The following is an 87,051-nucleotide window of genomic DNA, read 5'->3' as shown; positions in this document are numbered from 1 at the left end:
CCTCACGCAGGCCTTCCGAAATGATCGCAGCACGCGTCGTGCTCGTGTCGATGATCGCGATCCGCATCACGCAGTCTTATGCTGCACCAATCCTCATGGCGAGGGCACATCGAACGCAACCCCATGTCGTCGAGCATGCCCTGACGCTGCGGGGTAACGGACTGTTCGGTGGCTGAAGCGCGATGTCCCGCGATTGCGGCGGCGTAGCCGCCTTCCGACAATCCAATCTTTATGGAAAAGGCGGCGGCGACCTAATGTCAGCTATCGCTGTTGCCTTGGCGGACGCGAACTGTCCGCTTTCCTGTCTAAATCGTACTAAAATAGCTACCCGCACAGAGATGAATGAGTGTCTGAAGTTGGGGAGCGGCGAACGGAGCGCGAATGTCCGGGTATGGGTCCGTGCGGCCCTCCCAAAACCCCCCGCTGTCTGGGAACGCTGAACATTCCCATAACTCCGTCTTCTTTCCGTAATTTCGGGAAAGAGCAATTGGGAACGGATTTTGGGAAACAGGCCTTAAGGCCTCCCTAGGTATGATTGCCGCGGACGCATTCGCAATACGGGTTCCTTTTCGAGAAGCTTAGGTAAGCCGCTTGTGAACGTCGAAGATCAAGCAGCCGAGGACAGCTTCATCAAGACGAGGCCACTGACGATAAGTAAGGCAGCTAGGAGGCGCATCGCGGTCATTGCCTCGCCGAAAACCATAATGCCGACAACAAACGCGCCAACCGCGCCGATGCCGGTCCAAATTGTGTAAGCCGTTCCTAACGGTAGAACTCGCATTGCCGACGCGAGCAGGCCGAAGCTGACCAACATGCCTACGCCGGTAACGACGCTTGGCCAGAGCCGGGTAAAACCATAAGATTGCTTCATGGCCGACGCCCAGACAATCTCGAACAAACCAGCAAAAACAAGTGCGATCCACGCCATAGCAGCCTCCATAAAAGCTGCCGGGCCGTCCCGGACTTCTAACCCAAGTTTCTGGGGCGGGAACGTTGTCACCGCACATCTAAATAATTGCAGATCAACGATATTTCAACAGCAGCTAGCAGGCACAGCTTAAGAGGAGCCATTATCAAGCTCATCATTCGACAGGGATAGCGCCGAGCGCTTTCACCTGCCGGATCACCACGAGGGTTTTGAAACTACGCACGCGCTCATTCGCTGAAAACAGGCGCTGCGCCAGTTCGTCGTAACTCTCCATATCGCGAGCGACGATCCGGACTGCCAGGTCATGGTCGCCAGTCACGTTCCAAGCTTCGACTACTTCCGGCTCCCGGTCCAGTAAGTGCATCATTTCGCCAATCGTGCTCGGGCCTTCACGTTCGAGCGTGACCATTACGATCATAGACAGCGGCCAGCCAAGCGTTCGCGGCCGGACGATCGCTACCTCGCGCTCAATCACGCCCGTCTCGCGTAGGCGACGGAGGCGGCGGTAACAGGCCGGCGTTGATAGCCCTATTGCCTCAGCAATCTCCGCCACTGGCTGCTGCGCGTTGATTTGTACGAGTTTCAGGAGCTTGAGATCAAAGCTGTCGAGTGAAACCGGTTTTTCCATCCCATGCAGCTTAGTCGATAATCTTTATCGTAAGCGAGCCCATTTTGATCACCTTCGTTGGCGGTTCCACTTAAACTCATGGGTTCCTGCTTCTTCGTGAGATCTGCATGACCACATCCTCCATCGCGCGGCCAATTGGTCCGCGCGCTGATTTCGGCGCTATCGCCGCGCTGTTCTGTTCGCTTCTGTCGATCAGCGTCGGCGCGTCGTTCGCTAAGTGGCTTTTCCCTGCCATCGGACCGGAGGGTGCGACCGCCATGCGCCTGATCGTTAGCGCCGGCGTGCTGACGGTTGTATTTCGGCCTTGGCGCGTCCTTAGCGTGTCGGATTGGCGTTCTCTCATACCTTACGGGGTCGCGTTGGGAGTCATGAACCTTGTCTTTTACAAGGCGATCACGTTCATTCCGTTGGGTATCGGGATCGCAATCGAATTCACCGGACCGCTAGCCGTCGCGCTGCTGACTTCGCGGCGCAAGAGGGACTTCCTGTGGATCGCGCTTGCTGTTGCAGGCCTTGCCCTGCTGCTGCCCACCTGGGGAGGTGCCGCTCACCTCGATTGGCGCGGCATAGCCTTGGCGTGTGCCGCAGGAGCCTGCTGGGCTGTTTACCTCCTTAAAGGGAAGAAGGCAGGCGAAGATCATGGGATTGCCGCTGTCGCAGGCGGCATGGTGATAGCCGCTTTGGTCACTGCACCGGTCGGTATTCTTCATGCCGGAACCGCCATGCTCCAGCCCGAAGTGCTGGCGCTCGGATTGGTCGTTGGCATCGTATCGAGTGCGCTCCCCTACACTCTGGAGATGATCGCTCTGCCGCGCCTGCCGACTAATACTTTCAGCACACTCTTGAGCGCGGAACCGGCGGTGGGTGCGCTTGTCGGCCTCGTAGTGCTCGGCGAAACGCTAGCGATCTCACAATGGCTCGCGATCGGGTTGATCGTTTGCTCCTCGATTGGCGCTGCCACGACGGCGAAGAAGTAGGAACTGAGACATGCAGGATATCCCGACCATCGATCCCGTCGTCATTCGCTTGGCATCAGATTTTCGTGCGCTTCATCTGTTTGTCAGCACGCCAGACGCGCCGGCTATCGCTAATCCTTCGTCTGCGCTGGTCGAAGCCTGCCAATTTGTACGCGATGGTGGTCCACCATGGGCGGACGCACACTTAGCCGCTTGGGCGGACACCTATGCCCAGTTTGGCGCGAAGCCGAACCGAACGCCTTGTTCAGCGCAGGCGCTCCGTAAGCGCGTGCTGAAGGATGGCGTGCTCCCGTCGATCAACCCGGTGGTGGATCTGTATAACGCAATCAGCCTGCGCTACGCTGTTCCGGTCGGAGGTGAAAATTTGGGGGCCTATGTGGGCGTCCCACGGCTCACGATCGCGGACGGCTCAGAAGCCTTTGACACCATGTCCAACGGCGAGCCTGCGATCGAGCACCCGTTGCCCGGCGAAGTTGTCTGGCGCGATGACGTGGGTGTGACCTGCCGACGCTGGAACTGGCGGCAGGGGACGCGCACTCGGCTGAACGGCAACGAGCGATCCATGTGGTTCGTTTTGGAAGCCCTTGCTGGAATGCCGAACGAAGCCTTGCAAGAGGCCGGGCACGCACTGTCGAGCGGCCTGACAAGCATCTTACCGTCTGCGTCCGTCACGACGATAAAGTCGGCCTGATTGATCCAACAGCCGACACCCTGAGGAAAGGCCTTCACGAGTTCTCGAAAAACCATCGATTCCGAGAACGCTCACCCCTTCTCGCCTGCCGTTCCCAATCGAGAAAGGGGATCGGCTAAAGGCCCACCAACGTCGTCTCCGCTTAGCCGCTCAAGCTGCGGTACTGCTACGTCCATCAATACGGCGCTGTCGACGTTCGAAGGATACGACGATGCCAGCGAGTAGCAGGACGCATACTAAGGCAGTGGCAAAGGTGTTGAGGCCAAATCCACCCTTGGCTGCCTCCTTCGTGAGCAAATTCCCGAAGTCGGCGCCGAACGGCCTTGTGAAAACGAATGCTGCCCAAAATATCAGTGCCGCGTTGACCCGAGCAACATAGTGTAGAAGCAACACTACACCTATCACCACCATGCAGACCAAAGACCCCGTGGTGTATGTGAGGCCGAAAACATAAACCAGTCCATCGCCGAACGCAGTGCCAAGGCTGTTCGAGAACAGAACGGCCACCCAGAAGAATAATTCGCTCTCACGGTCCACCACCGCGCTCACGTCACAAGTGCCCCGCCTCAGATACCAAACGCCCAAGGTCAGCAACATGCCACCGAAAAGGATGGCCGACGTTGCGTTATAGCCAAGGCTGAGTGTGTGCGTCGACAGGTCGGCTATTTCAGTTCCGGCCGTCGTCGTACCTACGATTGTCGCCCAGAAGAGAAGATGGGCGATAGTGATCGGCACGAACCTGTGCGACGAGGAAGGCCGCCAGCATGGCCAGTGTAATGGCAAGCCCGGCGACGTAGCCCAGGTTCAGCGTCTGGGCGATGGCGTCGCCAGCAACCTCGCCCAATGTGGTTGCGACGACCTTGGCCGGCCAAAAGCCCAAAGTGATTTCAGCAACTTTACGGGCAGGATGATTCCTCGTCACGTTGACCCTCACTATACGCATCCCCCCAGAGCGGGCGATCATCAGGTCGGAGCATAAAATTCAAATCGAAACTGGTGGGACACCGGCTACATTGGGACTTTGTATAGTCGGCTCCAGCAGCGCCCATCGTTTCGTGACTAAGCCGTCACGATGCGCCAAACCTTCCTTCTGATCCTGACCCTGCTCGCCGGTTGCGGCGAGAAGACCGCGAAGTCGCCTGCACCGCCCGCCCATGCCGAGACGATCGCTCACGAGAGCGAACTGCTGAAGCTGACCCTGACGCCTCAGGCGCAGCAGCGGTTGGGCATCGTGCTGGCGCGGGTGGGCGGCGGATCGGCGACTGCAAAACGCGAGGTGGCCGGCGAGATCGTCGTGCCGCCACTCACCGCCAACGGAGTGCCCGTCAACTCGACGTCCAATCTCCAGCAGATCGGAAGCCAGCAGGCCGCAGCCGATGCCGAACTGGCGCGTGCCACCGCGCAAACACGACTTGCGCAGATCGCGCTCGACCGCACGGAAAGCCTCGTTCGCGAGGAAGCGGGCAGCGTGCGCGCCCGCGACGAGGCCGCGGCGGCGCTGGCGTCGGCGCAGGCCGCACTCGGGGCCGCACGGCAGCAGCGCCGACTGCTCGGACCGGCGGTCGCATCGCTCGGTTCGCAACCCGTGTTGTGGGTGCGCGCGTCCGTGTTCGGTAGTGACATGGGAGAGGTCCGCCGCGAAGTTGGTGCTACGGTCCGCACGCTCGGTGAAGGCGGCGCGCCGCGCATCGCACGTCCGGTGCAGGCTCCGCCTTCGGCCAACACTGTCGCGGGCACGGTCGATCTCTATTACGCGCTCGACAATCGCGACCGCGCTTTCCGGGTCGGCCAGCGGGTAGCGGTGGACCTGCCGCTCGCTGGGCAGACCGAAGGGTTGTCGGTGCCATCGACCGCGATCCTGCGCGACATTCATGGTGGCGCGTGGGTCTATCAGAAGACCGCGCCGAACACCTTCGTGCGCCAGCGCGTCGAAGTAGCGTCGGAGACCGGCGGACGGGCACTGCTCGCGCGTGGCCTGGCCGCCGGGGCGCAGGTGGTAACTGATGGCGCGGCCGAACTGTTCGGCACCGAGTTCGGGGCGGCGCACTGATGCTCGGCCGGCTTGTTCATTTCGCGCTGGCGCAGCGCGTCCTCGTCCTTGCGCTTGCCGCGTTGCTGGTCGTGCTCGGCGTCCGCGCTGGCCGCGACGTGCCGCTCGACGTATTCCCCGAGTTCGCGCCACCCATGGTCGAAATCCAGACCGAGGCACCGGGGTTGTCGACCGAGGAAGTCGAGAGCCTGGTCACGGCGCCAATCGAAACCGCGGTCAACGGCGTCCCCGGCTTGATGACGTTGCGCTCCAAATCGGTGCTGGGCCTGTCGTCGGTGCAGATCCTGTTCGAGCGCGGCTCCGACGTGATCCGCGCTCGACAGATGGTCGGCGAGCGGATCGCGCAGGTGCAGCCGCGGCTGCCGCTCGCGGCGCGACAACCTGTGTTGATGCCTCCGCTGTCCTCGACCAGTCGCGCGATGAAGGTCGGCCTTTCCTCAGGCAGGCTCGACCAGATGCAACTGTCCGAGCTGGTGCGCTGGACGATCCGGCCGCGCCTGATGGCGGTTCCCGGTGTCGCCAACGTCGCGGTCTGGGGCCAGCGCGACCGGCAGTTGCAGGTGCTGGTCGATCCCGATCGCCTGCGCGCGGCCGGCGTGACGCTGGCGGAGGTACGCGCCGCGGCCGGCGACGCGGTGCTGGTCGGGGGCGGCGGGTTCGTCGACACGGCCAACCAACGCCTCGCCGTCCAGCAGACCGGCACCGTCCAGACTGCGGCCGACCTCGCGCAGGCGATCGTCAAGCAGGCGGGCGAAGCGCCGGTGCGGATCGGCGACGTCGCGCGCGTGGTCGACGGCTTCAACGCGCCGATCGGCAATGCGATCATCGATGACGGTCCCGGCATCATGCTGATCGTCGTGAAGCAGCCCACCGCCAACACGCTGGAGCTGACCCGCGCGGTCGAAGCCGCGTTTGCCGAGCTGAAGCCCGGTCTGAAGGACGTGAAGGTCGATACGAGGATCTTCCGGCCGGCCACGTTTATCGAACGCTCGATCGACAATCTCACCCGCGCGCTGATGATCGGCTGCGCGCTGGTGGCGGCGGTGCTGTTCCTGTTCACGCGCGACTGGCGGCAGGCGACGATAAGCCTAGTCGCGATACCGCTGTCGTTGCTCGGCGCGGGCCTGATACTGTTGTGGTCGGGCGCGACGATCAACGTGATGATTATCGCCGGCCTCGTCATCGCGCTCGGTGAGGTGGTCGACGATGCGATCATAGACGTGGAGAACATCGCACGCCGGTTGCGCCTGAACCGTGAGTCGGTCGACCCAAAGCCAGCCTTCGAGGTGGTCCTCGCCGCGTCGCTGGAGGTGCGCTCGGCGGTCGTTTTCGCCTCGCTGATCGTGATGCTGGTGTTCGTGCCGATCTTCTTCCTCGGCGGGGTGGCGGGCACCTTCTTTCAGCCCCTCGCCATCGCCTATGTGCTGGCAATCGGCATGTCGCTGCTGGTCGCGCTGACCGTGACCCCGGCGATGTGCCTACTGCTCCTGCCGAACGCACCGCTGACAGAGGAGCGAGACACCCGCATCGTCGCCGCGCTGAAGCGCCGCTATGTCGGCTTCCTGCCGCGCGTCGTCGGACGTCCGGCGCTGGCGGTCGGGGTAGTGGCGGGCGGGCTGCTGCTGGCAGGCGTCGGCTATGCGACCTTCAAGGACCAGTTCCTCCCCGACTTCCGCGAAACCGACTTTCTGATGCACTTCGTCGAAAAGCCGGGCACGTCGATCGAGGCGATGGACCGGATCACGATCCGCGCATCGAAGGAGTTACGCAGCATCCCCGGCGTCCGCAATTTCGGCGCGCATATCGGCCGCGCCGAACAGGCCGACGAGGTGGTCGGCCCCAACTTCACCGAACTGTGGATCAGCCTCGACGAGAATGCCGACTACGATGCGTCGGTGAAGCGGATCAAGGAGGTAGTGGAGGGCTATCCCGGCCTCTACCGCGACGTGCTGACCTATCTGCGCGAGCGGATCAAGGAGGTGCTGACGGGTGCTGGCGCGACTATTGTCGTACGCATCTACGGCCCCGATCAGGCAGAATTGCGCGCGGCTGGCGCGCGTGTCCGCGATGCGATCGGCGGTATTCAGGGCGTTTCCGACCTAAAGCTGGAGAGCCAGGTGCTGGTCCCGCAAATCCGCATCCGTCCGCGCGCCGGCGAACTGGCGCGGCTCGGCCTGACCGCGGGCGAGGTCCGCCGTCAGGCGCAGACGCTGGTCGCGCAGACCAAGGTCGGCGAGATCTACCGCGATCAACGCGCCTTCGACGTCGCGGTGTGGGGGGAGCCCGCAGTACGGGGCAGCGTCCATGCGCTCCGCGACCTGATGATCCAGGCCCCCGTCACCGGTGCGCCGGTTCGGCTCGGCGATGTTGCCGATATAGAGATCGCGCCTGCCCCCAACGAGGTGAAGCGTGAGAACGGGCAACGCCGGCTCGACGTAACGATGAATGTCGCGGGCGCGGACCTCGGCACCGTCGCGCAGGCTGTCGAGGCCGCAGTCGCGAAGGTGCCGTTCGCCACCGGCTATCACCCTCAGGTGCTGGGCGAATATGCCGCGCTGAAGGAATCGCGCAGCCGCCTGTGGAGCATCGGTGCGCTGTGCTTGGTCGGCATTCTGTTGCTGGTCTGGATGGAGTTCCGCTCGTCTCGCATCACCGCACTGGTCGCCATCAGCTTGCCGTTCGCGCTGGTCGGCGGGGTGGTCGCAGTCGCGCTGACCGGCGGGGTGCTGTCGCTTGGCTCCCTGGTCGGGTTCGTCACCGTCATCGGCATCGCCGCACGCAACGGCATCATGCTCCTGTCGCATTATCAGCATCTCGAACGGCATGAGGCGATGACGTTCGGTCGCGAGCTGGTGCTGCGTGGTGCGGAGGAGCGTCTGGTGCCAATCCTGATGACCGCCGCCTGCGCCGGGCTGGCGCTGGTGCCGCTGATCGTCGCGGGTAATGCGCCGGGGCATGAGATCGAGCATCCGATGGCGATCGTGATACTCGGGGGTCTGATTTCCTCGACTGCGCTCAACCTGCTGCTGCTGCCCGCGCTCTACGCCCGCTATGGCAAGGAACAGCCCGATCCGCCTGCCGCCCCACATAAGGAGGCGCTGGCATGATCCGTCGCTTGGCCCCCGCCGTTGCCCTGCTCGCCTCCGCCTGCATGAGTGTGCCTGCGCCATCGCCGACGATCGCGCCGCCCAGCGCGACGGGCGCTTTCGCCAGGCTTCCCGTCGCATTGATCGCGGCGGTGCCCGACGACTGGTGGCGGCTCTATGACGATCCGGTGCTTGACGGTTTGGTCCGGTCTACACTGACCGCCAACGCCGATCTGCGTGTCGCCTACGCCAATCTCGACGGGGCACGCGCGGTCTTGCGTCAGGCACGGGCCGCAAGATTGCCGCAGACGACGATCGAAAGCGCGCTGGGCGTCGACGATCCTGCCGGACAGCCAAGCGCGTCAGGGAACGTGCCGACGACGGATTACGATATCGCTGCGACGGCGAGCTGGGATCTCGACCTGTTCGGCCGGCTGCGATCGGCCGCGACCGCCGCGGGCGCGGATGCGGAGGCGCAGGCCGCCGTCGTCGATGGCTTGCGCGTCGCAGTCGTCGCCGACACCGTCCTCGCCTATGTCGACCTGTGCGGATCGACCCGCGCCATCGCAACCGCACGCGAGGTTGCCTCCGTACAGGATCGTTCGGTCGCGCTAGTCCGCGAACAGCTTCGAGCCGGCGACGTATCGCCTCTGGAGGTATCGCAAGTTGCGACGATCGCAGCCGCCACCCGCGCCGCCATCGCCCCGTTCGAGGCGCAGCGCGCCAACGCGCTGTACCGGCTCGCCACGCTACAAGGCCGTCCCCCTGCTGAGGCCCGCACTTATCGCTTCGCCTGCACCGCCGCACCGCGCCTGCGCGGGGCCGCGCCGGTCGGCGACGGCACCGCGCTGCTGCTGCGCCGTCCCGACGTGCGCGAGGCGGAACGCCGCCTTGCTGCCGCAGCCGCGCGGATCGGCGTGGCACGCGCGGACCTCTACCCCCGCGTCAATCTGGGCGGGGCGGTCGGGCTGCTATCCGGCGGTATCAGCGCGGCAGTGACGCCGCTTGTCAGTTGGGCCTTCCCCAACCAGGCACCGGTCCGCGCGAGGCTGGAACAGGCCCGCGCAACCGAGCGTGCGGCGCTGGCCGGGTGGGACGTGGCGGTCCTACGCGCGCTTCGCGAGGTTGAGACGACGCTGGCCGCTTATGATGCTGAGGCCCGCCGTAACCGCGATCTGGCGACCGCCTTGCGCGAGGCGCAGGCCTACGCGCGGCGGGCCGGTGCCCGGGTCCGCCTCGGCGACGCCCCCGGGCTGCTCCAGGTCGACGCCCAGCGGGCGTCGGCGTCGGCCACGCTGCAACAGGTCCAGTCCGATCTGGCGGTCGCTCAGGCAGAGGTCGCACTATTCCGCGCGCTGGGTGGCGGTTGGCGAACCGACGCCGCTACGCGATAGGTGGGGGATGCGGATATTGATCGTCGAGGATGATGCCGACACCCGCGCCTTCGTGGCGCAGGGGCTGGGGCAGGCGGGGCACCAGGTCGCGGTCAGCGCTGATGGCCGCGACGGGCTGTTCCAGGCGACCGGGGGTGGGTTCGACGCGATGGTGGTCGACCGGATGCTGCCCGGTCTCGACGGGCTGGCGCTGGTTAAGGCGTTACGTGCGGCCGGCGACGCGACCCCGGTTCTGATGCTGACGGCTGTCGGCGGGATCGCCGATCGCGTCGAGGGACTGGAGAGCGGCGCAGACGATTATCTGGTCAAACCGTTCGCTTTCTCCGAGCTGGCCGCCCGCCTCAACGCATTGACCCGTCGGCCTGCTGTGCGTGGCGATGACGCGCACATTCTTCGAGTCGGTGAAATCGTCCTCGATCTGCATCGCCGCACCGTCGAGCGGCGTGGTCGACGCATCACGCTTCAGCCGCGCGAGTTCGCGCTGCTAGCCGAACTGATGCGCAACCCGCGCCAGGTCATGACGCGCACCATGCTGCTGGAGCGGGTGTGGGATTTCGACTTCGATCCGAAGACCAACATCGTCGAGACGCACCTCAGCCGCCTGCGCTCCAAGCTCAATGCCGGTTCCGACGCCGATGCGATCGAGACGGTGCGCGGTGCCGGCTACATGATCCGGGGCGAATAGATGCTCGCCCGCCTGTGGCGCTCGACCTTCGGGCTCGTCGTGCTGGTCGCGCTGGCATTCAGCGCCGCGACGGTAGCCATCGGTGCCATCGCCTATGAGGTGACGCACGAGGCCCTGGAGGAGCAGCTGGACCACCGTATCGCGGTCGAAACGCGCGCGCTGGTGGCGGAGGCACGCGAGGGTGGCATAGCTGCGGTGGCTGACGCGATCCGATTGCGCGAAAATGCACGCAACGAAGCGAGTCTCGATTATTTGCTGGTCGACCACACAAGCCGGCAGATCGCCGCCACCATCGCGCCACTGGCCCCGCTGGCATCAGGCTATCAGGAGCATTTCGGTTTTCGGCGCGGCAACGAAACCGGCGTAGGACAGTCCCTCGCCACGCCGCTGCCCGCGGGAATGCTCGTCGTCGTCGCCGATCGGCGCGACCTCTCGGCGATCGACCGGACGTTGGCGCTACTGTTTGCAGCCGCCCTCACGGCGATGCTGGCGCTTGGGATCGGCGCGGCCGTGCTGGTCGGATGGCTGACCCGGCGTCGCCTGTCGCGTATCGATGCCACCGCGCATTCGATTATCGCCGGCGACCTGACGCAGCGGGTACCCCGAGACGGCTCCGACAGCGAGTTCGACCGCCTCGCTGCGACGCTTAACCGAATGCTCGACCGAATGTCGGCGCTGATGGACAATCTGCGGCAGGTGTCGACCGACGTCGCCCACGACCTGCGCACGCCTCTGACGCGCTTGTGCAACCAGCTCGATCGCGCAGCCGCGGGCGATGCCGCGGCTATTGCCGTTGCCCGATTGCAAGCTGACGACTTGCTGGAAATCTTCGCTGCGCTGCTCCGCATCGCCGAGATCGAAGGAATGGCGGAACGCCGGGCGCTGGCGTGGCTCGATCTCTCGGCACTGTTGGAGGACATGGCTGAAACCTACCGCCCGGATTTCGAAGCCAGCGGCCACATATTATTGACGAACATTCCGACCGGTCTGCACATTGAGGGCGACCGCCGTCTGCTGGCTCAGGCGCTGTCGAACCTGCTGGAAAACGCCCTCCGCCACACGCCGGCCGGTACTACGGCGATACTGACCGCGAAGGCGACGCGGGATGCGATCGAGGTGATGCTGGAGGACAACGGCCCGGGGGTTCCTTCTGCTGATGCCGAACGCCTGTTCCAGCGTTTCGCCCGCGCCGAGACGTCACGCACCACTGAAGGGCATGGGCTGGGCCTCGCATTGGTTCGCGCCGTCGCGATCGGCCATAACGGCGATGCCCTTCTATCCTCACCGGATCGCGGCTTTGGTGTCATAGTGCTGCTCTCCAAGTAGGAGGAGCGCCGCGGGTCTTCGACTGACAGATTTCCCAAAACAGCGTGAACGACGGTTTTTTGGGAAGGGTGCCTGCTTTCCCGATATTCGATCCTTTTCGAGAAATTTGGCGTGCCGTCGGGCAGGGGGGAATAGGTACGGCATGGGCCCCGCCTCGACAAGAACGAAGGGCCGAAGTTGGGGATGCCTGAGAGGGCATTGAACGGCGACTTATGGGTCCAACGGACCGCCGGTCGCCAAGGATAGATCCTCGGTATAAAGGCAAGCCGCGATCACGGCAAAAAGGACACCGTCGTCATAATCGAACATTTCGCGCCTGACGCTTATGGCCTCCTTATCCTAGCACCTGAGATTGCGCTCGGCAGTGGCTGGCTTGGCGGCGACAGGGTCGTCGGTCGCGCAGCCATCCGTGACCTGTTGAAAAAGGCCGCCCGTTTCAACGAAAGCGAACGGCAGAGACTAACTATTCATTTGCCCAGCAGAGCGCTCAAGCTCCAGTTGGGTGAGGTCGAACGATACTACGGAGCGTAACACTGCTCCGCGGTGGGAGCTGAATGGATGCCCGGTTCCGAATAGCGCTTTTAGTAGGCTGAGTGGCCGGAACCAGGTCAGAGCGTAACCACGACCTTGCCGATTTGCTCGTTGGATTCCAGGAAGCGATGAGCGTTTTGAATGTCGGCGAAAGCGAAGGTACGCGCGATCAGGGGTTTAAGGGCACCCGATACCAAACCGTCCGTGATGAACGTCTTAGCGCGCTCGAGGATGGCATCGTCGGATACCACTTCGGTGTAAAGGTATCCCTTCAACGTTAGGGACTTGCTGAGGACGGTAAGCAACGGGAACGGCGTGGGATCGGCGCTGAGCACCCCATACTCCAGCAGGATCCCGCCTCGCGCCATGCTGGCCGTCAGTGGCTCGAACGAAGGGCCGCCGACCGGGTCGAATACGACGCGAGCGCCGATCCCGTCCGTGATTTCGAGAACCCTCGCCACAAGGTCTTCTTCGTCCGTCGCTACGACATAGTCGGCACCGGCATTAAAGAGGGCTTGGCGCTTGGCGCCGGTTCGCGTCGTCGCGATGACGGTAGCTCCGACAAGTTTAGCGATCTGGAACGCAGCGATGCCGACACTGCTGGACGCCGCCGAGATGATAACGGCCTCACCTTGGGACAGCTTTGCCTGTTCGACTAGCGCGCCCCACGCCGTGACATAAGGCATCCAAACCGCTGCGGCCTCTTCGAAGGACAACGTCGCCGGATGCTTCACGACTAAGCGGGATTGCACGTTGACCAGTTCGCCGTAGGTGCCGCCGTTAGTGATATCCTGTGAGGGAATGACGCTGACCACATCACCGATGGCGAACCCCTCAACCGCTGCACCGACCAGCTCGATGACGCCCGAAGCTTCGTAGCCAAGGCGGCTTGGAAAATGTGCCTCCTGTAGATAGGCATGATTGCGGAACATCACTTCGGCACGGTTAATTCCGATCGCCTTGACCTTGATCTGAACCTCGTTGGCTGCCGGCGCCGGGACGTCCACGTCATCAATTCGGAGAACCCTGGCGTCACCGTATTCGTGAATTCGGACTACTCGGGTCATCAGAAATCTCCGTGCGCATCGCTTTAGGGAGCGCGTGCTCCAAAAACCGATAAGCGACGTTCCGCCAAGCGTCAACACAATATGGAGTCAGAACTCCATTTAAGGTTGTCATGCTGCTTCAGTTTCTTTCGGGGGCCGGGTGGCCCGTCACGTTGAGACTGATGCCAACGCTAGCGTCAGGAATGTCTGGGACAAGGTCATCCTCCGCTATGATCTGGAGGCTTGGCTCCAAAACTCGTTGACGATCCTGCAAATCGCAAGCAGAGCAAGTTTGTGGAGCCTCTACTCCAAATACACACGCTTCATGTAAGCACTATGCAATGAGGATCACGTCATGCCCTTTTTTAACGTCCATGTGCCCAAGGACCTGTTTTCCCTGGATCAGCGTAAGGCCATTGCGGACGCCCTCGCGCACTCGCTTCAGGCCAGCTTCGGCCTGCCTCCCGAGGACAAGTTTGTCGTGATCAACGAGCATGCCGAAGGTTATCTGTTTCTCCATCCTACCTACGGGGACGTGGATCGCTCAGCGGGCGCGATCATCATCTCTGTGCACATCCCTGCATCGCGCCCCATGTCGCAAAAGCGAGTGTTGCTAAAAGAGATCGTCCAGCGCCTTCACGACAATGTCGGGATCAGGCCGGACGATGTGTTCGTAACTCTCATTCCCCTACCATCAGAGAACTTCTCGTTCGGGCGAGGTGTCAGTCCATTCGACAAGGGCGACGACTAGGCCCGGCCGCCTGGCCAGGCGTCAAGCGCCATGACACCAGTCTTTTCAAGCATCTCGCGATCTGCACCGTCACGCGCACGGACCGCCATGCCCCTGAACACTGTCTCGAAGAAGTCGGCGATCTGGGCGACGTCAGTCCCCTTAGGCAGGTCGCCGTTTCGGACGCCCTCGTCGAGGCGTTCTACCATCAACGCAAGCGACCGGCCTCTGACCTCACGCATGAAGTCGCGGAGGTCGGCGCGTTCGGGGGCGTCGTGCAACCCGGCCAGTGAGATCATACAGCCCGCAGGACCGGTATCGTCAGTATACGCGGCAGCCGTAGCTATCATCAGCCGCGCGAACGCATCGCGTGCCGAGCCCTCGCCAGCGAGCGCCTTGGGGAAGAAGCCACCCGGCCCCGTGAGGTATGCACCGACCGCCTCGCGATAGAGGGCCTCCTTGTTTCCGAACGCGTTGTAGAAGCTCGAGGGGCTCAGCCCCATCGCGGTAATCAGTTCGTCGAACGTCGTGCCCTCGTAACCCCTGTCCCAAAACACGCGCATTGCCCGGTCGAGCGCCGCTGTCCGATCAAACAGACGTGGTCGTCCGCGCCCGCGAGGGGTCTGGCTCTCAACCTTAGTCGTCATCGCGCTTCTTCCTGCCTGCGACGTGAACGGACATCGCTCAGGTCTTCTAATCTGCGACCTAACATATTCGGAGCGACGGCTCCACTTTTACGTTGACTGCGGCAAATTCGCGGACCAGGGCCTGTTTATGGAGCTACCGCTCCACTAAATAACCGATGCGGCCTTGCCGCTCGATCAAGGATTATCCTGATGAAAGCGATCCAGATTTCCGCCTTCGGCGAGCCTCGTGACGTGTTGCGGTTCAACGATCTGCCGGAGCCAGCCGCGCCCGGCGTGAACGAGGTGCTGGTCCAACTCGAGGCCTCGCCACTCAATCCCCATGACCTCTACGTGATCAAAGGCGGATTTCCCGTTCTGCCAACCGCTCCTGGGCCTGTTGGAAACGAGGGGGTTGGCCGCGTCATTGGCCTAGGCGAGGACGTCGATCATCTCGCCATCGGTGACCGCGTGCTTCTTCCAGTCTTTACCTGGCTATGGCGCGAACGGATGACCATTCCTGCAGAGGGACTGTTCGCTCTTCCCGACGCCGACCTGCATCAGTTGTCGATGCTGGGAATCAACCCGCCGACTGCGGCCCTTTTGCTCAGCGAATATACGACACTGAAACCAGGTGACTGGGTTGTCCAGAACGCCGCAAATTCGGGGGTGGGCCGATCGGTGATCGGGGTCGCGAAAGCTCGCGGCTTGAAGACGCTCAACATTGTCCGGCGTCCCGAACTTGTCGACGAATTGAAGGCCGCCGGCGCCGACGTGGTCTTGGTCGCTGGCGACGACACCAAAGCTGAGGCAGAGAGGGCGGTCGAGGGCGGTCGCATCGGTTTGGGTATCGATGCGATCGGCGGCGAGGCGATTGGCCTTATCGCCGACATCGTCTCGCCCCGCGCGGCCGTCGTCGCCTACTCCATTCTGGGCAGCGCGACGATGTCGATCCCGGCCTGGTTACCAATCTTCAAGCAGGTGACCGTCCACGGTTTTTTCCTTGGCAACCCGGACTCGGCCGCTGCCGCTCCTGCCGCGGTCAAAGACGTCTTGCCGCTTGTCGTCAGCGGGACGTTGCACACACCGATCAGCGGCGTCTACCCGCCGTCCGCAATCGTCGAAGCCGCTATCCATGCTGAGCGCGGCGGCAAGGTCATTATCGACTTCACGGCTATCTGACTGCGTTAAGCCGCCCGGCCGATGACCTGATCGACTGGCCGGCTCAACGTCTGAGCCGGAATCACTTCGTACAGATCGTCTTTGAGGGCGTCGTTCTCGAGCCGGTCATTACACGTCCGCTCAGACTCGCGCTTTCCCAAGGCTATCCGACGTCAGTCGCGAACTGGCGTTCGGGTGGCGCGGGCGGATCACCCGCAACCCTCTATCACTAGGCAAAACTCCTATGACTGCCCTTGTCCTCATCGATCTCACCGTACGTGATCTGCAGGCTATGACCCACTACGAGGGCGCTGCGATCGCCTTGGCCGCGCAGTTCGGTGGCAAACCGCTCGTCAAAGACGTCCAGCCCGAGATCATCGAGGGACACTGGTCCCCGACGTGGCTAGTCGTGCTGGAGTTTCCGAACCGCCAGGCTGTTCGCGACTTTTACGACGCGCCGGAATACCAGCCGCTGAAGGCCGTCCGACAGGCGGCGGCGACTTCAAACGGTCTGATTGTCGTCGGCCAGTAGTTATGCAAGATGCACGGGTTCCGGGCAAAACTCCGCGCCGACGGCGCCATCCAGTCGATAAGCAGATAGCGGTTCCGAGAAGCGTATCCGGGCCGCGGATATCTCCGAATGGGTTTAGCGTCTTGTGACCGCAGCAATCTCCCGGGCGAGATCGATGAACGCTTTGAACGCGGCCGATGAATGGCGCCTGCTCGGGTAGTAGAGGCATAGCGGTGCAAGGGGCGGGGTCCAGTCTTCCAACATCTGGACAAGCCTGCCCGATGCCACATCGTCGCGGACATCCGCCTCCATGAAGAACCCAATCCCAACACCATCCAGCGCGGCAATTCGAGACAGGCTGGCCTCGTCCAATGTGATTGGGCCTTGTACATCGATCTGCATCGACTCGCCGTTCTTAGCGAAATGCCAACGATACGGCGCGCCATTGGGCAACCGCACGCGGATGCAGGCGTGCGCCAGGAGGTCATGCGGCACCTGCGGCGTCTCGCGCTTCTCAAGATATGCTGGCGACGCCACTACGGAGAAGCGCCGAGGAGCGCCGATCGGAATCGCGATCGTATCACTTGGGATCAGGTCGGCGGTGCGAATGCCAAAATCAAAGCCCTCCGCCACAACGTCGACAAGACGTCCTTCGGTGACGAGATCAATGTGAACCTGCGGGTACCGACGTATAAATTCCAGAACCAGTGGAGACAGGATTTCTCGGGCGGCGGTTGCGAAGGAATTGATGCGCAGGATACCCGACGGCGTACTCTGCTGCGATCGCGCCGTGTTCATGGCGTCTTGGATGCTTTGAACCGCCGGCGCGATCTGGCCGACAAAAGTTCTTCCAGCGTCTGTCAGCGAGACGCTGCGCGTAGTCCGATTGAGCAGACGAACGCCGAGCTGCTGCTCAAGCTTGCCGACTGCGTTGCTTAGCGCGGTTGTGGACATGCCGAGATCAACGGCAGCCGCGCGGAATGAGCCGCGATGGACAATGGCGAGGATCGCCTCCAGCTCAATCAGTCCCGACCGTGACATTGTCCCGCTTTCCGTGACGCCTCATCCCTATCTATCCTGATTATCCTACAGGCCGTCCATCCATAGTTTGGTTCGGGAGAGCGGAGCGAGCGCTTCGCTGCGAAATGGAGGACGTCATGGCCATCGATCTGCCACCTGGGATTGCGAGATACTTCGACGCGGACAGGAGACGCGATGCAGCGGCGATCGCTGGATGTTTCACCGCCGATTCGATCGTGCAGGACGAGGGACACACCTACACTGGTCGCGATGCAATCCAGGAGTGGGCCGCGGATTATCTCGCAAAATACCTCTGCGCCACTGAGCCGTTCGCCATTACCGACAAAGGCAATAAAGCCGTCGTGATAAGCCATGTAGTTGGAAACTTCCCCGGCAGTCCGGTCGACCTGCGATACCAGTTCACCCTTGCCGATGGCGCGATTGCCTGCCTGGAGATCACGTTGTGATTCCCTTCCTTTCGCTGGAGGGCAAGCGCGCCCTCATCACTTCAGGAACCCGTGGCGCTGGCGCTGCGACGGTTTCTCTGTTTCGTGAGCTGGGTGCTCACGTTTTGACGACTGCTCGGAGCAAGCCAGAAACACTACCTGAGGAGCTTTTCTTCGCGGCCGAGCTTACCACCGTGGAGGGCTGCGCAGCTCTTGCCGACGCGGTCCGCGAGCGGATGGGCGGGGTCGACATCATTGTTCACATGCTGGGCGGTTCCTCTGCGCCAGCAGGCGGGTTTGCCGCTCTTGGCGAAGAGGAATGGGCGAAGGAGCTCGACCTCAACCTAATGCCGGCCATCCGGCTCGATCGGGCGCTGGTTCCGGAAATGGTTTCGCGGGGCGCGGGGGTGGTCATCCATGTGACTTCGATCCAGCACGTCATGCCATTGCCGGAAGCGACAACCGCCTACGCCGCTGCAAAGGCGGCGCTCTCGACCTATAGCAAGAGCCTATCAAAAGAGGTGTCGCCAGCAGGGGTAAGGGTTGTGCGCGTGTCGCCTGGCTGGATTGAAACCGAGGCCTCCGTCGCACTGGCCAAACGTCTCGGCGGTGAGGACGGCGCTGAGAAGGGAAAGCAGATGATCATGGCCTCACTGGGCGGCATACCGCTCGGCCGACCAGCTACTCCTGACGAGGTGGCGAACCTCATCGCGTTCGTCGCTTCTGATCGGGCAGGCAGCATAACCGGAACCGAATTCGTGATTGATGGCGGCACTGTCCCGACGGCGTAAGGCTCCTGAGCGCTATGGACGCGAAGCCCTGATCCGTCCGCTCGCAAATCGAAAGCGGGCTCATGAACGAATGGCCGAAGTTAAGTGGCAGGAAAAGGTGCCGGAACGTCTGCTTGTGGGTCAAAGTGGTTCAGTGAGGTTTTCATTCGAAAGTCAATTATAACTTAAGCCAGTCTAACCGAGTGCACCCAATTTGGAACTGGGTACATAAAGTAATGCGTTTAGCTTTGCTCCGTACATGCAGAATAATAATATAATGATATCATATTTGAACGGTAAGACGTCAATCATAGCTATTAAGAAGCATCACCGCCGCATCAGGTGACCCATAGACCGTAGCAAGCATAGACTCTACCTTATTCAGACCTGAGTGTGTTAGTCGAATATCCATCGCAGTGTCTCGGTGTTCAAGCACTCCCCGCTGCTGAAGTACCTTGATCCACCGTTCGATAACAGATGTCGGGATCTTGGCATGGGCGGCAGCGTCGGCCAGTCCGATATTCCGGCCTTCTGCCTCTGCCAGATAGATGCCGATCAGCAGCGAACCTACGGGGTCAATGCTCAGATCAGCCCCAAATAGCGTGGATCGGGTGGCGTGGACCTGGCGCATACGCAGTGCTGCTTCCCAAAGCCTAGCTGGCGGCAAAGGGCGGCCATTTTCTTGCCAGAACAGCGTGCTTATCAAGCGGTCGGGGTTGGCGAAGCGGGTGACCAGTAGGTTCGCTGCTACTGAGCTACCATCCGGCCGAAGGTAGCGCTTTTGCAACCGTACGGGAGCTGCGCCGTCCTTTAGTACGGCTAGCATATCTGCGCTTCGATCTAGGTCGCGAGCGTCGGTTATTTCGCGGTACGAAACGCCGATAACTTCGTCGGCGCGACGGTGGAGCAGATCAAGAAAGCCTTGATCCGCGTGCAGAATTACTCCTTCGACCGACGAAACGCAATGACCTGCAGGCATCATCACCCAACCACGACACTTGTCTTGACCGACATATATCAGTTGAGTCGGCTTGCAAGGCACCTTGTAGCGCCCAAGGATGGCTAGCCGATCGGTGAACGCCTGTTCGGGGATTGGGGGAGGCGTTTGAAAAACACCTACGCAGAAAGCACGGCATTTTTATCGAAAAACGGGCTAACGTAGCTATCCGCCCTTGGCGCACTCCGATGCTTATACATGGAATGTAAGATGGATGACGTGGCAACAATCGCCGACTTACGCCGTCGTTTGGCGGAGTCAGAGGCAGCGCTTCACCAAAGCGAGGCTCGGTTCGCGGCTACGCTCGAAAGCGTGCCTGCGGGTGTAGCTACGTTGGACATGAACGGACGAATGGTAGCCTACAATTCCGAGTATCAGCGATTCTGTCCCACAGGCTTGATGCCCTCCCAGGACCCGGCTCGCGTAGCGCGGTGGCAAGCGTGGAGCGAGGATGAGCGACCGTTGCAACCGGACGAGTTTCCCGGTGCGCGCGCCCGCCGCGGAGAATGTGTTACGCCTGGTCAGGAAATGCTGTTCACCGATGACGACCAGCGGGCCATTTGGGTGCGAGTTGCGGCAGTTCCGGTACGCGACGAGTTGGGAAAGCTGACCGGACAAGCAAGCGTAATCAGTGACATAGACGCATTGAAGCGCAGCGCGGAATCGTTGCGGGAAAGCGAGCAACGCCAGGTCGTGATGGTTGCGGAGCTGCAACACAGGACGCGTAACCTTATCGCGGTTGTGAGCTCGATTGCTGCGCGGATGCTGGATGGTGCCTCGTCGCTTCGAGAGTTTGAGCATGGCTTCAACGACCGCCTTTCAGCTCTATCCCGCGTCCAGCAGATGCTCTCGCATGCAACATCAGGCCAGCGAGTAAAGTTCGACGACCTTCTGCGCGCGGAGCTCCTTTCGCTTGGTGCCATTGGCCGGAAGGGTGGTGATGGTCATCTCATATTGGCAGGCCCACCTGATGTTCCGTTACGCTCGCGCGCCGTCCAAAGCCTGGCTCTAGCTATCCACGAGCTTGGGACCAATGCAGTGAAATATGGTGCGTTGGGGACCGGCGGAGGATTGCTTACAATCACATGGCACGTGGAGGCGGAAAAGGATGGCGTTCTGTGGCTCCACGTCGATTGGCGCGAGAGTGGTGTTCGGATGTCACAACCCTTCACTGCACCGTCTACCGGCGGTTATGGTCGTCAACTGATCGAAAAAGCCCTGCCGTACCAACTTGGCGCCCAGACACATTATGCTTTCGTCGAAGACGGTGTGCACTGTACGATTGCGGTGCCGGTTGTATCTCGCCGGACAGTGGAGGAGGCGCAAGATGGCTGACATGCTCATGGAAAGTCAGCGGGTACTTGTGATTGAGGACGAGTATGTCGTTGCCGAAGCGATCGAGCGCATGCTGACACGGGCGGGAGCTATCGTGCTTGGGCCGGTACCGTCTGTCGATCAGGCAATGGCATTGCTTGATCGGGGAGGGCGTATCGACAGCGCTGTCCTCGACATCAACCTCGGCGAGCAGAAAGTATACCCAGTGGTCGACCGTCTACTCGCTCGGGGCGTGCACTGCGTCTTTGCAACAGGTAATGATATTGCCGATGTTCCATCAAACTACAAAGAGATTGCCCGATTAGAGAAGCCTGTTGAGGCCTCGTCGATAATCGATGCTCTCAAGAAAATCGATACTACCGCAGATGGTGCAATTGCCAAGCTTACTAAGCATAACTCGTTTCTAAAATTACGCGAACAGCTGATCGTCGAGATCGATGTAGCAGATGGCATCCATGAGCCGCTATTAGCGGCACGATTGTACGAGGCTGTTGATGCAATCGACCAGTTCTTAAGCGAATAATCAACGTTTGATGACGTAGGTGTAAGTTTGGAGTTTGGTGATGTAGCAGATCCGCATGTTCAGAACTAGGTGGTCGCAAAACGACGCTGAAGGCTGCTAGGCTCGAGATAGGCCATATTTGGGCCTTTATTTGACCGTTTGAATCATTCTGCATGCTTATAGGTTGGCCTGTTCTTCCTCGCTCAATTCGGCAGCGGGGCCATAATAAAGTTTTGCGCAAGCTTCGCGCAGGCAGCCGCCTCCGATCTCAATATCATTCCGATAGGCGTCCCCGATGAATCTGAGTGTATCAACGTGCTTGGCTTCGAAATACATCGGGTCCACATCGTTTCGGCCGGCACCGTACACGACGCGGCCAACTTTCGACCAGATCGATGCCATCGTGCACATGCCGCACGGCTGGAGTGTCGAGTATAACGTCGCCCCGCGCAGTTCCAGTTCTCTGGTTTGCTCACAAGCCCGACGGATCGCCATCATCTCGGCATGAGCGGTTGCGTCAGGCAATTCCTTGGTCTGGTTGCGTTCGGCGGCAATCACGTTCCCGTCTAGTACGATGACGCACCCAAGCGGGGAGGTTGAGGGATCGGACCCTTTGGAGCGCGCGACGTCTATCGCCAATTGCATCCAGTGTTCGTCGGTATCGGTCTGCATCGCGTATCCACCTAATTGCAGTTGCGGTTAGATTTGGCGTGTTGATCCGGTTGCTGCGTCAGCTCTGAACCACTCTGACGGTCGCTTCTGTGGGATCGACCGGATCCATCACGAAAGCCCCGGCATCACGGTTCGCGACAAGCCATGCGACGTGTGCAGCGGTGATGCGCTGGCCCGGCACCAGTCGGGGGACGCCGGGCGGCGCGGGCGCGATCATCTCGGCTGCGATCCTTCCCTCAGCCGCCTCGTAGGCCACCATCTCGGCTAGGCCGTAGAGTGCCGCAGGCCCGGGCATCGCCATGTCGACGGACAGGGTGCCGATCCCGGGCACAGGCGAAATTGCCGGCAGGATGGAGGGATCGGAACCGAGCTGATTCACGAGATCCTGCAAGCCACCGACGAGCTTGCGGAGATCGGACCTGGTTGTGCCCAGCGACAGAACGGCCAGGATATGCCGGGCGTCGGATAACCCCATGCTGATCCGGTGATGCTTGTAGAGCCAGTCGTCGATCGCATACCCCGATACGCCAAGCGCCGAGACGTCGATCAGTACCTTCGTGACGTCCAAACTGGCATCTGGCGGCAAATGATCATGACCGAAAACGCGCAGGGGGGTGATACCGGCAATCTTACTACGGACCTTTTCCGCCAACGCAATGACGACGTTCCACATCTGCTCCCCGTTCAACGCGTGATCCCGCCGGGTCGCGTCGAGCGTTGCTAGGACGGGCACCGACGGGCTGGTGGTCTCGAAAAGCTCATATGCCATCCAAAGGCGCTGGCGATCGATCAAGTCGCCTTTTGCGACGATCACTGACCCTTGTGCGAGCGCCCCCATCGTCTTGTGGGCGCTGTAGACAGCGACATCCGCCTCCTTGGCAAGCGGATCGTCTGGCAGGGCCTCACAGAATGCAAAGGCGCCGCCCCAGGCGGCATCGACGATGAGGGGAATACCGTGGTTGTGACAGATGCCTGCAAGCGACTCTATGTCACTCGTGACGCCGTAGTAGGTCGGGCTGACAACGATGAACGCCTTGGCGGTTGGATTGGCCGCCAAGGCGGCGTTCAGCGCCTGCGGCTCAACACCATGCTCAATGTCCCATTCCCCGTCGATCTGGACCGGCACGATGGCGGCATTGAGCCCCGTCGCGAGCGCGTAGGTACGCTCGGCCTTGTGGGCATTCGCCGCGACCAGAATGGTGTCACCTGGTCCGGCGACCGAGGCCATAACCGTGTGAAGACTCTGGGTGGTTCCGCCGGTTACAAACCGGCAGAAGTCGGCATTCCAGGCCTCCGCCGCGATCTCGTGCGCACGTTGAAGGGCCAACTTGCCTTCGGTACGGTCGTCGAGCCCCTTCGGCGTCAGCACGTCGGCTTGGAAAACGCGCTTGCCGAGCAGTGCCTTCATCCCGCCAGGAATGGCTGCACCCTGGTTGTGGCCCGGCGCTCCAAATCCGATGACCGGCCTCTTCTCGATCGCCGCCAACGCATCGGCCAACGGCGCACTCTTCTGATCCATGCCGAACCCTCTCCTGATCGAGTGGGTGAAACGCACGGATACTGGAAAGCCCCTCCACGATGGTTGATCTTCTTTATCAAACAAGCAGTTATCCGCCGAAGGCGGACATGAAGCAAACCTTCCGCCTAGCTGGCTAGGGCGCTCATCGATAGCAAAGCCCTTTCCAATATTCCGTCACCAAAGGTACGAAAGAGGAAGAGCTATGAGGAACGAGATGCCGATCAACGTCAACGCGGCGAGTGCGCCGGAGTTGGACGCCATCCCGGCGCTAGCGGGGCACGGGTTCGAAATCGTCCGCTATCGTGAGGAACGTGGCGGGTTCAGTGACCTGAGACAACTTGATGAAGTACCCGGTCTTACCGGTAAGGCCGATGGGGCGACTGCTTCACTGACCGTCGGCGATTGCTGACTCAGGCGGGCGCCAGACTTTGGAACGCCGCGATAAGAGCCTGTTCGTTGATCGGTTTGTCGAGAACGATCATCGATGGCCGACTTACATGGCATGCTTCGCGCGTGCCGGTCACGAAGATCACGGGCGTCGGCCCATGCTCCAAAATGATGGCTTCCACCGCGGCAGGGCCGGTACCGGCTGAGAGATTGACGTCGGACATGATGATGGAGGGAGGCCTCAATCTCGCAGCATCGATTGCCTCATCTTGCGAGGCAGCCTGATCAAAGGATATGCCGCCAGCCCGCTCGATCAGCTGGATGATGTGATCGGCGATGAGGAAATCATCCTCGATGACGAGCACATGGCACATATGACAGATCCCGATAAGCTGAGCTCTTAACCAATGTGGTCACGCAATGGGCCCGCCACGGCGTTAATAAATGTCAGACAAGGTCGAGAGCTCAGATCGGCGCTTCGATTGCGAAGCGAACACCTTCCGGCAAATATTGGATTTCCGCCTTGCCGCGGATGTGGCGTGACAGGACGCGCTCAATCATTCTCGTACCAAATCCAACACGTGTTGGTATAGCAACGATAGGTCCATCCTGCTCCGCCCAGGAGAAGGTAAGTCGGCGTTCGGTTGCATTGCCGTTCAGGTCCCAGCGTATGCTCACCTGACCCTCCGGTACCGAGAGCGCTCCATATTTGATCGCATTGGTCGCCAGCTCGTGCAGTGCCATAGACAACGCAAGTGTCACTTCCGGGGTCAGCCGTATCGTCGGGCCGACAGCGGAAAACCGTCGACCGTTGCTATCCATGAACGGCGCCAGCACCCGCTCGACAATCTCACCGATTGCCGCGCCTTCGATCTCGTCCTTGAGCAGCAGTTCGTGCGCAGACGCGAGGCTAGCGATGCGGCCCGACACCGCATCCCGAGCCTCAGCAAGGGACCCAGCATCGCGTAGCGTCTGACTGACAACGGCACTGACCGTCGCAAGTGTGTTCTTCACGCGGTGTGTTAGTTCATGGGCCAGAACCGAACGTTGCTCCTCGGCGAATTTGCGAGCTGAAACATTGCTCGAAAAGCCCGAAACCGCCAACGGCGTGCCATCCGCACGGCGCTGCAGCGAGCCTTGGGAATGGATCCAGCGTTGCTCGCCTTCAGGCGTCAATATGCGGTATTCGACGTTATACCGCATGCCATGCTCGATAGCGCTGTTCAGCGAAGATCTGACGAGTTCGCGATCCTCTGGGTGCACGCAGGCCAACAAGCCTTCCGCCGATAATATCTCTCCGGCCGGCCTTCCAAAGTTCGTCAGGCAACTTGGCGAGTAGCTGAGCCGCCATTCTGGCAGGTCGATGGTCCAAGTGCCCAGTCCGCCAGCATCGAGCGCAGGCGCCAGGCGCGCTTCTCGTTCGGCCAAAGCGACTTCACGCTTCGCCAGCTCGGCACTTAGCGTGTCGCGGTCGCGTTCCAACTGCAACAGCCCGTGCCGCTCGAGCGTGACATCGAGCTGGGATGCAACGAAGTAGCGTAGGCTGCCGGTCGCGTCATGCACGGGCGCGACCATGAGGCGGTTCCAGAACGGCGTGCCGTCACGACGGTGATTCAGGAGGTCGATATCGATCGGCTCGCGGCTAGCGACCGCATCCTTCATACGTCGGACGTCGGCCTGATCGGTCAACGGTCCCTGCATGAAACGGCAGTTCCGGCCAACAACCTCGACCGCCGAGAACCCCGTCAAAGCCTCGAACGCGCGATTGACGTAAACCAGCGGGTTATCCGGTAGCGTTGGATCGCTGACGACCATCGGGCCTCAATCGGCAAGGACGAGATCGGGAGGGTGAGAGACGGAATGTCGATCAACCAAGCACTTAAGAATAAATTTGTTTAATCACGGGCAGCTGCAAGCGTCGGTATTCTTTTTAACGTATGACCAGGCGTTCTGAAGTACGATTTGAGCTTACCTACATTACAGACGTGGCGATCAAGGCAGGGAAGACGGGGCTGTCTATTGAACAAAAGAGCGACGCATATACTATTCACTAGCGGCTGAACAGATAGAGATTGCGGCTACCGTTCATTTAACATTTAACCGTTTACGACTTGCATGAAAGTGAAAATGGAAAGTATCCCCGCTCCGGTAGTAGTGTTTGACCTTGACGGAACGTTGGCGGACTCTGCACCAGCTATCACTGTCGCGGTAAATTGGTTAATTTCAAGGTATGGGGCGGTGCCGTTCTCCGTTGCACAGGTACGCAGCTTCATGGGCCGTGGCATCGAAATGGTCGTGAAAGACCCACTCATTCAGTCGGGTATCGCTAAACAACTAAGTTTTGACGATGCATTCCCCACATTCATGGCCCACCATATTGATAACGGACCATCCTCGATTCATCCTTGGAAAGACGTTGATCAAGCGCTGACTACGTTGCAGAAAAGCGGGGTGCGGCTTGCACTTTGCACCAATAAGCTTGCGATACTGACGTACCCCCTTTTACAAACCCTTGGCTGGCAAAATATGTTTGATCGGGTCATATGCGGGGACACCTTTACTGTTCGTAAACCTAATCGACTTCCTCTGATTGCCGCAGTCGGCGAACGAACAAGACGGGCTGTCTTTGTAGGAGACACCACTATCGACCTCGAAACAGCAAATGCAGCAAAAATACCTTGTATCATCATGGACCCCGCGAACCTTTTAATCATGCCGCGTCGGGCAAAGGTGAGGATCTTAAATAGCTTCCGCGACCTGCCGTCGCACGTCTTAAAGCTGTTGCTGACTGATATCGGCAAATAATTGTGGCTGATGGCATTTGCAATCAGCGCAAGATCGATCGACCGACTTGATAGCATCAGCGATCTTGATGAAACACGTCACCGCTGCAGTTGCCGCCCTCTGACAGAAATGTTGCTACCCTTCCGCTGCAGCGGCATCGTTGAGCATTCTCGGATCGCCGAAGCGATACCCAGTCAGGTACAGTCGATCTGCCTTGCTCAGTGGCGACTTACTGTAGGTGCCTGCTGCCCAGCTTTGTGTCGCAGTGTGCTTCGTTCCATGCTCGACCATCAGGTCGTGCGGCGCAACGTACCACTCCCCCCGGTCAGGAAAGGCGATCCAGATATTCCGGCCCAAGTATTTCTTGTCGATTGTCCAGCGCCCCTTGAGTTGAACAAGCTTCGTGTCGCCGGTTGTCTCGTTGTGCAAGATGAGATCAATGCCGTTGTCGTAGACAGGGAGAAAAGCGTTATATCCTTGGTTCAGTGCAACTGTGACGAGCGCGTTCCGATTGATGACCTCGACCGCATCACTGCTCAGCACGGTCATGCGACCCGCATGAGTTGCGACGGGTAAGGCACGGCGAGCTCCTTCAGTTCGTCCCAAGGTGCTGTCAGCCAACGATCGTAATCGTCGTCGTGCAGGATGACCGGCATAGCTTTTGGATGGATGGGCGCCACGATCGCGTTCGGCTCGGTCGTCAGGAAGCCGTAAGCATTGCCGCGCTCGGTCGGACGCCAGATCCCTGCAAGAGCAAAGACCGGGCGGCTGGGCACGTCGAACCAGTGCAGCGGCTTCTTCCCGTCTTCGCCCGGGGCAATCCCGTATTCTGAAAAGGCCGTGACAGGCACCAGGCAGCGACGCGCCGGAGTAGTCAGCATTGAACGCCAGAAACTCGAGTTCAGGTTCCGCACGTTGGTCACGTACTTGGTAAGCTTGATCGAAGGATCACGCGCGCTGGGCACCTGCGTTGGCACACCCCATTCCATCCGCTCAAGCTTCCGCTCCGCTCCGTCCTGCACGATCACCCTGCCGTAGAACGGGGTCTTCTTGCCGGTGGGGAAGATGTCACCGACAGGGTATTCCTCGTCCTTCTCATAAGGGGGCCGGATACCGAAGGTTACCGCAAGGTCGACCTCCTTTGCCGTCATACGATACCGGTTACACACGGAGCCTGTCCCTTGGGTTGGCGCCGACGAGATTACTCGCCGGCGCACGCGTCTTACAGCTTGTCTTTCAGACCCTTGGCGGCCGTAAACACAACCTTCTTCGAGGCGGCGATCTTGATCGCTTCGCCGGTTGCTGGGTTGCGACCGTCGCGCTCCGGGCGGTCCTTTACGGTGAACTTGCCGAACCCTGGAATCGACACCTCCTCACCCTTCACAGCTGCTGCCGCGATCTGGTCGAACACGGCCGTGATCGCCTTCTTTGCGTCGGCATCGTTCGAACCGGTCGCTTCCGCGACGCCCTTGGCCAGGTCACTTACGTTCATGCTAGTCGTACTCCGTTGGAAACACTGGCGGGACCTTAGCCATGGCGAACCACGAGACAAAGACCGTACTGGACGACGCCAGCGCCGCGGCTGTGCGGCTGATGCTGGATAAGCTCGCTGATCACGATGTCGCCGAAGTCTATGAGGCTACCTCAGGGCAGGGGCCGATCGCCGACCTTGCAGCCGAAGCGATGCGCGCCCGAAACATCGATCTTTAGCGGTTGGCGATGCGTTCGCGCGTGACGCGAGGATCCTCGTAGAGATCGCGGATCGCGCGGAGCCGAAAGACGTTCCACCAGCGCTGCCAGCGATGCTCGGCTGCATCATGGATCATGTGGCAGCGCTGACATAACGCCTTAAGGTTCGAAGATGCGCTGTTGCCCGGGTCGTGATCGAGGTGCGCGCAGGCCAGGACGACATAGGTCACCCGACTGAAGCCAGCATGAACCCGGCTTTCAGCGAAATGCGCTTGCCGCGGTCCGAGCGCCAGCATCGGACATCGGCGTCCCACCAGCGTCCGTCGCCGAGATGGACCACACGGCGCAGATGTGGCCGGCCGCATCCCTCGCACTTGGCACCGGCGCGATCGAACCGGACCGTCTGCGACAGCTGCCGCCAGTCAATCGGGTAGAGCCAGCGGTTCTCGGGGCGGATCGGCATGACGATTATATGAGTCACCGTACGACCAAACGGAAGCGATAATTCGCCATTTGTTGCCGTTCCGTATTTTTTTCGTTCCTCTCCGTGCGCCGAGGGGAAGGGCAGGTCATTAGCCCGGATCGGGACGATCAAAGCCCTTGCAATGTAGGACTTGGTAACGGAACATAAAGAGAACGAGTAGAGTCTTAGACCATGATGTCCCCCGCCCCCGAGTCCCTTGCAACCAGCCTTGCCCACCTGCGGACGATCGCCACGCCGGTCACCGACTACCGCGTGCTGCCGTTCGGCGTGGCTGCGATCGACAGCAGACTTGGGGCTGGGGGTTTACGTGCCGGCGCGCTTCACGAGGCGACGGCGCGTAGCGGATCGCTGGTGGATGACGCCGCAAGCACGCTGTTCCTTGCCGGAATTGCGGCGCGTGAAGCTACCAACGCCAGCGGCCCTATCTTGTGGGCCACGTGTCGCACCGACCTCTACGCTCCGGCTTTGGCGCAGGCAGGCCTGTCCTCGTCGGATGTCATCTATGCTCAGCCCTATGATGACGTGGCGTTGCTCGCTGTGATCGAGGATGCGGTTCGCGATGGCACGCCGTCGGCGATCGTTGCGGAGGCAAGCAAGGTATCGATGGTCGCAACCCGCCGCCTGCAGTTAGTCGCGGCTGAAGCCGACATGCCAGTGCTGCTCCTTCGCCGTCGCCGCGGTCGTGACCAGGATCCTTTTTCCGAACCATCCGCCGCGTGGACGCGCTGGCGGATCGGCTCCGCGCCTTCGGCGCGGCTGGACGTCGCGGGTGTAGGGCGAGCGAGATGGACGGTCGAACTGGCGCGGCAACGTGGCGGTGAGGGCTTTTCCCTTATACTGGAGGGCAGCGATGAGACGGGTCGTCTCGCTGTTCCTGCCGAACTTGGCCATCGAGCGGCTGAGACGGTTGGAACGGCCCGCTACGCGGCCGCCTGAGCGGCCCGCCCTGCAGCTGCCGGTCGACGATGATCAGGGTGCATGTTCGGTGCCACGGGGCGGCGGTTGGCGGCCTGGCGCCCGCTGGGCGCGAACCAGTGCGCAGTCGCGTGAAGAGGTCGAGGCGCAGATCGCGTCGCTTCCTGTCCACGCGCAGCCGCCCATGCGAGAGCTTGGCCGGCGATCGGAAGCAGCGAGCCACCCGTACAAGGCTCATGCGCCTGCATTGCGGATCGTCACGCCAGCTATGCCCCCGGTCCAGCACGCGCCGCTCGCTCTCATTGGCAAGGTCGGCCGACGGGAGGAGGTCGTCGCTGCCTGCACTGGCGCGCAGGCGCTCGGCATCCATTCTGGCATGGCCGCCACTCATGCACGCGCGCTTGTCTCCGATCTCGACTTCCGTCCGATCGAGCCGGAAGCCGATGCCGCACTCCTCGATCGCCTTGCGCTGCTTGCGGTAAGGCGCTGGTCGCCGATCGCGGCTGTTACACCGGCTGATGGTCTTTGGATCGATCTCGCGGGCTGCGATCACCTCCATGGCGGAGAAGAGCGGTTCTGCCGTCGTCTGCTCGCCTTTTGCCGTCGTGCAGGCTTCACGGCGCGCGTCGCGGTCGCCGATACGCCGGGGGCCGCCCACGCGCTGGCCCGTTTTGGCAAAGCAGATCTTACTCGCGTCGAGCCGCACGGTACGGTCGAGGCGCTCAGCCCATTGCCGATCGCCGCGTTGCGCCTGACGCCCACGGCGTTGACCGCGGCACGCAAATTTGGCTTCGAGCGGATCGCGGATCTCCTCCCGGTCGCGCGCGGACCCCTCGCGCGCCGTCTCGGACTGCCGACCATCACACGCCTGGATCAAGCCCTGGGCGGTGTCGCAGAGCCAATCACCCCGCGAGAGGACATCGAGGTCCCGGCGGTCGAACGCCGGCTACTGGAGCCGATCAGCACTGCTGAGGCGATCGAACAGGTCATGGGTGACCTCTTGGGCGATCTTGTCGTGCTGCTGCGGGCGAAAGGCGTTGGAGCACGCTCGCTCCGCCTGACGGGAATGCGCGTCGATGGCACGGAGCAAATCGTGGCTGTCGGCACATCCCGGCCGACACGGGAGGTCTCTCACCTCCTGCGGCTGCTGAAGCTGCGGATCGAGCGGATCGATCCCGGCATGGGCCTCGAGCAGTTTCAAATGGTGGCGCCGCACACGGAGCCGCTCGACGCGGTTGATCTCGGCGCCGTCCTCGCTGGTGAAACGCTGGTGCGCGACCCTGCACGCCTGGTCGACCTGATCGCAGGCAGAATCGGGATGCACTCGGTCTTCCGCATCGCTCCCGTCGAAAGCCATGTCCCGGAGCGGGCCGTGGTCAAATCCGATCCCAATGAGCTGCCGGGGACTTGGCCAGAGTGGAAGCGGCCGATCCGTCTCTTCGCGCATCCAGAGCCACTGCATCGCGTGATCGCCCTGATGCCCGACCAACCTCCACGGCGCTTTGAGTGGCGCGGCACGACGTACAAGGTGGTTGGCGGCGACGGTCCCGAACGCGTTCATGGCGAATGGTGGCGGCGCGATGCGGAAGTGTGGGCTGTCCGCGACTATTACCGCGTCGAGGACGAGACTGGTGGCCGTTACTGGGTGTTCCGGCGTGGCGACGGCTTCGAAGACGACACCGGCGACCTGTCCTGGTGGATGCACGGGGTCTTCGGATGACCCACTATGTCGAGCTTCAGGTGCTGACGCACTTCTCACTGCTCCGCGGGGCGTCCAGTCCGGACGAGCTGTTCGCGGCCGCTGCCGTGCTTGGCTACCCGGCGATCGGCGTCAGCGACATCGGCACGGTCGCCGGCGTTGTGCGCGCATGGGAAGCGCAGAAAGCCACTGGCGTCCGCTCGATCGCGGGCACGCGCATCGATCTATCATGCGGCCGTCGCTTGCTGCTTTACCCAACGGATCGTCCGGCCTGGTCACGGATCACCCGCTTGCTCACCGTCGGCAAAAAGCGAGCGGGAAAGGGCGGCTGCCTGCTTCATTGGCATGACCTGGAGCCATGGTCTGAAGGCGTCGTCGCCATTCTGCTTCCGCATGAGGCGGACGAAGAGAACCTCGCTGCGCTGAAGGACCTCAAGGCGATCTACGGGCGTCGGGGCTACATGGCGCTGTTCCAGCGGCGTCGGCCGGGCGACGCGGTCCGCATCGATGCGCTGGCGCGACAAGCTGGTGGAGCGGCAGTGCGCGCGGTCGTGACCGGCGACGTGCTCTACCACGCGCCCGAAGCGCGGCTGCTGCAGGACGTGGTCACGGCGGTGCGCGAGAAATGCACCGTCGACGAGCTTGGCTATCGCCGTGAGGTGAACGCCGATCGCGCGCTGAAATCGCCCGACGAGATGGTCCGGCGCTTCCGCGCCTACCCCGACGCACTGCAGGCGAGCGTTGAAATCGCGCGGATCTGCACCTTCAATCTTGGCGAGCTTCAGTATCAGTACCCGCATGAACAGCTGATCGATGGCCTGACGGCCCAGGAAGCGCTCCAGCAGCTAGCGACAGAAGCGGTCGAGCGGATGTTCGATGACGACGTGCCGCAGGCCTATACCGATCAGATAACGCACGAAATGCGACTGATTGGTGAGCTTGGCTATGCGCCGTACTTCCTCACCGTCTACGCGATCGTGCGGGAAGCCCGCCGGCGCGGTATCCTGTGTCAGGGACGAGGATCGGCTGCCAACTCGTGCGTCTGCTTCGTGTTGGGCGTCACCTCGATCGATCCGATCAAGCATGAGCTGCTGTTCGAACGGTTCGTGTCAGGGGAGCGTCGTGAACCGCCCGACATTGACGTCGACTTCGAGCATGAGCGCCGCGAAGAGATCATCCAGTGGATCTACGAGACCTACGGTCGCAACCACTCCGCGCTGACCGCCGTAGTGACGCGCTACCGCGCGCGCGGTGCGGTGCGTGACGTCGGCAAGGTGCTTGGCCTGCCGGAAGATCTTACCTCGTCCCTGGCGGGGCTTGTATGGGGTTGGTCCGCGGACGGCGTCGGCGAGAAGCAGGTCGAAGAACTGAACCTCGACATCGGCGATCGCCGGTTGCGCCTGACGCTGGAACTGGCCCGCAAGCTGATCGGCGTGCCGCGGCACATGTCGCAGCACCCAGGCGGGTTCGTCCTGACGCATGACCGCCTCGATGATCTTGTCCCGATCGAGCCCGCTGCAATGGAAGACCGGCAGATCATCGAGTGGGACAAGGACGACATCGATGCGCTGAAGTTCATGAAAGTCGACGTGCTGGGCCTCGGCATGCTGGGCTGCATGAACCGCGCCTTCAACATGCTCGAGGCGGACAAAGGGCTGCGGGTAGGGCTTGCCGACCTGCAGGACGACGATCCCGACGTCTACGCGATGATCTCCAAGGCCGACACGCTCGGCACCTTCCAGATCGAGAGTCGCGCGCAGATGAGCATGCTGCCGCGGATGAAACCGCGCCGCTTCTACGATCTGGTCATTCAGGTCGCGATCGTGCGGCCGGGACCGATCCAGGGCGACATGGTCCATCCGTATCTGCGCCGACGCGAAGGGCTGGAGAAGCCGGAATATCCGCGACCCGAGCTGCGTGCGGTGCTGGAAAAGACCCTCGGCGTGCCGCTGTTCCAGGAGCAGGCGATGAAGGTCGCGATTGTCGGTGCCGGATTCACCGCGGCCGAGGCGGACCAGCTGCGCCGCGCGATGGCGACGTTCAAGTTCACAGGCGGGGTCTCGCACTTCAGCGAGAAGCTGATCGAGGGCATGGTCGAACGCGGCTACCCGCGCGAGTTCGCCGAGCGCACGTTCCGTCAGCTCGAGGGCTTCGGCAGCTACGGCTTCCCCGAGAGCCACGCGGCTTCATTCGCCAAGATCTCCTACGCATCATCGTGGATGAAGCATCACCATCCCGACGTGTTCTGCGCCGCACTGATGAACGCGCAGCCGATGGGCTTTTACGCGCCAGCGCAAATTGTGCGCGATGCGCGCGACCACGGCGTCGAGGTCCGCCCGCCATGCGTCAATGCCAGCCGCTGGGACTGCACGCTGGAGAAGACAGGGGCGCGCTACCTTGCCGTGCGGCTCGGCCTTCGCCAGATCCGCGGCCTGTCGAACGCTGATGGCGCGAAGATCGTTGGCGCGCGTACGATCACACCCTTCGAGAGCGTCGAGGACGTCTGGCGCCGGTCTGGCGTGCAGCGCGCGGCGATCGAAAAGCTGGCTGACGGCGATGCCTTCCACGGCTTCAGCGTCGATCGTCGGCAAGGTCTTTGGAAGGTGAGGGGGCTCGGCGAGGCTCCGCTGCCGCTTTTCGCGGCAGCTGATCGATCAGCCGAGACCTTCAGTGCGGAAGGCCTCGAGCCAGACGTCGCACTGCGGCCGTTGACCGACGGCCGAGAGGTGATCGAGGACTACCGGGCGCTGCAGCTCTCGCTTCGCGCGCATCCGCTGACGTTCGTGCGCGACGAGTTGACTAGGCGCGGCGTCACCAAATGCGCCGATCTCGCCAACATCCGGGATGGCCGATACGTCGAGGTCGCCGGCATTGTCCTGGTCCGTCAGAAGCCTGGCTCCGCCAAGGGCGTGCTGTTCATCACGATCGAGGACGAAACGGGCATCGCTAATGGCATCCTCTGGCCCGATCGTTTCGAGGCACAACGTCGAACGATCATGTCGGCATCGATGGTCGGCATGAAGGGGCAGGTCCAGAAGGAAGGCGAGATCATCCATGTGATCTGCAGCCGGATCGTCGACCACGGCGACCTCCTCCACCGCGTTGGCGACATGTCGTTTCCGCACCGGACCGGGCGCGGCGATGCCGCGCAACATCCCGGCTCGCCCGACCGTGGCGACAAGGGATGGAATCCTGAACCACGCAACCAATACTGGCCGCCCCACGCAGACGGCATGGGCCCGGAGGAGGTCATGCGGTTCAAGTCGCATGACTTCCATTGATCGGTGTCGAATTTGCCGAGGCATCAGCGTGTCGTGATCGCGCTGTCCGTGCATATTTTGCGTACCGGCGTCACTCGCTGTTCCGAGGTCCGCGTTGATGTGCCGGAGATCCGCCTCGCTCTTCGTTGCCTGTTGCCGCATTGCCCCGAGAAATGGCCACTCACCTTGTTTTGGGACGCGGCGGCGCAGGACAACGAAATTGGCCGGGCTCAGGGCGTCACTGCTGCGTTCAACGGGATCGTTCGCCAGCTCCGTCGGGCCGGCTGCTACGAGGAAGTCACGCCGCCATGACCAGCGCTATGAACCAGGCGAAGCACGAGGGGCGGGCGGTACACAGAACGGCTCCAGTTTTTCGCTAACGATAGGCAATGACGGAAAACCTCCAAAATCGGGTTTCCGACTAGTGAGACAAAGCGACAGGGTTTGTCGCGCACCCTGGCTCTCGATTATTGGCTGCGTCCAGCACTTCAGGGGTGCCATCGAAAATCATGTGTTTTGCGACGGGGCGTGGCGGGCAGTCGGCGCCCAGTGGCAGCTTGGTTGTTGCCGCCCATTAGCGGACGTTGGGGATGGCGATCCGGGCTCCCGAAACCGGCACGATCTTTCCCGTTTCTACGTCTCCAACAGGCCATTTCGGGAAAGAGCAATCGGGAACGGATTTTGGGAAACGGAGTGCCTTGGACGGCTTTCGCCGTGATCGCCCCGGCGACTGTCCCGCTATGAGTTCCTTTTCGGGAAGAAGCTCAAGCGTTAAAGCGTCACCATGATGATCATGTCCGCCATGCTGTTGGTGTCGGTTGAAGCCGGCGCAGGTCCTGACATCGCAAGCACGGCCAAGTAAGAGTGAAGTAATGACAGACGCCGTAAACGTTATTGCCGTGGACCATACAGGCTTCGCCGTATTGTCTTTAGACGAAGCCGTTCGCTTCTGGACGGAAGCGCTCGGTTTCACACTTGAGCGGCAATCGGAAATGGGGGGCGATTTCCTGCATCAGGTGACCGGTGTCGATAATCCTAATGTCAAAACGGCGATCGTCAGGGCACCGGACGGCTATGTCGTCGAACTGTTGCAATATTCAAAAGGGCGCCAGAACGGTGCGGTGCCCAACAGCGCGGGGGCGATCGGTGCGGCCCACCTGGCTCTGGCCGTAAACGATAGCCATGTCGCTATTGCCCGCGTCGAGGCAGCAGGATGGAAGGCGAAGGGTAGTCCGTTGCCGATCGCGGGTGGGCCAAGGAAGGGAACGTTGGTTGCCTACATTTCAGGCCCCGATCATATCATGATAGAGCTTATGCAGCCGCCAGCCCGTTAATGGGCCGGCGGACGTTTTCCCGCTTCACCCTCCTTTTCGGGAAAGGCTGCAGCTGCCCAATGTCGGCTATCGCCACCCGCCTTCCCGAAAGCGGACGGGTCGGTTTCCTTCCGAACCCGGACATTCCTAGTTACTGCGCGCCGAGACACGGACGACAACGAGCGCGTCAGAAGACCGACAGAAAGCGTGGGCGTTTACACATCGGTCGGGGCGGGCGGCCTTCTCATTCAACGGTTCGTTTGTGGGAAGGCGGGTAAGGGCACCGTCCAGCCCGGGCGAACGGGTCCTACCATGATCTTTACTGATGCACAGGCGGATCCATTCGCGACCTGTCACAACGGTCGTGAGCGAGCCGCAAACCAGCCGGTAAAACCTGAGATTGCGACAGCCGGCACAGCGAGGACGCAGGACATTGCCAGGCCGATTACCCAGAGCGAGATAGTCCCGGCGGTGAGCCATATCACAGGAAGCTGGGCAAACGTCAGGATGAATCCTGCCATCCACCCCCTCGTCTTGAACGCTGCCCCTGTTAGCGCCGCTAGGCCCAACGAGGCGGGGTACCAGAGACGCCAGTAGGCGTCGGCATCCCAGGGTTCCGCCGCGCCTGTCACCCAGCAGACGAAAAGCCAGTACAGGACACCGGATACCAGCAAGACGGGGATCTTCATCAGTCCGGTGCTTATCGGCCTCTTGTCACATGCAAAATGCCTGAATCCTATTCTCGCCAACCAGGTGCCGGGGTCAAAGCAGATTAACGCGGCTCACCAACCAAATTTTGGATATGGGCGCTGTTGCCTGCAATAGCGCCCGTGCCTCGCTGCATCCGCTTCGCACGGTACAGAGCCTCGTCTGCCTCTTTGAGCAACGAAGCCCGATCGACATAGCTGGCACCATAGGCACAGGCTCCGATCGTCGCGGACACCATTATAACGTTACGGTCGTCAGGTACGTCGTAGCGTAAATCCGCCAGCAATCGCGCGATGTCTTGGACGAGCTCTTCCTGCGTACGCCGTCCGCGCAGGATTAGCACGAACTCGTCCCCGCCAAGTCGGGCGATGAAGTGATCGCCCAGATACTGTACTGCTTGCAGCTTGGCGGCCATCACCTGCAAAACCTTGTCCCCGGTCGCATGGCCAAGCCGGTCGTTGACCTCCTTGAACCGATCCAGATCGATGATTGCGATAGCAAGCGGTGTGCCTTCCCGGGCGCGATCGAGCGCAGCTTCCAATTCTTCGTTAAAGGCGCGTCGGCTTGGTATGCCGGTCAATTCGTCGGTTCGAGCTACCGCAACCAGGCGGCGCTCGAATTGGTACCGGTCCGTGATGTCCTGGATCACTCCCATGACGGCGACACGCTTACCGGCGCGCTCATCGATCTCACCCAATGTGCGCACGCGACGGGGCCGCCCCTGCGCATCTGTGAAGTTCAGCTCCAGATCCCATGCAGTCCCTTGCCGCACACAGCGGTCTAGCGCTGCTTCCAGCTTCGCACGATCGTCTTCAGGGTAGAACTGCATAGCTAGGGCAAGCTGCGCTTGCGAGCCCGGCGTCAGGCCGTGGATCGCGTAGGTCTGATCGGCCCAGTGTATCCGTCCGCCTTCAAGCTCGAGGCGCCACGACCCGATCCTTGCCATGCGTTCGGCGTGCTGGAGCAGTCTGTGCGTGCGGGCCATGTCACCAAGGGCCTCTTGGCGATCAAGCGCCAGCTGTAGGTTCTCTTTGCTGGTCCGGCGCGCCTCAAGCAGCGCTTCGACGACCCGTGCCATACCGGCGAGTATCTCCAGCTTTTCGCGGGTCGGATCCTGCGGTTTGTCGTCAGCCACGCACAAGGTGCCGATCGGCAGCGCGGCACCTCCTCCTGATGGTGTCACTCGCAACGGCACGCCTGCATAGAAACGCACAAAGGGTGTTTCCACCACCATAGGATTGGTTGCAAAGCGCGGGTCGTCGCGCGTGTCCGCAATGACGAGCAGATCGTCGGCTGCGATAGTATGGGTGCAAAAAGACACATCTCGTGATGTCTCGCTAGCCTCAAGGCCGCACGCTGCCTTGAACCACTGCCGGTCCGCGTCAACTAACGAAACGAAAGCGAACTTGCAGCCAAAGAGGTGCCGCGCCCCTGCAGCGATGGCGTCGAACTCGGCTTCAGGGGGAGTGTCGAGCATATCGAGAGCACGAAGCGCGTCCAGCCGCGCTATCTCGTCGACTATGCCGGTTATGTTTACCATGGGAGACGGTAGCATAAGTGAGGTTGGCATCGGGTTAACGGCATGTACAGGGTCGGTACATCGCCGCGACTCGCTAATGGCATGGCGGCGACTGAGAGACGCTGGAGCGCTCCCGCTTGATAGGAGCATAAACGTGTCCAATTCGAGCGATCTGAGCACTCTTGTTCATAACGAAGCGCGCGCGCGGGAACAGGCCGAAGCCAGTAACGACGTTTCAGCTCGCATCGCTCATCTGGCTCGTGCTGCCGGGTACGCCAAAATGATCAAGGCTTTGAAGCCATGATGGACGGCGAAACAACCGCTCAGCACCTCGAACGTCTAATAACGATTATCTGTGAAGCTTTGGCGGTCGCGTATGCTGGCGATCAACCGTTGGTAGGCACGCATATCCATAGCTGCCTTCGAACGCAACGGCGTTGCTTGCTATCTCCGATAGATTTTCACGGCCCTTTTAATAGCAATCAGCCCGATATATTGAAGGAACCAGCAAACAAGATCGCTTGCCAGCAAAACTTACTATCCACGACTTCTAATCCCGCAACCGAACGATGATCGAGACGGATAGGGCGTTCTCGGAATCGATCCCGGTCGAGACGATCAGGAGCCCGACGTCAGACTATTTTCAACAGCCCCGGCCGTTTGTTAAACATATACAGACGGTGCTGCTGAGGCAGTTCGTGTACACATCAGCGTTAATTGGCACTCGCTGACCGCGGTAATCGTCAGAACGAAACCTGGACGCGCCCTAAAATTCTGTCTCCAGCGTTGCGTCGATCGGCAAACCTGCTCGCGATGGCGGTGCGGGAGACGTCAGTCCCAACATAATCGACGCCGATCGTCAGACGGTCACGACGATGCTCGAGACCCAGCCGCCAGTTGGTGTAACTGCCGCCCGGACGAAGACGCTCCATCCGGATGGGGTCGCGGACGCTGCCGGAAGAGTGGCCGACCTCGGCCAGCATCGTCAGCGGCGTACCGGGAATACCGGCATTGGCGTTCGCATAGACATACACGTTGCTGCCACCGATCGCGCGCTGCGACGGCGCGCCGATCACGCCGACCGTGGCGTAGAGCGGACCATAGGCATAGCTTGCCGATACGCCGGCCTCGACATAGTCCATGCGGCCCCGCGCCCCCGCGAATGCGTGGCCGGTGGCGTCGGTGCGGATACGCACCGCACCCAGATCCCAGTCGGTTCCCACCGAAAGGTCGACGACCGCATCGGCGCCACCGTGTCGCACGCTGTTCCGAAGCGTTACCACGCGCGCCGATGCATCGAGCCGGCCGCGCGAGACGCGAATATCGCCCGCCAGCGCGGCACGTCCCTCACTCCAGCTCAGCCCGCGCCGTTCCTCTTCGCTCATCATTTCCAAGGTTACCGACCCGGCATCTTGTGCAAACGCGGGCGTGATCAGGCCGCAACTTGCGGCACCGAGCACGCCCGCCAATCGAACGCGCCGGATCATCCTGCGCGCTGCGGACCGTGGATCCGGTCAAGCTCGGCGCGCAGCATCTGCTCGTCTTCCTGCGCCAGCTTTACCAGATGCTGCTGCATGTCCGCGGACTTTGTCGCGACCTCCTTCTTGATCGCGCCATGGCTCGCAACGCACCAGCCGGGCCGGGTGCCCGAAATCACCGGTTCGCTGTTCATGCTGCGCACCAGCCTGGTACCCGATGCCGCGACCGCGTGTCGCGCCACCGACATACTCGCCGCCCAGTCGCAGCGTAGCGACGACGGTCTTCCGCCAGGTGCAACCGCGCCCACCTGCTTATGGGTGATGACCACGTCGCCGCGATATTTGACGGCGACCGGACCGCTGCGGTGATCCACCTGGTTCTGATGATCGACGGGCATGCTAAGGGCCGCCCCGGTAGCAGCAAGCACCAAGCCGGCAGTTAGAAAACAGGCCATTTTCGCTCTCCTTTTGCCATCCCGATCCATTCTGATCGGTGAAGCCAATCCTTACGGACGATAATTCTACAACGATGGTTTAGCGTGTCGGTTCAGCTGAACTCCGGCCGCAAGGCGCGTGCGTGCAGGCGATCCTTCACGTCGAGACGCAGCCGCTTCAGCCGAAATAGCCGCAAGGTATCGGGCATGCGTCGCTTCATCTCGACGCGGATCTGCTCATCCAGCCGGGCATGCAACTGGGTCAATTTGTGAGAAAATATAGGCAAAGCCGCTCTCCAACCAACGATTGAACGATCGGATCAGTCGCGATGAAAGCAGGCGAACAGGCCAGGCCTAGACATCGAGATAACCCGATGCGGTCCGACATCACGTTCGTCCTGAGACGATCGCCAGAGGGGCCCGGCCCGCTCCCTCAAGCTAGGGTTTCGCCGGTCAAGGTCAATAGGAGAGCGAATGGATTCGCACGAGTTGACATTAGGACACGGGTCCCCGATGTTACTGACATGTACGCTCCTGCGACACATAAGCGTTTCCGCGACCACGCCGGCCAACTCGCCGCACGCGCTTAGCCCGAGCTCGCGGCCATTGCCGTTCGAGTTCGGGCTTTATTCGATCTGACCTTTGGGACGCGTTCTGCGCGCCCATGATCTCGAATAAGTGGAAACCGTGTAGTGGAAAACCAATCCTCGAAATCCGACGATTTGTGTCAGGATGACCGTCAGCATCAAACTGCCAATCCAGCACCTCAGCCTTTCCTGCGGATGCGCCCACAAAGCTTTTTCTCGAACAAATTCGATCTGGAAATCGTAGAAGGCTATTCTAAGGCTGATGCCGAAGCCCGGCAGAATGAAGGTAAGGACTGGCTGAGCCGACTTATGGAGCTCAACCTGTTACTTTTGATCGTTTTGGTTGGCGTACCGGTGCTGGTATATTGCGTCTTATCCTCCGTACTTTAGAACACGATAAGATACCGCCTTCGCGTCGCAACCGGGATTGTGGATAAAGGCCTCTGGGTCGTCCCACTGAAGCCTCGGGTAAATGACAATATGTCAGGCGCCCGAGGACCGTTTAGGTACGATAGCTCTGAATGCGAGCGAGTTCCTTTGTGACATTGCAACGCGTAAGCCGATCGGCCGTTGTGGAAAAATGGTAACAAATACCTTACCCCAACGGACCGCGTTGAGTCTGCCGCATCTCGCGGTGCCGCTGACAGCAGCGCTTCAAATTTTGACGCCTGTGTTACCGCAGATCGGGATCGGTGAGCCTATCGGATCCCGGTCTCTGGCGGTCCGAACCTTGATAACCCCGGCAGGCTGGGCATTCTCGATCTGGGGCGCGCTCTACCTCGGCGCCACAGTGTTTGCCGTTTATCAGGCAATGCCCGCACAGCGCCAAAATACGTTGCTTCATCACCTGCGCTGGCCGGCAGCTGGCGCATTTTTGGGAAATGCACTCTGGGCTGCTTACACGCAGTTTTACGGGTTAAGTTTCGTATCGGTTCTGATCATTACCTTCACGCTGACGTGCCTGATCGTTGCCTATCATGCCCTGTCGAATGCGACGGTGTCGAAAACTGCGTGGTGGTGCGCGTACCTTCCGTTGAGCGCGCTCGCCGCATGGTTGACCGCCGCTACCACCGTCAACATCGCGGCTAGCTTGAAATATCACGGCGTGGAGGGCGGTGCAGCCGCTCCTGGGATCGGTGCAGCGGTGATCGTGATTGCTGGACTCATCGCGGCCACCGTGCTGGTCCGAGGACGTGGTAATCTACCGTACGCAGCTGTTTTCCTTTGGGCGCTTGCTGCTATCTTCGCTGCAGGTGGCCAAGCTGCAGGACCTATTGCCGTAGCAACCGGCGCTGCCGCGATCCTCGTTATTTCAGGCTTGGTCGCTGGCTACCGGCGCAGGGTATATGCGTCTGGTTCGATTACAGGTTGAAACTAAATCCGTAGCCGAGACCTAGGGTGAATTGGGTCCGGCGCCCGCGTTCGCGGATGAGGGGTGAATCGCCTGCGTTCTGACCTAGTCGATCCAGGCCAGTGAAAAGCGTGATGGCGCTTCGCCGGTTTAGGGGACGAATTACGGTACCGCCTACACCGTAGGACAATAGTCCGCCTGACGCAGAATACGGTCTAAGTCCGGACCGTCGCGACTGGAGCGCATCGATGCCGAAATACGTCTCGATATACTCGCGGCTTGCCAGCGTTGCGCGAGGCCCGATGTTGATGATGGTCCGTCCCCGGCGCGCCTGGTAAGCAACTGACCCGTCGGCGACAACGCCGTCATGCCCGCCGAAGCCGCGACGAACCTCGATCCGTCCACGCCATGGCCCAGCCCGTTTCTCGACGAAGCCTCCCACCTCAACAGCTGCATCTACGTCGCCGAGGCCGCGTAGCGCGTCACTCCCGCCTGTAATGAGGAACGGCGATCCCCCGCGCTCTTCATCCCGCCCAAAGCGGAGCTTGGCGAGCGGTCCTGCCTTCCACCCGTCCCGGTTCACCCCGTTCCAACCCAAACCGTCGGGGATCGAAGCGAAGATGGTGTCCTTGTAGTTGATCCGCAGGTCGGGAAAGATCGACAAGGCCATGTCTCGCGAGCCTTGCCATGCAGGGCTTAAGACTGGTGCGACGCCGACGGTGATGCTCCATCCGGCAGTGCCTGCCTCCAAAGGCCGACCTGCGGGGGGGGGGCGGCCGCAGGTCCGTCTGCGCGAAGCAGGGTTGAGCAGAGACTAGCGCAAGGATGGTTAGAGCGGAGCGCATCCTTATCCCTTTTTTCGGCCCCGTTGATGACGGTCGGTCGGTCATGTCAGCAGCCACCTTATCCCCGCGCGTCGTAAACGCCAGTCCCGGTAGATGGAGTACGGCTATACCCACAGCGTATGACCGGTCCGCTTTCAATGCCGGCGGACGCGTTCAAACTCAGGCCGAAGCAGCCGCTCGCGTTTTCCACAGGGACCAGCCGACGCCGCAACCCAGTATCGCAAAGGTTACCGCCAACGACGCTGCGGGCGGGAATTTGGCGAGCCCGAACATGTCGGCAACGAAGATTTTCGAGCCGATAAATACCAGCAACGCGGCCAAGCCGTATTTAAGGTAATGGAACCGGTCGACCATCGCGGCGAGCGCAAAATAGAGCGCGCGTAACCCAAGGATAGCAAAGATGTTCGACGTGTAGACGATGAATGGATCCGTTGTGATCGCGAAGATGGCCGGCACGGAATCGACCGCAAAGATGACGTCAGCGCATTCGATCATGACCAGAGCCAGTAGTAACGGCGTAGCGATCCGGCGCATGCGCCCCGTCGCTGGGTCCTGCTCTTTCACCCAGAAACGTTCCCCGTGAAGTTGGTCGGTAACCGGCATGCGCTGGCGAACCCAGCGTAAAACGGGCGAACTGGCCACGTCATATTCCGTGTCTGCAGTCAGCCACATCTTGATACCGGTGAAAACCAGGAAGGCAGCAAAGACGTATAATACCCATTCGAACCGATCGACCAATGCCGCACCAAAACCGATCATCACTGCACGCAGGACAATGACACCCAGGATGCCCCAGAACAATACACGGTGCTGGTGGATGCGGGGGATGGCGAAGTAGCCGAAGATCATGGCGATGATGAACACGTTATCCATCGCAAGGCTCTTCTCGATGACGAAGCCCGTCACGTAGTTGAGGCCGGCAGTCGGCCCGATATACCACCAAATCCATCCGCCGAACGCCAGTCCCAGCGTGATGTAACTTGCTGACAATGCAAGGCTCTCGCGTACCCCAATTTCTCGTTGTCCGCGGTGCAAGACACCCAGATCGAGGATCAGCAACGTTGCGACGATGCCGAGAAATGCCAGCCACATCCAGACAGGCGTACCAAGGAATAATAAGGAAAGCAGCTCAGGCATGGGGACCTCTGACAAACGTGATGACGTGGGGCGGGATCAGCGATCAGGAGGGCAGGTATCTCGCGGTGGTGCGCACAAGCGACCTTCCAAGTGCAACTCAAAGCGCTTCAATTGCAGCAGAATTGGAGAAATTGGAGTTCGGCGCGCCATCGCGATACGCGCGCGCTCGTCCAACTGCTGATGCAGTTCGGCGAGTCTGTTGGTTTCCATGCTCAGAGCCTCTTTTCAATCGGTGATCGAAAGATCGGATCATCAACGACGACAGGAGGCAAAGCGGCCAGGCCTATATCGAGATAACCCGATGCGGTCCGACATCACAATCACCCAAGGGAAATTGTCAGAGGGGCCCGGCCCGCTTTTTATAGATAGGTTACGGTTTGCGGTGATCAAGCAGTTTCAATATTTGATAACGACCGTAGTCTGCGCTCAATCTGCCGCACTTCTCATCCCAAAACATCACGCCGATCGGGAAGATGAATCGGTCGAAAACGCCCCTTTCTGGACGCTCAGTTTGGCGAGCCGCAAGCCTGAAAGCCATTCGGCCAGCCATAAGCCGCAACGTGCCCCGCCGGCAGGTGCTCTGCTTGCAGCAGGCAAGCCGTGCGGCGTATGTCGCTACTGCTGGTGGGGGGGAATAAATGGCGAATGGCATTAGCAGCCGCGGAAACTCGGTTGTCGGCGAGCGCTGGCCGCTCTTCTGGGCAGGCTGTGCGGCGATCAGCGTTGGGGTGGCCTTTCACTTACCAATGCTCGCGATGGCCCATACGATGGGCAATCACCTTTCGGGTATGGCTATGGACGGATGGATGTATCTAGGCATGGCGCTGATCGGTATCGGCGTGCCGGCAGCTATATTTGGCGCTTTACCCAAGAAACGGCCTGATCACAGGGCAGCCGTTGGCGTCGCATATGAAGCGCCCGATGATACCCCTCTGACGCGCTCGCATGCTGCCGTTCTGCTGGTGCTTACCCTCGGGCTCATCATCGACACTATGAAGCCAGCAACGCTCGGCTTCGTGCTCCCCGGCATGCGTGGCGAGTATGGGCTCGCTAAATCGACCGTTGCCCTGCTTCCGTTCGTTGCCCTTACGGGGACCACAGTTGGCTCGTTTCTGTGGGGGTGGCTTGCGGACATCTATGGTCGGCGTGTGTCGATCCTGTTGTCGACGATCCTGTTCGTTTCGACATCCATCTGCGGCGCTATGCCTTCCTACAGCTGGAACCTGGTCATGTGTTTTCTGATGGGGTGCTCGGCTGGCGGAATGCTGCCCGTTGTCTACACGCTGTTGGCGGAGATCATGCCTCCACGGCACAGAAGCTGGGTTCTTGTGCTGGTTGGTGGCACGGGACTGGTCGGTGGCTACCTCGCAGCTAGCGGTGCAGCGCATCTGTTCGAGCCCCTGTTCGGCTGGCGTAGCTTGTGGCTGCAGGGCTTTCCCACCGGTTTGCTGCTGCTTGCGATGGCAAGGTGGATTCCTGAGTCCCCGCGCTTTCTGTTGGAACGGGGTATGGACGCCGAGCTAGCTGACATGGCTCGAAAGTTTGGCATCGTCAGGCGTGCGCCACAAGAAGCCCCAGCGGACGCTGGCAGCGCAGCGGCTCACCACCGCGAATTGACCATCGCCCTGGTGATCACGGCCCTGTCCTGGAGCTTCGTCAACTTCGGCTTGTTGCTATGGCTGCCTTCGGATCTTCAAGATCGAGGCTTCAGTGCCGAGATTGCAAGCGGCATTATCGCCAGCTCAGCACTTGTTGCCCTGCCCACGATCATGATCGCGGCCTTCCTTTACAGCCGTTGGAGCAGCAAGCGCACTCTGATCGGCACTGTGCTTCTCACACTCGCCGGGCTTGCCGGAGCCCTACTGCCGGCGCCTACCCTGGCTTGGCCACCACTGCTCATCGCAGTGATCGCGTTACTGGTGGTTGGCACAAACGGATTAATCGCCGTGCTACTTCCCTATGCAGCCGAAAACTACGCATTACGCGTACGTGGACGCGCTACCGGGCTTATCGCGGGTAGTAGCAAATTTGGTGGCGTTGCTGTCCAGCTGGGGGCCTTCGCTGGATTGATCCCGACGATGGGGGGCGCGGCGATCGCGTTGATCATACCAATGACGCTGTCAGCGGTACTGATCGGACGCTCAGGTAGAGAGACGCGCGGCCGCAGCTTACGTGAGCTGGAAGCAACGGCTTAGCTGTCGGCTTCATATCGACCTGCGCGGAGTGTCTCCTTCAGCGGTCAAATGTGTGAAAAACCCAGTCGTAATCACGACTGCACGACAAACAGGTGTTTTCGGACACCCAAGCAGACCTGTCGGCGCTTAGCGTATATCTGGGTCCGTTCTATGTACCGACCCCCTTTTGGGAAGGTTTGGGGGCTGAAGGCCCGGTACTATCCCATACAACCGAACGGCTTCGCTCGACCATTTTCATCAACCGAAACCATCGTGAATAGAGCCGTGGCCGCATGTCGTCGTTCCCCGGATATTAAATCCTCGGCGCTAAGATCAACACTGATGCGCACGGAACTGCGCCCGGTCATCCGTACTTCGGCGGTTAGCTCGACCATCTCCCCCTTCTGGATAGGGGAACGGAAGTCGATCCGGTCAGATGCTGCCATAACCATTACCGCCCGGGCTTGGCGGGTTGAGGCAATGAATGCCGCCTTGCCCATCATGCGAAGTGCATCACCACCATAGAGGGTGCCGTAATGGTTGGTCTGATTCGGGAAAATCATTTCGACCATTCGCAACGGCTGCACCGCATCATGCGGAACCATCTCACCCATCGGTGGCAGAGGGTCTTCGCTTCCGACTGCGACGAGCGTGAAACGGCCTCGCGTACACAGCCGTCGTTCGCCCGATACCGGTGCCTCCGCGATCAGTTCGACCTCGACGTCGAGCGACTTACGTCCAACCCGCACGACGCGACCTGTCACCTCGACCATATCGCCGATCCGGGCAGGCGCCGCGAAATCGATCTTTTCCGAAGAGGCGGTGACGAAGGCCGCGCGACCGTGGCGTGAGGCCGCCAGGAAGGCGACCTTGTCCATATGCGCCAGAGCCACACCACCGAACAGCGTGCCGTGGTGATTGGCGTCACCGGGGAAGACCATGTCGATCAGCTGAATAGGGGTGCTGTGGTGTTCCTGTGGCATCCTGGTCCTCAATCATTCGCGAGGGCATCCAGACGCCAGCGACCAACGGGAGAGGTACACCTCTTCCTACAGCACGCAGCGGCCAGACCGGGCACCCCGCCGGTGGTCGTTATGGCGTCGAAGGCAGGTCTCCTGGCTCGCGGGTCATCGTCGAAATCCCGGCCTTCCCAGCGCTGAAGCGCCAGTGGCACACGAGGGTTTCTACTCGCCGCTTACAGTTGCGGGGGCAGCATCGGAATCGAACCGATTTCCCGTCTTAGCCTTCGGCCAATCGGCGAAGGAACCTTGACCTCACTGAGGTCGCAGGAAACGGCCCTTTACGTCAAGGCCAAGTGGCTTCGCGGACTAAGAACGGCATGGTGGGCGTAGCCGTACCACCGTCCGCCGTGCTTCCACTCATGCCGCCTCATTAACATATAAAGATATCTTTATATGTCTGTTGACAATGATCGCTCGCTCGTGTCGAACGGCCACGTCGAGGTTCCCCATTCCAGGCATGGCGATGGGGCTAAGACGGGAAGCCGGTGGTGTCCTTCGGGTCAGATTCCGGCGCTGCCCCCGCAACTGTAAGCGGCGAGTGGCGGCTCCATTTCGTGTCACTGGGTTCTCGCAAGGAGCCTGGGAAGGCCGGAGCCACTGCGTTGACCCGTAAGCCAGGATACCTGCCTTCGACGCCATAACGTTCCTCGGACGGGGGTTCCTCCGGTGGATCGCGCTTGATGCGACGGTCCGTGGCTTGCCGCCATCCGGGCCTGTTCACGCCTTGCGCGCTTTCGCCTGACCTCCCGCCCGCATAGCCAGGGTGAGTCATGACGAATAGCGGGTTCACATTCTCGATCAGCAGTATCCCGTTCGACGAGGATTATCGTCCGGCCGACAACACGCGCATCACCACCAATTTTGCCAATCTCGCGCGCGGAGACAGCCGACAGGAGAATCTGCGCAACACGCTGGTGATGATCGACCATCGGTTCAACGCGCTGATGCACTGGGATAATCCCAGGGGTGATCGCTACACGCTGGAGCTGAAGATCGTCTCGGCCGCGCTCACGCTCGGGGATGGTGCCGACGACGAAGCCTTCCCGCTGATCGAGATCCTGCACACGACCGTGACCGACCGGATCAGCGGAGAGCGGTCCGACGGCATGATCGGCAACAACTTCTCGTCCTATGTACGTGACTACGATTTCAGCGTCGTCCTGCCTGACCACCTGAAGGCTGGGGGTGGCGGTGCGCCAGAGGGGTTCGGCGATCTGCACGGCAACTTGTTCAAGCACTTCCTTGGCTCGAGCGCCTACCGTGACAATTTCCGCAAGCCGCCGGTTATCTGCCTCAGCGTGTCGAGCAAGGAGGTGTATCACCGGACCGCCAACGTGCATCCGATCCTCGGCGTCGAGTACCGGAACGACAAGTTTTCCTCAACCGATCAGTATTTCGCCAAGATGGGTATGAAGGTGCGCTACTTCATGCCGCCACACAGCGTCGCGCCGTTCGCCTTCTATCACACCGGCGATCTGGTCAGCGACTACACCAACCTCGAACTTGCCAGCACCATCGCAACGATGGAGACGTTCCAGAAAATCTATCGTCCTGAAATCTACAATGCGAACTCGGTCGCGGCGGAGCATTATCAGCCGAGCCTGAAGTATCAGGACTATTCCCTGACTCGCATCGTCTACGATCGCGAGGAACGTGGTTGCCTCGCTGTCGAGCAGGGCAAATTCGCCGAAGAGCATTTCATCAAGCCGCACAGTGCCGCGCTTCGGCGCTGGTCCGCGACCTGCGGCCTCTGATCCCCACGACACGAAGGTATTTGCATCATGACGACATTGTTGCCGACGACGACCGCGGGTAGCCTGCCCAAGCCTTCCTGGCTCGCCCAGCCCGAGACCTTGTGGTCGCCCTGGAAGCTGGAGGGCGACGAGCTGGTCGCTGGCAAGCAGGACGCGCTCCGCCTCGCGGTCGAGGACCAACGGCAGGCGGGTATCGACATCCTCGGTGACGGCGAGCAGACCCGCCAGCACTTCGTCACGACCTTCATCGAGCATCTCGACGGTGTCGATTTCGAGAAGCGCGAGACGGTGCGCATCCGCAACCGCTACGACGCCAGCGTGCCGACGGTCGTCGGCGCCGTATCGCGCCCGAAATCGGTCTTCGTCGACGACGCCCGTTTCCTGCGCGCGCAGACCGATCAGCTGATCAAGTGGACGCTGCCGGGGCCGATGACGATGATCGACACCCTCTACGACGCGCATTACCGGAGTCGCGAGAAACTGGCATGGGAGTTTGCCCGCATCCTCAACGAGGAAGCCCGCGAGCTGCAAGCGGTCGGCGTCGACATCATCCAGTTCGACGAACCCGCCTTCAACGTGTTTTTCAACGAGGCGAACGACTGGGGCATCGCTGCCCTGGAGCGCGCGGCCGAAGGGATGACGGCTGAGACCGCCGTCCACATCTGCTATGGCTATGGCATCAAGGCTAACACCGACTGGAAGAAGACGCTCGGCTCCGAATGGCGCCAGTACGAGGAAACCTTCCCCAACCTGCAAAGGTCGAAGATCGATATCATCTCGCTCGAATGCCAGAACTCGCGCGTGCCGATGGACCTGATCGAGCTGGTCCGCGGCAAGAAGGTGATGGTCGGCGCGATAGACGTCGCGACCGACACGATCGAGACGCCGGAGCAGGTTGCCGAAACACTGCGCAATGCGCTGCGCTTCGTCGATGCCGACAAGCTCTTGCCCGCCACCAACTGCGGGATGGCGCCGCTGTCGCGCGACGTCGCTCGGGGCAAGCTCCAGGCGCTGAGTGCCGGCGCGGAAATTGTGCGGCGAGAGATACTCGGCTGATCACGGCGGTGTTGGATCGCCAGCGCGGAACGGGTCCCAGGCTGGCGATGCCCTCGGCCAGGTCAGAAATTGACCCTGGTACCCAGACGCAAGGTTCGTGGTTCGACCACACGACTCAACCGGCCATCCGTTGGCCCTGAGGCGTCGAACGAAGGAATGTAGGACTCGTAGAAATAAGCGATGTCCTTGTCGCGGCTGTCGAGGATGTTGAGCACCTCGCCGTACACCTCGAACCGCCCGATCTTGCGGGCCGCGCGGACGTTGACGACCGTGCTTCCTGTATCTCGGACGCTGTTGTCTTCGATCAGCGGATAAGGCCCGAGGTGACGAACGCGAACGCTTGCCTCCCACGGATCGAGCACCAGCGCGATCCCGGCGGATGCGGCGTTCTCGAAGGCGTTTGGAATGCGGTCGCCATTGTCGTAGCGCGATCGGCTTGCCGTATAGTTGCCGTCGATCGCAAGCCACGGCCTGGGCCGCCAGAACGCCACAAGTTCATAGCCACGACGCTCGCTGGCACCGGTCGGTTCGACCGCGTTAGAATCTCCGACGAAGCGCAGTTCGCTGTCGACGTCGAGCCACCAATAGGTCGCGGTCAGCGTAATGCCGGGTAACTGCCACCGGGCGCCGACTTCACGGCCGTTGCCGCGCACCAGCACTGGCACAGGCGTTTCGACGTTTACCGAGCCGCGGACGTCGTTGGAGTGGAATCCACGTCCCCAGTTGCCGTAGAACTCCAGCCGGTCGGTCGGCGAGTACGCGATCGATGCCTTGGGCGACAGGATCGTGTCGTCGCCGCTGCCTTCGCCAGCCAACACGGCCGCCTGATCCCGCGCGCGAACGACGTAGTGATAATAGTCCCCACGAACCCCGCCAATCAGGCGGAGACCCGTAACGGGCGTCCACGTCGCTTCGCCATACAGTGCTGCCGACGCTTCCTCGACATGGTAGCGGCCGAGCGACGACAGGAACGATCGCGCGCTGGTGCGATACACACCGACGCTGCCGATATGGTCGTAGCGCTCTTCGGTACCGAGCGAGACGGCAAGGGTCGGCGCGAGCGTCCAACGCTTTTCGCCCCTCGCACCGACGATCCAGCGTTTGTCGAACTGGCGGATCTGCGCGCTGGTCCCGTCCGGATCGGTGTAGGTCGGGTTCGAATACATCGACCAGTCGTAGAACTGACCATACACATTGGCGTGCCAGTCGGGCTGGCGCACCGCGACGTTGCCGACGAGCCGTGTCGTTTCGCCGCGTGCCGTCGGATCGGGTGAACAGAACACGTCCTTGCAGAGCGCGGTACCGATGATGCGCTCGGGAATCTGTTCGGTCGGACGCCAAGTCGCGCGGTAGGCGTTGAGCGAGGCTTCGATCTGGCCCGCACCAGCTGGAGCGGTATATTTCGCGAAGCCAGATGCGTGTCGCAGATGCTCGGGCTCCTCCCATGGTCCGTCATAGACCTTGGTCTGCGCGACGAGCGTCAGCTTCCCCGCGCCAATCCCATCAATCGTCCCGCCCGCTGCGATCCGACCATAGCCATAAGAGCCGCCCTCGACCGAAAGCCACGGCCGAGCAAAGCTGTCGATCGTGGTCATGTAGGCGGCCCCCGCCAGCGCGAAGTCGCCGCCATCGGCACGGTATGGCCCTTTGCGAAAATCCTCGCGTGCGACGATCTCCGGGATCAGTCCGTTGAGATCGAGATAGCCCTGGCCATGACCGTGGGTGCGCAGGTTCATTTGCACCCCGTCGATATAGGTCGTGAAGTCCGAACCGTGATCTAGATTGAAGCCACGCAGGAAGTACTGATTAGCCTTGCCACTCCCCGAGTGCTGCGCAGCGACCATGCCGGGGATTGCCTCCAGCAGTTCGGCGACACGTAGCAGCGGGCGAACCAGCAAGTCGGCACCGGCGACGGTGCCCTCACTCGCTGCATGCGCAACACCAATCTTTGCTTCGCCGCGGCCGAACACGACGATATCGTTCGGTGCCTGTGACGGCACAGCCTCGGTGTCTTGCACCTGAGCCCATGCGGGTGTGGTGCTACATACCGAGGCGATAGCCACGCATTCGAGCCATTTTGCTCGTAATCTCATATTCTTCATGTCCGTCCCCCGTGCGCCAAGCGACTTCGGACGGGGGCGTCCGCTGTGAACGGTCGGCGCGCGTCGGCAGGCGGACGCAAGCGCCCGCGACACGAACCGATGCGACCCCCGCCGCTCGTTCGTCGCTCAGACGGAAGAACCGTGCCCCGACCATCCCCTGGACCAAAGCAAGAGCGACCAGACGCTGGCAGGTCTCCTGGCTCACGGGTCGTCGCTCGACTTACGGCCTTCCCGGATCTCGGCCGTTACGGCGTTGGTCCAGTGGCTGCACCCTCCAAAAGAGGACGCGATGTACGTCTCGCTCGCCGCTTACAGTTGCAGGGACAGCCTCGGCTTCGGGAGAGTATCTCCCACACCGTGTTCCCTATTAAGTCCCTCTCGGGACACCAGCGCGATCACTGCCCAGCGAGATATTCATCCAGCTAGACGAGAAGCGCGTACCCGTGGCACCGTCAATCTGCAAGATCGCTCAGAGCTGCCCTATCGCAGTGCGATCGGCATTGCCGGACAACCACCCCCCACTACGTCCTAAAATGCCAATCAAACGGGATATCGAGACACTGGATAAATTCTCAGTTCACGATCCCAATCGGGACGGTCGGGGAGCTTAGCGTACGATTCCGAACATCCTCTAGCCGGTCCCCACCTACGGGCGACCGGAATGTTTTGACGGAATCACCTGACGGCGCACCGACACGCGCGTGGACGGCACAGCGTATTCCCTGCGCAGCAAGCGCGTTTGCTGTCCCCAGGGCGGTGCTATCACCGATGATGAGGCACAAAGGGATCATTCGAGCGGGATCGCGATCAGCACGATCGCAAGCGACATAACGAACAGCGAACGCCAGATGGCAATTTGACCGAAGATGTGGAGGACCAGGCCCATCCACGAATAGCGCCGGCGGAGGAGGACCGCGCTTCCGACCGCAACAAAGAATGCGATCGTCGTCGGCATAGAGACTGAAGGCGAACGAGATAGCGAGGCCTCGGCGATGGGCATGAGCCCAATGGCCATAACCAGTAGCCAGGAGAAATCGAAAATAAGGGTTCCGGGAAGGTCACCAAGCGATGGCGGGCGGTGCTGAGTCGACACAAAGTGTCTCCTGTAGTGCATTGCTACCTGTGTCATTTCGCACTAGCTTTCAGGGCGAGGTGCGCCATGAAAATAGATCCCCTGCAGCCGATCTTGTACGACAATGATACTAACCCGGGCGTTGGCGCGGGCTGGTGGCAGGCGAACCCTTTTGCCGCGAGTTTGCGAGAGTTCGACGACGAGCAACAGGATTTCCGAAACGGAACCTCGATCAAGCCCAAGACCGTCTTTCTCCTCCAAGGAGCAGTCGTAGCGGTAGTTGGTGGGTTCATCGCAGCCGGTTGGTTCGGACTGCTGCTGTAGCCCCTCACGGCTTTGGTGCTCCCTTGGGGGCTTGTGCAAAGTCTGCTTCGGCAACGCCTCTCAGTCTGCGCTGGTCGGCCTGCACCTCTCTGGCACCTGCTGCGATCAGCGCCTGTTCCCCGGATGTGTCTGGACGACCGGCCGAAACAGCGTGTGCTTTGCCAACCCCCGAACCACCCGAGTAGAGCGCCTCTACAGAGGCTTCCGAAGCGACGGCGGGCAACTTCATGTTGGCCAAGGCAGGGTCGCTTAGCGCTGCTTGAATGTCGCGTTCGATGACATCGGAACGCTGCGATGCCCAGCGACCGATAGCCATGTTGCGAGCATTCTCTCGCGTACCATCGAGATTGGTTTCCCAAAGACCTGGGAGCATGTTCCCGCCGGGCGTGTTGGCATTTTCCTTGTCATACCACCGAGCCAAATCCTGTCGGAGATCCTGCGACAGGTTGAAGCCGCTGTTTTCGGCGTAGCTGGCGTGCTGTTCCAACGACCGTGAAAGCTCTCGGTAATGCCGGGCCTGCTCGTTGTAAGACTGAATTTTGCTTTGAGACTCCTCGATCGCGCGCGTGCGGGATTCGCTTTGCTCGGAGCGTCGCGACATATCCTCCTGATAGAAAGTCCCGTTCTGAGTAGTGGTTCCGCTGCCGACGGAATGATCCGCGCTCAGACCGCCAGTAACAGCGGCCGACTTGTCATGACTGCGCTGCGACGTGTCTTGCTGACCAGTCGTGTCGGTGTTGGTCCATGTCCGGTTATAGCCGAGGCTACCGTCGATCCTTCCGCCAACGCCGGCACCCGTTTTACCTGCACCAACACCAGCATTGGCGTTCGCGCTGACACCGACGCTACCACCGATAACCTTCTGACCGGCATCGGCCGATGTTTTACCTGCCGAGAACTGCTCAGACGTGCCGCTTCCGCTTTGCTCGCGTAGTTCGATCCCGCCTCGTTGTTGGACAGTGCGCCGATCCGAATCTTCGACCGAACTACCCCCCCGAGACCCGGAACTGGCACCGAAGGCAGTCGAGTTGGTATTCGACCACGTATGCCCGTTCCGTAAAGCTTCCATGTGCTGAGTTTCGTTACGACTAGCTTGCTCAAACCCATCAGCGATGCGTGCCGCGGTTGAGGCCTGCCGGCTCTCGGTCGCCATTGCGGACTGGATCGTTGAAGCGTTGAAGGGCAAGTTCGAGATCGCCTTGCTGGTGTCATAGACGTTCTGGCCATCGCCAAACGAGTTGGTCGTTGCGCCGTTGTCGTGCCGGAAGCTTGATGCCATGCCCCCGGACGAGAATGTCGGTGCGTCCGACCACTGATTGCTCTGCCGCATGTTCGACGTCGAGTTGGCAAAGCTGGTATTGCCGTAGCTGTAATTCCCGGTCGTCTGCTCGGCTGCCGCAGCCTCGGCCGCGTTCTGCGCTGGACTGAGGACCGACGTTGCCTGGCCGGAAATGCTCATGGCACCCTTGGCGAGCCCGGCCGCGAGGAACGGAACGGACATCAGCATAAAGCCTGCGATCGTCGCAGTCTCGGCGTTGACCGCGCCGACTCCGGCGTAGGTTCCCAGTGACATCCCGCCTTCCGCGACGCCCTGCGCGGCGCTGGTCGCCCGCGTCGTGCAGATCATGTGGAGGATCACGTACAGCGGTCCCCACGCAGCGAGGTAGAAGAACCCGGTCAGATACCCTTTGAGGGCGCCGACGCCGGTTTGCGGCATCAGGAACAGCGGGAAGATGACAGGGAACATCGCATAAAAGACGACGGTAAGGACGATATTGAGGATCGGAACCCAGCTCATCGCCTGCTGCGCGATCGAATTGTACGTATTGCGCGCCTGGATGTCTGCCCGCGTCGTCGCGAACGTATCGATCGACGCTGCGCCCGGACCACCTGCCATGCCGTCACGCGCCTGCATGAAGGCATTGATGGCAGTGTTTTGGCGCAAGATCGTCTCGTAGTTCGCGCTGGACGCCGTAAAGGCCTGATTGACGATCGGCACATCGCTGCGGAGCTTGGCAGAGGCGACTGAGGTGGACAGCTTGGGGTAGGTTTCCTTGGCCCAAAGCGACGTGTGCGCCTCGATCATGGTATGCCAAAGGCCATCGAGCATGCCGTAGGCCTGCCGGCATGGAATAATGCTGCTGGTGGTTGCGGCACCCGAACGCTCGACCCAAGGTTGCGAGCGCGCAGCCGACCCAGGTCCCATAGCAGCCCAGAGATCCTTGGCCGAGGCGAGGTCCGTCATCGACTTCTGGCCGAGCATGATGTCGCCAAAGACGCAGTTCTTGAAGTGCGCCGACAGGTTGGTCGCAAACTCGGCATCACGGATCTGGAAGTTGCGTGTCGCATCAAGCAGCCGCGCGCCATAGACCATGCCGTTCGTCGAGTAGCTAAGCTGGCTTGGCATCGTGAACACCGTTTCCGCGGTGCGCGTCAGCCAGTCACCGACCTGGCTGGTAAAGCTGGCGATGACACCAAGGCCAAGGGGCACGTTTGCCACGACGGCAGGGGCAAGCGACGGGTTTACGCGGTCGGTAACCTTCACAGTGACGGTTGGCACCATCAGGCACGTGTAGATAAGCGACGAGCCGAGAAACCAGTTCAGCCATGCACGCACGTTCATCGTGAAGGCGACAGCGAGCAAGGCGTAAATCAAGCCGAGGACCATCACCACGCGTAGAAGCGAGCGGTAACCCCCGCCTCCAGTCCATGCTGCTACCGCGTTGAACGTGTTGACGATGTATTCGCCACCGCCAATCGTGAAGACCTCGAGCATCGCCAATCGTCCTTAGTTGAGGCCCTGCGCGCTCAGCCCGCGCGAGAAATTGAGCGAGGCTGCCATCGCCGGCGACATGCTGTTTTGCAGGGTCGACTCCACCATCACCGACTGGTTGATGAGCGCGAGCGTCTGGTTGAGCACCGCCTTCAGCTCTACGTTGCGCTGCGCATAGCGGTTGCGCGCCTCGCTCAGCTGGTCGCGCCACATTTTGCCCATCTCGGCATCGGCGGGCTGCACCTGCACGGTCGACTGGCTGATCCGGTCGAGCATGTTCTCGATCATCGCGGACAGAAGGTTGACCGATACGATCTCGGCAAGCGCGTTGGTCTCACCGGGCGAGAAGCTCTGGTGCGCCATCGCCTGAACCGCGAGCATTTTGTAAAGCGGCAGCGTCGTCATGTTGAGGAGCTGCTGCTCCTGGCCATCCAGTGCCGCATCGGTACGGATCTTGGAGTTGATCGAGTCGATCATCGTCTTGATCTTGGAGCGCAGACCAGGCCCCGGACGGAGTGTCTGCTCGGTCATATTCAGACACTTCTCGTCGTCGTCGCAGTGCAGGATCTTGACCGGCGTTCCGGTGCCGGGACCATCGAGGAGAGCGGTTACGACGGCATCCTCGGCAGGACCGACAAAGCCGACGATCTTTCCTTCCGCCGCCTTCGGGTTGATGACGATCGTGCCGACCAACGTCATCAGAAACTCGGAGAACTCCTTGTCGCTGCCGAATTTGTTCGACTTCTTGATCGCATCCCAGGTGTAATTACGCGGGGCGCCCGGGATCTTGTCGGCCATCGTAGGATCGGTGTTTCCCTCTAGAGTGGCGTCCTGCTCCCCGCCGGCTCCGCAGCCTTGCCGCGACCGCGCCCAGTCGGAAAACTTGCCCTGCGAATTGCCGACCGCTGCGCAGACCGTCGAGCGTGCGCCCGCCATTTTCGGCCAGACCGATCCGACCAGACCTTGCGCCGCTTCACACGACGATATGTTCATCTGGTTCATCTGCTGCGCTTTGTTGGCCATGCTATCCATGACCTTCCCGATCTCGGGCGAGACGCTGTCGATCGCGAGTTGGAAGGCAAAGCCCAACGCGTTGTTGGCAGTCGCCTTCAGCATGGCGACCATCTCGGCGCCATTGATGAAGCTGAAGGAGCCGGTGAACAGATCGATACCGCCACACCCCGCCGACACCTTTGGCATCTGCAGATTGAAGGGCTGCACGCTCTTCTATGGGAAGCGGCTCCAAACGTTGCCCATCGAGTAATAGCCGGCCGTCTGACCCTGATAGGCGCTCGGACCGGTGACGTTGGCGGCCCCACCTGCGTCCTGGAAGAAGTCATTCATCTGCCCGGCAACGTCGGCCCGGGCCATACCAGCCGGGATCATGCTGGCAGCACCGAGGCTCATAGCGACCGCCGCGGTCCGGCGAAGGAAGGCGCGGAGGGGTGAGGGGCGAGGGGAGCGGGTGTGCGCCATCAGAAGTCACCTCCCGGCTTGGAGTTGGTCAGCATGAAGATGCGCTCCATCACTTCGTCGGCCGACATGACGCCGAACCCGACGGGGACAGTCTTGCGCGTCACAGTGTCGAACAGGACGAGCGCCGGCGTGGCCAAGGGCACGCCCATGCGCTGACGCTGCCCGCTGTCGACGACGTAATTGGGAAACTGGCGGCTTGGACCGCCGTCCGTCGATACAGCCATGACGGTGATGCGGTGGCTATCGGCAACCGAGCGCAGGATCGGCGAGAAGACCTCACAAGCAGCACAAGACTGCGCGAAGAAATAGAACATGCCGTAGCGCTGGCCGAGGCGCGAAAGGACCTGGTCACGCGTCGCGGCGCGGTTATCGGTCCATGCGCGCTTGCCAACGGTCGAGACCGGCCGCTGCAGCGTGTAGTCGATGTCCGGGTTTTGCCAGAGGGCACGCTGCCAGGTGTCGGAGAAGGTCGAGGCCCGATCGAGCTGCTCGCGCTGGTAGCGGACATAGGCGATGACGTTCGCTTCGCTCGGCTCGAGGATGGCGCGTGCCTTCAGTTCGTCCAGCTGCTTGGTGATCGCCTTCAGCTGCGCCGCGGACGACTGCTGTGGCTGTGCTGGGGCCTGCGGGACGGACGGCTTAGCCTTGGGCCGCTCGCAGTAGAACCACTGGCCGAGTTTCCGCTCGCCACAATAGAAGTCGCCTGCTTGCCGCTGCTCCGCGGCGTCAGTGGTACGATCATATTGGGGTTCGACCACAGCGTTACTGGCCTGCGCATCTTCGTCATCGATCGCCTCAGCCATCGACGCGCTCTGCAGGTCGACCGCCTGGGCGAGCGCTGGTGTTGCAACAGGCGCGGTCGCGGCCAGCAGCATAAGAACGGTAGCGGTCAGCCGCCCGGCACGCTTAGTCTTGATCGTCGTCATCATCATGCTCCCCGTCGAGCTCAATCATTGCGAGTTTGAGAACTGACATCATCGCGGCGACATCGAGCATTCTGGTGCCCTGATCGAGCATCCGGACGATGCCGCGAAGGTGGCTGCGGCCATGCTTCCGCCCCTTGATGGTCGCGCGCATTCCGGTCTCGCGTCGGACAAGCCAGCCCTTGTCGGCCATGCGTGGAAAAGCCTGCTCGACCTCGTGCGGATCGATGTCGCACTGAAACCAATGCGAGATGGTCTGCGCCACCTCGCCGGCCGAGGTGCCCCGGCCGGACCGGTGAATGCGGAGGAAAATGGCAAGATCGAGCACCGACATGTCGATCGAACATGGCCCCCCCGGACCGCTTGCATCATTTGCTCCCGTGAAGGTCATAATACCCCTGAATTTTGGTTTGAATGTCGGCCATCACGGAGACCTCGCTGGGCAGCTTTGCTGCGTCCATGAACTCCGCATAGACTTCGGAAAAATCCATCTGGCTCAGGTCGAGGCGCTGAAACTCCTCGATCGTGAATCCCTTGCAAGTCTCGTCCTTAGGCTTGGCCCAGGCTTTGCCGATCTGCTGGCGGCCCTGTTCCTGAAGGATCCGGCTCAATTTGCTGCCGAAGCAGCAATATGCGTCCTTCGATGTGACGCAGATGCCGAGCACCTTGTCAGAACAGTAGGATCCCACCTTATGGCAGAGCCCTTTATCGTCCTTCTCGTCGAGCTTCTTTTCGGCAGAGCTGCACAACCATGGCGTGAGCATGGGAATGCCTTTTCCCGAGCAGCAGTTTGACGCACCGAAAATCTTCTTGTTGCAGGTGTCCCGTTCTCCCGAGAAAACGGTCAGGTTGTTTGGATCAAACTGCTTGCCGGCGTCGCCGATCGAATGGAGCGCGACGAGCGCATCCTTGAACTCGGTTGAAGCCTCGCGCTCGATCGTCTCGCAGCTGCCATTCAGGCAATAGACGTCGCCGCCACAGACATACTGCTTGTCGGAGGGCGCCTTATCGTCTGGCAGCGGGCAGCTATAGACGCGCTGTGACACCTTGCAGGCGCCGCTCTGAGGATCGTCAAGACATTCGTCGCGGAGGAATTTGCAGAGCTTGTTGTCGTCGAGCGCACTGCAGTCGCTTGCCGGCGTAAGGCGCTGGCAAGTGAAGGAACGCGACCACGCCCAGCACGCCTGCATAACCGGCACACCATCGATAATTCGGGTTTCAGGGCCTTCGGTGCAGACTTCGGCCGCTTGTGGGACGCACGTCGTGTCGGCCGCCAGCGCGGGGCAGGTGCCCTCGTTTCGAGCGACGGTAACGCTGCTGGTCCCTTCCTTCTTCAGATAGAAAGTACCGGTCGCATAGTTCTGATGGCTGCCGATATCTGCGGCCGATAATTCGGGATTGCAGGAGTATAGTTGCGCCGTGAAGCTGACATTCTTCTTGCAGTATTTGCGGTAGCCCTCGACGTCGTTCCCACCGGCCCCAAGCTCGATCTGCGCGTCGCAAATGTGCTTGGAGACGGGCTCGGAACGGCAAACGCCAGCATTGACCTTCGCCTGCATGACGCTGTTTTTTGCGAAGCCGTAGCCCGCGTTTTTGTCGAGAACCCCGTAGTAGAACCACCGCGCAGTGTTGATAACGGTCGGTACGAGGTTCCCTCGGCAGGCCTCGACCGTATCGGTGACCTTAGACCGCTTGTTGCAGGTCGCCTCATAATACCCCTTTGAACCTACCGACGGCGGAAGCGCCGTGCAGGTCCCTTCGGCACCGCCAAGGCTCTGACCGCCCAGATAGGTGTCAGGGTCCTTCTCGATCGCGGTGCCGCGCGAAGTCGCCGCGAGGATCTCGGCATTGCTGAAGGTCGCACGCGTGCGTGCGCGATCGGTAACGGTGCCGAACGCCTCGTCGGTGCCAGCTTTCGAGCCACCATCGACCACCAGGCGGTCGGGATCGTCAAAATAGACCTTCTCTGCCAGATCGGTGCCGCCATATCCCGGCAGCTGCGCGAGCTTGGCATCGTTCGGACCCAGGCTTTCGTCAGCACGCATCGACTTCCCGAGATCAGCGCCCTGCTTGCATGCTTCCTCGATCGTCGTCTGTGCGACGACGCCGCTGGTGGCGCCTGCGAGGACGGCCAGGAGCAAAGAGAAAGCGACGCGCTTCACTCAGACGCCCTTGCTGAGGTTACGCAATGCGACGGACGCCACCCCAGCACCGGGGCCGTGCGCAGCGACGAAGGTATCGAGCACATAGCGAACCGAAACGTTGCCCGTGATCTTGTCGTGGGTCGGCACCGAGGTGGTGCAATTCAGCCCAGAGCAGAGATCGAAGTCGGTCGAGACGGCGACATAGGTCGGGACCGCCTCGACGTTGAACGCGCGAAAGAGCCGGGGATCGATCCCGACATTGGACAGCTGATCCTTGTCGGTGACGACCTTACCCAGCATGGCGCTGAAGGCCTTCATCGAGTTGTTCGGGAAACCCCGGAAGACAACCACACCGCCCGCCTTGGCCGTGTCGGCAATGAGCTGACGAAGGGCCGCTGGCGGCATCGACAGGCTGGCAAAGGCGATAAACTGCGGCGCTCCGCCCTTGGTGCCGGCGACGTTCTGGCTGGCCCCCTTGATGATCTCGTCGAAGTCGAACGCACCGTCCCCGTTCACCGGCAGATCCGCTTTAGCGAGCGCGGTGAGGTTCGTGCTGCTTTTGGCCTGAATGGCGACGGCCTCCTCGCGGAAGGCATCGCCGCGGTTGCGGACATGTTCGGCAAATAGATCGGCGTCACCCTGCATGGCGGCCGAGCGACGCTTGATCGCCTCGAGATCGAGGCCATCGACAGTCTGTGCGATAGCCTGGATGCCGGCGAGCCCAGCGATTGCGGCGATAACGATGGTGATGCGGCGCATGATAGTCTCCCCTCAGAGCACGCAGCAGTTGCGCTTGCGCCAGACGAGGTAGCCCATGTCCTCACCCTTCACGGGGAAGGACCGGCCAGCCTGTGGTGGCATGGTCGAGGCCCCGAGCGGCGAGCAGGCCATCTTGCCGCTGACCATCGGGATCGGGTTGACCATCTGGACGCGGTATTGCTGCTTGCGCAGCACCGGCATCGGGTACTTGTTGCACAGGCCCTTGGAGCCCATCGTGCCCCAGGCGAGGCCTTCGCGGTGGATCTTGAAGGCGAAGCGAGCCAGCGCGAGACGCGACGCCTGCACATGACCGATCGAGGCGGCGATGTTGCCGTTGACCGGATACATCGGACCCTGACAGCCGGCGCACCAGAAGGTCGCGTCGAGCGGCAGCTTGGCGGTTGCAGCGATGCAGTCGCCGGCACACGCAGCCTGCGCGATCGGCGTCGAGAACAGCACGGCTTCCGGGTTGATGAGCGCGGTCAGCGAGTCATCCTGCCAGAGCGGATCGACCTCGGTCATGTACGCGATGTCAAACGACGCCTGCTCGAAGCACAGGAAGTCGGTCAGGATTTCCATCCAGTAAAGGAGCGGATAGACGTACCAGTGGACGTGCCACTTCGACGTGTTCTGCCCGTTCCCGCCGGTCTGCGATGGTCCGGATAGCTGGCCCTGTCCGATGTCGAACCCGGGCGCGATCTTGGTGCCGCCCAGATTGACAAAGCACCAGGGCTTGGTGGTGACGTCGGCAAGACGAACGGGCTCCCAGAAGCCAGCCGAGATACCAATGCGCGGCACCGGACTGCCACACGCGCAGACGGGAAGGGACGGGTTTTCCGTATCGGCGCGATTGCTCGGCCAGATCTTCAGGCCGCCAACCGAGAGCGGAAAGAGGCAAGACCAGCAGACGTCGGTGATCGGGTTCACGAATTTGCCCGAGCACTTCGATTGCGCCTCCGCGCGCGGGCTCAGCGTCATCGATAGCACGAACGCACCGAGCATAAGCGTAAGGAGGCGCAGAAGCTTCACGCGCGCTCCATTAGGCACGACTGCATGCCTGCGCACTACGCGACCGCCGAAGCGGGTCACTCGTTGCAGAACGGTAGATAAGGCGAAAGGCTGGATGCAAGCCGTTTTATCACGAGCCCCTGCTTTCGAGCGGCTGAAGTCGTGGATGTCTGCATCTGGCCTGGCCGGCCTAGCATCCTTCTTGATACCAAGTGTTAGCTATGACTCTGGTACCACCCGGTACCTTTTCGTTCATCATTAGATCGGTGATGCAATCATACGTCAGTAGCAGGTATGATCAGGCGATCATCCGCTCGATCAATGTTCCGATTTGTTCCGCTGCACCGAGGACATGATTATCATCGAGGTGCGCATAGCGCGAGGTCGATTGTGTGTTGCGGTGTCCGAGCAAGCGACCAATCATCGGCAGCGTTTCCCTATGCATCGCCGCATGACTCGCGAACGTGTGCCGAAGGTCATGAACTCGAACCCCCGGCAGCCCAGCTCGGTCGCGGATCGACGGCCAGTGATTGCCGATGCGGAGTACCGGCTTGCACAGCACCGGGTTCCAAAACAGCCACGCCACGCCCCGCTGGCGTGGCAGGGCGGCGATCACCGCACGGGCTTGATCACCCAGCCAAACGGTGCGCGGCCCTGTCTTACTATCGCGCAGCTTCAGTCGGTTGCCCTTGACGTCCGACCATTGCAGGCCGGCCACCTCGCCCGAACGACACCCCGTCAACAGCAAGAGGGTCACCGCCGACGCGACAACCGCCTTAAGCTTGTCCTCTCCGGCTCGATCCTCTGCCAGCACTTCGCCCAGCCGCTCCAACTCAGCGGATGACAGAAAACGCTCGCAACGGTACTTCCGGTTATGACGAACGGTCCGGCATGGATTGGTGTTCTCAAGACGATAGCCCCAGCTTTCTGCCTTGGTCAGCATGTTGGCGAGGATGGTCAGGCAGCGGTTGGCAGCCCCCGGTCCAGTCTCGTCATTGAGCGCGGCGAACCACTGGATGACATGAGCCTCGTTCAACTCGTCGATGAAGATGCCAGGGAAGGAATGGTCGAGATAGAGCCGGCGGTACACGCCGTGCGTCGCAAGAGTGGAAGCCTTCCCCTGCGCCGACCAGCGCCGCCAATATTCGTCGACGAAATTATCGAAGCGTGGCGCGGAGCGGATGCGGGCGCGATCGGTCGCCGGGTCATGACCGACCTGTGCATAGGCGATCACGCGCCGTGCAATCGTCAGCGCCTGGTGCTGGCTAATGATCGTGCTGGGTGCGATCGTGATCGTGCGGAGGCGCCCAGCCATGCGGGTCTGGACGATGTAGACCTCGCGCCCAGTGGGGTAGAGACGCAAACCAAAGCCGCGCTCATGCTCTAACCAGGTCGTCGACCGAGCCTTGGTGTCGGATGGATAGGGATATGGATATTCAAAGGATATCCCAACTTCGGCCAACGATTCGCGCACGATCCTTTTGAGTGCCAGCGCGGTCATGCCCGCAGCCCCATCGCTTGAGCCAGCGCGCCAGAGACCCGCTGTGCGGCATCCCCAATGACGTCGTCTGCAAGGTGCGCGTACCGGGCGGTGGTCTCCGGCAGCACGTGACCAAGCAGTTTGCCGATCGTAGCGAGGGGGACGTTGTCCATAATAGCGGTGGATGCGAAGCTGTGCCGCAGGTCATGAATGCGCAGGTCGGGCATCGAACATCGCTGACGCAGTGCCGTCCACCAGTTGACGACGGCGACAGGCGCTTTGCCGGTTCTGTCTGGGAACACCAGAGAAAAATCCTCACGGCGGGGCAAGGCGTCCAGAATGGCCATCGCCTGACTGTTCAGCCAGATAGTCTTCGCGCCTGTCTTGCTATCGGGCAACGCCAGACGGGGCGGTTGCACCCACGCCCAACGTAGGTCGCGGATCTCTCCGACCCGCGCGCCCGTGTAGAGCAGCAGCCTGACGATCGCGACCTGCGCCGGGTGGGTTGCTTCCGCGTCCCGAAGCGCCGCGCCCAGTCGGCGATATTCCAGCGGCGAAAGAAAGCGCTCCTTTGGCTCGCGGGGGTAGCGGGCGAGACCCCGACAAGGGTTCGAACCCTTGCGCCGGAAATGGAGCGCCTCGGCATATTTCAGGAGACTGGCCAGCACCGGCACCGCACGATTAAAACGGGTTTCGGCGCACCCCGCACAATCGTCACGCCAGCGGATCACATCGGCTGGCAACACCTCGGCGACCCGCGTTTCGCCAAAGACCGGCGCGAGGTCGCGCCGCCATGCATCATGGTTGCGCTTGGAGGTCGAAGGTTTCCAGTAACGGGCAATGTCGTCCCAGTAGGTTTCGACAAAGGCAGACAACGTCGGTGTGGCCTTCACCGACCTATGCTTGGGCAAGCCGTCCAGCGCCACCTCGGCCAACAGACGGCGCGCCTGGGCACGCGCAAGGGTTGCGTCCACGTCCTCGACCCGTCCGATCGTAACGCGGCGCTGCTTACCGCGATGACGAAGCCGCACTGTCCAGAAGACGTGTCCGCTTGGTCGGATACGGAGGCCGAACCCGGCAAGCTCCGCGTCCCAGATGACATATTCCGAAGGGCGGGCAGGATGGTTTTTGCGAGCGAAATTACCGTCCAGTAGTGCCCGTTTTTCAGCTCTGGAGGCATTGGGGATCAAATAGCCATCAGAAGGGGCCAAATCAGGTTCGCAACCGACTAGAAACGTTGATTTTTTGGGGACCATATGGCCATCGCCGCACCCCGAACTGCGGGGAGTTTTTAGCAGAGCGGCCGTTGACTTCGTTGACTTTTTGTCCATTCTGCAAGCGTAGCTTGCGTAAGGTGTTCTCTCTCGCGGGCATACAGCCTGTCAGACGTCCGGTTTCAACACCGTTACCTGCAGCGTGGCTTCCGGCGACCGCCCCAACCAGATAACCCTAATGCATCTGGTAGGTCTGACGCTGGTACCCACCGGTACCACTTTTATTCGCGATTTAACGAGGGAGACGACGGTGCACGACGTCTTCGCTCGCTATGGATTGTGCATGTGCCGGCAAATTTTAACGCTGAATGGCGCCTGCGACACTTTACCGTCGGGCAAAGTGTCGCAGGCGACAGAAGCGATATCATCATAGGAACAGGGATTCACGAGTTTCTTGTTTTGTGCTTTACCTGTTCCATGATTCAAGCTGATCTGTTCCCAATCGACAAAGGCGAACCAGTTTCAGGTACGTCGAAGACGAAGGTCACCGCGCCAAGTGACATGCCGTCCGTTATAGAAAGGCTGGCAACTTCATCGAGCCGCCCCCGCTACGCGTTCATGGTCTTGAACTTGATAGCACGCGCTGCCAGCGAAAGCGGCGAAGCCGGGCCTTACGTCGTCGAGGAGGGTAAGGCGGTGCGTCTCCGCGATTGGCTATGCGATGCACTATCGCCAATGGCACAACGCGATCCTCGTCGGATTGCACTTATAGGGCGGGTACGCGGAGAGTTGGAGGAGCAGGGAGCCTTACCTCGGGACGCCAAAAGTGCCGCAGACGCCGTCGAACTGGCGGTCCGGTTGCGCGTGCGGGCTTCCGGACGTTGCAATGTCAGTCGGGCTGTATCCGAGCTGGTACGCGCTGGTCTGATCCGTAGGCACTATCAGGGTTGGCGGGTAGATCATCAAAACCGCGGAGCGCAGCGAGAGGCGGTCTACACGCTGACCCCCGAAGCCCTACGCTCGTTACGCAATTGCTGTTGAGACACAAGCCAAAATTCAATGTTTGCCGGCTTCTGCTCGACCGTCCAGCGGCGTCGACCGGATACCCGACCGACAATCTCGATACGACCGCTCATACGACCGGTCGTATGACTACTCGCTACATCTACGGCTGGTTCGATAGTCTCGTCTGACATCACGGCCCCGTTCAAAGAGCCGCCATCAACCCGTTGAACGATCCGCCTACAAGGCGACCTTCAGACCACGCTTACTTTGCCGGCTAGAGGGCACCTGGTTCTCGAATGCCTGGAATGGAACGCGCATTCCTCATCGCCGAGAGTAATTCGGCCGTAGGGTTTGCCAATTATTTGCGCGAGCGGCTTCGATCCGTTCTGCTGCGTTGAGCACGTTATCATCATCGCGTTGCGTATAACGCGACGCCGCAAACCGCCGGAAACGCCAAAAATCTGCTGGCAGATGGCCAGCGTTGTATCTTCAAATTCGGGACGTCTTCAAATGGCTAACCGCTGTACTCGATAGCTTTTTCTCCTTTCGAAAGGGGGCTCGCCTTCGGTGTGCTACGCCGTGAAGGCGTCGTCGCTCCGAACGGTATGGTTTCGGGTTAGTATGCGATCGCCACTTCGGTATCACCCTGACTATGTCAGTCGAAAAACTCTCGCCCCGTGAGAAGGAATGTCTGCGCCTGATGCTGCAGGCGATGCGGCCCAAGGACATTGCGCGTGCCACAGGGCTGTCCCTTCATACGATCAACGGTCATCTCAAATCCGCGCGTCGCAAGCTGGGCACGAACGACAGCCTGACAGCGGCGCGCATATTCGGCGCGCATGAGGCCCCCCAAAAAATTGGGGGGACCAGCCTTTCGGGGTCGCCGCCATCGCTCCAAGCAGTGGAGGGTAATTGTACCGAAACGACAACCGAGGCAGGGACTAGGAGCCCACGGTCGACCTATCCCTTTTCAACTAGGGGGAGGCCCCGGAACAGTCTGAGCGTGCGGTGGCGTCTTCTCTGGCCAATCCTCTTGCTGGGCCTTGTTGCCCTGGGAGCGGGAATGCTCGTCTCGGGCGCTGCGTCACTTTCGATGGTGTTCCTAGCCCTGCAAGGGTGAGCTTCGGCATGCACGTCAACGCCTTTGCGGGCTAAGGAAAGATCGCGTCATGTCCTTCATCGAAATGCGCCGCCACCAAATCGAGCGGCATCGTCTAGCCGAGGAGATCACGGGTCTTCTCAACGCCTTCGAACATGATCTGGGTCGTGCGCTGACCAGCGGATCATTGCTGCTTGGGTTCATACCCACAGCGCGAAGTACGGCCAATGTCTCAGCAACAATAGGGCAGGGAGCAATTGACCAATTCGTGACGTCTTTGGGCCTTATCTCGCAAGCCATGAGCTCTGCCGTTGAGGGGCATCACAGGCTCGACGAGGCTCGCCGGACCCTGCGGGTTCCAGCTCTTGCAGGAGGTGACAAAGACCCGATACCGTCTGCACAAGTCCGTACCATTGCGGTGGAAAACGCGACCTCAGGGGGCAAATAATGGATCCCACCAGCCGCTCAACGGAGATCTACGCTGCTACGCATACTTCTCTTCAACATCTTCTACGCCGGGACAGGCGCGTTCGCCCTCTGGAAGGGGGGAGCACCCGAACGTATCGCGGTAATCGTGCTTGCCGCAGACTTCGAACTCAGTCACTGGTTTCTCAAACCGTTCGTCGGTCGGTATTCGGGTGTCGAATGGCCCGTGTTCGCGACAGACACGGTCGCATTCCTCGGTTTGTATATCCTGTCATTGCTGACGACACGATACTGGCCAATCTGGATGGCGGCCGTGCAGGGATGCGTGGCCTTGTCTCATCTGACCGGATTTCGCGCGGATGTCATTCCGACGGTTTACGGCAATTTCGTTGTTGTCTGGAGTTATGTCCTACTGATCATTCTGATTGTGGCCACGATACGTCATCGCACACGTCTGGCTCGCGATCAGATCGACCCGGCGTGGTCTTGGCACAGCGCTGGAATCCGCGCTCAGTCGGAGTCGTGCGATGACCGCGCACCTTCTCAATATGCCGCAACCGCGGTCGGTAACGCCGACCCTAGGTAGCTCAACCACCTGTCCGGCGCTCGATCCTGCCATGTTTGCCAAGAAACTTTACGACGACCGACGAAGACGGGAGGCGTTCTTCGGACCCGACATGTTTTCAGAGCCTGGCTGGGACATATTACTGGATCTTAGAACGCAGTTCGACGCTGCGCGTATCCCCGCAAGCCTTGCGGTTTGCGTTGCAGCTCCAATTTCTACGGGCGTCCGGCATCTGCGCGCTTTAGAAGAGCTAGGTTTCGTCGAGCGGTGGAAAGATCCTCAGGATTCGCGGCGACGCTTGTCGAGGCTTACGAAGCACGGATTGCTTGTGATGGATCGTTATCTTCGTTCGATATCGCCCTGACGCTGAAATCAAGAACTGATATACAGGCCTGTAGTATCTTGGGTTAATCGGTGACAGACAGGGACCACCTTACTCTTTCCTCTGTGCACGACCGAAAATTGCCGATCGACTGAGATACTCAGTTGATGGCGCAGCCATTCTAGTATCGGCGGAAAAGGTAAGGGTCAAATAGCAAGCCAAGTTCCTCTTGCTTTGTCGGGGTGGCTTTTTACCGACTCGGAGACGGCGTTTGCGATAGCACGTGCCCGGCAGTCACGGCGTTTTCGATAGCACGAGTCCCGATCGCGACGGCGTTTGCGATAGCACGTGCGGTGCAGCCACCCTGTCACCGATAGCACGTGATTCAGAGGCACGCTGTCATCGATAGCACGATTCAAAAGCTAGGACGGGTGCGTAAAGGACGGTTAACACTTCTACCTGCGACCAGCCGGGCAATCCGTGCGGCGCGGCCTGCCCATCCGGGAAGGTGTAACAGAGACAAGGAAACCGCGCTAAAAGTGAAAAGCCCGACACAAGGCCGGGCTTTTCGGAACGCCCCTAAAGACGACCTCGCACCTCTTATTTAGGGGAGGTTCCCTGACGACGCAATGCCAAAGCGCGATTTCGCGCCACGGTGTCGGCTGCTTGCTCGGTAACCCGAAGGGGAACCCATATGCACCATGCGCAACATCCCGGCAGAGGGCTGCGTCGTTACGACGAGCGTACCGCCATAGCGTCCAACCTAACGGATACGTTTCGCGGTTTGGATAAGACGGTCGGTCCGTCGAACGTACTCTCCGCTCTAAAACGAGCGGCGCCGTACATGGCGATCCCCTTACGAGTGGTAGCGCTTGTCGACCTGTTGTTCGCGTGGACGAAGCCTCAGGATTGGCAAGGCGGCGATACTCTCCCGGTCGTATGGCCTTCGAACGAGCTATTGGGCCACAAGCTCGGCGTCGGCGTCAGGCAGGTCCAAAAGCTGCTCAATCAGGCCCAGGCGCTGGGACTAGTAAGCTTTCTCGATAGTCCCAATGGCCACCGGGGAGGCCGACGGTCGGAAGCGGGGAAAATCGTTTGGGGATATGGAATCGTTCTCGCGCCGGTGGGAACTCGGTACGCGGAATTTCTGGAGCGCGCAGCGCGAGGCATTGCCGAGGATCAGGTCATCACCGTGTTACGCAAACAGCTGGCCTCCGCGCGACGAAAGATCAGAGTGATGGCCCAGACGTTGCTCGAGGAAGGCTGTGACGCGCCTGGGGCAGAGGAAATTCTCGCGTTGGCGCTTATGGCAACGGATCAGATGCGCGGTGTTCGCGATCCAGGCCTTCTCACGTCGTGTGTCCAGCAAATTGAAGACGCCTCGAATACGCTCGCCCAGCGCCTTGAGGCTGTTCTGACGTCCAATCCTGAAGCTACCGGTTATATGAAAAGTTCATGCGAGGATGTCCTCCGCGACACTCACTCTACAACTACAAATCACCTTCAACCTGCTAAAGCAGGTACCAGTAGGTGCTTAGCGATAAAAAGTAGTAAATCGGTCGAACCGAGTTCCAATGGCGACACGGCAGTCCATGCCGATCTGGATAAGCATGGTGTAACGCCTGGCTTCATAATCGATGTCGCGCCAGACCTGTGCCACGACCTGCTGGGTCACGATCGATCCTGGGGCGAGCTAACGGCAGTTGCAGAGCGGGCAGCGAGTCAGTCGGGCATCAGCCAAAATGCCTTTCATGAAGCTATTCGCGTCATGGGAAGCCGGGGTGCGACAGCCTCCGTCATCGCAACTATTCAGAAATACCGTGCGGGTGAGGTCCGACGCCCCGGCGCGTATCTTCGTGGGATGACAGCGAAGGCGATGATGGGCGAGCTCAATCTCAGCCGAACTTTGCATGGATTGAAGGATTCCAGTCGCTTAACCGCGATGAAAGGGCTTGCAGCAGAAACCGGAGCAACTGCGGTCGGCACCCTGATCTCGGGGCTCGTCAATCGAACGATCCGGACCTGATGATACCAGCGGTCGTGTTTCGGCAAAGTCGCGACGGTGTTTGCGATAGCACGTGCCGTGGGGAAACTTGCCTGAGCCTTTTAGCCTTGATCGGACCGGTAGGCTCCTCAGTTGACGGAATCCACGTGCTATCGCAAACGCCGTGACCGTAACCCAATGCCATCGTCGCAAATTGAAGGTATGACGGGCCCCGCAATCGATACAGGCGGGTTGATCATGGCACTGCAGAAACACGGCGAAGTTCAGGGAAGCCTGTTCGGTGTGCTAGACAGTCCGCTGCACGGCAAGGTGCGTGGTGAGCAAAGCATCATGGATTTCCCGCTTTTCTCGCTGGCCAAGCGTCCCCAAATGGATCCGATGACCTTCAAGATGGAGGGAGTCCAGATCGAGCTGAAGCCGAGCGCTAACGGGATTGCCACGATGTGGGACAAAGAGGTCCTTATCTACGTGTTATCCCTGATGTGCCAGCATCTCGCCAAGACGGGCGAAGTGATCAACGTTTTTACGTTCAATGCTCATGATTTCTTCCGCGCTACCGGCGTAGCTCGGCCGTCCAAACGGGATTACGATCGGTTCATCGAAGCGCTCGGGCGTCTGCAGGGAACGCAAATCAGGACCAACATTAAGACGGGCACGATCGGGACCAAGGGATTTTTCTCATGGTTCGCAGAAGCGCAGGCCATGACCCGGGCCATGCCGAATGGTGGCGAGCAGCTCATGCCGGTGCGCGTACAGATTTGTGACTGGCTGGTACGAGCGGTGTCGCGCGATAGCCGCATTTACGACTATCACCATGACTATTTCAGGCTCGGTTCGATCGAAAGGCGGCTTTATGAGCTTGCGCATTGTTACAGCCGCGAAGAATCCGCGGAAGTTTCCCTAGAAATCCTCGCTGCAAAAATCGGCTCTACCGCCCCCCTGAGAGCGCTCAAGATGCAGCTGAAGAAAATCGCTGCAGAGGATCGGCTGCCCGATTATAGCATTGTCATCCGTGAGATCGTTCCAGACGCACCGACGTTAGATAAGATCGGCCGCAAGACGTCAAAGACTGAAACTATTGTGATCATGAAGCCACGTGAGAAGCCGTGCGATGTAAGGTTCAGTATTACTCAATAGGTAATAGGTTTTGAGACACCGGTAAGTGCGCCGTATTAGAACGACTCTATGGTCTTCCTGAGGTCCTTGCTAGGTATCTACGGCTATATCTAGATTCAGACTAAAAACCGTGGATATGTGAACGAATCGTAGCTAGTAAGACCTGCAAGCCGTAAGCAAGTTGGCCAGTCGTGCGAGGGTGGTGTGTTTTACATTGCTACTGCGCATTACCTTTACCCGTTGCCAGCCTTCGTCCCGTCCTGTTCGCGGAACACTCGATTTTAAGAAACTCATCGCATTGCTTGGCGGATCACACTTTTTTTTTATGGTCAGTACGCGGTACGCGGACAACCGGTCCTTCTTTGCGCAGATCACTGCAAAGCATGATCATTGGCATAATCGTTCAAGAGGCACGACGTTGCCCTTGCATGCATCGTGCATGCATGCTGCATGCGCGATGCATGTTGGTTGCTGGGTGCATGCAAGATGGAAGCGATTACCCTACAGGAGGGGGGCATCAGCGATCATAAACCTGGCGCAGGTATAGCACTGAAGGCGCCGTGTGCTACCGCCAAAGGTTGTCGGTTAAGAAATAGTCTGGGCATTAATTATCCGCCAGTATAAACTTACCGTTTATAATCCTCACCAAAAAAAACACCGTCGATAATAAGTAAATCCGGCTATCGCGATCTCCGTAACGCCGAAAACTCTGATCTGACACTGCCAAGTCGACAAAATCAGACACCGATACCGGATATCTCTTGACGTTCTTGCGACTTCGTCAGTTCGTTCAGACAGCGCAAGACTGTGATCAATACCGGGTGTAGTCTACGTAACGAAACCCGGGTTTCGGAAGGAGCGCCGGCGATCCCGGTGTCGTGCTCAGTCGAGACCAATTTGTGATGATGTCCGTCACATAGGTCTGTGTTTCGGAGATACGAGGAACTAGCCCCCCCCGGATGCGACTTGGCCCTGCATTGTACGCGGCAAGAGCAAGGTTGACTTGCCCAAATCGATCGAGCTGCTGACGAAGATAACGGGCACCGCCACGCATGTTCTGAAGCGGATCATATCGATTGACGCCGAGGCCAACCGCAGTTCCTGGCATCAGCTGGGCAAGGCCGTAGGCGTTAGCGGTCGAGGTTGCGATTGGGTTGTACCCGCTCTCGCGGATGATCATCGCATCGAACAACCCTGTAGGAATGTCATGCTCACAGGCGACCGCGCTCATCATGCCATAATACATCGCGCGGCGTGCCTCTGCGCGGCGCGCTAGAAAACCCGACGGACGATAGGTCAGCGGTCTGCAGCCCGGCCTGAACGGCACCGGCTGAATGACGATCCCGCCACGGAGCCAGTTTGGAACCTGGATCGAAGAAAACACTGCGACGCCCGGTGGCTCACGCCGCACGACGGGAACGCCGGGCGAGATCTCTGCGGCTCCAGCCATCTCCTGCTGCATCCTGAACTGTACGTAACGTCGACTGAGATCATGGACCTGGAAACCGTCAGGCAGTGGCGTTGCCCCGTCCGCTACGGCCGATGCTGAGACGTCGGGCGAAGAACCAGGGTCGGAGATCGGCAGGCTCCCGGTCATCGAGATCAGCTGCACCCTGCGGAACGCCGATCCCTTTGGCGAAGCAACGGCTTGCGAGCCAACGACCAGACCGACGCATAGGCCAGCAACAGCGAGTGGATAACGCACGGAAAACCCCTAGACGACGTGATATTCAAGAGTTGAGATCAAGAGGTTTGTGCTTGTCAAGACCATCAGGACTGACGAAACTGGCTAAGGTCAGCGCCTAAAGGTCACCCGAACATGTGGTTGATTCACCGTGATACCGATGGAAACAGCCGGGATCGGATCCCACTACCTGCACCGCTCCATGAGGCGCTGGTGCGCTGGTATGTCGGCGAAGGCTCGTTCCAAGACGAACAGGCCGGCGTCACGCTCGTTCAGAATGCCCGGATCGGACACCGCTGGATCGCCTGCGGCTGTCTGGGACCGGGTAAGGCCCCACCCATCCTGACGCCGGCTTACCTCTCCGAGGCCGAAACCTACTATTTGCGCCGGTTGACCAACACCAAGCGGCCGGAGCACCGCACCGATTGCCCCTTCTTCCGCGACCAGGCCACCAATCGCATCACGGAAGTCAGGTCCCACAACACCCCGACCGATCCACCGTCAGGCTTTTTCGAAGTCTTGCGACCAGCGCCGGAGAAGCTCGCACAGCGGCCTGAGGACGACAGTCTCGACGATCGGACCCGCAACGCCTCGACCCCGCGGCTCGCGCGGCTCCTATGGCGCCTGCTCGACAGCGCCGGCTGCAATACGATTGCCCCGTTGGGTATGGGCTACGAATGGTCGATCAGGGAAGAGTTTGCATCGCTCGGCCGTGCGGCCGCCAAGATCGAGATCGCGCCGGGCGTCGAGCTGGCCAGGGCATTCTGGACACACGCGCGTCCCCTCGAGACGAACACGGTCTATGGCACGCTACGCGCACTGGCGCCGAAGTGGCCCAAGACGCATGCTCCGCAAGGCTTCGTGGCGCTCTATGCAAAGGCGATCAAAGGCAATGAAATCCATGTGCCTGACGGTGAACCGGTCACCATCGCGACGCGCGTCCAATCGCCCTCGATCCGGGGTAACCACATCAGCGGACCGTACATCGTCCTTGTCGTTGCTGGAGAATATCCCGAGGCGCGCGGTTATGCGCCCCTGCGCGCCTATGCGCAGCCGATCTACAACGGACGTATGTTCGTGCCTGTCGAGTCCGACTTCGAGCGCAAGGCGCTACGCGCAATCCTCGATACCCAGCGCGTGTTACATGCCCGCGGTGTCGACATGGCCATCAGCAAGCCGCTCTTCGATTCAATGACACCAAACGGCCCCTGCCGGCCCGACTTCATCCTTGAGGCGAGGTCGCGAATGACGGGGGAATTGCGGACGGTTGTGGTGGAGGCGATGGGATTTGACAGCGACGAGTACGAAGCTGCCAAGGCGGTGACGCACCCTCGCATGGCCGTCCTGGGTGATCTCGTGACGCTAGATAGGTCCGAAATGGATCAGGATTCTGCGTCGACCAAACTGCTTCGGGTTCTGGATTTTTGAGCGATCAGCTCCAAGTCATCGTCGCAGCAAAATAACTAACGATTCCAAGCGTTACCGGTGCCGACAGTAGATACAGCTTTTGCCAGCGCCACCACGCCTTTGGCAGGAAAAGCACGGCGCCACGAACACTTCGAACATCTTCCCATGCCCTGTCCCGGTACAAACCGTGGACCGTCACGGAGACTGACATAGCCATGGCGATTGCGCAGCACATAGCCGCTGCCAGATAAATGGCGATCCAGTTGGCAATCTCGACCTGCGAAGACTGGTTCATCGACACCTCGAATGAAAAAGAGCGCGCTCGACAAACCTGCGCAGAATGATTCTAGTTCCAAGAGCAGCTTAGCGGCGAGATTTTAGCAGCTGGTAAATGAGACTGTGCGCCACTTGGTCCGTCAAAAAAATGGAGTGGAGAGGGAGGGTAAGAAAAGGGTCGCGGAAAGCGGCCTTAACCTTCCACCCCAGGGCGGCCGGAAAAGGCAGCCTTCAGCACGAGGCCTGTAGCCATGACCAAGTACGTCCTTTTCATAAGGGACCACGGCGCCAAGGACGTCTTGGATTTCCATCCGAGCGAGATGTCCGCCAAAAAGGCTCTGGCCGCCTATGTGGCGAAGAAGACAGGACGTGATCTGCCATCCGACCCGGAAGCGGCTGTCGAGGAGATCGCCAGCTACTTCGATCGTGACAAGACCTTCTACGCGATCGCCGGCGTCCCTGCCGGTGCGCGCTAAAGGGTATCGAATATGGCTATCATCGCCAATCGACCATCCCAGCACCTCGTCGATCTGGTCGGCGCGCTTGGCGGCACTTGGCACGGGAACAGTGCGATGTGTCGGTGCCCCGCGCATACCGACGGTACACCAAGCCTCTCGATCAGGCAGGGTGACCGCGGCCTGCTGGTGACCTGTTTTGCCGGGTGCTACGCTGGCGACATCCTGCGTGAGCTGGACCGGATACCAGTCGGGCGCCGCTATGAACCGCCGGTTCCGGCCCAGGCAAAGGGTACGGCCAACATCGATCGGCTGTGGAGCGAGGCCGTCAGTGTCTCCGGTAACCTGGCCGAGCGCTACCTCGCCTCGAGGGGGCTGTTGCCGGTGCCAACCGACGTCCGCTTCCATCCGCGCTGTCCGCTAGGTCCCAAACCCATGACTGTCTTCAAGCCGGCACTGCTGATCGGGGTCCGTGAAGCGCAGCGCCTGGTCGCCTTTCAGCGCATCTTCCTGAAGCCCGATGGAGGCTATTCTCAGAAGGCGACGCTCGGTACGCTTGGTACCGGGGCATGGCGGGGCGGTGGCCTTAGTGCGACCATTGGCCTGGCCGAAGGATTCGAGACGGCGCGCGCCTGGTCCCGGATCCGCGGACTACCTTGCTGGGCAACGCTCGGCTCGCGCCGGCTCGATCTCGTGACGATCCCTGACAGCGTTACAAAGCTGATCCTCGCGGGCGATAATGATCCCGCCGGACGCCGTGCGGTCGCGCGAAGCATTGCCCGCTTCGCATCCGATAGTCGTGTCATCCAGGTCGATTACCCGGGGGCTACAAAGACTGGGCCGAGGCGCTCGAGGCGGCAGAGAGGGGAGAGGGAGGGAGGCGGTTAGCTGTCGGATTGGCAGCGTAACCTGAGGGAACCTGCCATGTTCGATTTGCTCGATCTTCCGCCCGTCACCGATCACAGTGCAGCGGCAAGAATTGCCGGGTTGTTTGCATCGGGCACGCCGATCGCCCGCCGCGATATGAACGAGGCGATGACAGCGGCCTTTGGCGGCTCGGACGCAGACGGCCATTGGACGCAGCGTGACAGCTTCGAGATGCTCGAACACGGCATTGCGCTCCATCTCGCGTCGCAGCCGTACCAGCTCACTGGCATGTCGGACGTGGTACAGGCGTCGGCGATCATGGCGATGCTGCCGACCCAGACGGTGCGCAGCGAGGAACAGATCGACCTCCAGCAATTCTCGACGCCGGTCGATATTGCGGCGATCGCTGTGTTGATGGCCGCGATCGGTCCGCACGACATCGTCCTCGAACCCAGCGCCGGCAACGGCTTGCTGATCGTCCAGGCACCGGCGTGCGCCAGCCTGCAGCTGAACGAAATCGACACGAAACGCCGCAACCGCCTCGCCGGGATTTTCCCGGATGCGATCGTCACTGGTCACGACGGCGCGGCGCTGGTCAGTCTGCACGCGCGGCTGCCGAAGCCCACCGTAGTGGTGATGAATCCACCCTTCTCGCGCAGCGTCGGTCGCGGCGCCGACGATCTTGCTGCGCTTCGCCATCTCCAGGCGGCGATCCGCCGGGTCGCAAAGGGCGGTCGGGTGGTAGCAATCATGCCCGACTGGTTCGCGCCAAGCGCACGGCTGAAAGCGGCCTATGAGGCGGTGCTGACCGGCTGCACGGTTCGCACCTCGCTGCGGCTTGAGCATTGCTATCGCAAGCACGGCACCGATATCGCGGTGCGACTTTACGTCATCGACAAGGTGGCAGGCGGCACCTCGCACACTGTTATCCAGCGCAGCTCGGTCGCGGGTTTCCTCGACGCCGTGACCATCCCGCCGCGGACCTCGCTGGTGGCTGATACCCCGATAGCGGCACTACCGGTGCCCAAACCCAGCCTGTTCGGCGCGGCGCGGCAAGCCAAGGCTACGGTTGCCCGCACGTACCATGCACCGGTGCGCAACAACGTACTTCCGGTCAGCTACAGAACCCTGGCGACGGCTGCACCACTGGCCGATCAAGTTGGTTGCTATCTGCCCTACCGGCCAAGCCGGATCGTGTTCGACGTCGCCGGCGACCACCCGACCGCGCTGGTGGAATCCGTGGCGATGGGTTCGATACCCGCACCCATTCCGACGCACATTGCCCACCTTCCGGAGCGCACGGTGACGGAGCGGATGCTGTCCTCATCGCAGCTCGAGACTGTGGTCTATGCGGGCCATGCTTGGGGTCAGCTGCTCCCCGGGGCGTTCAAGCCTGCCAAGGAGGGCGTCGGGCTCACCATCGATCCCGAGGGCAGCCGTTACCGGAAGGGCTTCTTTCTGGGGGACGGCACTGGGGCGGGTAAGGGCCGACAGGTCGCGGCGTGCATTCTCGATAACTGGCTACAGGGTCGTCGCCGGCATATCTGGGTGTCGAAGAACGAACCGCTGCTCGAAGACGCGCGTCGCGACTGGACTGCGCTCGGTGGCATGTCGGGCGACGTACAGCCGGTCTCCAACTGGAAGATCGACCAGCCGATTAAACTGGACGAGGGTGTGCTCTTCGTCACCTACCCGACGCTGCGCTCGATGCGCTCCGACCATAGCCGCCTGCAGCAGATCCTAGATTGGGCAGGTTCCGATTTCGACGGGGTGATCGCCTTCGACGAGGCCCACGAGATGGGCGGCGTCGCCGGTGGCGAGGGTGCCATGGGCAAGAAGGAAGGCTCACAGCAGGGCATCTGCGGCGTGCTGCTGCAGAACGACCTGCCCGGCGCCCGGGTCCTCTACGCCTCGGCAACCGGCGCATGCGATGTGAACAACCTCGCCTACGCGGTGCGGCTTGGCCTGTTGGGGACCCGACACCGCGTTCGCAGACCGCGAGGCGTTCATTGCCGAAATTCGCAAGGGCGGGATCGCAGCGATGGAACTGGTGGCGCGCGACCTGAAGGCGCTCGGTCTCTATACCTCGCGCGCGCTGAGCTTCGCCGGCGTCGAGTACGACGTGCTGCGGCACGCACTGACGCCGGCGCAGATCGAGATCTACGACACCTATGCCAAGGCCTGGAGCGTCATTCATCAGAACATGGAAGAGGCGCTGGAACTGACCGGCGTCGTCGACGGGTTCGAAAAGACGACGCTCAACAGCGGTGCCAAGGCCTCGGCACGCTCGCGGCTGGAATCGACCAAGCAGCGCTTCTTCGGGCAGGTCGTGCTCTCGATGAAGCTGCCGACGGTTATCGCCGCGGTCGAACAGCATCTGAAGGCTGACCAGTCGGTGGTGCTACAGCTGGTCACGACCGCCGAGGCGATCCTCGATCGACGCCTGGCCCAGATGTCGGCCGACGAGCGTACGGATCCTACGATAGATTTGTCACCGACCGAGTATATTGCCGATTATCTGATGCGGGCGTTCCCGACGCGGCAGATGCAGACCTATACCGACGACACCGGTACCGCGCGCTCGGCGCCGATGAGCGATGAGTTCGGCAACCCGGTCCATAACCCCGACGCGCTCGCGGCCCGCGACCAGATGCTCGAGCACATCTGTGCACTGCCTCCGATCAAATCGGCCCTCGACGCGCTGATCGAGCATTTCGGCACCGACATGGTGGCCGAAGTGACGGGGCGGTCGCGGCGTCTCGTACCGACGTCGGACGGTCGCCAGAAGATCGAGACCCGCTCAGGTCGGTCCTCCCAGGTTGAGGCCGCGGCGTTCATGGCCGGTACCAAGCGAGTGCTGGTCTTCTCAGACGCTGGCGGCACTGGGCGCTCGTACCATGCCAGCCTCGACGCCAAGAACCAGCAGCAGCGCGCCCACTTCCTGCTCGAACCCGGCTGGCGTGCCGATCGCGCGATCCAGGGGCTTGGTCGCACGCACCGTACCCATCAGGCGACGACACCGCTGTTCAGGCCGGTAACCACCGACTGCAAGGGCGAGCTGCGCTTCACCTCAACGATCGCGCGGCGCCTCGACAGCCTTGGCGCCCTCACGCGCGGCCAGCGGCAGACCGGCGGGCAAAACCTGTTCGATCCGGCCGACAATCTCGAAAGTGAGTATGCCAAGGATGCACTCCTGACATGGTTCGCGCTCCTCGATGGCGGCAAGCTGACCAGCACGACGATGGATGACTTCTGCTCGCGAACCGGCCTCGAGCTCCACGACAATGACGGCGTTCTGAAGGAAGAGCTGCCGCCCATCCAGCGCTGGCTGAACCGTCTGCTTGCGCTGCCAATCGGCCTCCAGAACCTGATCTTCGACGAATTCCTGGCACTCGTCGAAACCCGCGTCGCCGCAGCCCGCGAAGCCGGCACGCTCGATGTCGGTGTCGAGACGATCACGGCGGATACCGCGACGGTCCTCGACGACACGCTGCTGCGCACTGATCCCCTGTCGGGCGCGACCTCGCACCTTCTCACGATCGAGATCGCGCGCCGCAAGAATCCCATCTCGCTCGACCGTATCCTCGACCTCGCCAAATGGCAGGACGACGTCGCGTTCGTGGTCAACGCCCGGTCGGGGCGCGTCGCGCTCCGGACCCGGGCACGGTCGTGGATGGACGACGATGGCCAGCCGATCGCGCGCATCGAACTGCAGCGTCCCTGCCGACGTGAGTATCTGCGCGAGGCCGATCTGCTGGAAACGGCATGGGACGTTGTCGACCGGGAGACCTTCGAGGCCAGATGGAGCGCTGAGGTCATCGAGGCGGCAGGTCAGGTCGATACCGAGACGATCAGACTGGCGACCGGCCTGCTGCTGCCGATCTGGTCGGCGCTGCCGTCGGACCATCTCGCGGTGAACCGTATTGCGGACGCCCATGGCAATTCGTGGCTAGGCCGTCTCGTGTTCGACCAGCACGTGGTCCAGCTTTACACCAAGCTCGGGATCGCCAAGACCGACGATCTGCCGGTCGACGCGATCGCGCGTTCCGTTCTCTCAGGGCGCAGCGTCGACGTCGTGCGGCCGTTCCCGATGACGCTCCGGCGATCGATCGTGAACGGCAACCCGAGGGTGGAGATCGTGGACGCACCCGCCTCGCAGTTGGCTTGGCTGAAATCGCTCGGCTGCTTCACCGAAATCATCGCTTACCGGACCCGCGTCTTCGTGCCGGCGACCGACGTAGAGGCTGTGTTAAGCCGGATACTGAAAGCCTCCTGATGGGGGTCAGTACATAGAACGGACCCAGTTGAACGCTAGCGATCGGCTGTGACGGAAAACCTCCATAACCGGGTTTCGGCCTACTCGGTCAAAGCGATAGGGTTTGTCGAACAGGCTGAGCCTCGATTGACAGTCGCGTCAGTGGCTTCGGGGGTTCCATCGGAAATCATGTGTTTTCTGACAGGACGCGGCGCAAAAAAGCTGCCGGGCCGTTCCCGCCCAATCTCGGCCATTAAAAGGCTGGCGACCGCATCGGGAGCGGTCATTCAAATTCTACTGCTGCGCCGCCTGTAATAGGAGCAGGCTTTGGACCGAAAGGCGCTGGCGCGGGTTCGAGCCCGCCTTCGTCACCATATCCCGGCCGTCTTTGTGACGGCATACCGAGACGCCTATGTAGTTCGATTAGCAGCGCCTTGTCTTCCGAGGTAGGAAGGGGCGGACCGACGAGATCCTTTACTGGCATTGCGTGCCTCGCTCAGTAGTTAGATCGCAGGCATACCACACTGGCCGCGCGACGTCCGCTTTCTCCAATTCGCCGCTAGGAGCAGACTGTTGCTTTTCCACCCAAAAGCAGACGTTCCGGCCTTGCGTTAGATAAGGTGAAACCGCGCCGTACGAGGGATGTCTTATTTGCAGAGGCGGGTTGCGCGTTATCACAACTCGCAGCAACGAGCGAAACCGGCCGCTTCCTGAGGCTTAAGGACGCATATATTGAGATCTCGCATCATAACTGCCATAACCAATCGATCTCTACGACTAGTCTGAAGCACGGTAGGGATGGACGTGGTCGACATGTCCGCTTGCCATGGAGCGAAACCATGCCTGAGGTAAACGAACGCGCATATTACGCACAGCGCGCTTCTGACGCCGCTAAATTAGCGGAGTTGGCTGAAGATCCGAAAATTGCTAACATTCATCGTGGCATGGCCGCAAGTTACCGTGAGCTGGCAGAAATGACACCCGCAACGCGACAGCTTCGCTGGGCCGATTAGGCATACATACGCGATATCTAGTACGATGTTAACGTAACAGCGATGGATCCCTTTTCTTGACCCCGAGACATGCCTTACAAAGGTGTTTTGCTAAAGCAGGCGCTACAAATCAGCGACCCATCAGCTGGTCTTTGGACGCCGAGTTTGTCGTTCGGCTTGCCATCGATACCGAAGCCGTATTGGGATATTACCCCGACTCCATCGAGAAGTTTTTGGGGTTGCCCGTTCGATTGCAGCCGTCAGGCTATGGTAATCGACTGATAACGGAAGAAGGCTGGATCACCGTTCCTGACCATGCATTGATCGAGACGCGATCGGGGGTATTGCCGCTATCAATTTCAAAAGTGTTAACATACTCGTAGAGCTACGGCTAAGCCGAGAAAAATAAAGCAGACGTTCCGGCTGCACCTTAAAAAGAAGAAACCACGCCGTACGAGATGACATCTCATTCTCGGAGGCGGGTTGAGCGTTACCACAACTCTCAACAAACGTCCAAAAAAGCCCAATTGCGGACATTCACGCCCGGCGTATAGTCGCCCAAATGATCCTTTACCGATCCGTTCACGCTTTGATCGCTTTTGCTGTACTGAGTGCCTGCGCATCAACGATCAGAGAGGTGCCGCCATGTTGGCCTGCAGCGGATTTTAAGCAGGGCGAGGGCTTCCACGGCAGTGTCTTCATCCTCGCCGGATACGATACACGATCGATGATCTTCCTGGTCGGCTGCGACGGAGGAGTTACCGCCGATCTGCCGGAGGGTGTGACTCTTCCCGGCTACAGGGGCGCAGATTTCAGCGTTCCACCCGAACGTCTCTTCTACGAGCTTTGGTGGAGGGAAAAGTAGAAGAGACCGCGATCGGGAGGCCAAGCGTTCGGCTTACCCGCGTTGTGGACCCGCAACAGAAAGCACCGCGCTGGCTTGTTGGGAACGTCCGCTAACCACCAAACCCGGCCATTCCGCTTCCGCCCAATTGTGGACATCGAGAGGGGCTGCCATGGTTCAAAGCGCGCCGGTGCGTCGGCGCGTCAGGGAGACGGTATAGTGGCGGAAAAGTCCTACTTCGATAGCACGCCGCAAGAAAACTATGCGCTGTTTCTAAAACGCTTTGGCCGGCCTTGAAGATGATGCCGGCATCGAGTGCTACTCGCAGGCCTCAGTTTGAGCCCATGATGCAAACCCGCAGAGTTTTTCATAAAATATCTATGATATGCAATGCCGTGCGGATCGTTTTAGCTAGCGGCCCATCCGTCCCCCGGCAGCTGTTTCTGCCATTCTTCTTCTTTCGGCCAGCTGCCCGCCAGTCCCTGCCAGTTTTTAGCATACATGACAGTCGTAGGTATTGGCTCGCCGCCTAGAGATGCGCTGCACCGAAGTTTGGTGCTGGTGCTTCTCAGCCAAACTTTCAGTTCACCGTCGCCGAATGACGTGAGCCACGGCTCTTGGTATTTTTGCGAGAATCGCATCCTGCCGCTGCTGGCGTGAACTTGCTCACCGTTCACCAGCATCCGCTCCTGGCCCCAGAACGTCCAGCTGAAGGCGTTATCTACCTGGATTACGGTGTTGCCGATCTGAAATTCCCAGCGTTGGCCGATCAGCCTCATTTGTCGCTTCTCCTCAAGCAACGTTTTTGACAGCCAAGGCTAGATCAGGTGAGCGTTTGGCGACAAGCTGCAACGTGAGCCTAAGCTTGTGCAGCCACCAAAGAGCGGCGGAAACCACACACCTGCCGATGCAAAAAACGAATGCGCTTTCCGTGGGCATCCGACGTCGGGTTTCCCAAGGTGAAGTCCAAAAAGCGGTCGGACCGCTCACCACCAATTATTGCCGTTCAGCGGTCAGATGTGTGGAAAACCCGGTCGCTAATACGGCTGTACGACAAACGGGTGATTTTGGACGGCAGCCGCAGCCGCTGAATGGTTTCCGGGAAGCTGGCTACAAAAACCGCTACCGTGCGAGCCTTTTCCACCCAAGCCAGATACCACTTATCGACGTCACAACACCGGCGATCGAGAACATCCAGATCAGTCCATCCCAGGCCGGCCGGTGCAATGTCAGCGTGTTCAGATCCCATCTGTGGAGGAGGTTGAATACCCAGCGGTACACCCTCTGTCGTTCATCGACCGTCCGGAGAACTTCCCCGGTAGCGGGATCGATATAGAACCAAGTCTGTGCCGGATCGGCAAAACGCAGCCGCAACACTGGCAGACGCGGTAGCATGCCGACCGCATACCAGTATGCATTGGGCATCGTCAGGAGATCGACTGAGAGTAGCGGCGCGGGGCCCTCCAGATGACGTGCGGCCCTCACGATGGCCACCTCTGTAGTTTGGGATGGCGCGAGTGTTGCCGCATTCAACACTACTCGCCGCCCGTTGCGATAGGACAGCACGATGAGCGGGGTTCGCGCATAATCAGTCAACGCCGCTACAACCGCACCCTCGCCTGCTATGCGGAGCCGGTCGAGTGCTAGGTCCGGCATCGGATCAGATGCCTGATAGATCCGCACAGCCGCATCGTGTGGCTTCGTCCCGCGAAACAGATGGCCGGGATCGACCGACAGCCATCCGCTGAAGATCCAGGCGATCAGGAAGATACCACCCACCAGCCCCGCGACATGATGCCACAGCATCCAGCCGTCGTAGGGCGTCATTCGCCCGCCTTTGAAGCGCCGTGCGCCAATGCGGGTCCGCAGGATGCCGATCCACATCCCCGCAACCGCCGCGGCGATGCAGGGACCAGACGCCCACAGCACGACCTGACGCCAGATCGTTTGATCCCGTCGCAGAACCGTCGGATAGAGCCAGTGCGGCACCGAACCGAGCCAGTTCCAGAACCGCTCGCGACGGGTGGTCACTTGAACCACGGCGCCCGTATTCGACGACACATAGGCCTCCGTGCCGGACGCGTTGGCAAGCGCAACTTTCCAAAGTGGACGGTGTCGATCGAAGCCGCCAGCAACCGTCCACTGATCCCGGGTCAGCCGTTCTACGTGCTTCGTCGGTACGTTGCCAAAGCGGCCAGCGACCCGACCGGCGTAAAGAGCATCGACCGGTCGCAGGACAGTACCGCGACTGGCCGCGGAAGTGGTGTGCGTTCCATCCCACCCGGTCACGCGCCAAACAGGCGCGCCGTCGCGCATCTCGAGCAACAGCTCCTGCGGTAGCCGTCCGCCGTCTAGCGGGGGCGGCACGTTCACTGCTGCCCAGTCGATCGCCTCGCTCCCAACCAGCTTCTCGGCTGGCGAGAGGGAGGGATAGGGCACGTAGAGCATCACCAGCCCGGACAGAAACCACATGGCGAAGAACAGGCAGCTGGCGATGCCGATCCAGCGATGAATGAGGTACAGCCAGCGCCGGGCAGTCTTGCCAAGCCCCGGCCGCCTGAGGGCGTTAAAAGCTGGCACGAAGTGAAACGTCAACCGAGCGGGGACGGCCAAGGACCCACTGCTGATTGGTGTACGTGCTGATCGCATAGTCCCGGTCGAACAGGTTGTAGCCGTGGATATCGACCGCGAAGTGTGGCGTCACCGCAAAGGAAAGCGTGGCATCGACCGTGGTATAGCTGGGGACGCGGAAGCTGTTCGCATTGTCTGAATAGCGTCGTCCAACGTAGCGCAGCCCGGCGCGTGCCTGAACCGCGTGCGTGGCGTTCCAGCGCAGCCAGAAATTGGCGAGCGTCTCGGGCACGTCCGGCGGGGTATTGCCGTTGAAGCTCGAGCCGCCTGAGATGAAGTCGTCGAACGTCGCGTCGAGCACGCTGCCGTTTGCATCGATCCCGACACCGTAAGGCAGATCGAGTGACACTGCGGCTTCGATGCCCCTGGCCGATCGCTGTCCCACCTGCTCGACCGGGCTCGTCGGGGTCAGTTGCGCCAGCAGGCGTTTCTTGACGATCCGGTAGGCGGCGAGGGTGGCGGTGCCGCGACCGTCGAGGAACACCGCCTTGGCGCCGACCTCAACTTGGTCGCCGACCGCGTTGCTGAACTGAACCTGCCCGGTCGAATAGGTGGTCAGCGTCCCCAGTGGGTCCACGCCGGTGGCATACTGCGCATAGAGCGACACCGTCGGGATCGGCTGATAGACGCTCCCGACCCGCCAGGTCACGTTATGCAGCCGCTTGTCGAGCGCGAACGTCTCGGTGCTGACGCCGCCTGGATAGTCGATCGACCAGCGGCGGATCTTGTCGTGCTCGTAGCGCACGCCACCGACGATCGAGACATGCGTGCTGAGTTTCAGCCGGTCCTCGGCAAAGACCGCATATTCGGTGGTGCGCGTACGATAGCGCGGTGCGATCCCCTGCGTGTCGACGATCAGACCTGGATCGAACGCTAAAGGATCGACCTCCGAAACCTGGGGGTCCGAACCGAAGTTGTGGGAGTAGGTGAGTTTGATGAGGTTGACGTCAAAGCCCACGACAAAGTCGTTGCTGACGCCATCGGCGATGCCTGTCCTGAGCGTCACGCTGCCCTGATCGCCCCATTGCGTCTGATCGTGGACGATGCCGGTCATGTCGGTGCGCAGGATGCGCCCCGGTGTGCCGGTGTTGCCGCTGCCGTTGGCGCAGACGCCGTCCGCGGCGATCCAGCAATAGGTTTCGAGATTGAGCCAGGAGCGTTTGGAGGTGAGACGATAGGCCTGGTTGCTGACGGTGACCGCATCGCTCGGCGTCCAGTCGACCTGCAGGCTGGTACGGTTGTCGCGGTAGCGGATAGAGCCGTCGCGTGTGTTGTAGTTGCGTTCCCGGATGCGGTCGTCGAGCCGACCGTCGATCAGCGGTGTGCCGAAATAGCGCATCGGCTTCTGGTCGCCATAATCGTCCCGCACGGTGACGACGAGCGTGTCGGTCGGCGCCCAGCGCAGCGTGCCCGACACGGCATGGCTGCGCGACTGGCCGCGATCGACATAGCCGTCCGATCGGCGATAGCTGCCGTCGATGCGGTAAGAGAGGCGCTCGGTGATCGGCCCCCCTGCGCCTGCCGCGAGATGGAAGCTGTCCTGCGAGCCATAGCCGATCTCGCCCTCCACGTGCGTCTGCTGCGTATCGGGTTTGCGCATCAC

General features: G+C 60.8%; 78 protein-coding genes, 2 pseudogenes and 3 riboswitches. Of the genes and pseudogenes, 40 read left to right on the top strand and 40 right to left on the bottom strand.

Going from position 1 to position 87,051, the window contains the following annotated elements; translation table 11 throughout:
- Window positions 1-607: 607 nt before the first annotated feature.
- Together ASE89_RS12930 and ASE89_RS12925 are read right to left on the bottom strand one after the other, a co-directional pair.
- The gene (locus tag ASE89_RS12930; protein WP_056678542.1) at window positions 608-928 is read right to left on the bottom strand and encodes a DMT family transporter; all 321 of its coding nucleotides are present in this window, start codon (window positions 926-928) and stop codon (window positions 608-610) included.
- A gap of 154 nt (window positions 929-1,082) precedes the next feature.
- A complete protein-coding gene (locus ASE89_RS12925) occupies window positions 1,083-1,556 on the bottom strand; it encodes an Lrp/AsnC family transcriptional regulator (RefSeq protein WP_056678377.1) in 474 nt (157 codons plus the stop codon).
- 107 nt (window positions 1,557-1,663) lie between these two features.
- Between ASE89_RS12925 and ASE89_RS12920 the strand changes: the two genes are divergently transcribed.
- Window positions 1,664-2,533 carry an EamA family transporter gene (locus tag ASE89_RS12920; protein WP_056678374.1) on the top strand — a complete coding sequence of 290 codons (870 nt, stop codon included), beginning with the start codon at window positions 1,664-1,666 and terminating at the stop codon, window positions 2,531-2,533.
- Window positions 2,534-2,543: 10 nt separating this feature from the next.
- On the top strand, window positions 2,544-3,224 hold the full coding sequence (locus tag ASE89_RS12915) for a B3/B4 domain-containing protein (protein WP_056678372.1): 681 nt from the start codon (window positions 2,544-2,546) through the stop codon (window positions 3,222-3,224).
- A gap of 150 nt (window positions 3,225-3,374) precedes the next feature.
- Here ASE89_RS12915 and ASE89_RS12910 read toward each other — a convergent pair whose 3' ends face one another.
- Window positions 3,375-3,959 carry a hypothetical protein gene (locus tag ASE89_RS12910; protein WP_201781543.1) on the bottom strand — a complete coding sequence of 195 codons (585 nt, stop codon included), beginning with the start codon at window positions 3,957-3,959 and terminating at the stop codon, window positions 3,375-3,377.
- Complete coding sequence (locus tag ASE89_RS20985) at window positions 3,892-4,188, bottom strand: hypothetical protein (RefSeq protein ID WP_201781542.1); 297 nt, start codon at window positions 4,186-4,188, stop codon at window positions 3,892-3,894. Before ASE89_RS20985 ends, ASE89_RS12910 begins: the two co-directional genes overlap by 68 nt.
- A gap of 108 nt (window positions 4,189-4,296) precedes the next feature.
- Between ASE89_RS20985 and ASE89_RS12905 the strand changes: the two genes are divergently transcribed.
- Genes ASE89_RS12905 through ASE89_RS12885 form a run of 5 tightly spaced genes read left to right on the top strand, consistent with a single transcriptional unit; the run spans window position 4,297 to window position 11,765 of the window.
- A complete protein-coding gene (locus ASE89_RS12905; RefSeq protein WP_056678369.1) occupies window positions 4,297-5,274 on the top strand; it encodes an efflux RND transporter periplasmic adaptor subunit in 978 nt (325 codons plus the stop codon).
- Window positions 5,274-8,381, top strand: a complete 3,108-nt coding sequence (locus ASE89_RS12900) for an efflux RND transporter permease subunit (protein WP_056678366.1) — start codon at window positions 5,274-5,276, stop codon at window positions 8,379-8,381. The genes ASE89_RS12905 and ASE89_RS12900 overlap by 1 nt, the downstream gene beginning before the upstream one ends.
- The gene (locus ASE89_RS12895; RefSeq protein ID WP_056678363.1) at window positions 8,378-9,754 is read left to right on the top strand and encodes an efflux transporter outer membrane subunit; all 1,377 of its coding nucleotides are present in this window, start codon (window positions 8,378-8,380) and stop codon (window positions 9,752-9,754) included. The genes ASE89_RS12900 and ASE89_RS12895 overlap by 4 nt, the downstream gene beginning before the upstream one ends.
- Window positions 9,755-9,761: 7 nt before the next feature.
- Window positions 9,762-10,439 carry a response regulator transcription factor gene (locus ASE89_RS12890; RefSeq protein ID WP_056678360.1) on the top strand — a complete coding sequence of 226 codons (678 nt, stop codon included), beginning with the start codon at window positions 9,762-9,764 and terminating at the stop codon, window positions 10,437-10,439.
- On the top strand, window positions 10,440-11,765 hold the full coding sequence (locus ASE89_RS12885; protein ID WP_056678358.1) for a HAMP domain-containing sensor histidine kinase: 1,326 nt from the start codon (window positions 10,440-10,442) through the stop codon (window positions 11,763-11,765).
- A 608-nt stretch (window positions 11,766-12,373) separates the two neighbouring features.
- Here the strand turns inward: ASE89_RS12885 and ASE89_RS12880 are convergent.
- On the bottom strand, window positions 12,374-13,363 hold the full coding sequence (locus ASE89_RS12880; RefSeq protein ID WP_056678357.1) for a zinc-dependent alcohol dehydrogenase family protein: 990 nt from the start codon (window positions 13,361-13,363) through the stop codon (window positions 12,374-12,376).
- A gap of 334 nt (window positions 13,364-13,697) precedes the next feature.
- Between ASE89_RS12880 and ASE89_RS12875 the strand changes: the two genes are divergently transcribed.
- Window positions 13,698-14,093, top strand: coding sequence for a tautomerase family protein (locus ASE89_RS12875; RefSeq protein WP_056678355.1), 396 nt, complete (start codon window positions 13,698-13,700; stop codon window positions 14,091-14,093).
- Here ASE89_RS12875 and ASE89_RS12870 read toward each other — a convergent pair.
- Window positions 14,090-14,719: a TetR/AcrR family transcriptional regulator gene (locus ASE89_RS12870; protein ID WP_056678353.1), complete on the bottom strand. Its 630-nt coding sequence runs from the start codon at window positions 14,717-14,719 to the stop codon at window positions 14,090-14,092. The two genes, ASE89_RS12875 and ASE89_RS12870, sit on opposite strands and share 4 nt — an antisense overlap.
- A 189-nt stretch (window positions 14,720-14,908) precedes the next feature.
- On the opposite strand from ASE89_RS12870, the gene ASE89_RS12865 reads away from it, so the two are divergent.
- The gene (locus tag ASE89_RS12865; RefSeq protein WP_056678350.1) at window positions 14,909-15,877 is read left to right on the top strand and encodes a zinc-dependent alcohol dehydrogenase family protein; all 969 of its coding nucleotides are present in this window, start codon (window positions 14,909-14,911) and stop codon (window positions 15,875-15,877) included.
- A 223-nt stretch (window positions 15,878-16,100) separates the two neighbouring features.
- On the top strand, window positions 16,101-16,388 hold the full coding sequence (locus ASE89_RS12860; RefSeq protein ID WP_056678348.1) for a DUF1330 domain-containing protein: 288 nt from the start codon (window positions 16,101-16,103) through the stop codon (window positions 16,386-16,388).
- A 114-nt stretch (window positions 16,389-16,502) separates the two neighbouring features.
- On the opposite strand, the gene ASE89_RS12855 is transcribed toward ASE89_RS12860, so the two are convergent.
- Window positions 16,503-17,408: a LysR family transcriptional regulator gene (locus ASE89_RS12855; protein WP_056678345.1), complete on the bottom strand. Its 906-nt coding sequence runs from the start codon at window positions 17,406-17,408 to the stop codon at window positions 16,503-16,505.
- Between the two features lie 116 nt (window positions 17,409-17,524).
- On the opposite strand from ASE89_RS12855, the gene ASE89_RS12850 reads away from it, so the two are divergent.
- Entirely contained in the window at window positions 17,525-17,854 is a 330-nt protein-coding gene (locus ASE89_RS12850) for a nuclear transport factor 2 family protein (RefSeq protein WP_056678540.1), read from the top strand.
- Window positions 17,851-18,624 (top strand): SDR family oxidoreductase, encoded by a 774-nt coding sequence (locus tag ASE89_RS12845; RefSeq protein ID WP_056678341.1) that lies wholly within the window; start codon window positions 17,851-17,853, stop codon window positions 18,622-18,624. The genes ASE89_RS12850 and ASE89_RS12845 overlap by 4 nt, the downstream gene beginning before the upstream one ends.
- Before the next feature lie 283 nt (window positions 18,625-18,907).
- On the opposite strand, the gene ASE89_RS12840 is transcribed toward ASE89_RS12845, so the two are convergent.
- Window positions 18,908-19,585, bottom strand: a complete 678-nt coding sequence (locus ASE89_RS12840; RefSeq protein ID WP_236701787.1) for a PAS domain-containing protein — start codon at window positions 19,583-19,585, stop codon at window positions 18,908-18,910.
- A 213-nt stretch (window positions 19,586-19,798) separates the two neighbouring features.
- On the opposite strand from ASE89_RS12840, the gene ASE89_RS12835 reads away from it, so the two are divergent.
- Both ASE89_RS12835 and ASE89_RS20980 read left to right on the top strand, forming a co-directional pair.
- Window positions 19,799-20,935 (top strand): sensor histidine kinase, encoded by a 1,137-nt coding sequence (locus tag ASE89_RS12835; RefSeq protein WP_056678336.1) that lies wholly within the window; start codon window positions 19,799-19,801, stop codon window positions 20,933-20,935.
- Complete coding sequence (locus tag ASE89_RS20980; RefSeq protein WP_082451487.1) at window positions 20,928-21,458, top strand: response regulator; 531 nt, start codon at window positions 20,928-20,930, stop codon at window positions 21,456-21,458. The genes ASE89_RS12835 and ASE89_RS20980 overlap by 8 nt, the downstream gene beginning before the upstream one ends.
- 156 nt (window positions 21,459-21,614) lie before the next feature.
- Here ASE89_RS20980 and ASE89_RS12825 read toward each other — a convergent pair whose 3' ends face one another.
- Both ASE89_RS12825 and ASE89_RS12820 read right to left on the bottom strand, forming a co-directional pair.
- Window positions 21,615-22,109: a nucleoside deaminase gene (locus ASE89_RS12825; RefSeq protein ID WP_056678334.1), complete on the bottom strand. Its 495-nt coding sequence runs from the start codon at window positions 22,107-22,109 to the stop codon at window positions 21,615-21,617.
- 58 nt (window positions 22,110-22,167) lie between these two features.
- Window positions 22,168-23,628 (bottom strand): aminotransferase class I/II-fold pyridoxal phosphate-dependent enzyme, encoded by a 1,461-nt coding sequence (locus tag ASE89_RS12820; RefSeq protein WP_056678332.1) that lies wholly within the window; start codon window positions 23,626-23,628, stop codon window positions 22,168-22,170.
- A 214-nt stretch (window positions 23,629-23,842) separates the two neighbouring features.
- On the opposite strand from ASE89_RS12820, the gene ASE89_RS12815 reads away from it, so the two are divergent.
- A complete protein-coding gene (locus ASE89_RS12815; protein WP_056678535.1) occupies window positions 23,843-24,037 on the top strand; it encodes a ComEA family DNA-binding protein in 195 nt (64 codons plus the stop codon).
- Between the two features lies 1 nt (window position 24,038).
- On the opposite strand, the gene ASE89_RS12810 is transcribed toward ASE89_RS12815, so the two are convergent.
- Together ASE89_RS12810 and ASE89_RS12805 are read right to left on the bottom strand one after the other, a co-directional pair.
- Entirely contained in the window at window positions 24,039-24,389 is a 351-nt protein-coding gene (locus tag ASE89_RS12810; RefSeq protein WP_056678329.1) for a response regulator, read from the bottom strand.
- Between the two features lie 91 nt (window positions 24,390-24,480).
- A complete protein-coding gene (locus ASE89_RS12805; RefSeq protein ID WP_082451486.1) occupies window positions 24,481-25,830 on the bottom strand; it encodes a PAS domain-containing protein in 1,350 nt (449 codons plus the stop codon).
- Between the two features lie 312 nt (window positions 25,831-26,142).
- On the opposite strand from ASE89_RS12805, the gene ASE89_RS19920 reads away from it, so the two are divergent.
- Window positions 26,143-26,820 (top strand): HAD hydrolase-like protein, encoded by a 678-nt coding sequence (locus ASE89_RS19920; RefSeq protein ID WP_168427665.1) that lies wholly within the window; start codon window positions 26,143-26,145, stop codon window positions 26,818-26,820.
- Window positions 26,821-26,934: 114 nt separating this feature from the next.
- Here the strand turns inward: ASE89_RS19920 and ASE89_RS12800 are convergent, their stop codons facing one another.
- From ASE89_RS12800 to ASE89_RS12790, 3 genes are read right to left on the bottom strand one after another with little or no spacing between them, the layout of a single operon-like run.
- Window positions 26,935-27,348, bottom strand: a complete 414-nt coding sequence (locus ASE89_RS12800; RefSeq protein WP_056678326.1) for a hypothetical protein — start codon at window positions 27,346-27,348, stop codon at window positions 26,935-26,937.
- A complete protein-coding gene (locus ASE89_RS12795) occupies window positions 27,345-27,968 on the bottom strand; it encodes an SOS response-associated peptidase (RefSeq protein WP_269082961.1) in 624 nt (207 codons plus the stop codon). Before ASE89_RS12795 ends, ASE89_RS12800 begins: the two co-directional genes overlap by 4 nt.
- A 53-nt stretch (window positions 27,969-28,021) precedes the next feature.
- Complete coding sequence (locus tag ASE89_RS12790) at window positions 28,022-28,291, bottom strand: HU family DNA-binding protein (protein ID WP_056678321.1); 270 nt, start codon at window positions 28,289-28,291, stop codon at window positions 28,022-28,024.
- Between the two features lie 41 nt (window positions 28,292-28,332).
- Here ASE89_RS12790 and ASE89_RS20505 point away from each other — a divergent pair, with 41 nt between their 5' ends.
- Window positions 28,333-28,509, top strand: a complete 177-nt coding sequence (locus ASE89_RS20505; protein WP_156363482.1) for a hypothetical protein — start codon at window positions 28,333-28,335, stop codon at window positions 28,507-28,509.
- Between the two features lie 205 nt (window positions 28,510-28,714).
- Here the strand turns inward: ASE89_RS20505 and ASE89_RS21235 are convergent, their stop codons facing one another.
- Entirely contained in the window at window positions 28,715-29,083 is a 369-nt protein-coding gene (locus tag ASE89_RS21235) for a hypothetical protein (protein WP_236701769.1), read from the bottom strand.
- Between the two features lie 63 nt (window positions 29,084-29,146).
- Between ASE89_RS21235 and ASE89_RS12780 the strand changes: the two genes are divergently transcribed.
- The 5 genes from ASE89_RS12780 (at window position 29,147) to ASE89_RS12760 (ending at window position 36,180) form a co-directional block, all read left to right on the top strand.
- Window positions 29,147-29,908 carry an ImuA family protein gene (locus ASE89_RS12780; protein ID WP_201781552.1) on the top strand — a complete coding sequence of 254 codons (762 nt, stop codon included), beginning with the start codon at window positions 29,147-29,149 and terminating at the stop codon, window positions 29,906-29,908.
- Entirely contained in the window at window positions 29,823-31,607 is a 1,785-nt protein-coding gene (locus tag ASE89_RS12775) for a Y-family DNA polymerase (protein ID WP_330219059.1), read from the top strand. Before ASE89_RS12780 ends, ASE89_RS12775 begins: the two co-directional genes overlap by 86 nt.
- Entirely contained in the window at window positions 31,604-34,867 is a 3,264-nt protein-coding gene (locus ASE89_RS12770) for an error-prone DNA polymerase (protein WP_056678314.1), read from the top strand. Before ASE89_RS12775 ends, ASE89_RS12770 begins: the two co-directional genes overlap by 4 nt.
- 33 nt (window positions 34,868-34,900) lie before the next feature.
- Complete coding sequence (locus tag ASE89_RS12765; RefSeq protein WP_236701768.1) at window positions 34,901-35,158, top strand: hypothetical protein; 258 nt, start codon at window positions 34,901-34,903, stop codon at window positions 35,156-35,158.
- A 560-nt stretch (window positions 35,159-35,718) separates the two neighbouring features.
- Window positions 35,719-36,180, top strand: a complete 462-nt coding sequence (locus ASE89_RS12760) for a VOC family protein (RefSeq protein WP_056678307.1) — start codon at window positions 35,719-35,721, stop codon at window positions 36,178-36,180.
- Between the two features lie 751 nt (window positions 36,181-36,931).
- Here the strand turns inward: ASE89_RS12760 and ASE89_RS12750 are convergent.
- The gene (locus ASE89_RS12750; RefSeq protein ID WP_236701767.1) at window positions 36,932-38,344 is read right to left on the bottom strand and encodes a sensor domain-containing diguanylate cyclase; all 1,413 of its coding nucleotides are present in this window, start codon (window positions 38,342-38,344) and stop codon (window positions 36,932-36,934) included.
- A 196-nt stretch (window positions 38,345-38,540) separates the two neighbouring features.
- Between ASE89_RS12750 and ASE89_RS20500 the strand changes: the two genes are divergently transcribed.
- Complete coding sequence (locus tag ASE89_RS20500; RefSeq protein WP_156363481.1) at window positions 38,541-38,690, top strand: hypothetical protein; 150 nt, start codon at window positions 38,541-38,543, stop codon at window positions 38,688-38,690.
- 439 nt (window positions 38,691-39,129) lie between these two features.
- On the opposite strand, the gene ASE89_RS12745 is transcribed toward ASE89_RS20500, so the two are convergent.
- The 3 genes from ASE89_RS12745 to ASE89_RS19915 all read right to left on the bottom strand — a co-directional run bounded on the left by ASE89_RS12745 (window position 39,130) and on the right by ASE89_RS19915 (window position 40,564).
- Window positions 39,130-39,873 carry a TorF family putative porin gene (locus ASE89_RS12745; RefSeq protein WP_056678300.1) on the bottom strand — a complete coding sequence of 248 codons (744 nt, stop codon included), beginning with the start codon at window positions 39,871-39,873 and terminating at the stop codon, window positions 39,130-39,132.
- Window positions 39,870-40,349 carry a hypothetical protein gene (locus tag ASE89_RS12740; RefSeq protein ID WP_236701766.1) on the bottom strand — a complete coding sequence of 160 codons (480 nt, stop codon included), beginning with the start codon at window positions 40,347-40,349 and terminating at the stop codon, window positions 39,870-39,872. Before ASE89_RS12740 ends, ASE89_RS12745 begins: the two co-directional genes overlap by 4 nt.
- A gap of 62 nt (window positions 40,350-40,411) precedes the next feature.
- Window positions 40,412-40,564, bottom strand: coding sequence for a DUF465 domain-containing protein (locus ASE89_RS19915; protein WP_327196655.1), 153 nt, complete (start codon window positions 40,562-40,564; stop codon window positions 40,412-40,414).
- A gap of 426 nt (window positions 40,565-40,990) precedes the next feature.
- Between ASE89_RS19915 and ASE89_RS20495 the strand changes: the two genes are divergently transcribed.
- Window positions 40,991-41,275 (top strand): hypothetical protein, encoded by a 285-nt coding sequence (locus tag ASE89_RS20495; RefSeq protein ID WP_156363480.1) that lies wholly within the window; start codon window positions 40,991-40,993, stop codon window positions 41,273-41,275.
- Between the two features lie 223 nt (window positions 41,276-41,498).
- Window positions 41,499-42,257 (top strand): hypothetical protein, encoded by a 759-nt coding sequence (locus tag ASE89_RS19910; RefSeq protein ID WP_236701765.1) that lies wholly within the window; start codon window positions 41,499-41,501, stop codon window positions 42,255-42,257.
- On the opposite strand, the gene ASE89_RS12735 is transcribed toward ASE89_RS19910, so the two are convergent.
- The 3 genes from ASE89_RS12735 to ASE89_RS20490 form a co-directional block, all read right to left on the bottom strand.
- Complete coding sequence (locus ASE89_RS12735; RefSeq protein ID WP_056678294.1) at window positions 42,247-42,906, bottom strand: MipA/OmpV family protein; 660 nt, start codon at window positions 42,904-42,906, stop codon at window positions 42,247-42,249. The genes ASE89_RS19910 and ASE89_RS12735 overlap by 11 nt on opposite strands.
- 334 nt (window positions 42,907-43,240) lie before the next feature.
- On the bottom strand, window positions 43,241-44,218 hold the full coding sequence (locus ASE89_RS12730; RefSeq protein ID WP_056678290.1) for a TerC family protein: 978 nt from the start codon (window positions 44,216-44,218) through the stop codon (window positions 43,241-43,243).
- 36 nt (window positions 44,219-44,254) lie between these two features.
- On the bottom strand, window positions 44,255-44,428 hold the full coding sequence (locus ASE89_RS20490; protein WP_156348069.1) for a hypothetical protein: 174 nt from the start codon (window positions 44,426-44,428) through the stop codon (window positions 44,255-44,257).
- A gap of 428 nt (window positions 44,429-44,856) precedes the next feature.
- Here ASE89_RS20490 and ASE89_RS12725 point away from each other — a divergent pair, with 428 nt between their 5' ends.
- The gene (locus tag ASE89_RS12725) at window positions 44,857-46,413 is read left to right on the top strand and encodes an MFS transporter (RefSeq protein WP_236701764.1); all 1,557 of its coding nucleotides are present in this window, start codon (window positions 44,857-44,859) and stop codon (window positions 46,411-46,413) included.
- A gap of 197 nt (window positions 46,414-46,610) precedes the next feature.
- Here the strand turns inward: ASE89_RS12725 and ASE89_RS12720 are convergent, their stop codons facing one another.
- On the bottom strand, window positions 46,611-47,375 hold the full coding sequence (locus ASE89_RS12720) for an acyl-CoA thioesterase (RefSeq protein WP_056678287.1): 765 nt from the start codon (window positions 47,373-47,375) through the stop codon (window positions 46,611-46,613).
- A 104-nt stretch (window positions 47,376-47,479) separates the two neighbouring features.
- Window positions 47,480-47,678, bottom strand: a riboswitch (cobalamin riboswitch).
- Window positions 47,679-47,837: 159 nt separating this feature from the next.
- Window positions 47,838-48,059, top strand: a riboswitch (cobalamin riboswitch).
- Between the two features lie 125 nt (window positions 48,060-48,184).
- On the opposite strand from ASE89_RS12720, the gene ASE89_RS12715 reads away from it, so the two are divergent.
- Both ASE89_RS12715 and ASE89_RS12710 read left to right on the top strand, forming a co-directional pair.
- Window positions 48,185-49,168: a DUF1852 domain-containing protein gene (locus tag ASE89_RS12715; protein WP_056678286.1), complete on the top strand. Its 984-nt coding sequence runs from the start codon at window positions 48,185-48,187 to the stop codon at window positions 49,166-49,168.
- A gap of 27 nt (window positions 49,169-49,195) precedes the next feature.
- Entirely contained in the window at window positions 49,196-50,224 is a 1,029-nt protein-coding gene (locus ASE89_RS12710) for a methionine synthase (RefSeq protein ID WP_056678283.1), read from the top strand.
- 62 nt (window positions 50,225-50,286) lie between these two features.
- Here ASE89_RS12710 and ASE89_RS12705 read toward each other — a convergent pair whose 3' ends face one another.
- Both ASE89_RS12705 and ASE89_RS12700 read right to left on the bottom strand, forming a co-directional pair.
- A complete protein-coding gene (locus ASE89_RS12705) occupies window positions 50,287-52,326 on the bottom strand; it encodes a TonB-dependent receptor (protein ID WP_082451480.1) in 2,040 nt (679 codons plus the stop codon).
- A gap of 169 nt (window positions 52,327-52,495) precedes the next feature.
- Window positions 52,496-52,732: riboswitch (cobalamin riboswitch) on the bottom strand.
- A 381-nt stretch (window positions 52,733-53,113) separates the two neighbouring features.
- Window positions 53,114-53,419 (bottom strand): hypothetical protein, encoded by a 306-nt coding sequence (locus tag ASE89_RS12700; RefSeq protein ID WP_236701763.1) that lies wholly within the window; start codon window positions 53,417-53,419, stop codon window positions 53,114-53,116.
- A 66-nt stretch (window positions 53,420-53,485) separates the two neighbouring features.
- Here ASE89_RS12700 and ASE89_RS12695 point away from each other — a divergent pair, with 66 nt between their 5' ends.
- The gene (locus ASE89_RS12695) at window positions 53,486-53,722 is read left to right on the top strand and encodes a hypothetical protein (protein ID WP_056678279.1); all 237 of its coding nucleotides are present in this window, start codon (window positions 53,486-53,488) and stop codon (window positions 53,720-53,722) included.
- Window positions 53,723-53,726: 4 nt separating this feature from the next.
- Here the strand turns inward: ASE89_RS12695 and ASE89_RS12690 are convergent, their stop codons facing one another.
- The 9 genes and pseudogenes from ASE89_RS12690 to ASE89_RS12650 all read right to left on the bottom strand — a co-directional run bounded on the left by ASE89_RS12690 (window position 53,727) and on the right by ASE89_RS12650 (window position 65,541).
- Window positions 53,727-56,498, bottom strand: a complete 2,772-nt coding sequence (locus ASE89_RS12690; protein WP_056678277.1) for a conjugal transfer protein TraG N-terminal domain-containing protein — start codon at window positions 56,496-56,498, stop codon at window positions 53,727-53,729.
- A gap of 12 nt (window positions 56,499-56,510) precedes the next feature.
- Window positions 56,511-57,902: pseudogene (locus ASE89_RS12685) on the bottom strand (conjugal transfer protein TraH).
- A 68-nt stretch (window positions 57,903-57,970) separates the two neighbouring features.
- Window positions 57,971-58,897 (bottom strand): conjugal transfer protein TraF, encoded by a 927-nt coding sequence (locus ASE89_RS12680; protein WP_443024346.1) that lies wholly within the window; start codon window positions 58,895-58,897, stop codon window positions 57,971-57,973.
- The gene (locus tag ASE89_RS12675) at window positions 58,878-59,228 is read right to left on the bottom strand and encodes a hypothetical protein (RefSeq protein ID WP_056678275.1); all 351 of its coding nucleotides are present in this window, start codon (window positions 59,226-59,228) and stop codon (window positions 58,878-58,880) included. Before ASE89_RS12675 ends, ASE89_RS12680 begins: the two co-directional genes overlap by 20 nt.
- Window positions 59,229-59,262: 34 nt before the next feature.
- Window positions 59,263-61,056, bottom strand: a complete 1,794-nt coding sequence (locus ASE89_RS12670; protein WP_056678272.1) for a conjugal transfer protein TraN — start codon at window positions 61,054-61,056, stop codon at window positions 59,263-59,265.
- Window positions 61,057-61,797 carry a type-F conjugative transfer system pilin assembly protein TrbC gene (gene trbC / locus ASE89_RS12665; protein WP_056678269.1) on the bottom strand — a complete coding sequence of 247 codons (741 nt, stop codon included), beginning with the start codon at window positions 61,795-61,797 and terminating at the stop codon, window positions 61,057-61,059. It abuts the gene before it with no gap.
- Window positions 61,798-61,809: 12 nt separating this feature from the next.
- Entirely contained in the window at window positions 61,810-62,799 is a 990-nt protein-coding gene (gene traU / locus ASE89_RS12660; RefSeq protein ID WP_056678266.1) for a conjugal transfer pilus assembly protein TraU, read from the bottom strand.
- 304 nt (window positions 62,800-63,103) lie between these two features.
- On the bottom strand, window positions 63,104-64,306 hold the full coding sequence (locus ASE89_RS12655) for a tyrosine-type recombinase/integrase (protein ID WP_056678264.1): 1,203 nt from the start codon (window positions 64,304-64,306) through the stop codon (window positions 63,104-63,106).
- The gene (locus ASE89_RS12650) at window positions 64,303-65,541 is read right to left on the bottom strand and encodes a tyrosine-type recombinase/integrase (RefSeq protein WP_236701762.1); all 1,239 of its coding nucleotides are present in this window, start codon (window positions 65,539-65,541) and stop codon (window positions 64,303-64,305) included. The genes ASE89_RS12655 and ASE89_RS12650 overlap by 4 nt, the downstream gene beginning before the upstream one ends.
- A gap of 435 nt (window positions 65,542-65,976) precedes the next feature.
- Between ASE89_RS12650 and ASE89_RS21230 the strand changes: the two genes are divergently transcribed.
- The 6 genes from ASE89_RS21230 (at window position 65,977) to ASE89_RS12635 (ending at window position 72,058) form a co-directional block, all read left to right on the top strand.
- Window positions 65,977-66,540 (top strand): hypothetical protein, encoded by a 564-nt coding sequence (locus ASE89_RS21230; RefSeq protein ID WP_082451479.1) that lies wholly within the window; start codon window positions 65,977-65,979, stop codon window positions 66,538-66,540.
- A 616-nt stretch (window positions 66,541-67,156) separates the two neighbouring features.
- A complete protein-coding gene (locus ASE89_RS21595) occupies window positions 67,157-67,624 on the top strand; it encodes a helix-turn-helix domain-containing protein (protein WP_082451478.1) in 468 nt (155 codons plus the stop codon).
- Window positions 67,625-67,673: 49 nt separating this feature from the next.
- Window positions 67,674-68,051 (top strand): hypothetical protein, encoded by a 378-nt coding sequence (locus ASE89_RS20485; RefSeq protein WP_156363479.1) that lies wholly within the window; start codon window positions 67,674-67,676, stop codon window positions 68,049-68,051.
- Window positions 68,052-68,177: 126 nt separating this feature from the next.
- Window positions 68,178-68,615, top strand: a complete 438-nt coding sequence (locus tag ASE89_RS20480) for a hypothetical protein (RefSeq protein WP_156363478.1) — start codon at window positions 68,178-68,180, stop codon at window positions 68,613-68,615.
- A gap of 995 nt (window positions 68,616-69,610) precedes the next feature.
- The gene (gene repC, locus ASE89_RS12640; RefSeq protein WP_056678259.1) at window positions 69,611-70,942 is read left to right on the top strand and encodes a plasmid replication protein RepC; all 1,332 of its coding nucleotides are present in this window, start codon (window positions 69,611-69,613) and stop codon (window positions 70,940-70,942) included.
- A gap of 216 nt (window positions 70,943-71,158) precedes the next feature.
- Window positions 71,159-72,058, top strand: coding sequence for a replication initiator protein A (locus ASE89_RS12635; RefSeq protein WP_056678516.1), 900 nt, complete (start codon window positions 71,159-71,161; stop codon window positions 72,056-72,058).
- Between the two features lie 790 nt (window positions 72,059-72,848).
- On the opposite strand, the gene ASE89_RS19890 is transcribed toward ASE89_RS12635, so the two are convergent.
- Window positions 72,849-73,742, bottom strand: coding sequence for a lytic transglycosylase domain-containing protein (locus ASE89_RS19890; RefSeq protein WP_236701761.1), 894 nt, complete (start codon window positions 73,740-73,742; stop codon window positions 72,849-72,851).
- A gap of 114 nt (window positions 73,743-73,856) precedes the next feature.
- Between ASE89_RS19890 and ASE89_RS12630 the strand changes: the two genes are divergently transcribed.
- Window positions 73,857-75,149, top strand: a complete 1,293-nt coding sequence (locus tag ASE89_RS12630; RefSeq protein ID WP_056678255.1) for a hypothetical protein — start codon at window positions 73,857-73,859, stop codon at window positions 75,147-75,149.
- 4 nt (window positions 75,150-75,153) lie between these two features.
- On the opposite strand, the gene ASE89_RS12625 is transcribed toward ASE89_RS12630, so the two are convergent.
- Complete coding sequence (locus tag ASE89_RS12625) at window positions 75,154-75,423, bottom strand: hypothetical protein (protein WP_056678253.1); 270 nt, start codon at window positions 75,421-75,423, stop codon at window positions 75,154-75,156.
- 232 nt (window positions 75,424-75,655) lie between these two features.
- On the opposite strand from ASE89_RS12625, the gene ASE89_RS12620 reads away from it, so the two are divergent.
- The 4 genes and pseudogenes from ASE89_RS12620 (at window position 75,656) to ASE89_RS21225 (ending at window position 81,994) form a co-directional block, all read left to right on the top strand.
- Complete coding sequence (locus ASE89_RS12620; protein WP_056678250.1) at window positions 75,656-75,880, top strand: hypothetical protein; 225 nt, start codon at window positions 75,656-75,658, stop codon at window positions 75,878-75,880.
- A 12-nt stretch (window positions 75,881-75,892) separates the two neighbouring features.
- Window positions 75,893-76,747: a DUF7146 domain-containing protein gene (locus ASE89_RS12615; RefSeq protein ID WP_330219058.1), complete on the top strand. Its 855-nt coding sequence runs from the start codon at window positions 75,893-75,895 to the stop codon at window positions 76,745-76,747.
- A gap of 36 nt (window positions 76,748-76,783) precedes the next feature.
- Window positions 76,784-81,002: pseudogene (locus ASE89_RS12610) on the top strand (strawberry notch-like NTP hydrolase domain-containing protein).
- An 818-nt stretch (window positions 81,003-81,820) separates the two neighbouring features.
- Window positions 81,821-81,994 carry a hypothetical protein gene (locus ASE89_RS21225; RefSeq protein WP_156363477.1) on the top strand — a complete coding sequence of 58 codons (174 nt, stop codon included), beginning with the start codon at window positions 81,821-81,823 and terminating at the stop codon, window positions 81,992-81,994.
- A gap of 1,230 nt (window positions 81,995-83,224) precedes the next feature.
- Here the strand turns inward: ASE89_RS21225 and ASE89_RS12600 are convergent.
- The 3 genes from ASE89_RS12600 to ASE89_RS12590 form a co-directional block, all read right to left on the bottom strand.
- Window positions 83,225-83,596 (bottom strand): hypothetical protein, encoded by a 372-nt coding sequence (locus ASE89_RS12600; RefSeq protein WP_056678244.1) that lies wholly within the window; start codon window positions 83,594-83,596, stop codon window positions 83,225-83,227.
- A gap of 343 nt (window positions 83,597-83,939) precedes the next feature.
- Entirely contained in the window at window positions 83,940-85,430 is a 1,491-nt protein-coding gene (locus ASE89_RS12595; protein ID WP_236701760.1) for a PepSY domain-containing protein, read from the bottom strand.
- Window positions 85,384-87,051, bottom strand: a 1,668-nt coding sequence (locus tag ASE89_RS12590) for a TonB-dependent receptor (RefSeq protein ID WP_056678239.1), incomplete at its 5' end; no start/stop codon positions are given. The genes ASE89_RS12590 and ASE89_RS12595, both read right to left, overlap by 47 nt.

It is taken from the genome of Sphingomonas sp. Leaf30 (assembly GCF_001422525.1).
In the GTDB taxonomy this organism is placed as follows: Bacteria; Pseudomonadota; Alphaproteobacteria; order Sphingomonadales; family Sphingomonadaceae; genus Sphingomonas; species Sphingomonas aerolata.
Note: the sequence above shows the minus strand (reverse complement) of the source record. Positions and strands in the feature narration are given on the sequence as shown.

What these genes read in the sequence shown, in the direction of transcription:
- ASE89_RS12930 (WP_056678542.1), bottom strand. Translation starts at nt 928, where the DNA reads ATGGCGTGGATCGCACTTGTTTTTGCTGGTTTGTTCGAGATTGTCTGG.
- ASE89_RS12925 (WP_056678377.1), bottom strand. Translation starts at nt 1,556, where the DNA reads ATGGAAAAACCGGTTTCACTCGACAGCTTTGATCTCAAGCTCCTGAAA.
- ASE89_RS12920 (WP_056678374.1), top strand. Translation starts at nt 1,664, where the DNA reads ATGACCACATCCTCCATCGCGCGGCCAATTGGTCCGCGCGCTGATTTC.
- ASE89_RS12915 (WP_056678372.1), top strand. Translation starts at nt 2,544, where the DNA reads ATGCAGGATATCCCGACCATCGATCCCGTCGTCATTCGCTTGGCATCA.
- ASE89_RS20985 (WP_201781542.1), bottom strand. Translation starts at nt 4,188, where the DNA reads ATGATCGCCCGCTCTGGGGGGATGCGTATAGTGAGGGTCAACGTGACG.
- ASE89_RS12905 (WP_056678369.1), top strand. Translation starts at nt 4,297, where the DNA reads ATGCGCCAAACCTTCCTTCTGATCCTGACCCTGCTCGCCGGTTGCGGC.
- ASE89_RS12900 (WP_056678366.1), top strand. Translation starts at nt 5,274, where the DNA reads ATGCTCGGCCGGCTTGTTCATTTCGCGCTGGCGCAGCGCGTCCTCGTC.
- ASE89_RS12895 (WP_056678363.1), top strand. Translation starts at nt 8,378, where the DNA reads ATGATCCGTCGCTTGGCCCCCGCCGTTGCCCTGCTCGCCTCCGCCTGC.
- ASE89_RS12890 (WP_056678360.1), top strand. Translation starts at nt 9,762, where the DNA reads ATGCGGATATTGATCGTCGAGGATGATGCCGACACCCGCGCCTTCGTG.
- ASE89_RS12885 (WP_056678358.1), top strand. Translation starts at nt 10,440, where the DNA reads ATGCTCGCCCGCCTGTGGCGCTCGACCTTCGGGCTCGTCGTGCTGGTC.
- ASE89_RS12880 (WP_056678357.1), bottom strand. Translation starts at nt 13,363, where the DNA reads ATGACCCGAGTAGTCCGAATTCACGAATACGGTGACGCCAGGGTTCTC.
- ASE89_RS12875 (WP_056678355.1), top strand. Translation starts at nt 13,698, where the DNA reads ATGCCCTTTTTTAACGTCCATGTGCCCAAGGACCTGTTTTCCCTGGAT.
- ASE89_RS12870 (WP_056678353.1), bottom strand. Translation starts at nt 14,719, where the DNA reads ATGACGACTAAGGTTGAGAGCCAGACCCCTCGCGGGCGCGGACGACCA.
- ASE89_RS12865 (WP_056678350.1), top strand. Translation starts at nt 14,909, where the DNA reads ATGAAAGCGATCCAGATTTCCGCCTTCGGCGAGCCTCGTGACGTGTTG.
- ASE89_RS12860 (WP_056678348.1), top strand. Translation starts at nt 16,101, where the DNA reads ATGACTGCCCTTGTCCTCATCGATCTCACCGTACGTGATCTGCAGGCT.
- ASE89_RS12855 (WP_056678345.1), bottom strand. Translation starts at nt 17,408, where the DNA reads ATGTCACGGTCGGGACTGATTGAGCTGGAGGCGATCCTCGCCATTGTC.
- ASE89_RS12850 (WP_056678540.1), top strand. Translation starts at nt 17,525, where the DNA reads ATGGCCATCGATCTGCCACCTGGGATTGCGAGATACTTCGACGCGGAC.
- ASE89_RS12840 (WP_236701787.1), bottom strand. Translation starts at nt 19,585, where the DNA reads ATGATGCCTGCAGGTCATTGCGTTTCGTCGGTCGAAGGAGTAATTCTG.
- ASE89_RS12835 (WP_056678336.1), top strand. Translation starts at nt 19,799, where the DNA reads ATGGAATGTAAGATGGATGACGTGGCAACAATCGCCGACTTACGCCGT.
- ASE89_RS20980 (WP_082451487.1), top strand. Translation starts at nt 20,928, where the DNA reads ATGGCTGACATGCTCATGGAAAGTCAGCGGGTACTTGTGATTGAGGAC.
- ASE89_RS12825 (WP_056678334.1), bottom strand. Translation starts at nt 22,109, where the DNA reads ATGCAGACCGATACCGACGAACACTGGATGCAATTGGCGATAGACGTC.
- ASE89_RS12820 (WP_056678332.1), bottom strand. Translation starts at nt 23,628, where the DNA reads ATGGATCAGAAGAGTGCGCCGTTGGCCGATGCGTTGGCGGCGATCGAG.
- ASE89_RS12815 (WP_056678535.1), top strand. Translation starts at nt 23,843, where the DNA reads ATGCCGATCAACGTCAACGCGGCGAGTGCGCCGGAGTTGGACGCCATC.
- ASE89_RS12810 (WP_056678329.1), bottom strand. Translation starts at nt 24,389, where the DNA reads ATGTGCCATGTGCTCGTCATCGAGGATGATTTCCTCATCGCCGATCAC.
- ASE89_RS12805 (WP_082451486.1), bottom strand. Translation starts at nt 25,830, where the DNA reads ATGGTCGTCAGCGATCCAACGCTACCGGATAACCCGCTGGTTTACGTC.
- ASE89_RS19920 (WP_168427665.1), top strand. Translation starts at nt 26,143, where the DNA reads ATGGAAAGTATCCCCGCTCCGGTAGTAGTGTTTGACCTTGACGGAACG.
- ASE89_RS12800 (WP_056678326.1), bottom strand. Translation starts at nt 27,348, where the DNA reads ATGACCGTGCTGAGCAGTGATGCGGTCGAGGTCATCAATCGGAACGCG.
- ASE89_RS12790 (WP_056678321.1), bottom strand. Translation starts at nt 28,291, where the DNA reads ATGAACGTAAGTGACCTGGCCAAGGGCGTCGCGGAAGCGACCGGTTCG.
- ASE89_RS20505 (WP_156363482.1), top strand. Translation starts at nt 28,333, where the DNA reads ATGGCGAACCACGAGACAAAGACCGTACTGGACGACGCCAGCGCCGCG.
- ASE89_RS12780 (WP_201781552.1), top strand. Translation starts at nt 29,147, where the DNA reads ATGTCCCCCGCCCCCGAGTCCCTTGCAACCAGCCTTGCCCACCTGCGG.
- ASE89_RS12775 (WP_330219059.1), top strand. Translation starts at nt 29,823, where the DNA reads ATGAGACGGGTCGTCTCGCTGTTCCTGCCGAACTTGGCCATCGAGCGG.
- ASE89_RS12770 (WP_056678314.1), top strand. Translation starts at nt 31,604, where the DNA reads ATGACCCACTATGTCGAGCTTCAGGTGCTGACGCACTTCTCACTGCTC.
- ASE89_RS12760 (WP_056678307.1), top strand. Translation starts at nt 35,719, where the DNA reads ATGACAGACGCCGTAAACGTTATTGCCGTGGACCATACAGGCTTCGCC.
- ASE89_RS12750 (WP_236701767.1), bottom strand. Translation starts at nt 38,344, where the DNA reads ATGCTCGACACTCCCCCTGAAGCCGAGTTCGACGCCATCGCTGCAGGG.
- ASE89_RS12745 (WP_056678300.1), bottom strand. Translation starts at nt 39,873, where the DNA reads ATGATCCGGCGCGTTCGATTGGCGGGCGTGCTCGGTGCCGCAAGTTGC.
- ASE89_RS12740 (WP_236701766.1), bottom strand. Translation starts at nt 40,349, where the DNA reads ATGGATCGGGATGGCAAAAGGAGAGCGAAAATGGCCTGTTTTCTAACT.
- ASE89_RS12735 (WP_056678294.1), bottom strand. Translation starts at nt 42,906, where the DNA reads ATGGCCTTGTCGATCTTTCCCGACCTGCGGATCAACTACAAGGACACC.
- ASE89_RS12730 (WP_056678290.1), bottom strand. Translation starts at nt 44,218, where the DNA reads ATGCCTGAGCTGCTTTCCTTATTATTCCTTGGTACGCCTGTCTGGATG.
- ASE89_RS20490 (WP_156348069.1), bottom strand. Translation starts at nt 44,428, where the DNA reads ATGGAAACCAACAGACTCGCCGAACTGCATCAGCAGTTGGACGAGCGC.
- ASE89_RS12725 (WP_236701764.1), top strand. Translation starts at nt 44,857, where the DNA reads ATGGCGAATGGCATTAGCAGCCGCGGAAACTCGGTTGTCGGCGAGCGC.
- ASE89_RS12720 (WP_056678287.1), bottom strand. Translation starts at nt 47,375, where the DNA reads ATGCCACAGGAACACCACAGCACCCCTATTCAGCTGATCGACATGGTC.
- ASE89_RS12715 (WP_056678286.1), top strand. Translation starts at nt 48,185, where the DNA reads ATGACGAATAGCGGGTTCACATTCTCGATCAGCAGTATCCCGTTCGAC.
- ASE89_RS12710 (WP_056678283.1), top strand. Translation starts at nt 49,196, where the DNA reads ATGACGACATTGTTGCCGACGACGACCGCGGGTAGCCTGCCCAAGCCT.
- ASE89_RS12705 (WP_082451480.1), bottom strand. Translation starts at nt 52,326, where the DNA reads ATGAAGAATATGAGATTACGAGCAAAATGGCTCGAATGCGTGGCTATC.
- ASE89_RS12695 (WP_056678279.1), top strand. Translation starts at nt 53,486, where the DNA reads ATGAAAATAGATCCCCTGCAGCCGATCTTGTACGACAATGATACTAAC.
- ASE89_RS12690 (WP_056678277.1), bottom strand. Translation starts at nt 56,498, where the DNA reads ATGCTCGAGGTCTTCACGATTGGCGGTGGCGAATACATCGTCAACACG.
- ASE89_RS12680 (WP_443024346.1), bottom strand. Translation starts at nt 58,897, where the DNA reads ATGACGACGATCAAGACTAAGCGTGCCGGGCGGCTGACCGCTACCGTT.
- ASE89_RS12675 (WP_056678275.1), bottom strand. Translation starts at nt 59,228, where the DNA reads ATGTCGGTGCTCGATCTTGCCATTTTCCTCCGCATTCACCGGTCCGGC.
- trbC (WP_056678269.1), bottom strand. Translation starts at nt 61,797, where the DNA reads ATGCGCCGCATCACCATCGTTATCGCCGCAATCGCTGGGCTCGCCGGC.
- traU (WP_056678266.1), bottom strand. Translation starts at nt 62,799, where the DNA reads ATGCTCGGTGCGTTCGTGCTATCGATGACGCTGAGCCCGCGCGCGGAG.
- ASE89_RS12655 (WP_056678264.1), bottom strand. Translation starts at nt 64,306, where the DNA reads ATGACCGCGCTGGCACTCAAAAGGATCGTGCGCGAATCGTTGGCCGAA.
- ASE89_RS12650 (WP_236701762.1), bottom strand. Translation starts at nt 65,541, where the DNA reads ATGGTCCCCAAAAAATCAACGTTTCTAGTCGGTTGCGAACCTGATTTG.
- ASE89_RS21230 (WP_082451479.1), top strand. Translation starts at nt 65,977, where the DNA reads ATGATTCAAGCTGATCTGTTCCCAATCGACAAAGGCGAACCAGTTTCA.
- ASE89_RS21595 (WP_082451478.1), top strand. Translation starts at nt 67,157, where the DNA reads ATGTCAGTCGAAAAACTCTCGCCCCGTGAGAAGGAATGTCTGCGCCTG.
- ASE89_RS20485 (WP_156363479.1), top strand. Translation starts at nt 67,674, where the DNA reads ATGTCCTTCATCGAAATGCGCCGCCACCAAATCGAGCGGCATCGTCTA.
- repC (WP_056678259.1), top strand. Translation starts at nt 69,611, where the DNA reads ATGCACCATGCGCAACATCCCGGCAGAGGGCTGCGTCGTTACGACGAG.
- ASE89_RS12635 (WP_056678516.1), top strand. Translation starts at nt 71,159, where the DNA reads ATGGCACTGCAGAAACACGGCGAAGTTCAGGGAAGCCTGTTCGGTGTG.
- ASE89_RS12630 (WP_056678255.1), top strand. Translation starts at nt 73,857, where the DNA reads ATGTGGTTGATTCACCGTGATACCGATGGAAACAGCCGGGATCGGATC.
- ASE89_RS12625 (WP_056678253.1), bottom strand. Translation starts at nt 75,423, where the DNA reads ATGAACCAGTCTTCGCAGGTCGAGATTGCCAACTGGATCGCCATTTAT.
- ASE89_RS12620 (WP_056678250.1), top strand. Translation starts at nt 75,656, where the DNA reads ATGACCAAGTACGTCCTTTTCATAAGGGACCACGGCGCCAAGGACGTC.
- ASE89_RS12615 (WP_330219058.1), top strand. Translation starts at nt 75,893, where the DNA reads ATGGCTATCATCGCCAATCGACCATCCCAGCACCTCGTCGATCTGGTC.
- ASE89_RS21225 (WP_156363477.1), top strand. Translation starts at nt 81,821, where the DNA reads ATGCCTGAGGTAAACGAACGCGCATATTACGCACAGCGCGCTTCTGAC.
- ASE89_RS12600 (WP_056678244.1), bottom strand. Translation starts at nt 83,596, where the DNA reads ATGAGGCTGATCGGCCAACGCTGGGAATTTCAGATCGGCAACACCGTA.